This is a genomic window from Pseudomonas sp. NFX98 (genome assembly GCF_047784845.1).
Taxonomy (GTDB): Bacteria; Pseudomonadota; Gammaproteobacteria; order Pseudomonadales; family Pseudomonadaceae; genus Aquipseudomonas.
The window spans coordinates 1-115,343 of record NZ_JBLNNF010000021.1; the positions used below are offsets into that span (position 1 = coordinate 1).

At 59.7% G+C, this 115,343-nt stretch carries 96 protein-coding genes (1 of these 96 running past the window's edge); 63 read left to right on the forward strand and 33 right to left on the reverse strand.

The genetic code is table 11. The annotated features are described in order from the left end of the window. Nucleotides 1-347: 347 nt before the first annotated feature. Nucleotides 348-1,166 carry an inositol-phosphate phosphatase gene (gene suhB / locus ACM110_RS24645; protein WP_016984379.1) on the reverse strand — a complete coding sequence of 273 codons (819 nt, stop codon included), beginning with the start codon at nucleotides 1,164-1,166 and terminating at the stop codon, nucleotides 348-350. A 146-nt stretch (nucleotides 1,167-1,312) separates the two neighbouring features. Here suhB and trmJ point away from each other — a divergent pair, with 146 nt between their 5' ends. From trmJ to ACM110_RS24750, 21 genes are all read left to right on the forward strand, one after another. Next, a complete protein-coding gene (gene trmJ / locus ACM110_RS24650) occupies nucleotides 1,313-2,083 on the forward strand; it encodes a tRNA (cytosine(32)/uridine(32)-2'-O)-methyltransferase TrmJ (RefSeq protein WP_416129816.1) in 771 nt (256 codons plus the stop codon). A 2-nt stretch (nucleotides 2,084-2,085) separates the two neighbouring features. Beyond that, nucleotides 2,086-2,862, forward strand: coding sequence for a serine O-acetyltransferase (gene cysE, locus ACM110_RS24655; protein WP_416129817.1), 777 nt, complete (start codon nucleotides 2,086-2,088; stop codon nucleotides 2,860-2,862). A 269-nt stretch (nucleotides 2,863-3,131) separates the two neighbouring features. Further along, complete coding sequence (gene iscR / locus ACM110_RS24660; protein WP_007903581.1) at nucleotides 3,132-3,623, forward strand: Fe-S cluster assembly transcriptional regulator IscR; 492 nt, start codon at nucleotides 3,132-3,134, stop codon at nucleotides 3,621-3,623. Between the two features lie 50 nt (nucleotides 3,624-3,673). After that, nucleotides 3,674-4,888, forward strand: coding sequence for an IscS subfamily cysteine desulfurase (locus ACM110_RS24665; protein ID WP_034150842.1), 1,215 nt, complete (start codon nucleotides 3,674-3,676; stop codon nucleotides 4,886-4,888). A 101-nt stretch (nucleotides 4,889-4,989) separates the two neighbouring features. After that, entirely contained in the window at nucleotides 4,990-5,376 is a 387-nt protein-coding gene (gene iscU / locus ACM110_RS24670; protein WP_007974006.1) for a Fe-S cluster assembly scaffold IscU, read from the forward strand. Between the two features lie 27 nt (nucleotides 5,377-5,403). Further along, nucleotides 5,404-5,727, forward strand: coding sequence for an iron-sulfur cluster assembly protein IscA (gene iscA / locus ACM110_RS24675; RefSeq protein ID WP_003227904.1), 324 nt, complete (start codon nucleotides 5,404-5,406; stop codon nucleotides 5,725-5,727). A gap of 8 nt (nucleotides 5,728-5,735) precedes the next feature. Further along, nucleotides 5,736-6,257, forward strand: coding sequence for a co-chaperone HscB (gene hscB, locus ACM110_RS24680; RefSeq protein ID WP_416129818.1), 522 nt, complete (start codon nucleotides 5,736-5,738; stop codon nucleotides 6,255-6,257). Nucleotides 6,258-6,308: 51 nt separating this feature from the next. Continuing rightward, entirely contained in the window at nucleotides 6,309-8,171 is a 1,863-nt protein-coding gene (hscA, locus tag ACM110_RS24685) for a Fe-S protein assembly chaperone HscA (protein WP_416129819.1), read from the forward strand. A gap of 2 nt (nucleotides 8,172-8,173) precedes the next feature. After that, nucleotides 8,174-8,515, forward strand: a complete 342-nt coding sequence (gene fdx / locus ACM110_RS24690; protein WP_060543107.1) for an ISC system 2Fe-2S type ferredoxin — start codon at nucleotides 8,174-8,176, stop codon at nucleotides 8,513-8,515. A gap of 14 nt (nucleotides 8,516-8,529) precedes the next feature. Then, nucleotides 8,530-8,730, forward strand: coding sequence for a Fe-S cluster assembly protein IscX (gene iscX / locus ACM110_RS24695; RefSeq protein ID WP_008084655.1), 201 nt, complete (start codon nucleotides 8,530-8,532; stop codon nucleotides 8,728-8,730). An 88-nt stretch (nucleotides 8,731-8,818) separates the two neighbouring features. Continuing rightward, nucleotides 8,819-9,244, forward strand: coding sequence for a nucleoside-diphosphate kinase (ndk, locus tag ACM110_RS24700; protein ID WP_007916882.1), 426 nt, complete (start codon nucleotides 8,819-8,821; stop codon nucleotides 9,242-9,244). 28 nt (nucleotides 9,245-9,272) lie between these two features. Then, a complete protein-coding gene (gene rlmN, locus ACM110_RS24705; protein ID WP_150701938.1) occupies nucleotides 9,273-10,415 on the forward strand; it encodes a 23S rRNA (adenine(2503)-C(2))-methyltransferase RlmN in 1,143 nt (380 codons plus the stop codon). 16 nt (nucleotides 10,416-10,431) lie between these two features. Next, complete coding sequence (pilW, locus tag ACM110_RS24710) at nucleotides 10,432-11,190, forward strand: type IV pilus biogenesis/stability protein PilW (protein ID WP_416129820.1); 759 nt, start codon at nucleotides 10,432-10,434, stop codon at nucleotides 11,188-11,190. Beyond that, nucleotides 11,190-12,230 (forward strand): RodZ domain-containing protein, encoded by a 1,041-nt coding sequence (locus ACM110_RS24715; protein WP_416129821.1) that lies wholly within the window; start codon nucleotides 11,190-11,192, stop codon nucleotides 12,228-12,230. The genes pilW and ACM110_RS24715 overlap by 1 nt, the downstream gene beginning before the upstream one ends. Before the next feature lie 3 nt (nucleotides 12,231-12,233). Next, nucleotides 12,234-13,343: a flavodoxin-dependent (E)-4-hydroxy-3-methylbut-2-enyl-diphosphate synthase gene (gene ispG / locus ACM110_RS24720; protein ID WP_103394292.1), complete on the forward strand. Its 1,110-nt coding sequence runs from the start codon at nucleotides 12,234-12,236 to the stop codon at nucleotides 13,341-13,343. 37 nt (nucleotides 13,344-13,380) lie between these two features. Then, the gene (gene hisS / locus ACM110_RS24725) at nucleotides 13,381-14,670 is read left to right on the forward strand and encodes a histidine--tRNA ligase (protein ID WP_180205853.1); all 1,290 of its coding nucleotides are present in this window, start codon (nucleotides 13,381-13,383) and stop codon (nucleotides 14,668-14,670) included. A gap of 42 nt (nucleotides 14,671-14,712) precedes the next feature. Then, a complete protein-coding gene (locus ACM110_RS24730; RefSeq protein WP_338584898.1) occupies nucleotides 14,713-15,354 on the forward strand; it encodes a tetratricopeptide repeat protein in 642 nt (213 codons plus the stop codon). Continuing rightward, entirely contained in the window at nucleotides 15,347-16,498 is a 1,152-nt protein-coding gene (bamB, locus tag ACM110_RS24735) for an outer membrane protein assembly factor BamB (RefSeq protein ID WP_338584899.1), read from the forward strand. The genes ACM110_RS24730 and bamB overlap by 8 nt, the downstream gene beginning before the upstream one ends. A 235-nt stretch (nucleotides 16,499-16,733) precedes the next feature. Beyond that, nucleotides 16,734-18,203, forward strand: a complete 1,470-nt coding sequence (gene der, locus ACM110_RS24740) for a ribosome biogenesis GTPase Der (RefSeq protein WP_017340309.1) — start codon at nucleotides 16,734-16,736, stop codon at nucleotides 18,201-18,203. A gap of 223 nt (nucleotides 18,204-18,426) precedes the next feature. Then, nucleotides 18,427-19,575, forward strand: a complete 1,149-nt coding sequence (locus tag ACM110_RS24745) for a pyridoxal phosphate-dependent aminotransferase (RefSeq protein WP_416129822.1) — start codon at nucleotides 18,427-18,429, stop codon at nucleotides 19,573-19,575. Next, nucleotides 19,563-20,354 carry an amidohydrolase gene (locus ACM110_RS24750; RefSeq protein WP_416129823.1) on the forward strand — a complete coding sequence of 264 codons (792 nt, stop codon included), beginning with the start codon at nucleotides 19,563-19,565 and terminating at the stop codon, nucleotides 20,352-20,354. The genes ACM110_RS24745 and ACM110_RS24750 overlap by 13 nt, the downstream gene beginning before the upstream one ends. Before the next feature lie 164 nt (nucleotides 20,355-20,518). On the opposite strand, the gene leuA is transcribed toward ACM110_RS24750, so the two are convergent. Then, entirely contained in the window at nucleotides 20,519-22,198 is a 1,680-nt protein-coding gene (leuA, locus tag ACM110_RS24755) for a 2-isopropylmalate synthase (protein WP_416129824.1), read from the reverse strand. 387 nt (nucleotides 22,199-22,585) lie between these two features. Here leuA and ACM110_RS24760 point away from each other — a divergent pair, with 387 nt between their 5' ends. After that, nucleotides 22,586-22,942, forward strand: coding sequence for a hypothetical protein (locus ACM110_RS24760; protein ID WP_416129825.1), 357 nt, complete (start codon nucleotides 22,586-22,588; stop codon nucleotides 22,940-22,942). Between the two features lie 90 nt (nucleotides 22,943-23,032). Here the strand turns inward: ACM110_RS24760 and ACM110_RS24765 are convergent, their stop codons facing one another. Both ACM110_RS24765 and xseA read right to left on the reverse strand, forming a co-directional pair. Beyond that, nucleotides 23,033-23,854 carry a peptidoglycan DD-metalloendopeptidase family protein gene (locus tag ACM110_RS24765; RefSeq protein ID WP_416129826.1) on the reverse strand — a complete coding sequence of 274 codons (822 nt, stop codon included), beginning with the start codon at nucleotides 23,852-23,854 and terminating at the stop codon, nucleotides 23,033-23,035. Between the two features lie 3 nt (nucleotides 23,855-23,857). After that, the gene (gene xseA / locus ACM110_RS24770) at nucleotides 23,858-25,237 is read right to left on the reverse strand and encodes an exodeoxyribonuclease VII large subunit (protein ID WP_338584905.1); all 1,380 of its coding nucleotides are present in this window, start codon (nucleotides 25,235-25,237) and stop codon (nucleotides 23,858-23,860) included. Between the two features lie 237 nt (nucleotides 25,238-25,474). Here xseA and ACM110_RS24775 point away from each other — a divergent pair, with 237 nt between their 5' ends. Further along, a complete protein-coding gene (locus ACM110_RS24775; protein WP_416129827.1) occupies nucleotides 25,475-26,236 on the forward strand; it encodes a sulfite exporter TauE/SafE family protein in 762 nt (253 codons plus the stop codon). 115 nt (nucleotides 26,237-26,351) lie between these two features. Here ACM110_RS24775 and ACM110_RS24780 read toward each other — a convergent pair whose 3' ends face one another. Genes ACM110_RS24780 through ACM110_RS24790 form a run of 3 tightly spaced genes read right to left on the reverse strand, consistent with a single transcriptional unit; the run spans nucleotide 26,352 to nucleotide 28,731 of the window. After that, nucleotides 26,352-26,744 (reverse strand): DNA polymerase III subunit chi, encoded by a 393-nt coding sequence (locus ACM110_RS24780; RefSeq protein ID WP_416129828.1) that lies wholly within the window; start codon nucleotides 26,742-26,744, stop codon nucleotides 26,352-26,354. An 8-nt stretch (nucleotides 26,745-26,752) separates the two neighbouring features. Continuing rightward, nucleotides 26,753-27,181 (reverse strand): DNA polymerase III subunit chi, encoded by a 429-nt coding sequence (locus tag ACM110_RS24785; protein WP_338584908.1) that lies wholly within the window; start codon nucleotides 27,179-27,181, stop codon nucleotides 26,753-26,755. 59 nt (nucleotides 27,182-27,240) lie between these two features. Beyond that, the gene (locus tag ACM110_RS24790; protein ID WP_416129887.1) at nucleotides 27,241-28,731 is read right to left on the reverse strand and encodes a leucyl aminopeptidase; all 1,491 of its coding nucleotides are present in this window, start codon (nucleotides 28,729-28,731) and stop codon (nucleotides 27,241-27,243) included. 309 nt (nucleotides 28,732-29,040) lie between these two features. Between ACM110_RS24790 and lptF the strand changes: the two genes are divergently transcribed. From lptF to pdxJ, 8 genes are all read left to right on the forward strand, one after another. Next, the gene (lptF, locus tag ACM110_RS24795) at nucleotides 29,041-30,159 is read left to right on the forward strand and encodes an LPS export ABC transporter permease LptF (RefSeq protein WP_338584910.1); all 1,119 of its coding nucleotides are present in this window, start codon (nucleotides 29,041-29,043) and stop codon (nucleotides 30,157-30,159) included. Continuing rightward, nucleotides 30,152-31,213, forward strand: a complete 1,062-nt coding sequence (lptG, locus tag ACM110_RS24800) for an LPS export ABC transporter permease LptG (RefSeq protein ID WP_416129829.1) — start codon at nucleotides 30,152-30,154, stop codon at nucleotides 31,211-31,213. Before lptF ends, lptG begins: the two co-directional genes overlap by 8 nt. A 171-nt stretch (nucleotides 31,214-31,384) precedes the next feature. After that, complete coding sequence (gene lepA / locus ACM110_RS24805; RefSeq protein WP_150701956.1) at nucleotides 31,385-33,184, forward strand: translation elongation factor 4; 1,800 nt, start codon at nucleotides 31,385-31,387, stop codon at nucleotides 33,182-33,184. Nucleotides 33,185-33,189: 5 nt separating this feature from the next. Beyond that, complete coding sequence (gene lepB / locus ACM110_RS24810; protein WP_338584913.1) at nucleotides 33,190-34,044, forward strand: signal peptidase I; 855 nt, start codon at nucleotides 33,190-33,192, stop codon at nucleotides 34,042-34,044. Between the two features lie 184 nt (nucleotides 34,045-34,228). Beyond that, a complete protein-coding gene (rnc, locus tag ACM110_RS24815) occupies nucleotides 34,229-34,918 on the forward strand; it encodes a ribonuclease III (RefSeq protein WP_338584914.1) in 690 nt (229 codons plus the stop codon). Then, complete coding sequence (gene era / locus ACM110_RS24820) at nucleotides 34,911-35,813, forward strand: GTPase Era (RefSeq protein WP_008056597.1); 903 nt, start codon at nucleotides 34,911-34,913, stop codon at nucleotides 35,811-35,813. The genes rnc and era overlap by 8 nt, the downstream gene beginning before the upstream one ends. Nucleotides 35,814-35,934: 121 nt before the next feature. Continuing rightward, nucleotides 35,935-36,624, forward strand: a complete 690-nt coding sequence (recO, locus tag ACM110_RS24825) for a DNA repair protein RecO (protein WP_416129830.1) — start codon at nucleotides 35,935-35,937, stop codon at nucleotides 36,622-36,624. Between the two features lie 50 nt (nucleotides 36,625-36,674). Then, on the forward strand, nucleotides 36,675-37,421 hold the full coding sequence (gene pdxJ / locus ACM110_RS24830) for a pyridoxine 5'-phosphate synthase (protein WP_416129831.1): 747 nt from the start codon (nucleotides 36,675-36,677) through the stop codon (nucleotides 37,419-37,421). 83 nt (nucleotides 37,422-37,504) lie between these two features. Here pdxJ and mltF read toward each other — a convergent pair whose 3' ends face one another. Next, nucleotides 37,505-38,965, reverse strand: a complete 1,461-nt coding sequence (gene mltF / locus ACM110_RS24835) for a membrane-bound lytic murein transglycosylase MltF (protein ID WP_416129832.1) — start codon at nucleotides 38,963-38,965, stop codon at nucleotides 37,505-37,507. 285 nt (nucleotides 38,966-39,250) lie between these two features. Here mltF and purL point away from each other — a divergent pair, with 285 nt between their 5' ends. Beyond that, complete coding sequence (gene purL / locus ACM110_RS24840; RefSeq protein ID WP_416129833.1) at nucleotides 39,251-43,147, forward strand: phosphoribosylformylglycinamidine synthase; 3,897 nt, start codon at nucleotides 39,251-39,253, stop codon at nucleotides 43,145-43,147. 5 nt (nucleotides 43,148-43,152) lie between these two features. Next, a complete protein-coding gene (locus ACM110_RS24845; RefSeq protein WP_057716278.1) occupies nucleotides 43,153-43,464 on the forward strand; it encodes a YqfO family protein in 312 nt (103 codons plus the stop codon). A gap of 172 nt (nucleotides 43,465-43,636) precedes the next feature. Here the strand turns inward: ACM110_RS24845 and nagE are convergent, their stop codons facing one another. The 7 genes from nagE to ACM110_RS24880 all read right to left on the reverse strand — a co-directional run bounded on the left by nagE (nucleotide 43,637) and on the right by ACM110_RS24880 (nucleotide 52,316). Beyond that, entirely contained in the window at nucleotides 43,637-45,352 is a 1,716-nt protein-coding gene (gene nagE, locus ACM110_RS24850; protein WP_416129834.1) for an N-acetylglucosamine-specific PTS transporter subunit IIBC, read from the reverse strand. A gap of 29 nt (nucleotides 45,353-45,381) precedes the next feature. Then, nucleotides 45,382-47,898 carry a phosphoenolpyruvate--protein phosphotransferase gene (gene ptsP, locus ACM110_RS24855; RefSeq protein ID WP_416129835.1) on the reverse strand — a complete coding sequence of 839 codons (2,517 nt, stop codon included), beginning with the start codon at nucleotides 47,896-47,898 and terminating at the stop codon, nucleotides 45,382-45,384. Between the two features lie 153 nt (nucleotides 47,899-48,051). Further along, entirely contained in the window at nucleotides 48,052-49,074 is a 1,023-nt protein-coding gene (locus tag ACM110_RS24860) for an SIS domain-containing protein (protein WP_416129836.1), read from the reverse strand. Further along, nucleotides 49,055-50,161 (reverse strand): N-acetylglucosamine-6-phosphate deacetylase, encoded by a 1,107-nt coding sequence (gene nagA / locus ACM110_RS24865; protein ID WP_416129837.1) that lies wholly within the window; start codon nucleotides 50,159-50,161, stop codon nucleotides 49,055-49,057. The genes ACM110_RS24860 and nagA overlap by 20 nt, the downstream gene beginning before the upstream one ends. Nucleotides 50,162-50,182: 21 nt before the next feature. Then, complete coding sequence (locus tag ACM110_RS24870; protein WP_416129838.1) at nucleotides 50,183-50,914, reverse strand: GntR family transcriptional regulator; 732 nt, start codon at nucleotides 50,912-50,914, stop codon at nucleotides 50,183-50,185. Between the two features lie 297 nt (nucleotides 50,915-51,211). Next, nucleotides 51,212-51,715, reverse strand: a complete 504-nt coding sequence (locus ACM110_RS24875) for a L,D-transpeptidase family protein (RefSeq protein WP_338584924.1) — start codon at nucleotides 51,713-51,715, stop codon at nucleotides 51,212-51,214. 52 nt (nucleotides 51,716-51,767) lie between these two features. Next, on the reverse strand, nucleotides 51,768-52,316 hold the full coding sequence (locus ACM110_RS24880) for an NUDIX hydrolase (protein ID WP_416129839.1): 549 nt from the start codon (nucleotides 52,314-52,316) through the stop codon (nucleotides 51,768-51,770). Between the two features lie 147 nt (nucleotides 52,317-52,463). On the opposite strand from ACM110_RS24880, the gene ACM110_RS24885 reads away from it, so the two are divergent. From ACM110_RS24885 to guaA, 8 genes are all read left to right on the forward strand, one after another. Continuing rightward, a complete protein-coding gene (locus tag ACM110_RS24885; RefSeq protein WP_338584926.1) occupies nucleotides 52,464-53,063 on the forward strand; it encodes a CoA pyrophosphatase in 600 nt (199 codons plus the stop codon). Between the two features lie 55 nt (nucleotides 53,064-53,118). After that, the gene (locus tag ACM110_RS24890) at nucleotides 53,119-53,643 is read left to right on the forward strand and encodes a gamma carbonic anhydrase family protein (RefSeq protein ID WP_027924900.1); all 525 of its coding nucleotides are present in this window, start codon (nucleotides 53,119-53,121) and stop codon (nucleotides 53,641-53,643) included. Then, nucleotides 53,640-53,858, forward strand: coding sequence for a DUF1289 domain-containing protein (locus ACM110_RS24895; RefSeq protein WP_416129840.1), 219 nt, complete (start codon nucleotides 53,640-53,642; stop codon nucleotides 53,856-53,858). The genes ACM110_RS24890 and ACM110_RS24895 overlap by 4 nt, the downstream gene beginning before the upstream one ends. Nucleotides 53,859-53,995: 137 nt before the next feature. Next, nucleotides 53,996-54,463: a preQ0 transporter gene (locus ACM110_RS24900; protein ID WP_416129841.1), complete on the forward strand. Its 468-nt coding sequence runs from the start codon at nucleotides 53,996-53,998 to the stop codon at nucleotides 54,461-54,463. A gap of 77 nt (nucleotides 54,464-54,540) precedes the next feature. Further along, nucleotides 54,541-55,722 carry a formate-dependent phosphoribosylglycinamide formyltransferase gene (gene purT / locus ACM110_RS24905; RefSeq protein WP_338584929.1) on the forward strand — a complete coding sequence of 394 codons (1,182 nt, stop codon included), beginning with the start codon at nucleotides 54,541-54,543 and terminating at the stop codon, nucleotides 55,720-55,722. Between the two features lie 203 nt (nucleotides 55,723-55,925). Continuing rightward, the gene (locus ACM110_RS24910; protein ID WP_416129842.1) at nucleotides 55,926-56,474 is read left to right on the forward strand and encodes a sugar ABC transporter ATPase; all 549 of its coding nucleotides are present in this window, start codon (nucleotides 55,926-55,928) and stop codon (nucleotides 56,472-56,474) included. A gap of 218 nt (nucleotides 56,475-56,692) precedes the next feature. Next, nucleotides 56,693-58,162 (forward strand): IMP dehydrogenase, encoded by a 1,470-nt coding sequence (gene guaB, locus ACM110_RS24915; protein WP_056855201.1) that lies wholly within the window; start codon nucleotides 56,693-56,695, stop codon nucleotides 58,160-58,162. A 99-nt stretch (nucleotides 58,163-58,261) separates the two neighbouring features. Next, nucleotides 58,262-59,839 (forward strand): glutamine-hydrolyzing GMP synthase, encoded by a 1,578-nt coding sequence (guaA, locus tag ACM110_RS24920; protein WP_034150804.1) that lies wholly within the window; start codon nucleotides 58,262-58,264, stop codon nucleotides 59,837-59,839. An 84-nt stretch (nucleotides 59,840-59,923) separates the two neighbouring features. Here guaA and ACM110_RS24925 read toward each other — a convergent pair whose 3' ends face one another. Then, on the reverse strand, nucleotides 59,924-64,468 hold the full coding sequence (locus tag ACM110_RS24925) for a membrane-targeted effector domain-containing toxin (RefSeq protein WP_416129843.1): 4,545 nt from the start codon (nucleotides 64,466-64,468) through the stop codon (nucleotides 59,924-59,926). Nucleotides 64,469-64,681: 213 nt separating this feature from the next. Between ACM110_RS24925 and ACM110_RS24930 the strand changes: the two genes are divergently transcribed. Both ACM110_RS24930 and tadA read left to right on the forward strand, forming a co-directional pair. After that, the gene (locus ACM110_RS24930) at nucleotides 64,682-66,058 is read left to right on the forward strand and encodes a multicopper oxidase family protein (protein WP_416129844.1); all 1,377 of its coding nucleotides are present in this window, start codon (nucleotides 64,682-64,684) and stop codon (nucleotides 66,056-66,058) included. Beyond that, the gene (tadA, locus tag ACM110_RS24935) at nucleotides 66,058-66,552 is read left to right on the forward strand and encodes a tRNA adenosine(34) deaminase TadA (protein ID WP_416129845.1); all 495 of its coding nucleotides are present in this window, start codon (nucleotides 66,058-66,060) and stop codon (nucleotides 66,550-66,552) included. The genes ACM110_RS24930 and tadA overlap by 1 nt, the downstream gene beginning before the upstream one ends. A gap of 84 nt (nucleotides 66,553-66,636) precedes the next feature. Here tadA and cmoB read toward each other — a convergent pair whose 3' ends face one another. From cmoB to ACM110_RS24970, 7 genes are all read right to left on the reverse strand, one after another. Beyond that, complete coding sequence (gene cmoB / locus ACM110_RS24940) at nucleotides 66,637-67,593, reverse strand: tRNA 5-methoxyuridine(34)/uridine 5-oxyacetic acid(34) synthase CmoB (protein ID WP_416129846.1); 957 nt, start codon at nucleotides 67,591-67,593, stop codon at nucleotides 66,637-66,639. Next, nucleotides 67,590-68,369, reverse strand: coding sequence for a carboxy-S-adenosyl-L-methionine synthase CmoA (gene cmoA / locus ACM110_RS24945; RefSeq protein ID WP_338584936.1), 780 nt, complete (start codon nucleotides 68,367-68,369; stop codon nucleotides 67,590-67,592). Before cmoA ends, cmoB begins: the two co-directional genes overlap by 4 nt. 130 nt (nucleotides 68,370-68,499) lie before the next feature. Further along, nucleotides 68,500-69,141 carry a lysoplasmalogenase gene (locus tag ACM110_RS24950; RefSeq protein ID WP_416129847.1) on the reverse strand — a complete coding sequence of 214 codons (642 nt, stop codon included), beginning with the start codon at nucleotides 69,139-69,141 and terminating at the stop codon, nucleotides 68,500-68,502. Between the two features lie 2 nt (nucleotides 69,142-69,143). Next, nucleotides 69,144-69,536, reverse strand: coding sequence for a protease inhibitor I42 family protein (locus ACM110_RS24955; RefSeq protein ID WP_416129848.1), 393 nt, complete (start codon nucleotides 69,534-69,536; stop codon nucleotides 69,144-69,146). A gap of 219 nt (nucleotides 69,537-69,755) precedes the next feature. Further along, nucleotides 69,756-72,173 (reverse strand): endopeptidase La, encoded by a 2,418-nt coding sequence (gene lon, locus ACM110_RS24960; protein ID WP_416129849.1) that lies wholly within the window; start codon nucleotides 72,171-72,173, stop codon nucleotides 69,756-69,758. Between the two features lie 279 nt (nucleotides 72,174-72,452). After that, a complete protein-coding gene (locus ACM110_RS24965; protein ID WP_416129850.1) occupies nucleotides 72,453-74,861 on the reverse strand; it encodes a glucose/quinate/shikimate family membrane-bound PQQ-dependent dehydrogenase in 2,409 nt (802 codons plus the stop codon). Nucleotides 74,862-75,073: 212 nt separating this feature from the next. After that, nucleotides 75,074-76,456: a carbohydrate porin gene (locus ACM110_RS24970; protein WP_416129851.1), complete on the reverse strand. Its 1,383-nt coding sequence runs from the start codon at nucleotides 76,454-76,456 to the stop codon at nucleotides 75,074-75,076. A 254-nt stretch (nucleotides 76,457-76,710) separates the two neighbouring features. On the opposite strand from ACM110_RS24970, the gene ACM110_RS24975 reads away from it, so the two are divergent. Further along, complete coding sequence (locus tag ACM110_RS24975; RefSeq protein WP_008016727.1) at nucleotides 76,711-76,941, forward strand: VF530 family DNA-binding protein; 231 nt, start codon at nucleotides 76,711-76,713, stop codon at nucleotides 76,939-76,941. 2 nt (nucleotides 76,942-76,943) lie between these two features. Next, nucleotides 76,944-77,597, forward strand: a complete 654-nt coding sequence (locus tag ACM110_RS24980) for a Pr6Pr family membrane protein (protein WP_416129852.1) — start codon at nucleotides 76,944-76,946, stop codon at nucleotides 77,595-77,597. Here the strand turns inward: ACM110_RS24980 and ACM110_RS24985 are convergent. Next, nucleotides 77,594-78,379: a siderophore-interacting protein gene (locus tag ACM110_RS24985; protein WP_416129853.1), complete on the reverse strand. Its 786-nt coding sequence runs from the start codon at nucleotides 78,377-78,379 to the stop codon at nucleotides 77,594-77,596. The two genes, ACM110_RS24980 and ACM110_RS24985, sit on opposite strands and share 4 nt — an antisense overlap. Continuing rightward, entirely contained in the window at nucleotides 78,372-78,950 is a 579-nt protein-coding gene (locus tag ACM110_RS24990) for a PadR family transcriptional regulator (RefSeq protein ID WP_416129854.1), read from the reverse strand. Before ACM110_RS24990 ends, ACM110_RS24985 begins: the two co-directional genes overlap by 8 nt. Nucleotides 78,951-79,467: 517 nt before the next feature. On the opposite strand from ACM110_RS24990, the gene ACM110_RS24995 reads away from it, so the two are divergent. The 6 genes from ACM110_RS24995 (at nucleotide 79,468) to ACM110_RS25020 (ending at nucleotide 86,550) form a co-directional block, all read left to right on the forward strand. Next, a complete protein-coding gene (locus ACM110_RS24995; RefSeq protein ID WP_416129855.1) occupies nucleotides 79,468-79,956 on the forward strand; it encodes a CS1 type fimbrial major subunit in 489 nt (162 codons plus the stop codon). A 106-nt stretch (nucleotides 79,957-80,062) separates the two neighbouring features. Next, nucleotides 80,063-82,585, forward strand: coding sequence for a TcfC E-set like domain-containing protein (locus ACM110_RS25000; protein ID WP_416129856.1), 2,523 nt, complete (start codon nucleotides 80,063-80,065; stop codon nucleotides 82,583-82,585). After that, the gene (locus tag ACM110_RS25005) at nucleotides 82,586-83,836 is read left to right on the forward strand and encodes a hypothetical protein (protein ID WP_416129857.1); all 1,251 of its coding nucleotides are present in this window, start codon (nucleotides 82,586-82,588) and stop codon (nucleotides 83,834-83,836) included. Nucleotides 83,837-83,946: 110 nt separating this feature from the next. After that, entirely contained in the window at nucleotides 83,947-85,188 is a 1,242-nt protein-coding gene (locus tag ACM110_RS25010; protein ID WP_416129858.1) for a hypothetical protein, read from the forward strand. Nucleotides 85,189-85,247: 59 nt separating this feature from the next. Beyond that, nucleotides 85,248-85,991 (forward strand): molecular chaperone, encoded by a 744-nt coding sequence (locus ACM110_RS25015; protein ID WP_416129859.1) that lies wholly within the window; start codon nucleotides 85,248-85,250, stop codon nucleotides 85,989-85,991. Nucleotides 85,992-86,055: 64 nt separating this feature from the next. Further along, entirely contained in the window at nucleotides 86,056-86,550 is a 495-nt protein-coding gene (locus tag ACM110_RS25020) for a CS1 type fimbrial major subunit (protein WP_416129860.1), read from the forward strand. 63 nt (nucleotides 86,551-86,613) lie between these two features. On the opposite strand, the gene ACM110_RS25025 is transcribed toward ACM110_RS25020, so the two are convergent. Together ACM110_RS25025 and ACM110_RS25030 are read right to left on the reverse strand one after the other, a co-directional pair. After that, nucleotides 86,614-91,287: a dermonecrotic toxin domain-containing protein gene (locus ACM110_RS25025; RefSeq protein ID WP_416129861.1), complete on the reverse strand. Its 4,674-nt coding sequence runs from the start codon at nucleotides 91,285-91,287 to the stop codon at nucleotides 86,614-86,616. A 173-nt stretch (nucleotides 91,288-91,460) separates the two neighbouring features. After that, nucleotides 91,461-94,580, reverse strand: a complete 3,120-nt coding sequence (locus tag ACM110_RS25030; protein ID WP_416129862.1) for a transglycosylase domain-containing protein — start codon at nucleotides 94,578-94,580, stop codon at nucleotides 91,461-91,463. 599 nt (nucleotides 94,581-95,179) lie between these two features. Here ACM110_RS25030 and ACM110_RS25035 point away from each other — a divergent pair. Beyond that, nucleotides 95,180-96,601, forward strand: coding sequence for an amino acid permease (locus tag ACM110_RS25035; protein ID WP_416129863.1), 1,422 nt, complete (start codon nucleotides 95,180-95,182; stop codon nucleotides 96,599-96,601). An 88-nt stretch (nucleotides 96,602-96,689) separates the two neighbouring features. Here the strand turns inward: ACM110_RS25035 and ACM110_RS25040 are convergent, their stop codons facing one another. Then, entirely contained in the window at nucleotides 96,690-97,850 is a 1,161-nt protein-coding gene (locus ACM110_RS25040) for an OpgC family protein (protein WP_416129864.1), read from the reverse strand. A gap of 250 nt (nucleotides 97,851-98,100) precedes the next feature. On the opposite strand from ACM110_RS25040, the gene ACM110_RS25045 reads away from it, so the two are divergent. Genes ACM110_RS25045 through ACM110_RS25055 form a run of 3 tightly spaced genes read left to right on the forward strand, consistent with a single transcriptional unit; the run spans nucleotide 98,101 to nucleotide 100,920 of the window. Continuing rightward, a complete protein-coding gene (locus tag ACM110_RS25045) occupies nucleotides 98,101-98,475 on the forward strand; it encodes a GtrA family protein (RefSeq protein WP_416129865.1) in 375 nt (124 codons plus the stop codon). After that, nucleotides 98,472-99,410, forward strand: coding sequence for a glycosyltransferase family 2 protein (locus ACM110_RS25050; protein ID WP_416129866.1), 939 nt, complete (start codon nucleotides 98,472-98,474; stop codon nucleotides 99,408-99,410). Before ACM110_RS25045 ends, ACM110_RS25050 begins: the two co-directional genes overlap by 4 nt. Nucleotide 99,411: 1 nt before the next feature. Continuing rightward, nucleotides 99,412-100,920 (forward strand): glucosyltransferase domain-containing protein, encoded by a 1,509-nt coding sequence (locus ACM110_RS25055; RefSeq protein ID WP_416129867.1) that lies wholly within the window; start codon nucleotides 99,412-99,414, stop codon nucleotides 100,918-100,920. A gap of 24 nt (nucleotides 100,921-100,944) precedes the next feature. Here ACM110_RS25055 and ACM110_RS25060 read toward each other — a convergent pair whose 3' ends face one another. Both ACM110_RS25060 and ACM110_RS25065 read right to left on the reverse strand, forming a co-directional pair. Beyond that, nucleotides 100,945-102,564, reverse strand: coding sequence for an FMN-binding glutamate synthase family protein (locus ACM110_RS25060; protein WP_416129868.1), 1,620 nt, complete (start codon nucleotides 102,562-102,564; stop codon nucleotides 100,945-100,947). 103 nt (nucleotides 102,565-102,667) lie between these two features. Next, a complete protein-coding gene (locus tag ACM110_RS25065) occupies nucleotides 102,668-103,468 on the reverse strand; it encodes a response regulator transcription factor (RefSeq protein ID WP_416129869.1) in 801 nt (266 codons plus the stop codon). 126 nt (nucleotides 103,469-103,594) lie between these two features. Here ACM110_RS25065 and ACM110_RS25070 point away from each other — a divergent pair, with 126 nt between their 5' ends. The 5 genes from ACM110_RS25070 (at nucleotide 103,595) to ACM110_RS25090 (ending at nucleotide 107,632) form a co-directional block, all read left to right on the forward strand. Next, nucleotides 103,595-104,416, forward strand: coding sequence for a carbon-nitrogen hydrolase family protein (locus tag ACM110_RS25070; protein WP_416129870.1), 822 nt, complete (start codon nucleotides 103,595-103,597; stop codon nucleotides 104,414-104,416). Nucleotides 104,417-104,590: 174 nt separating this feature from the next. Beyond that, nucleotides 104,591-105,916 carry an APC family permease gene (locus ACM110_RS25075; protein WP_416129871.1) on the forward strand — a complete coding sequence of 442 codons (1,326 nt, stop codon included), beginning with the start codon at nucleotides 104,591-104,593 and terminating at the stop codon, nucleotides 105,914-105,916. Between the two features lie 141 nt (nucleotides 105,917-106,057). Then, the gene (locus ACM110_RS25080) at nucleotides 106,058-106,471 is read left to right on the forward strand and encodes an NUDIX hydrolase (RefSeq protein WP_416129872.1); all 414 of its coding nucleotides are present in this window, start codon (nucleotides 106,058-106,060) and stop codon (nucleotides 106,469-106,471) included. Between the two features lie 22 nt (nucleotides 106,472-106,493). Beyond that, nucleotides 106,494-107,132 carry a LysE family translocator gene (locus tag ACM110_RS25085; protein WP_338584962.1) on the forward strand — a complete coding sequence of 213 codons (639 nt, stop codon included), beginning with the start codon at nucleotides 106,494-106,496 and terminating at the stop codon, nucleotides 107,130-107,132. A 2-nt stretch (nucleotides 107,133-107,134) separates the two neighbouring features. Beyond that, the gene (locus ACM110_RS25090) at nucleotides 107,135-107,632 is read left to right on the forward strand and encodes a GNAT family N-acetyltransferase (protein ID WP_416129873.1); all 498 of its coding nucleotides are present in this window, start codon (nucleotides 107,135-107,137) and stop codon (nucleotides 107,630-107,632) included. Nucleotides 107,633-107,747: 115 nt separating this feature from the next. Here the strand turns inward: ACM110_RS25090 and metR are convergent, their stop codons facing one another. After that, entirely contained in the window at nucleotides 107,748-108,665 is a 918-nt protein-coding gene (gene metR, locus ACM110_RS25095; protein ID WP_150702006.1) for a transcriptional regulator MetR, read from the reverse strand. A 110-nt stretch (nucleotides 108,666-108,775) separates the two neighbouring features. Between metR and metE the strand changes: the two genes are divergently transcribed. From metE to ACM110_RS25110, 3 genes are all read left to right on the forward strand, one after another. Continuing rightward, complete coding sequence (gene metE, locus ACM110_RS25100) at nucleotides 108,776-111,100, forward strand: 5-methyltetrahydropteroyltriglutamate--homocysteine S-methyltransferase (protein WP_416129874.1); 2,325 nt, start codon at nucleotides 108,776-108,778, stop codon at nucleotides 111,098-111,100. Between the two features lie 251 nt (nucleotides 111,101-111,351). Further along, on the forward strand, nucleotides 111,352-112,383 hold the full coding sequence (locus ACM110_RS25105; RefSeq protein WP_416129875.1) for an alpha/beta fold hydrolase: 1,032 nt from the start codon (nucleotides 111,352-111,354) through the stop codon (nucleotides 112,381-112,383). Nucleotides 112,384-112,547: 164 nt separating this feature from the next. Continuing rightward, nucleotides 112,548-113,213 carry a DsbA family oxidoreductase gene (locus tag ACM110_RS25110; RefSeq protein WP_416129876.1) on the forward strand — a complete coding sequence of 222 codons (666 nt, stop codon included), beginning with the start codon at nucleotides 112,548-112,550 and terminating at the stop codon, nucleotides 113,211-113,213. A gap of 57 nt (nucleotides 113,214-113,270) precedes the next feature. On the opposite strand, the gene ACM110_RS25115 is transcribed toward ACM110_RS25110, so the two are convergent. Then, nucleotides 113,271-114,599 carry a sigma-54-dependent transcriptional regulator gene (locus tag ACM110_RS25115; protein WP_416129877.1) on the reverse strand — a complete coding sequence of 443 codons (1,329 nt, stop codon included), beginning with the start codon at nucleotides 114,597-114,599 and terminating at the stop codon, nucleotides 113,271-113,273. Continuing rightward, nucleotides 114,596-115,343, reverse strand: the 3' portion of a protein-coding gene (locus ACM110_RS25120; protein WP_416129878.1) for a sensor histidine kinase. The gene runs 1,148 nt beyond the window's last position; 748 of the gene's 1,896 nt are visible here — the last part of the coding sequence; its start codon lies beyond the right edge, outside the window — the gene reads right to left on this strand; its stop codon occupies nucleotides 114,596-114,598. Before ACM110_RS25120 ends, ACM110_RS25115 begins: the two co-directional genes overlap by 4 nt.

The following is a 115,343-nucleotide window of genomic DNA, read 5'->3' on the forward strand; positions in this document are numbered from 1 at the left end:
TCGACCTGGTCGACGACCGACAATTTAAAAGCCAGCGTGTAATCACGCTGACTGCGCTTCGTGCCTGTATCCATTACACCTTCCTGAAAAGAAGTCAGAAGGTGTAAACCTTATTCAGGACGGGACACTCAGCTTAAAAGAAGCATCCTGCGGGGTGCTTTTTTTGTGCCCGCAACTTTATCAGCGATGACTGATTTCCCCGTAGGAGCTGCCGAAGGCTGCGATCTTTTGATCTTGATCTTTTTGAAAACAAAATCAAAAGATCGCAGCCTTCGGCAGCTCCTACAGGGGGGGATTTCGGGTATAAAAAAAGCACCCCGAAGGGTGCTTTCTCTGTCGCGGGAAGCTTAGCGCTTCAGCGAGGCCGGCAGGTGCGGCTGGATCGCCGTCAGTACTGCCTTGAAGCACTTGGTGTTACCGGCAACGATGTGGCCTTTCTCAAGGAAATCGTGACCGCCGGTGAAGTCGCTCACCAAGCCGCCAGCTTCCTGGATCAGCAGGGCGCCTGCAGCCATGTCCCACTCGGACAGGCCCGACTCCCAGAAGGCGTCGAAGCGGCCGGCAGCCACGTAGGCCAGGTCCAGGCTCGCCGAGCCAGCGCGGCGGATGCCGGCAGTCTGGCCAACCAGGGCGCGGAACATGCCCAGGTAGTTGTCGAGGTTGTCCATCTGGTCGTCACGGAACGGGAAGCCGGTACCCAGCAGGGCGCCGTCGAGGCTGGTGCGACCGCTGACGCGCAGGCGACGACCGTTCAGTTGAGCGCCGCGACCACGGCTGGCGGTGAATTCTTCCTGGCGAACCGGGTCCAGAACAACAGCGTGCTCAAGACGACCGCGGTATTTGCAGGCGATGCTGACAGCGAAGTGAGGAATGCCGCGCAGGAAGTTGGTGGTGCCGTCCAGCGGATCGATGATCCACAGGTACTCTTCGCCTTCGATGCCGGTGCCGGCGTGCAGGCCGGTTTCTTCACCGCGGATCGAGTGATTCGGGTAAGCCTTGCGCAGGGCGTCGATGATTTTCTGTTCAGCGGCGCGATCCACCTCGGATACATAATCCTTGGCGTCTTTTTCGTCGACCTTGATGGTATCCAGGCGCTCGATGGAGCGGAAGATCAATTCACTGGCGCTGCGGGCGGCGCGCAGCGCGATATTCAGCATGGGCTGCATGGATGTGTCACCTAAGGTTGTTAAAGAAAGCCGGGCATTCTATCAGAAAGTTTCTACAGGAGAAGGACGACGTTCGCTTTCATGGCTTAACGGTAGCTAGCGCTGTAAGATTCCGCTCCCGATTATCGTGTTCGAGAGCGCCTCCCTTGCTGCAAAACATTCGTGTCGTCCTGGTCAATACCAGCCATCCGGGCAATATCGGCGGGGCTGCGCGTGCCATGAAGAACATGGGCCTGTCGCGGCTGGTGCTGGTCGAGCCTCGTCTGTTCCCGCATCACGAAGCCGATGCTCGCGCTTCCGGTGCCGGTGACATCCTTGAAAACGCGCAAGTCGTCGCCACCTTGGAAGATGCCTTGGTCGGCTGCAACCTGGTGCTCGGCACCAGCGCTCGCGACCGCCGCATTCCCTGGCCATTGCTCGATCCCCGCGAATGCGGAACGAAGGTGGTCGAGGAAGCCGGGCAGGGCGCGGAAATCGCCCTGGTGTTCGGTCGTGAAGATTCCGGCCTGACCAACGAAGAGCTGCAGCGATGTCATTATCACGTGCACATCCCATCAGACCCTGAGTTCAGTTCGCTGAACCTTGGGGCAGCGGTGCAGGTGTTGAGTTATGAAGTGCGCATGTCCTGGCTCGCGGCCCAAGGCCAGCCGAGCAAGGTCGAGAAGGAAGAAGTGGCCTCGGTCAAAAGCGCTGAGCTGGCGACCATGGACGAGCTGGAACGATACTATGAGCACCTGGAGCAGACTCTGGTGGCCATCGAATTCCTCGATCCGGAAAAGCCACGGCACCTGATGGCGCGCCTGCGCCGGTTGTACGGACGCAGCTCGGTCAGCCGGGCGGAAATGAATATATTGCGTGGCATCCTCACGGAAACCCAAAAAGCGGCCCGTGGTGAGCTTCTTAAGCGGAAGGATTAATGATGTTTGAGCGTTTGCGTGAAGATATCCAAAGTGTTTTCCATCGTGACCCGGCGGCGCGTAACGCTTTTGAAGTCCTGACTTGCTATCCGGGCATGCACGCCATCTGGATTCACCGTTTATCCGGGGTGCTGTGGCGCGCGGACTTGAAATGGCTAGCGCGGCTGGTGTCGAATTTCGGCCGCTGGTTGACCGGGATCGAAATTCATCCGGGTGCCAAAGTCGGTCGGCGCTTCTTCATTGACCATGGCATGGGCATCGTCATCGGTGAGACCGCCGAAATCGGCGACGACGTGACCATCTATCAGGGCGTGACTCTGGGCGGCACCAGCTGGAACAAGGGCAAGCGTCACCCGACGCTGGGCGATGGTGTTGTGGTCGGTGCGGGCGCGAAGGTGCTCGGCCCGTTCACGGTCGGTGCCGGGGCCAAGGTCGGTTCCAATGCCGTTGTGACCAAAGAAGTGCCGCCGGGCGCCACTGTGGTGGGTATTCCTGGACGGATTATCGTCAAGCCTGATGTCGAGCTGGACGCTAAACGCAAGGCCATGGCCGAGAAGATCGGTTTTGATGCCTACGGCGTGACCGAAGACATGCCGGACCCGGTGGCTCGCGCCATTAACCAGTTGCTCGATCACTTGCAGGCGGTCGATGGGCGTTTGGAGGGGATGTGCGGGGCGTTGAAGGATCTGGGCAGTAATTACTGTGCGAAAGATTTGCCTGAACTGCGTGAAGAAGACTTCGCCTGCGTAAAAGACAAAGACGAAAGCAAGGCCGGTTGATGCCTCTGTAGGAGCTGCCGAAGGCTGCGATCTGTTGATTTTGTTCTTTTAAAGGCGAAGATCAAAAGATCGCAGCCTTCGGCAGCTCCTACAGGGGCCGCATTCAGGTAGGTGCGGTACGCCGACCGGTGTGCCATTACGCCGCAGATCCTGCTATGATGCGGCCGCTCTTTTGCGGGTAAACCTGACTAAAGTACTAGGTCTTATAGTTGACTTAAATACTCGGGAATTGCATACTCGCCCCATTCCGAACTCCGTGGTAATTGTCCATGCGACTGACTACAAAAGGCCGATACGCCGTGACCGCCATGCTCGATCTGGCGTTGCACGCGCAGCACGGGCCCGTGTCCCTGGCCGATATCTCCGAGCGCCAAGGCATCTCCCTGTCCTACCTCGAACAGCTTTTCGCCAAGCTGCGCCGCAGCAACCTGGTATCCAGCGTTCGCGGTCCAGGCGGCGGTTACCAGCTGTCTCGCGACATGCAGGGTATCCAGGTTGCCCAGGTGATCGATGCGGTGAACGAATCGGTCGATGCAACCAAATGCCAGGGCCAGGGTGATTGCCATCAAGGCGATACCTGTCTGACCCACCACTTGTGGTGCGATCTGAGCCTGCAGATTCACGAATTTCTGAGCGGTATCAGCTTGGCTGACCTTGTGACTCGCCGTGAGGTGCAAGAAGTAGCCCAGCGTCAGGATCAACGCCGTTGCAACAGCAAGGCGCCACGCCTGGACAAGATTGAAGCGTCCGCCGTCGAATGACAGCCACAGAGCTAACGGCACGCCAGCCAGCCTGATTTAGGAGATAGTCCATGAAATTGCCGATTTACCTTGATTACTCTGCGACTACCCCGGTTGATCCGCGTGTCGCGCAAAAGATGAGTGAATGCCTGCTGGTCGACGGAAACTTCGGTAACCCGGCGTCCCGTTCCCACGTGTTCGGCTGGAAAGCTGAAGAGTCCGTCGAAAACGCCCGTCGTCAGGTGGCCGATCTGGTCAACGCCGATCCGCGTGAAATCGTCTGGACCTCCGGCGCCACCGAGTCCGACAACTTGGCAATCAAGGGTGCGGCACATTTCTATGCCACCAAAGGCAAGCACCTGATCACCACCAAGATTGAGCACAAGGCTGTCCTCGACACCATGCGCCAACTGGAACGTGAAGGTTTTGAAGTGACCTACATCGAGCCTCGTACCGACGGCTTGGTAACTCCAGAGATGATCGAAGCCGAACTGCGCGACGACACCATCCTGGTTTCGGTCATGCACGTGAACAACGAAATCGGCACCGTCAACGACATCGCCGCGATCGGCGAGCTGCTGCGTTCCAAGGGCATCCTGTTCCACGTCGACGCCGCTCAGTCCACCGGCAAGGTCGAGATCGACCTGCAGAAGCTGAAAGTCGACATGATGTCTTTCTCTGCCCACAAGACCTACGGTCCTAAAGGTATTGGCGCCCTGTACGTAAGCCGCAAGCCGCGCGTACGTATCGAAGCGACCATGCACGGTGGCGGTCACGAGCGCGGCATGCGTTCCGGTACCCTGGCCACTCACCAGATCGTCGGCATGGGTGAAGCTTTCCGTGTAGCCAAGGAAGACATGGCTGCCGAGAACGTCCGTATCAAGGCTTTGAGCGACCGTTTCTACAAGCAGGTCGAGCATCTGGAAGAGCTGTACGTCAACGGCAGCCTGACCGCCCGCGTTCCGCACAACCTGAACCTGAGCTTCAACTACGTTGAAGGCGAGTCGCTGATCATGGCGCTCAAGGATCTGGCGGTTTCGTCCGGTTCGGCTTGCACCTCGGCATCCCTGGAGCCTTCGTACGTACTGCGCGCCCTGGGCCGCAACGACGAACTGGCGCACAGCTCGATCCGCTTCACCTTCGGCCGCTTCACCACCGAAGAAGAAATCGATTACGCCGCGCAGAAAGTTTGCGAGGCCGTTACCAAGCTGCGCGCTCTGTCGCCGCTGTGGGACATGTACAAAGACGGCGTCGATATCTCGAAAATCGAGTGGGCGGCACACTAACTATAGAAGCCGCCGGATACAGGTCCTGTAGCAGCGCGGCGGTAAACGCAGCGCAACTACAGGGTCTCAAGAGCGGCCCTGATGAGTGAGGATTGAGAATCATGGCTTACAGCGAAAAGGTCATCGACCACTACGAAAACCCGCGCAACGTCGGCAAGATGGACGCGGAAGATCCTGATGTCGGCACCGGCATGGTCGGCGCTCCGGCTTGCGGCGACGTTATGCGCCTGCAGATCAAGGTCAACGACGCCGGCATCATCGAAGATGCCAAGTTCAAGACCTACGGCTGCGGTTCGGCTATCGCTTCCAGCTCCCTCGCCACCGAGTGGATGAAGGGCAAGACCCTGGACGAAGCGGAAACCATCAAGAACACTCAGCTGGCTGAAGAACTGGCCCTGCCGCCAGTGAAAATTCACTGCTCGGTACTCGCTGAAGACGCTATCAAAGCGGCCGTTCGCGACTACAAGCAGAAGAAAGGCTTGATCTGATTTTTGGCGACGAGTAAGGAGTCACCGATGGCTATCAGCATGACAGAAGCGGCTGCTCGACACGTGCGGCGCTCCCTCGACGGGCGCGGCAAAGGTGAAGGGATTCGTCTGGGTGTTCGCACCACAGGCTGTTCCGGCCTTGCCTACGTGCTGGAGTTTGTCGACGAGGTGGTCGCAGAGGACCAGGTGTTCGAAAGTCACGGCGAAAAAGTGATTATCGACCCGAAAAGCCTGGCCTACCTGGACGGCACCGAGCTCGATTTCGTCAAGGAAGGGTTGAACGAAGGCTTCAAGTTCAACAACCCCAACGTACGCGGTGAATGTGGCTGCGGCGAAAGCTTCAACATCTGAGGCTTGTCGTGGGTACTCCTTGTCATTTCGCTTTATTTGAGCTGCAACCGAGTTTCGATCTGGACCTCGACCAGCTGGCTACGCGCTACCGTGAGTTGGCGCGCAGTGTTCATCCGGACCGCTTTGCCGACGCTTCCCAGAGTGAGCAGCGGCTGGCGCTAGAGCAATCCGCGAGCCTCAACGAGGCCTACCAGACGCTCAAGAACCCACCCAAGCGCGCGCGTTACCTGCTCGCCTTGAATGGTGGCGAGCTGCCGCTGGAGGTCACGGTGCATGATCCGGAGTTTCTTCTGCAACAGATGGAGTTGCGTGAAGAGCTCGAAGACCTGCAGGACAGCGCCGACCTCAAGGGCGTTGCCGTCTTCAAGCGTCGCCTGAAGGCTGCCCAGGATGAACTGAACCAAAGCTTCGCAGCTTGCTGGAACGATGCCGCGCAACGCGAAAAGGCCGAACGCCTGATGCGGCGCATGCAGTTCCTCGACAAGCTCACCTACGAAGTGCGCCAGTTAGAAGAGCGCCTCGACGATTAACCCAGTGCCGCTCCGGTCGCACGCCTGATATACAGATAAGTCCTGATAACGATGGCCCTACTGCAGATCGCCGAACCCGGCCAAAGTCCTCAACCGCACCAGCGTCGTCTGGCTGTGGGGATCGACTTGGGCACTACCAATTCGCTGGTCGCTGCATTGCGCAGTGGTCTTTCCGAGCCGCTTGCCGACGCAGAAGGGCGGGTCATCCTGCCGTCTGCCGTGCGCTATCACGCTGATCGCGTCGAGGTTGGCGAATCCGCCAAACTGGCTGCCGCTACCGATCCCTTGAACACCGTGCTGTCGGTCAAGCGATTGATGGGTCGTGGTCTGTCCGACGTCAAGCAATTGGGCGACCAACTGCCATACCGCTTCGTCGGTGGCGAGTCGCACATGCCGTTCATCGAGACGATCCAGGGCCCGAAAAGCCCGGTCGAAGTCTCCGCCGATATCCTTAAGGTCCTGCGCCAGCGCGCTGAAGCGACCTTGGGTGGCGAATTGGTCGGCGCGGTGATCACCGTTCCGGCCTATTTCGATGACGCTCAGCGTCAAGCCACCAAGGATGCGGCTAAACTGGCTGGTCTGAACGTGCTGCGCTTGCTCAATGAGCCGACCGCAGCCGCTGTGGCTTATGGTCTGGATCAACACGCCGAAGGCCTGGTCGCCATTTATGACCTGGGCGGCGGCACCTTCGATATTTCGATTCTGCGCCTGACCGGCGGTGTCTTCGAAGTTCTGGCTACCGGTGGCGATAGCGCCCTGGGCGGCGATGACTTCGACCATGCCATTGCTGGCTGGATCATTGAGAGCGCGGGCCTGTCCGCCGATCTCGATCCGGGCGCGCAGCGTCAACTGCTGCAAACCGCCTGTGCGGCCAAAGAAGCGCTGACCAATACCGCGTCGGTCGAAGTGGCCCACGGCAACTGGAAAGCCGAGCTGACCCGCGAAGCCTTCGATGCGCTGATCGAGCCGATGGTCGCGCGCAGCCTGAAAGCCTGCCGCCGCGCTGTTCGCGATTCCGGTGTCGAGCTGGAAGACGTGCACGCCGTGGTCATGGTCGGTGGTTCGACTCGCGTGCCTCGTGTTCGCGAAGCTGTCGCCGAAGCTTTCGGTCGCCAGCCGCTGACTGAAATCGACCCGGATCAAGTGGTAGCCATTGGTGCTGCGATCCAGGCTGATACCCTGGCGGGCAACAAGCGCGATGGCGATGAATTGCTGCTGCTGGACGTGATTCCGTTGTCCCTGGGGCTGGAAACCATGGGCGGCTTGATGGAGAAGGTGATTCCGCGCAACACCACCATCCCCGTCGCCCGCGCCCAGGACTTCACCACCTATAAAGACGGCCAGTCGGCCATGGCGATCCACGTGTTGCAGGGCGAGCGCGAGCTGATCAGCGACTGCCGCTCCCTGGCGCGCTTCGAATTGCGCGGCATTCCGGCGATGGTTGCCGGTGCGGCGAAGATTCGCGTGACCTTCCAGGTCGATGCCGACGGTCTGCTCAGTGTTTCCGCCCGCGAGCTGGGTTCGGGCGTCGAGGCCAGCATCCAGGTCAAGCCGTCCTACGGCCTGACCGACGGCGAAATCGCCAAGATGCTCAAGGACTCGTTCCAGCACGCCAACGACGACAAGGTTGCCCGCGTATTGCGCGAGCAGCAGGTCGATGCCCAGCGTCTGGTTGAGGCCGTGCAAGCGGCTCTTGAAGTCGATGGCGAGCGCTTGCTTGACGCAGAAGAGCGCATGGTCATCGACATGCAGGTGCAGGAATTGACCGAACTGATGAAAGGCACCGATGGTTTCGCCATCGAGCAGCAGACCAAGCGTCTGTCGCAAGTGACCGATGCTTTTGCCGCCCGTCGTATGGATTCGACCGTGAAAGCCGCTTTGGCGGGCCGCAACCTGAATGAGATTGAGGAATAACGATGCCGCAGGTCATTTTTCTGCCACACGAGAAGTTCTGCCCTGAAGGCATGGTTGTTGAGGCCGAAACCGGCACCTCAATCCTTGAGCTGGCCCACGAACACCACATCGAGATGGAAAGTGCGTGCGGCGGCGTCTGCGCCTGCACCACTTGCCACTGCATCATCCGCGAGGGTTTCGACTCGCTGGAAGAGGCCGACGAGCTGGAAGAAGACTACCTTGATAAGGCCTGGGGCCTTGAGCGTGAGTCGCGTCTGGGCTGCCAGGCCAAGGTCGGTACCGAAGACCTGACCGTCGAGATTCCGAAATATTCGCTTAACCATGCGGCCGAAGCGCCGCACTGACTGGTAAGACTGTCATGAGCTACGGTTGGAATGATGTTCAACGCATTGCAGAAGAATTGGCCGAGGCCAAGCCGGGCGTAGACCCGTTTTCTGTCAATTTCGTCGATCTGCAGCAATGGATCAAAGAGCTGCCGGATTTCGACAATACCTCTGGTCGTGTTGGCGAGAAGGTCTTGGAGGCGGTTCAGACGCTCTGGGCCGAAGAACTGGACTGATCGTCCTTGCAGGTTAGGCAATACCCAAGAACCCGCGTATAATTCGCGGGTTTAATTTTTCGCAAATTACCGTTTCTGGAGTTACACCATGGCTGTTCAACGTACTTTCTCCATCATCAAGCCTGACGCAGTTGCAAAAAACGTTATCGGCGAGATCACCACTCGTTTCGAAAAAGCTGGCCTGCGCGTTGTAGCTTCGAAACTGAAGCAACTGTCCAAAGCTGAAGCTGAAGGCTTCTACGCTGAGCACAGCGCTCGTGGTTTCTTCGGCGACCTGGTTGCTTTCATGATCTCCGGTCCGGTTGTCGTTCAGGTTCTGGAAGGCGAAAACGCTATCGCTCTGAACCGTGAGCTGATGGGCGCTACCAACCCTAAAGAAGCTGCTGCCGGCACCATCCGTGCTGACTTCGCTGATTCCATCGACGCCAACGCTGTACACGGTTCGGACTCCGAAGCCGCTGCTGCTCGCGAAATCTCGTACTTCTTCGCAGCTACTGAAGTAACCACTCGCTAAGCATTGGCTTAAGAGTGAAGGTGAATCCATGACTACATCGACTGTAAAAACTAACCTGCTGGGTCTGACTCAACAGGAAATGGAAAAATTCTTCGACTCAATCGGGGAGAAGCGTTTCCGTGCCGGTCAGGTAATGAAATGGATTCACCACTTTGGCGTCGATGATTTCGACGCCATGACGAACGTCAGCAAAGCCTTGCGCGAGAAGCTCAAGGCTGTTGCTGAGGTCCGTGGTCCGGAAGTGGTCAGCGAGGACATCTCCAGCGACGGCACCCGTAAGTGGGTGGTGCGCGTGGCGTCCGGCAGCTGCGTCGAGACCGTATACATTCCCCAGGGCAAACGCGGCACCTTGTGCGTTTCGTCCCAGGCAGGCTGTGCCCTGGATTGCAGTTTCTGCTCCACCGGCAAGCAAGGCTTCAATAGCAACCTTACCGCCGCCGAAGTCATCGGCCAGGTGTGGATTGCCAACAAATCCTTTGGCAGCGTCCCGGCAACCGTCGACCGTGCCATCACCAACGTGGTGATGATGGGCATGGGTGAGCCGCTGCTGAACTTCGACAACGTCATCGCGGCCATGCACCTGATGATGGACGACCTGGGCTACGGCATTTCCAAGCGCCGCGTGACCCTGTCGACCTCCGGCGTGGTGCCGATGATCGATGAGCTGTCCAAGCACATCGACGTCTCCCTGGCGTTGTCCCTGCACGCACCGAATGACGCATTGCGTAACCAATTGGTGCCGATCAACAAGAAATATCCGCTTAAGATGCTGCTCGAGTCGTGCCAGCGCTACATGTCGTCCCTGGGCGAAAAGCGCGTGCTGACCATCGAGTACACCTTGCTCAAAGACGTGAACGACAAGGTCGAGCACGCCGTGGAAATGATCGAGCTGCTCAAGAACATACCGTGCAAGATCAACCTGATTCCGTTCAACCCGTTCCCGCACTCCGGGTACGAGCGGCCTAGCAACAACGCCATTCGTCGGTTCCAGGATCAGCTTCATCACGCTGGCTTCAACGTCACTGTCCGCACCACCCGTGGTGAAGACATCGATGCAGCCTGTGGTCAACTGGTAGGGCAGGTGCTGGATCGCACCCGTCGCAGCGAACGTTATATCGCCGTGCGTGAACTGAACGCCGAAAACGATGTAGCGCAAAACGCCGCGAAATAACCAAGAGAGGATCTCTATGTCCCTGCGCTTTGCGCTGCTTTTGCTGTTGGCCAGCCTGTGTGCTGGCTGCGTGCTTTCGGGCGATTACAACCCGATGAAGACCAGCAAGGGCCGTGATGAAGCGCGGGTGGCCTATGTGCAGCTCGGTATCGGTTATCTGCAACAAGGCATGACCGAACGCGCCAAAGTCCCCTTGAAGAAAGCGCTGGAGCTCGACAGCTCCGACCCTGACGCCAACGCGGCGCTGGGGTTGGTGTTCCAGGCAGAGATGGAGCCGGAACTGGCTGACGAGCATTTTCGCAAGGCACTGTCTTCCCGTCCCGCCGACGCGCGTATCCTCAACAATTACGGCAGTTTTCTGTTCGAGCAAAAACGTTACAAGGAAGCCTACGAGCGCTTTGAGCAGGCCGCCGCCGATACGCTGTATCCTGAGCGTTCGCGAGTGTTCGAGAACCTTGGCATGACCGCTTCAATGCTTGGCCAGCGTGATCTGGCTCAGCAGCAACTGGAAAAAGCCCTGCGTTTGAACCGCCAACAACCACGCGCATTGCTGGAAATGGCTGAGTTGTCTTACGAAGACAGGCATTATGTGCCCGCGCGTGACTATTACGACCGTTTTAGCCTGCTCACCGAGCAAAATGCACGTAGTCTATTGCTCGGCGTTCGGCTGGCAAAAGTGTTTGAAGATCGCGACAAGGCAGCCAGTTTTGGCCTGCAATTAAAACGACTCTATCCCGGTACACCGGAATATCAGCAATACCTGTCGGAGCAATGATGAAAGCGGCGCATCCCGAAGTTGTAGCAGCGAATCGCGTTAACCCCGGTGAGACCTTGCGCCAGGCCCGCGAAAGCAATGGCTGGTCGCTGGCCGAAGTGGCCCTCAAGCTCAACCTCACCACCACTTCCCTGAGCAATCTGGAAGCCGGTGCGTTCGACAAGCTGCCTGGGCATACCTTTGCTCGCGGTTACATTCGCGCCTATGCCAAATTGCTCGGCATGGATCAGGCCGTTCTGGTTCAGCAATTCGATCAATCCACCGGCACCGACTCCCAGGGCAGCAGTGTGCATAGCCTGGGTCGCATCGAAGAGCCGGTACGGGTTTCCCACACTATTTTGCGTATCGTCAGCCTGTTGTTGCTGGTGGCAGTGATTGGCGGCGGTTTTGTCTGGTGGCAGGATCAAACCTCGCTGCGTACCAAAGACCTGATCGGTCTGACTCCGGAACACGTTGAAGTCGAAGGTGCCGACGGTACGACCCAGATTCATCCGCTGGACGAGCCGGAAGACCAGGCTGTCGCGGAAGGTCAGACCGAAGGCGCCACTGCGCTTGCATTGCCTCAGGCCGAGACTTCGGCTGAAGCATCGGCCGAAACACCAGCGACCGCGCCGACTGCCGCACCTGTCGCGCCAACCACCCCGGCACCTGCTGCGCCAGTTCACAGCACTGCCCCGGTTGTCGCGACTCCGGCGACTCCAGCTCCGGCAGTGCCTGCCGTCCCGGCTCCGGTTGTGACTGCTCCTGTTGCCCCGAGCGCAGCGGCTCCAGCCCCGGTGGCTGCCGCTCCGACTGCCGGTCAAGGCCAGGTTCAACTGCAATTCACCGCTGATTGCTGGACGCAAGTCACCGACGGCAGCGGCAAGGTGCTGTTCAGTGGTCTCAAGCGCAAGGGCGATAGCCTTTCCGTCAACGGCAAGCCACCGTTCGCCGTCCGCCTGGGCTTCGCCCGTGGCGCGCAGGTCAGCTACAACGGTCAGTCGGTTGATGTAGCTCCGTTCACCAGTGGCGAGACTGCTCGCCTGAAGTTGGGTCAATAAGTCATGCACGGCGAATCTCCAATCAAACGACGCGAATCGCGCAAGATCTGGGTCGGTAACGTGCCTGTTGGCGGCGATGCGCCTATCGCTGTGCAGAGCATGACCAACAGCGACACCAATGATGTCGCGGCCACCGTTGCGCAGATCAATCGTCTGGAAGCGGCCGGCGTCGATATCGTTCGGGTTTCCGTACCGGACATGGACGCTGCCGAAGCGTTCGGCAAGATCAAGCAACTGGTCAAAGTGCCGTTGGTTGCCGACATCCATTTCGATTACAAGATCGCCTTGCGCGTCGCCGAACTGGGTGTCGACTGCCTGCGGATCAACCCGGGCAACATCGGTCGTGAAGACCGCGTGCGCGCGGTGGTCGATGCCGCCCGTGATCGCGGGATTCCGATCCGTATCGGCGTGAACGCCGGCTCCCTGGAAAAAGACCTGCAAAAGAAATACGGCGAGCCGACACCGGCCGCGCTGGTCGAATCGGCCCTGCGCCACGTCGAGCACCTTGAGCGCCTGAACTTCCAGGACTTCAAGGTCAGCGTGAAAGCCTCCGACGTGTTCATGGCCGTCGAAGCCTACCGCCTGCTGGCGAAAGAAATCGTCCAGCCGCTGCACCTGGGTATCACCGAAGCCGGTGGTTTGCGTTCCGGCACAGTGAAATCTGCCGTGGGCCTCGGTATGCTGCTCGCCGAAGGGATTGGCGATACTATCCGCATCTCATTGGCGGCCGACCCGGTCGAGGAAGTGAAAGTCGGCTACGACATTCTCAAATCCCTGCACCTGCGTTCCCGTGGCATCAACTTCATCGCCTGCCCGAGCTGCTCGCGGCAGAACTTCGATGTGGTCAAGACCATGAACGAGCTGGAAGGGCGCCTCGAAGACCTGCTGGTTCCGCTGGATGTTGCGGTGATTGGCTGTGTGGTCAACGGCCCGGGTGAAGCCAAGGAAGCCCATATCGGCTTGACCGGCGGCACGCCCAACCTGATTTACATCGATGGCAAGCCGTCGCAGAAACTGACGAATGACAATCTGGTGGATGAGCTTGAACGCTTGATCCGCCAGAAAGCGGCCGAGAAGGTCGAAGCTGACGCTGCGGTTATTGCGCGCGGCTGATACTGACTGAAGCGCCGAACGAATTTAAGGATTTAAAGTGAGCAAGTCTCTGCAAGCCATTCGTGGCATGAACGACATCCTGCCCGAACAGACTCCCCTGTGGCGTCATTTCGAAGGCACCGTTTCGCGTCTGCTCGATAACTACGGTTACAAGCAGATCCGCATGCCGATCGTCGAGTTCACCGAGCTGTTCAAGCGCTCCATCGGTGAAGTGACCGACATCGTCGAAAAAGAGATGTACACCTTCGATGACCGCAACGGCGATTCCCTGACCCTGCGTCCTGAAGGCACGGCCGCCTGCGTGCGCGCAGTGCTCGAGCACGGCATCACCGGCGGTGGCCAGGTGCAGAAACTTTGGTACATCGGTCCGATGTTCCGCCACGAGCGTCCGCAGAAAGGCCGTTATCGCCAGTTCCACCAGATCGGTGTCGAAGTGTTCAACCTCGACGGTCCGGACATCGACGCCGAACTGATCGTGTTGACCTGGCGCCTGTGGGGCGAGCTGGGCATCCGTGATGCGGTCAAGCTCGAACTCAACAGCCTGGGCACCAGCGAATCCCGTGGTCGTTATCGCGAAGCACTGGTCGAGTTCCTGTCCGGTCACCTGGACAAGCTGGACGAAGACAGCCAGCGCCGCCTGAAGACCAACCCGTTGCGCGTCCTGGACACCAAGAACGCCGACACACAGGCGATTCTGGTCGATGCGCCGAAAATGGCCGACTACCTCGACGAAGAGTCCCGCGTGCACTTCGAGGGCCTCAAGGCTCGCCTGGACGCCGCCGGCATTCCTTACGTGATCAACCCGAAGCTGGTTCGCGGGCTGGATTACTACAGCAAGACCGTTTTCGAATGGGTCACCGACAAACTTGGCGCCCAGGGCACCGTGTGTGCCGGTGGTCGTTACGACGGCCTGGTCGAGCAGATGGGCGGCAAGCCTACGGCGGGCGTCGGTTTCGCCATGGGCATTGAGCGTCTGGTGTTGCTGCTGGAAACCCTGGAGCAGATCCCGGAAGAGATCTCCCGTCAGGTCGACGTGTACCTCTGCGCTTTCGGTGAAGCAGCCGAGTTGGCCGGTCTGGCCCTGGCCGAGCGTGTACGCGATCAATTACCCAACCTGCGTCTGCAAGTGAATGCCGGCGCCGGCAGCTTCAAAAGCCAGTTCAAGAAAGCCGACAAGAGCGGTGCGCTGTATGCACTGATCCTCGGTGACGACGAGATGGCCCAGCAAGTGGTAGGTTTCAAACCCCTGCGTGGCCAGGGCGAACAACAAAGCATTGCCTGGGATGCGCTTGCCGCTCACCTGGCCACCTGCGTCGTGCAGGGTTGAAGCTGTCTTAAACAGCCGAATTAGCGATTAAGGAGTATTGGGGTGTCGAGTACCGAAGACGAAAATTTGGCGGATTTGAAGGATTGGTGGTCACGCAACGGCAAGCCCCTGGTCACTGGTGGCCTGTTGGCGCTGGTCATCGTGTTCGGCTGGCAGGCGTTCCAGAAATATCAGAGCAACCAGTCGCAAGGCGCCTCGGTGCTCTATCAGCAATTGCTGGAAACCACGCTGACGCCTGACGGCAAGCCAGATGCGGCCCGTGTTTCGGACCTCGCCGGCAAGCTCAACAGCGAGTTCGGCGGTAGCGCCTACGCGCAGTACGGCAGCCTGTTCGTGGCGAAAGTCGCCGTCGATAGCGGCAAGCTCGATGACGCAGCCAGCGAATTGAAAGCCATCGTTGCCAAGCCAGCCAACCCTGCGCTGGGCGAAATCGCTCGTCAGCGTCTGGCGCAGGTACTGGCCGCGCAGAACAAGACCGATGAAGCCCTGAAACTGCTTGAAGGCGATGCCGACAAGGCATTCCTGGCGACTCGTGAAGAACTCAAGGGCGACCTGCTGGTGCAGCTGGGCCGTACCGATGAGGCACACGCGGCGTATCAAAAAGCCAAGGCGGCACTGTCGGATGAAGCGGCGGTCGGTGGCCTACAAATCAAGCTGGACGACCTGGCCAAAGGGGATGCGTGACGTGATCCGTTGGAAACATGCAGCATTGCTGGCTCTGGCCATTTTGGCCGCGGGTTGCAGCAGCAACAGCAAGAAAGAATTGCCACCGGCCGAGTTGACCGACTTTAAAGAAGAAGTGGTCCTGCAAAAGCAGTGGAGTCGTTCGATCGGTGACGGTCAGGGCGAAACCTACAACATGCTGGTTCCGGCGATCGATGGCGATACCATCTACGCCGCCGATGTGACCGGTGTGGTGATGGCGCTGGATCGCAGCAACGGCGACGTCAAGTGGAAGAAAGATCTCGAACTGCCTGTTTCCGGCGCCGTTGGCGTGGGTTACGGTCTGCTGACGATCGGTACGATCAAGGGTGAAATCGTTGCCTTGGACGCCATCAACGGCGAAGAGAAATGGCGCGCTCGCGTGTCCAGTGAAGTCCTCGCACCACCGGCCAACAACGGTGATGTGGTTGTGGTTCAGACCCAGGACGATCGTCTGATCGGTCTGGATGCCGCAACCGGCAACCAGCGCTGGTTGTATGACAGCACCCCTGCGGTGCTGACCCTGCGCGGCACCAGTGCGCCGATCGTCACCAACCGCCTCGCGGTGGCTGGCCTGTCGACCGGTAAAGTGGTCGCTCTCGATATTTCCAACGGCGTGCCGGTGTGGGAACAGCGTGTAGCGATCCCGCAAGGTCGTTCGGAGCTGGAGCGTGTGGTCGACATCGACGGCGGCCTGCTGCTGTCCGGCGAGACGATTTATGTCGCGAGCTATCAGGGTCGCGTTGCGGCGCTGGACCTGCAAAGCGGTCGCCAGTTGTGGCAGCGTGATGCTTCCAGCTACGCCGGTGTCGCCCAGGGTTTCGGCAGCGTCTACGTGAGCCTGTCTTCGGGCACCGTTGAAGGCGTCGACGAGCGTTCCACCACAGCTTTGTGGAGCAACGATTCGCTGGCCCGTCGTCAATTGTCGGCTCCGGAAGTGTTCTCCAGCTACGTTGCAGTCGGTGACCTGGAAGGTTACCTGCACCTGTTGAGTCAGGTGGACGGTCGATTCGTCGGCCGCGAGCGCATCGACAGCGACGGCCTGCGTGCCCGTCCGCTGGTGGTGGGTGACACGATTTATGTGTATGGCAACAGCGGCAAACTGGAAGCCCTGACCATCAAGTAACGACTATGCTTGGGTTTTAACCCCAAGCGGCTTCACCGTTTGTAGGACTGTAGGAGCGAGCTTGCTCGCGATGGACGGCAACGATTACGTTGGCGTTCTGGATAAACGCGGTGTCCTTGCGTTTTTCGCGAGCAAGCTCGCTCCTACAAAAAACACACACGGTGATTGTCCCCGAGCACCAGCCGCTGCCTGCAGCGGCTTTTGTATTTTCTGAAATAACGAAGTGGAGAGCCGCATGGTTCCCGTAATCGCCCTGGTGGGCCGACCGAACGTCGGCAAGTCCACCTTGTTCAACCGCCTGACCAGGACTCGCGACGCCATCGTCGGCGACTTGTCCGGTCTGACCCGTGATCGCCAATACGGTGAGGCCAAGTGGCAAGGGCGTTCCTACATTCTGGTCGACACCGGCGGTATCTCCGGTGACGAGCACGGTATGGACGAAAAAATGGCCGAGCAGTCGCTGCTGGCCATTGAAGAAGCGGATGTCGTTCTGTTCCTGGTAGATGCCAAGGCCGGTTTCACCGCCGCCGACCAGATGATCGCCGAGCATTTGCGCAAACGTAACAAGCGTTCCTACGTGGTTGCCAACAAGGTCGACAACATCGACCCTGAAATGGCCCGCGCCGAATTCGCTCCGTTGGGCATGGGCCACGCGATTCCTATCGCCGGTGCTCACGGCCGTGGCATCACCCAGATGCTGGAAATCGCCCTGAGCGACTTCCCGAAAGACGAAGAAGAGCCGGAAGACGGCGAGGAAGAGATCGTTGCCGAAGGCGAGGAAGCCAAGCGCATTCCTGGCCCAAGCGAAAAAGACGGGATCAAGATCGCCATCATCGGTCGTCCGAACGTTGGCAAGTCGACCCTGGTCAACCGCATGCTCGGTGAAGACCGGGTTATCGTTTACGACCAGCCCGGCACCACCCGCGACAGTATCTACATCCCGTTCGAGCGTAACGACGAGAAGTACACGCTGATCGACACCGCCGGTGTGCGCAAGCGCGGCAAAATCCACGAAGAAGTCGAAAAGTTCTCCGTGGTCAAAACCCTGCAGGCGATCAAAGACGCCAACGTGGTGATCTTCGTGATGGACGCCCGCGAAGGCGTGGTCGATCACGACCTCAACCTGCTGGGCTTCGCCATTGAGTCGGGCCGTGCGCTGGTCATCGCGATCAACAAGTGGGACGGCATGACCCCAAGCGAGCGCGACTTCGTGAAGGTCGAGCTGCAACGTCGCCTGTTCTTCGTTGACTACGCCGACATCCACTTCATCTCGGCGCTGCACGGCACTGGCGTGGGCAACCTCTACGCTTCCGTACAGAACTCGTTCAAGTCCGCGGTCACCCGCTGGCCGACCAACCGTCTGACCCAGATCCTGGAAGATGCGGTTGGCGAGCACGCGCCACCGATGGTTAACAATCGCCGTATCAAGCTGCGTTATGCCCACTTGGGTGGTGCTAACCCGCCGATCATCGTGATCCACGGTAACCAGATCGAGAAAGTGCCGAAGTCGTACGTGCGCTATCTGGAGAACACTTACCGCCGTGTGCTGAAGCTGGTCGGTACGCCGATCCGCATCGAGTTCAAGGGCGGCGAGAACCCGTACGAAGGCAACAAGAACTCGCTCACCGACCGTCAGGTCAACAAGAAGCGTCGTTTGATGTCGCACCACAAGAAGGCCGACAAGAAGCGCCGCGATAAGCGCTGATTCACGGTGTGATCTAGTTTCTGTAGGAGCATGGCTTGCCCGCGATGAACGATAACGCGGTGAATATGTAATACCGCGGTGCGATCATCGCGGGCAAGCCTTGCTCCTACAGGGCCAGGATCAGGAAGGGCGCCAATGGCGCCCTTTTTCATGCTTGCCGTTTGGGCTATCCTCGGACTCCCCGCGCCGCCGTTAGAGCCGGGTGTAGAGCAGGGAATCACCGATGATCACCAGTAAGCTGCCGAATGTCGGCATCACTATCTTCACTCAGATGTCTCAACTCGCGGCGCAAACCGGGGCGATCAACCTGTCCCAGGGTTTCCCCGATTTCGATGCCCCGCAGGCGCTGTGCGATGCGGTCGGGCGTCACGTTGCCAATGGCCACAACCAGTATTCACCGATGACCGGCTTGCCGGCGCTGCGTCAGCAAGTGGCGGCGAAGATTGCGCGCAGCTACGGCGTCACTGTCGATGCCGACAACGAAGTGACCATCACTCCCGGCGCCACCCAGGCGATCTTCTGCGCGATTCAGGCGGTTATCCACAGCGGCGACGAAGTCATCGTTTTTGATCCGTGCTACGACAGTTACGAGCCCTCGGTGGAACTGGCCGGTGGCCGTTGCGTGCATGTGCAGCTCGGGCTGAATGACTTCTCGATCGACTTCCAGAAGCTGGCTGATGCCATCACGCCGCGCACGCGGATGATTGTGTTGAACACACCGCACAATCCGAGTGGCGCACTGATCAGCCGTGCCGAGCTGGATCAGTTGGCGGATTTGATCCGTGATCGTGATATTTATCTGGTCAGCGACGAAGTCTACGAACACCTGGTGTTCGATGGCGTGCCTCACGTCAGCGTGCTGAACCATGAAGAGCTGTATCAGCGTGCCTTCGTGGTCAGCTCGTTCGGCAAGACCTATCACGTCACCGGTTGGAAAACTGGCTACGTGGTCGCGCCACCGGCCCTTACGGCGGAACTGCGTAAGGTTCACCAATACGTGAGTTTCTGCGGTGTGACACCGTTGCAATATGCATTGGCTGACTTCATGGCCGAGCATCCGGAACACGTGGAAGAGCTGCCGGGGTTCTACCAGGCCAAGCGCGATCTGTTCTGCGATCTGCTGGCGCCGTCGCGGTTCAGCTTTACACGGGTGACCGGTACGTATTTCCAGCTTGTCGATTACTCGCAGATTCGTCCGGACCTCAACGACGTCGAAATGTCGCTGTGGATGACTCGCGAGCATGGCGTGGCAAGTATCCCGATTTCCGTGTTCTACCAAACGCCGCCAGAAGGCCAGCGCCTGGTGCGACTGTGCTTTGCCAAACGCGAGGAGACGCTGCGTGAAGCCGCGGAAAAACTATGCGTGATCTGAGTGCATTGCCGAACCTGACCGTTGCGCTGATCCAGACTTCCCTGGCCTGGCACGACCGCCAGGCCAACCTTGAGCATTTCGAACCCTTGCTGGAGCAGGCTCGCGGCGCCGACCTGATCATCCTGCCGGAAATGTTCACCACCGGTTTCTCGATGGAGTCCGAGACACTCGCCGAGGCGGAAAACGGGCCGACCAGCAAATGGTTGCGCGTTCAGGCTGCGAAGCTGGATGCGGTGATCACGGGTAGCGTGATCGTTCAGGCCGCTGATGGCAGCCATCGCAATCGCCTGTTGTGGGCGCGTCCGGATGGCGAAGTCTTGCACTACGACAAACGTCACCTGTTCCGCATGGCCGGAGAGCACAACCACTACACACCTGGCGAACGTCAAGTGCAGTTCGAGCTCAAGGGCTGGCGCGTGCGGCCGCTGATTTGCTACGACTTGCGCTTCCCGGTGTGGAGCCGTGATGCTCAAGACACCGATCTGCTGCTGTATACCGCAAACTGGCCGGGTGCACGGCGTCAGCACTGGAACCGTTTGTTGCCGGCGCGGGCAATTGAAAACCTGTGTTATGTGGCGGCGGTGAATCGCATCGGCACCGATGGTAAAGGCTTTGCGTATACCGGTGACAGTCAGGTGCTGGATTTCCAGGGTGAGACGTTGCTCAGTGCGGGGGAGGCGGATGGGGTGTTCACGGTGACGCTGGATGCGGCGGAACTGGCGGCGTATCGCACGCGGTTTCCGGCGAATCTGGATGCCGATACCTTCGAGTTCACCTGATGTTCGGGTGAGTCCAAAAAGATCGCAGCCTTCGGCAGCTCCTACAGGGGATCGCATTCCAAATGTAGGAGCTGCCCAAGGCTGCGATCTTTTGATCTTAAAGCCGAACCAACAAAAAAGGCCCCGAGGTTCACACCCCGGGGCCTTTTGCTTTTCAGCGACGCTTAGGCAGCTTTCGCTTCCGGCTGGCTCAACGAGCGGTTCAGCGCGCTGAACAGTGCCTTGAAGCTGGCCGTGGTGATGTTTTCATCGATACCCACGCCGTGCACCGCACGTTCGCCGTTCACGCGCAGTTCAATGTAGGCCGCAGCCTTGGCGTTGGTGCCCGCGCCGATGGCGTGTTCGTTGTAGTCCATGATTTCAACAGGGATCGGCAGACCGGCCACCAATGCTTCCAGGGCACCGTTGCCCTTGCCGCGCCAGTGCAGGTTGGTTTCGCCCTGACCTTGGCTCGCCACTTCCACTTCGACGGCGCTGTTGCCGTTTTCTTCCTGCAGGCGATGGCTGACCAGCGCGTACGGGGTGTTGGCTTGCAGGTACTCGCTGATCAACAGCGAGTGAATCTGCTTGGCGGTCATTTCCAGGCCCAGGCGATCGGTTTCGCGCTGCACGACCTGGCTGAACTCGATCTGCATGCGCCGCGGCAGGCTGATGCCGTATTCCTGCTCCAGGAGGTAAGCGATACCGCCCTTGCCCGACTGGCTGTTGACGCGGATGACTGCCTCGTAGCTGCGGCCGATGTCGGCCGGGTCGATTGGCAGGTAAGGCACTTCCCACAATGCATCGGATTTCTGCTGGGTAAAGCCCTTGCGGATCGCATCCTGGTGCGAGCCGGAGAACGCGGTGTGCACCAGGTCGCCGACGTATGGGTGACGCGGGTGCACCTGGATCTGGTTGCACTCTTCGACGACTTTACGCACGCCGTCGATGTCGGAGAAGTCCAGCTGAGGATCGAGCCCTTGGGTGTACATGTTCAGGGCCACGGTCACGAGGTCGACGTTACCGGTACGCTCGCCGTTGCCGAACAGGCAGCCTTCGACACGGTCGGCGCCGGCCATCAGGCCCAGCTCGGTGGCGGCAACGCCCGTGCCACGGTCGTTGTGGGTGTGCAGGCTGATGATCACGCTGTCACGACGGTTGATGTGACGGCCGAACCATTCGATCTGGTCGGCATAGATGTTCGGGGTCGCGCATTCGACGGTGGCCGGCAAGTTGAGGATCATCTTGTGCTCGGGCGTCGGGTTCCAGACTTCGATCACCGCGTCGCAGACTTCCTTGGCGAACTCAAGCTCAGTGGCGCTGAACGTCTCTGGCGAGTATTCGAAGGTCCACTCGGTGTCCGGCTGCTGGGCGGCGAATTTGACGAACAACTTGGCCGCGCTCACCGCGATTTCCTTGATCCCGTCCTTGTCCTGGTTGAAGACAATGCGGCGGAAGGAAGGGGAGGTCGCGTTGTACAGGTGAACGATGGCTTTCTTCGCGCCGCGCAGGGACTCGAAGGTGCGCTCGATCAGGTCTTCACGGCCTTGGGTCAACACCTGGATGGTGGTGTCGTCCGGGATGTGGTTGCCTTCGATCAGGGTGCGGACGAAGTCGAAGTCGGTTTGCGACGCGGCCGGGAACGACGCTTCAATTTCTTTCACGCCGACCTGCACCAGGGTTTTCCAGAAGCGCAGTTTCTTGACCGCGTCCATCGGTTCGATCAGCGACTGGTTGCCATCACGCAGGTCGGAGCTGCACCAGATCGGCGCGGCAGTGATGGTTTTCGACGGCCAGGTACGGTCCGGGATGTCGATGGTCGGGAACGCGCGGTATTTCGAAGACGGGTCTTTGAGCATGCTCATCGGGAAATCCTTATTGTGTGGGCCGAAAAAAGGCGGCCTGCCGGTGGATCAAAAGTTCTTGGGTCACGCTTGGGACGAGGCGCCGCGATTCAGCCCGGCAGTCGTGCGCTGACAAGGCACAAGCTGCGGTGCTGGCGGAGCTGAATGAGGGTGTGTGAGGTTTTCATGCCTTCAACCCTAACCTCGGGGGTGAAGGATGGCAAGCAGTCGAAAAAAATTGAGAGGAATCCTCGTCAGGACATATTTTGCGAGATTTTATTGCTGTGAATCGTGATGATCTTCTGCTTGTTTGCGCTTGGTTTGCGCGATGCGCAATCGAAGGATTGAGCAGCGGCTTCGGCGACGAGGGCTATTCTTAGAGCCTCGGTTGGCAGGCAGGAGTCGGCAATGAGCGAGTCCGATTGGAAATGCTATTGCGTGTTGCGCCCGGTGGCCCATGAGCGGATGTGCACCCGCATCATGACCGACGTCGAAAAGATCGTGCTGGACAAGAGCATCGCGCCCTACGAGCGGATCGATGCCAGTGAAGAGCTGCTGAAGGCCGGGCAGAAAGAACTGTACTGGGCGTTTGGCGTCTTCAGGTTTTCACGGCATGAGGCGCGATCGCACTTGCTGGGGTTGTGTGCGCGGGAGTTGATTACGGCTGAAGAGTTGACCGGGTTCTCGCTGGAGACTCAGGAGTGGATCAAGCATTGTCTGGCGGATCGGGAGGTTCATGGGATTGAGGATCTGGAGGCTGAGTAGGGCCCTAAAAGATCGCAGCCTGAGACAGCTCTTACAGGGGAATGCGAACTCCTGTAGGAGCTGCCGCAGGCTGCGATCTTTTGATTTTGCTCAAGGCTGAAACGCCCCAATAAAAATCGCCGGATCCACCCGTGCATCATTCAGGCTGACATTCCAGTGCATGTGCGGTCCGGTCGCCCGGCCAGTCGCGCCGACCTTGCCTACCACGCCACCGCGCGCCAGTTGCTGCCCAATCTTCACATCGATTTTCGACATGTGACAAAACATGCTGATAAAGCCTTGGCCGTGATCGACAAACACCGTGTTGCCGTTGAAGAAATAGTTGCCGATCAGAATCACCTTGCCGGCGGCCGGGGTCTTGATCGGTGTGCCAGCGCCCACAGCGAAATCCAGGCCGGAGTGGGGATTGCGCTCTTCACCGTTGAAGAACCGGCGCACACCGAACTTGCTCGACAGTGGGCCGTTGACCGGTTTGTCCAGCAGCAGGTTGCTTGGGGTATTCGGGCTGAAGGTGCGGTAGGCGGAGATCTGTTCGGCCAGTTCACGCTCGATACGCTTGAGATTCTCCGGGTCCGGATTGACCTGCTGGGTGTTCTTCAGGGTGATGCGCTGTTCCGGGTACTTCTTGTTGCCGACGGTGAAACTCAGGTTGCGACCGCCGCTGCTGATGGACTGAGTGCCAGGTTTCACGGTCAACGGCACGCCGACAATGGCCAGCCAGTTGTTCTGCTCCTTGACCACCAATACCGGTTTGCCCTGATAACTGGCTTTCGGTGCCTGGGCGGAAGCGCCCAGATCCACGACGGCCACGCCACCCGGCACCGGTTTGTTCAGCAAACGGGTGATGTAACTGTCGGCGTGGGCGTTGACGGTCAGGCACAGCAGCAACAGCGAAGCAAAAAAGCGCGGCATGGATCAATCCAGTAAAGAAAGGGTGACGGGCGTCAGGTGATTGTCTTCAACCCGCACTTGCAGTTCGCCTTCACCCAGCTTGGCCTTCAGGCGCTGGCCGGTGTGAGTCTGGCTGGCATTGCGGATCGCGTTGCCGCGCTCGTCGAGCAAAATGCTGTAGCCACGGCCGAGCGTCGCCAACGGGCTGACCACATGCAGCGTCTGCATCTGGCTTTGCAGTTGCAGGCGACGGCTTTTCAAGCCCTCGCGGATGGCGCGGGGCAGGCGTTCGGCGAGGCTGTCGAGGCGTTGACGGAGCATCGCCAATTGTCGACCCGGATGTTGCCCGGCCAGACGTGTCTCCAGACGGATCAGCCGCTCGCGACGGGTATTGAGGCTACGTTCGAAGGCGCGGCGCATGCGCATGTCCAGATCGTCCAGACGCTGGGCTTGCTGGCGCAGACGTTCGCCGGGATGACGCAGGCGGCGCGAGATACCTTCCAGACGTAACCGGTCACGCATCAGGCGATCGCGCATGCGCATCACCAGTCGGCGGTGCAGGCTTTCGACCCGGCGCACCAGATCGCTGGAATCCGGTGCCAGCAGCTCGGCGGCGGCCGATGGTGTCGGCGCGCGCACGTCGGCGACGAAATCGCTGATCGAGACATCGGTTTCGTGGCCGACAGCGCTGACGATGGGGGTTACGCACGCGTCGACGGCGCGGGCCACGGCTTCTTCGTTGAAGCACCAGAGGTCTTCCAGCGAGCCGCCGCCACGGGCCAGGATCAACGCGTCGAAACCACGAGCGTCCGCCAACTTCAGTGCACGGACAATCTGCGCGGTGGCTTCGCGACCCTGTACGGCGGTGGGGATCAGTGTCAGTTGCACTTGCGGTGCGCGGCGGCGGAACACGCTGATGATGTCGCGTATCACCGCTCCGGTTGGCGAACTGATGATTCCGATGCGTTGCGGATGCGCCGGCAGCGGCACTTTGCGCTCGGCGCTGAACAGGCCTTCGGCGCTGAGTTTTTCTTTCAAGGCATCGAAAGCCAGACGCAACGCACCGTCACCGGCCGGCTCCACGGTGTCGAGGATCAGCTGATAATCACCGCGGCCCTCGAACAACGAGACCTTGCCACGCACCTTGACCGCCAAGCCGTCCTTCAACGCCTGACGCACTCGCGCGGCGTTCTGCCGGAACAGCGCGCAACGCACTTGGGCGCCGCTGTCCTTGAGGGTGAAATACACGTGGCCGGACGCCGGGCGCGCGAGGTTGGAGATTTCGCCTTCGACCCAGATGTTGCTGAACACGTCTTCGAGCAACACCCGCGCGCGGCCGTTGAGCTGGCTGACAGTCAGGACTTCGCGGTCCAGGCCGAGTCTTGCAAAGGGATCTTTAATCATGGGGCGCAGTTTAAAGGCATTCGCAAGGGAATCTCCACGTTTGCGAAAGTATGTAGCAGCTGGCGAAGCCTGCGTTCGGCTGCGTAGCAGTCGTAAACCCGGCTTGCAGGGTAATTCAGGCATACCGAGGCGGATGGAATTGCGACTGCTGCGCAGCCGAACGCAGGCTTCGCCAGCTGCTACGGTTCAATACCCTGTAAAGTCGGTAGCGCATTCAAGGAAGACGGGGAAGTAGGTGTGCTCGAACTGTTAAACCAATGGCCCTTCAGCGCCACGGACTGGCTGATCATCGGTGCAGGCATCGCCCTGGCCTACATCGTCTTCGGCATCGCCGGCTTCGGCACGGCATTGGTGGCCGGGCCGATTCTGATTCTGTTCATGCCGTTGTCGAAAATCGTCCCGCTGCTGGTGCTGCTGGATTTCGTCGCGGCATTTGGCAATTTGTTGCCCTCGCGGCGTGATGTGGCGAAACCGGAGTTACTGCGGTTGCTGCCGTGCATGGCGGTGGGCTGTACGTTGGGCGTGATTTTCCTGCTGAACCTGAAGTCCGATCTGTTGCTGCTGATGATGGGGGTGTTTATCAGCGCCTATGCGATCTACAGCCTGTGGATAAAAGTCCGTCCGGCGCAGTTGTCCGCCGCGTGGGCGGTGCCGATGGGCACGATAGGCGGGATGTTCGGCGCGTTGTTTGGCAGTGGCGGTTTTTTGTATGCGATCTACCTGAACAGCCGCTTGCCCAAGGACGAAGCGCGGGCGACACAAAGCGCGCTGATCAGTTGCAGCACGGTGGTGCGCTTGAGTCTGTTTGCTGTCGCGGGTGTGTATGCCGAACTGCCGTTGCTGGTGTTGGCGCTGTGCTTGCTGCCGGCCATGGCGCTGGGACTGTGGATAGGCCGACGACTGACCATGCGCTTGTCCCGCGAAGCGTTCGTGCGGTTGGTGACCTGGTTGGTGCTGGCCAGCGGGATCGCCTTGATCGGCCGCTACCTCAGCGCATGACCCCGTCCCGTTCTTCTGTAGGAGCAAGGCTTGCCCGCGATAGCGTCCTCAAGATCGCCATCGCGGGCAAGCCTTGCTCCTACAGAGGGCAGCGTGACGTTTGGCTGTTTCGGCGTCAGTCGTTGTACTGACTCAACAGCCGCTCAAGCCGTGCGCTCAGGCGTCGTTTGATTTCGGTTTCGATGTGCGGCGCGAAGTCGTCGATCACGTCTTGCATGATCAATTGCGCGGCGGCGCGCAGCTCGCTGTCGAGGTACAGCAGCGCGTCGGCGTTCTTGTCGGCGCTCGGTGCCGGTTCGGCGGCAGGCTTGGCCGCAGGTGTTGGTGCGACGGTCGGCGCGGGTTCGCTGACGGTGTCGAACAACATCGGAATCTGTTCCTGGTCTCCGTCTTCGACCGTGTCGGTCAGCAGCGGTGGTTGCAGGTTGTCATCGCCGAGCAATTGGCGGATCGACTCAAGGTCGTCCAGCAGGTGCGCGGACTTTTGCAGCGGTTTTGGAGTGTCCATCGGAATGCTCAGAGTCGCTGTAAACGGTGATCTTGCAGAGGATAGCCCTGTTCGCGGTAGAAACGGAAACTCTCCCGCGCGGCCGCTCGAATCGTCGGATCTTCGACCACCACTTCCGCCACGCGGGCGAAACGTTGGGCAAAGGCCGGTACTTTCAGGTCGAGGTTGACCAGCAAATCCTGATGCTGACCGCAGTCATCGCCAAAACCCAGCACGATCAGGCTGTCCGGTTCGCTTTCAGCAGGGCCGTGGGGCACGAAACTTTCGCCCTTGAACGCCCACAGGCGTGCATCGAGATCATCGCGCTGGGCGGCATCGCTGCAATGCAGGTAGATGCGGTGGCCCATGCGCCAGGCTTTTTCGGTGAGCTTGCAGGCGAAGTCCAGGCGTGCCGAAGGATCGGCGCTGGGCAGGATATAGAAGTCGACTTTGGTCATTGCGGTTCCTGAGCCGAAGCGGCGTCACCCGAAGGAAACGCCGCCCAGGTTCATTGGTTTCAGGCTTTGGCGCGGTCCAGCAGGTATTGGGTCAGCAGGGGAACCGGACGGCCAGTGGCGCCCTTGTCCTTGCCGCCGCTGGTCCAGGCCGTGCCGGCGATGTCCAGGTGCGCCCAGTTCAGGTTCTTGGTGAAGCGCGACAGGAAGCAGGCGGCGGTGATGGTGCCGGCTTTCGGGCCACCGATGTTGGCGATGTCGGCGAACGGGCTGTCCAGCTGCTCTTGGTACTCATCGAACAGCGGCAGTTGCCATGCGCGGTCGTCGGCAGCCTTGCCGGCGGTCAGCAGTTGACCGATCAGCTCGTCGTTGTTGCCCAGCAGGCCGGAAGTATGGGAACCCAAGGCAACCACGCAAGCACCGGTCAGGGTGGCGATGTCGATCACCGCTTGCGGCTTGAAACGCTCGGAGTAGGTCAGGGCGTCGCACAGCACCAGGCGGCCTTCGGCGTCGGTGTTGAGGATTTCCACGGTCTGGCCGCTCATGGTGGTGACGATGTCGCCCGGACGCGAAGCGTTGCCGCTCGGCATGTTCTCGGCGCAGGCCAGGATGCACACCAGGTTGATCGGCAACTTCAGTTCGAGCACGGCACGCAGGGTGCCGAACACGCTGGCGGCGCCACCCATGTCGTACTTCATTTCATCCATGCCGGCGCCCGGTTTCAGGCTGATGCCGCCGGTGTCGAAGGTGATGCCCTTGCCGACCAGCGCGTAAGGCTTCTCGGATTTCTTGCCGCCGTTGTATTGCATGACGATCAGGCGCGGCGGCTGGGCGCTGCCCTGGCCGACGGCGTAGAACGAACCCATGCCGAGTGCCTTGATCTTCTTCTCGTCGAGAACTTCGACTTTCAGATCCTTGAACTCTTTGCCGAGGTTCTTCGCTTGCTCACCGAGGAAAGTCGGGTGGCAGATGTTCGGTGGCAGGTTGCCCAGGTTGCGGGTGAACGCCATGCCGTTGGCGATCGCGGTGGCGTGGGTCACGGCGCGCTGCACTTCAGCCTGGGCGGCCTTGATGGTCAGCAGGGTGATTTTCTTCAGGGCGCGGGGTTCGGCTTTCTGGCTCTTGAACTGGTCGAACTGGTATTCGCCGTCAACCAGGGTTTCGGCCAGCAGACGGGTCTTGCCGTAGCTGTCGCGGCCTTTGACTACGATTTCGTCCAGGGCCAGTACAGCGTCGGTGCCGCCCAAGCCTTTCAAGGTGTTGAGTACGCCGGCGATGATTTTACGGAACGGGCGGTCGCCCAGTTCTTCATCCTTGCCCACGCCCACCAGTAGCACGCGGTCGGCTTTCAGGTTTGGCAGGCTGTGCAACAACAGGCTCTGGCCGACTTTGCCGGCCAGGTCGCCGCGTTTGAGAACGGCGCTGATTGCACCGCCGCTGAGTTCGTCGAGTTGTTTGGCGGCAGCGCCGAGCTTGCGGCCTTCACCGACGGCAACCACCAGCGTGGCGGTCTTCAACGTTTCCGGGTTAACGCTTTTTACAACCAGTTCCATGTCCGGGTCCCTGAATTTGATGGTCAACACGCAAGCGCTCGACGACGTGTGTGCGTCGCTCGCTTATAGATAGAGAGGCGCCGGTCACGACCGGCGACGAAGGCCGCAGTTTGAACCTCGCTACCGGCGCCTGACAACCCTCGGTTGTACGATCTTCAGCGCTTTGACAGCCTGCGTGAGCGTGCGCAGTGACAGGCGCACCCAATCACAGGATAATGCGCCATCTTTTTTCGGCGGCTCTGCCTTGCGGGCTGTCTGATATGTTTGCTTGTTTGGCCGCCTTAGCCTGACAACCCTGGAGTGTCTGGTTTGATCGTCTTCCGTTATCTATCCCGCGAAGTCCTGTTGACCCTGAGTGCCGTGAGCGCCGTGTTGCTGGTCATCATCATGAGCGGACGCTTCATCAAGTACCTCGCCCAAGCAGCTTCGGGCCAACTGGATCCGGGCTCGCTGTTCCTGATCATGGGCTTTCGCCTGCCGGGCTTCCTGCAACTGATCCTGCCGCTGGGCCTGTTTCTCGGGATCCTGCTGGCCTACGGTCGCCTGTACCTCGAAAGCGAAATGACCGTGCTCTCGGCCACCGGCATGAGCCAGCAACGCTTGTTCCGCATGACCTTGTTCCCGGCCACGCTGGTGGCGCTGGTGGTTGCATGGTTGAGCCTGAGCCTGGCGCCACAGGGTGCCAATCAGTTCCAGCTGCTGCTGAACAAGCAAGACGCCCTGACCGAGTTCGATACCCTGGAGCCCGGTCGTTTCCAGGCTCTGCGAGACGGTACGCGGGTGACGTACACCGAACAGTTGTCGGATGACCGCATCAATCTGGGCGGCGTGTTCATTTCGCAGAAGAACGTCAATTCCGACAAGAAGGATCGCGGGATCTCCGTGCTGGTGGCCGAGAAGGGCCGGCAGGAAATCCGCCCTGACGGCAACCGCTACCTGATCCTCGACAACGGCTACCGTTATGACGGTAATCCGGGGCAGGCCGACTATCGTGCGATCAAGTACGAAGAGTACGGCGTACTGCTGCCCAAGCCGGATGTCAGTGACGAAGTGACCGATCGCGATGCAATGACCACTGCGTCCTTGCTGGGTAGCGACGACATCCGTTCGCGCACCGAGCTGCAATGGCGCCTGTCCCTGCCATTGCTGGTGTTCATCGTGACCCTGATGGCGGTGCCGCTGTCGCGGGTCAACCCGCGTCAGGGCCGTTTCCTCAAGCTGCTGCCGGCGATTCTTCTTTATATGGCTTACCTGACCATCCTGATTGCCGCTCGCGGCGCCCTCGAAAAGGGCAAGATTCCGCCGGCGCTGGGCTTGTGGTGGGTGCACGCGATCTTCCTGGTCATTGGCCTGGGCCTGCTCTACTGGGAGCCTCTGCGCTTGAAGATGGCGAGTCGCCGCAGCGCGCTGGAGGTGGCCCGTGGTTAAGCTCGACCGCTACATCGGTAGCAGCGTGTTCATGGCGATCCTCGCGGTACTGGGGATCATTCTCGGGTTGGCGACGCTGTTCGCCTTCATCGATGAGATGAGTGACGCCAGCGATACCTACACGCTGGTTGATATTTTGAGTTACGTGTTGCTGACCGCGCCGCGTCGTCTGTACGACATGCTGCCGATGGCTGCATTGATCGGTTGCCTGATCGGCCTCGGCAGTCTGGCCAGCAACAGCGAACTGACCATCATGCGCGCCGCTGGCGTGTCGATCGGGCGGATTGTCTGGGCGGTCATGAAGCCAATGCTGATCCTGATGGTGGTGGGCGTGTTGATTGGCGAGTACGTCGCGCCGGCAACCGAAAGCACCGCCCAGGCCAACCGTTCGCTGGCCCAGGGCAGTGGCGACGCGCAAAGCGCCAAGCACGGACTGTGGCACCGCCAGGGTGACGAGTTCATCCACGTGAACTCCGTTCAACCCAATGGGATTTTGTATGGTGTGACCCGTTATCGCTTCGACGATCAGCGCCACATGCTGTCTTCGAGCTTCGCCAAGCGCGCGGAGTTCGACAAGGATCACTGGCAGTTGAGCGATGTGACCACCACGGTGTTTCATGAAAAGAGCACTGAAGTGGTCAGCACCCCGGTCGAGCGCTGGGAAGTGGCCTTGAGCCCGCAGTTGCTCAGCACCGTGGTCATGGCGCCTGAATCCCTGTCGATCACCGGCTTGTGGGGCTATATCCACTATCTGGCGGACCAGGGACTGAACAATGGCCGCTACTGGTTGGCGTTTTGGGTCAAGGTATTGCAGCCGCTCGTCACCGCTGCGCTGGTGCTGATGGCGATTTCCTTCATTTTCGGCCCGTTGCGCTCCGTGACCCTTGGTCAGCGGGTATTTACCGGGGTTCTGGTAGGTTTCACCTTCCGCATTGCCCAGGATTTGCTGGGGCCTTCCAGCCTGGTGTTCGGTTTCTCGCCGCTGTTTGCGGTGCTGGTGCCAGCCAGTGTCTGTGCTTTGGCCGGGGTCTGGTTGTTGCGTCGCGCCGGTTGATGGCGGCTGCTTTCTGACCTTGCTGCTGATAAAAAACGCCCCAGTCGCAAGACCGGGGCGTTTTTGTATGCGCCGTCTGACCTGCGAACGTGACGCTTGCGCCGTGGATCAGGTACAATTCCCGGCTATTTTTCGGCGGGCTATGCCTGCAGCCTTTTTGAGTGTTGATCCGTGAGTGATTTGAGTCATATCCGCAATTTCTCCATCATCGCCCACATTGACCATGGCAAGTCGACGCTGGCCGATCGCTTCATCCAGATGTGCGGCGGCCTGGCCGAGCGTGAAATGGAAGCCCAGGTACTGGATTCCATGGACCTTGAGCGTGAGCGCGGGATCACCATCAAGGCTCACAGCGTTACTCTGTATTACAAAGCCAAAGATGGTATCAACTACCAGCTGAACTTCATTGACACCCCCGGCCACGTTGACTTCACCTACGAAGTCAGCCGCTCGCTGGCGGCCTGTGAAGGCGCGCTGCTGGTGGTCGACGCCGGTCAGGGCGTGGAAGCCCAGTCCGTTGCCAACTGCTACACCGCGATCGAGCAGGGCCTGGAAGTGATGCCGGTGCTGAACAAGATCGACCTGCCACAGGCCGATCCGGACCGCGTTAAAGAAGAAATCGAAAAAATCATCGGCATCGATGCCACCGACGCGGTCACTTGCTCTGCCAAGACCGGTCTGGGCGTCGATGAAGTGCTTGAGCGCCTGGTCGCCACCATTCCCGCGCCGACCGGCAATATCGAAGATCCGCTGCAAGCGTTGATCATCGACTCCTGGTTCGACAACTATCTGGGCGTTGTGTCCCTGGTGCGCGTGCGTCACGGCCGCGTGAAGAAGGGCGACAAGATTCTGGTCAAGTCCACCGGCAAGATCCACCTCGTGGACAGCGTCGGTGTGTTCAACCCGAAACACACCGCTACCGTTGACCTGAAGGCCGGTGAAGTAGGCTTCATCATTGCCGGCATCAAGGACATTCACGGTGCGCCGGTGGGTGACACCCTGACCTTGAGTTCAACGCCCGACGTCGACGTGCTGCCAGGTTTCAAACGCATTCAGCCGCAGGTATACGCCGGTCTGTTCCCGGTCAGCTCCGACGACTTCGAAGATTTCCGTGAAGCGCTGCAAAAGCTCACCCTGAACGACTCGTCGCTGCAGTACACCCCGGAAAGCTCCGACGCGCTGGGCTTCGGCTTCCGTTGCGGCTTCCTCGGCATGCTGCACATGGAAATCATCCAGGAGCGCCTGGAGCGCGAGTACGACCTGGACCTGATCACCACCGCGCCGACCGTAATCTTCGAGCTGCTGCTCAAGACCGGCGAGACGATCTACGTCGATAACCCGTCGAAACTGCCGGACCTGTCTTCCATCGAAGACATGCGCGAGCCGATCGTGCGGGCCAACATTCTTGTGCCGCAAGAGCACCTGGGCAACGTCATTACGCTGTGCATCGAAAAACGTGGTGTGCAGGTCGACATGCTGTTCCTCGGCACTCAGGTCCAGGTGACCTACGACCTGCCGATGAACGAAGTGGTGCTGGACTTCTTCGATCGCCTGAAATCCACCAGTCGCGGCTATGCTTCGCTGGACTACCATTTCGATCGTTACCAATCGGCTAGTCTGGTGAAACTGGACGTGCTGATCAACGGCGACAAGGTCGACGCCCTGGCGTTGATCGTGCACCGTGACAACGCGCACTACAAAGGTCGCCAGTTGACCGAGAAGATGAAAGAACTGATTCCGCGGCAGATGTTCGACGTGGCAATCCAGGCCGCCATTGGCGGTCAGATTGTGGCGCGTACAACCGTCAAGGCGCTCAGAAAGAACGTATTGGCCAAATGCTACGGTGGTGACGTCAGCCGTAAGAAGAAGCTGCTGGAAAAGCAAAAGGCCGGTAAAAAACGCATGAAGCAGGTCGGTAACGTGGAAATTCCACAAGAAGCCTTCCTTGCCGTGCTCAGGTTGGATAGTTAGGTCCTATGTCACTAAATTTCCCGCTGTTGCTGGTCATCGCCGTGTTCGTCTGCGGCCTGTTGGCGTTGCTCGATCTGTTGATCCTGGCACCGCGTCGGCGTGCCGCCATCACCTCCTATCAGGGCAGCGTCAGCCAGCCTGACATGGTGGTGGTCGAGAAGCTGAACAAAGAACCGCTGCTGGTTGAATACGGCAAGTCGTTCTTCCCGGTGCTGTTCATCGTGCTGGTGCTGCGTTCGTTCCTGGTGGAGCCGTTCCAGATTCCATCCGGCTCGATGAAACCGACCCTGGATGTCGGCGACTTCATTCTGGTGAGCAAGTTTTCTTACGGGATCCGCCTGCCGGTGATCGACAAGAAAATCATCGAAGTCGGTGAGCCACAACGCGGTGATGTGATGGTGTTCCGTTACCCGAGCGACCCGAATGTCAACTACATTAAACGTGTAGTGGGCCTGCCGGGCGACACGGTACGGTACACCGCCGACAAGCGTCTGTTCGTCAACGGTGAGTCGATTGCCGAGCAACTGGTCGGCTCCGAGCCGGGCACGCTGGGCAGCGCTGAGCTCTACAAGGAAAAACTCGGCATCGCCGAGCACCTGATCCGCAAGGAAATGAGCCGCTACCGCGCAACGCCGGACCGTTCGTGGACCGTGCCGGCCGGGCACTACTTCATGATGGGCGACAACCGCGACAACTCGAACGACAGTCGCTACTGGGATGATCCGAGCATTCCCAAGGACCTGCTGGGCATGGTTCCCGACAAGAATATCGTCGGCAAGGCCTTTGCAGTCTGGATGAGCTGGCCGGAACCCAAACTCAGTCACCTGCCGAATTTCTCGCGGGTTGGCCTGATCAAGTAATCAAACACGGCGCTGTTGAACACAGCGCCGAATGCATTTCTGGAACCGGCACAATCGGCGCCAGACGCATGAAAACAATGATATTCAGGACGTTATTTTTGAACACAGCGTTAATTGTCCCAAGCCTGCGCCGACTCCTGGCGATGGCGGTGGAATCCAACCACGAACTCAGCGTGGGTAAACCGTGAGCGTCTCCCTAAGCCGTCTCGAGCGTCAGCTCGGCTACACCTTCAAGGATCAGGAACTGATGGTCCTGGCCCTGACTCACCGCAGTTTTGCCGGGCGCAACAACGAACGCCTGGAATTCCTCGGTGACGCCATCCTCAACTTCGTTGCCGGCGAGGCGCTGTTCGATCGCTTCCCGCTGGCCCGCGAAGGCCAGTTGTCGCGTTTGCGCGCACGCTTGGTGAAAGGTGAGACCCTGGCCGTACTGGCCCGTGGTTTCGATCTGGGCGATTACCTGCGCCTGGGTTCCGGCGAGTTGAAAAGCGGCGGTTTTCGTCGCGAGTCGATTCTGGCCGATGCTCTTGAAGCGCTGATTGGTGCGATCTATCTCGATGCTGGCATGGAAGTGGCGCGCGAGCGTGTGCTGGCCTGGCTGGCCGGAGAGTTCGAAGGCCTGACGCTGGTCGACACCAACAAAGATCCGAAAACCCGCCTGCAGGAATTCCTGCAGTCCCGTGGTTGCGAACTGCCGCGTTACGAAGTGGTGGATATCCAGGGTGAACCGCATTGCCGGACGTTCTTCGTCGAATGCGAAATCATCTTACTGAATGAAAAAAGCCGAGGTCAGGGTGTGAGTCGTCGTATTGCCGAACAGGTAGCGGCCGCCGCAGCACTGATTGCCCTGGGTGTGGAGAATGGCAATGACTGATACAAACGCAACTCGCTGTGGCTATGTTGCCATCGTCGGCCGTCCCAACGTGGGCAAGTCCACGCTGCTGAACCACATCCTCGGTCAGAAACTGGCAATCACTTCGCGCAAACCGCAAACCACCCGCCACAACATGCTCGGCATCAAGACCGAAGGTGATGTGCAGGCGATCTACGTCGACACCCCCGGCATGCACAAGGGTGGCGAAAAGGCGCTGAATCGCTACATGAACAAGACCGCTTCGGCTGCGTTGAAAGACGTCGACGTGGTGATCTTCGTGGTTGACCGCACCAAGTGGACCGACGAAGACCAGATGGTTCTCGAACGCGTGCAGTACGTGACGGGTCCGCTGATCGTCGCTCTGAACAAGACCGACCGCATCGAAGACAAGGCCGAGCTGATGCCGCACTTGTCGTGGTTGCAGGAACAGCTGCCGAACGCGCAGATCATTCCGATTTCCGCGCAGCACGGGCATAACCTCGATGCTCTGGAACGCGTGATCGCCGATCACCTGCCGGAAAACGATCACTTCTTCCCGGAAGACCAGATCACCGACCGCAGCAGCCGTTTCCTCGCCGCTGAACTGGTGCGTGAAAAAATCATGCGTCAGATGGGCGCCGAGCTGCCGTACCAGATCACCGTCGAAATCGAAGAGTTCAAGCAGCAGGGCAAGACCCTGCACATCCATGCCTTGATCCTCGTCGAGCGTGATGGCCAGAAGAAAATCATCATTGGTGACAAGGGCGAGCGCATCAAGCGCATCGGCACCGAGGCGCGCAAGGACATGGAACTGCTGTTCGACTCCAAGATCATGCTCAACCTGTGGGTCAAGGTTAAGGGTGGCTGGTCCGATGACGAGCGTGCGTTGCGTTCGTTGGGTTATGGCGACTTGTAACAAGGATTTAAAGATCAAAAGATCGCAGCCTTCGGCAGCTCCTACATGAGATTGTGCATACCTGTAGGAGCTGCCGAAGGCTGCGATCTTTTTGTAATCCCTGACAGGTAAATCCGTCTCCATGTCGACCACTGCGCCAATCCCCCAACCCGCTTACGTCCTCCACTCCCGCGCCTACCGCGAAAGCAGCGCGTTGGTGGACTTCCTCACGCCGCAAGGTCGGCTGCGGGCGGTGTTGCGCAGTGCGCGGGGCAAGGCCGGGACGCTGGCGCGGCCGTTCGTGCCGCTGGAAGTGGAGTTTCGTGGGCGTGGCGAGCTGAAAAATGTCGGGCGCATGGAAGCTGCGGGTGTTTCTACCTGGCTCAACGGGGAAGCACTGTTCAGCGGCCTCTATCTCAATGAACTGCTGATTCGCCTGTTGCCCGCCGAAGACCCGCTTCCCGGTGTATTCGATCACTACGCTGCCACATTGCTCGCCCTGGCCGAAGGCCGTCCGCTGGAGCCGTTGCTGCGTTCGTTCGAATGGCGCTTGCTCGATGATCTTGGTTACGGCTTTTCCTTGAATACCGATATCCACGATGCGCCCATCGCGCCGGACGGCCTCTACCGCCTGCAAGTGGATGCAGGGCTGGAGCGGGTCTACCTGCTGCAACCGGGACTGTTCAACGGCACCGAGCTGCTGGCCATGGCCGAAGCGGACTGGAGCGCGCCGGGCGCGTTGTCTGCTGCCAAGCGCCTGATGCGTCAGGCGCTGGCAGTTCACTTGGGCGGTCGCCCTCTGGCCAGTCGCGAGTTGTTTCGCAAGCCGTAGTCTCCCCGTATGCTGTGCACCGAACTTTCTCTTCTTCTGGAGCGCTTTCCGTGACCACCAGCACCCGCATTCTTCTTGGCGTGAACATCGACCACGTTGCCACCCTGCGTCAGGCCCGGGGCACTCGCTACCCGGACCCGGTCAAGGCTGCACTGGATGCGGAAGAGGCGGGCGCCGACGGCATCACCGTGCACCTGCGTGAAGACCGCCGGCACATTCAGGAACGTGATGTTCTGGTGCTCAAGGATGTGCTGCAAACCCGCATGAACTTCGAAATGGGCGTCACCGAAGAGATGATGCAGTTCGCCGAGCGCATCCGCCCGGCACACATTTGCCTGGTGCCGGAAACCCGTCAGGAGCTGACCACCGAAGGCGGTCTGGACGTGGCGGGGCAGGAAGCGCGGATCAAGGCCGCGGTGGAACGCCTGTCGAAGCTCGGCTCTGAAGTGTCGCTGTTCATCGATGCCGACGAGCGGCAGATTGAGGCCTCACGCCGAGTTGGCGCGCCGGCGATTGAACTGCACACCGGTCGTTACGCCGATGCAGAGACGCCGACCGAAGTGGCTGAAGAGCTCAAGCGAGTGGCGGATGGCGTGGCGTTTGGCCTGGCCCAGGGGCTGATCGTCAATGCCGGTCATGGCCTGCACTACCACAACGTTGAGGCCGTGGCGGCGATCAAGGGCATCAATGAGTTGAATATCGGCCATGCGCTGGTGGCCCATGCGCTGTTCGTTGGCTTCAAGTCGGCGGTGTCGGAGATGAAGGCGCTGATTCTGGCGGCTGCACTGAAGGGCTAAGATCAAAAGATCGCAGCCTGCGGCAGCTCCTACAGGTGTACACATGCCCCTGTAGGAGCTGCCGCAGGCTGCGATCTTTTGCTTTAAAGCGGGGCAGGCTCCTGCGCCGGCTTGGTCTTGTCGATCCCCGGAACCAGCAGTTTGCCCTCGGCCACTTGATCGCCTTCAAGCTGCGGCTGCGTGACCCAGGTCAGGATGTCGTAGTAGCGACGGATGTTCGCCACGAAATGCACCGGCTCGCCGCCACGGGCGTAGCCGTAACGGGTCTTGCTGTACCACTTCTTCTCGGACAGGCGCGGCAGGATTTTCTTCACGTCCAGCCATTTGTCCGGGTTCAACCCTTCCTTGGCCGCCAGCTTGCGCGCGTCATCCAGGTGGCCACTGCCGACGTTGTAGGCGGCGAGTGCAAACCAGGTGCGATCCGGTTCCTGGATCGAATCGTCCAGTTGTTCCTTCATGTACGCCAGGTACTTCGCTCCGCCCATGATGCTCTGCTTGGGGTCGAGGCGGTTGGACACGCCCATCGCCTGCGCGGTGTTCTGGGTCAGCATCATCAGGCCGCGCACACCGGTCTTGGACGTGACGGCCGGTTGCCACAGGGATTCCTGATAACCGACCGCGGCCAGCAGGCGCCAGTCGACTTTCTCTATCTTGGCGTAGGCCTTGAAGTGCTTCTCGTATTTGGGCAGGCGTTGCTGCAAGTGCTGGGCGAAAGTGGTGGCGCCCATGTAGCCGAGGACGTCGACGTGCCCGTAGTAACGGTCCTTGAGGCGTTGCAGAGTGCCGTTTTTCTTGACCTTGTCGAGGTAGTCGTTGATCTCGTTGAGCAGGCTGTTGTCATCGCCTGCCGCCACCGCCCAGCTCTGGTTGTTGGCGTCGCCGAGGTCGAAGGCGACCCGGATGTTGGTGAAGTACACCTGGTTCATCGCGACTTCATTGGAGTCGACCAGGGTCAGGTCGATCTGGCCTTCGTCGACCATGCGCAACAGGTCGACCACTTCAACCTGGTCGGATTCTTCGTAGTCGATGCCGGGGAATTTCTTTTTCAGCTCCGCCAGTTGCTCGGCGTGGGTGCTGCCCTTGAGCACCATGATCTTCTTGCCGACCAGGTCTTTCGCGTCGGTGGGGCGCGACTGGCCGTTGCGGTAGATGATCTGCGGGGTAACTTCCAGATAGGAGTGGGAGAAACGCACCTGTTTCTTGCGGTCGTCACTGCTGACCAGGCCGGCAGCCGCCAGCACCGGGCCGTTCGGTTTACCAATCTGATTGAACAGGTCGTCGAGGTTATCGGCGGTCTCGATCTTCAGTTCGACCCCCAGATCGTCGGCGAAACGCTTCACCAGCTCGTATTCGAAGCCGGTTTCACCGTTGCGATCCTGAAAGTAGGTGGCGGGGCTGTTTCGGGTGACCACCCGCAGCACACCATCCTCCTTTACGCGCTCCAGCGTGTTGGGTTTATCAACACAGCCGCTGAGCACCAGGAAGAGTCCGGTTGCGATCAGCCATTTGGCGTACCGCGGACGCAAAGCCGTTGGGAAAAACATGTGCGCAGTATACGCAAAGGACCACGGGCGCCATATCTCGACAGCGAAGGGGTTGTCTGCTAGAGATCACAAAACCGAGCAAAACCCCGCAGGAATGGGCCTTGCCCGCATTTTGTTACAGTAAAAATAAGCCAGGGTCACACACCCAATTAACCTGACTTTCGAGGCAGAAACACAGAATGGCACCCGAGTGCAACCGTGCGTAGCGTTTCGGGTGATGTCGCGGGCTGTTTAGGCTAGAATGCACGGCCTCAAAGCACACCCCTTCCCGAGGCTGTCCCGAAGATGTTGATCCTGCGCGGCGCTCCTGCCCTTTCTGCCTTTCGCCACAGCAAGCTCCTTGAGCAACTGAGCCAGAAGGTCCCGGCTGTCAGTGGCCTGTATGCTGAATTCGCTCACTTCGCCGAAGTTACCGGCGTCCTGACCGGCGACGAACAGCAGGTGCTTGCGCGCCTTCTGAAGTACGGTCCAAGCGTTCCGGTCCAGGAGCCGACCGGTCGTCTGTTCCTGGTGTTGCCGCGTTTCGGCACCATCTCGCCATGGTCGAGCAAGGCCAGCGACATCGCTCGCAACTGCGGCCTGAGCAAGATCCAGCGCCTGGAGCGCGGTATTGCGTTCTACGTGGCCGGCCAGTTCAGCGACGCTGAAGCGCAACTGATCTCCGATGCGTTGTACGACCGCATGACCCAGATCGTCCTGGGCAACCTCGAACAGGCCGCCGGCCTGTTCAGCCACGCCGAGCCAAAACCGTTGACCGCGATCGACGTGTTGGGTGGCGGCCGCGCCGCGCTGGAAAAAGCCAACACCGAGCTGGGCCTGGCCCTGGCCGAAGACGAGATCGATTACCTGGTCAACGCCTTCGTCGGCCTGAAGCGCAACCCGCACGACATCGAACTGATGATGTTCGCCCAGGCGAACTCCGAGCACTGCCGTCACAAGATCTTCAACGCCAGTTGGGACATCGACGGCGAGAGCCAGGAAAAAAGCCTGTTCGGCATGATCAAGAACACCTACGTGATGCACAGCGAAGGCGTTCTGTCGGCTTATAAGGACAACGCTTCGGTGATCGTCGGCTCCGTGGCCGGGCGTTTCTTCCCGGACCCTGAGACCCGCCAGTACGGCGCGGTGCAGGAGCCGGTGCACATCCTGATGAAAGTCGAAACTCACAACCACCCGACCGCGATTGCCCCGTTCCCGGGCGCATCCACCGGTTCCGGTGGCGAGATCCGCGACGAAGGCGCGACCGGTCGCGGTGCCAAGCCAAAGGCTGGCCTGACCGGTTTCACCGTATCCAACCTGCAGATCCCGGGTTTCGAACAACCGTGGGAAGTGCCGTACGGCAAGCCTGAGCGCATCGTTACCGCGCTGGACATCATGATCGAAGGCCCGCTCGGCGGCGCTGCGTTCAACAACGAATTCGGTCGTCCGGCGCTGACTGGTTACTTCCGTACCTTCGAACAATCGATCACCACGCCGCACGGTGACGAAGTTCGCGGTTACCACAAGCCGATTATGTTGGCCGGTGGCATGGGCAACATCCGTGAAGAACACGTCAAGAAAGGCGAGATTCTGGTCGGCTCCAAGCTGATCGTACTCGGCGGCCCTGCGATGCTGATCGGCCTGGGCGGCGGCGCGGCTTCCTCCATGGCCACCGGCACCAGCTCGGCAGACCTGGACTTCGCTTCGGTACAGCGCGAAAACCCTGAGATGGAGCGTCGCTGCCAGGAAGTGATCGACCGTTGCTGGCAACTGGGCGACAAGAACCCGATCAGCTTCATCCACGACGTGGGTGCGGGCGGTCTGTCCAACGCCTTCCCGGAACTGGTCAACGACGGCGACCGCGGTGGCCGTTTCGAACTGCGCAACATTCCAAATGACGAGCCGGGCATGGCCCCGCACGAAATCTGGTCCAACGAATCCCAGGAACGTTACGTTCTGGCCGTCGGCCCGGCTGACTTCGAGCGCTTCAAGGCGATCTGCGAACGCGAGCGTTGCCCGTTTGCCGTCGTCGGCGAAGCCACTGCCGAACCGCAACTGACCGTGACCGACAGCCACTTTGGCAACAGCCCGGTGGACATGCCACTGGAAGTGTTGCTGGGCAAGGCGCCACGCATGCACCGTTCGGTGGTTCGTGAAAGCGAACTGGGCGATGACTTCGATCCGTCGACGCTTGACATCGGCAACTGCGTCGAGCGCGTTCTGCATCACCCGGCCGTGGCCAGCAAGAGCTTCCTGATCACCATCGGCGACCGCACCATCACCGGCCTCGTGGCCCGTGACCAAATGGTCGGCCCGTGGCAGGTTCCGGTGGCCGACGTTGCCGTCACCGCCACCAGCTTCGACGTCTACACCGGTGAAGCCATGGCGATGGGCGAGCGTACTCCGCTGGCTCTGCTGGACGCTCCGGCGTCGGGCCGCATGGCCATCGGCGAAACCCTGACCAACATCGCCGCTTCGCGCATCGGCAAGATCTCCGACATCAAACTGTCGGCGAACTGGATGTCGGCGGCCGGTCACCCGGGTGAAGACGCACGTCTGTACGACACCGTGAAAGCGGTCGGCATGGAACTGTGCCCTGAGCTGGGCATCACCATTCCGGTGGGCAAGGACTCGATGTCCATGGCCACCCGCTGGAACGATGAAGGCGTGGACAAGTCCGTGACTTCGCCGATGTCCCTGATCGTGACCGGTTTCGCGCCAGTGACTGACATCCGTCAGACCCTGACCCCGCAACTGCGCATGGACAAGGGCACCACCGACCTGATCCTGATCGACCTCGGCCGTGGCCAGAACCGCATGGGCGCCTCGATCCTCGCGCAGGTTCACGGCAAACTCGGCATGCACGCTCCGGACGTCGATGACGCTGAAGACCTGAAAGCCTTCTTCGCAGTGATCCAGGGCCTCAACGCCGACGGTCACCTGCTGGCTTACCACGACCGTTCCGACGGTGGTCTGCTGACCAGCGTTGTCGAGATGGCCTTCGCCGGTCACTGCGGCCTGAGCCTCAACCTCGACGGTCTGGCGGAAACTTCCGCCGACATCGCCGCCATCCTGTTCAACGAAGAACTGGGTGCCGTGATCCAGGTTCGCCAGGACGCCACGCCGGACATCCTCGCGCAGTTCAGCGCTGCCGGCCTGGGCGACTGCGTGTCGGTCATCGGTCAGCCGATCAACAATGGCGAGATCAACATCACCTTCAACGGTGACACCGTGTTCGAAGGCCAGCGTCGTCTGCTGCAACGCCAGTGGGCCGAGACCAGCTACCAAATCCAGCGTCTGCGTGACAACGCCGACTGCGCCGATCAGGAATTCGACGTACTGCTGGAAGAAGACAACCCGGGCCTGAGCGTCAAGCTCAGCTACGACGTCAACCAGGACGTCGCCGCGCCTTACATCAAGAAAGGCATTCGCCCACAGGTTGCCGTACTGCGTGAGCAGGGCGTCAACGGTCAGGTGGAAATGGCAGCGGCATTCGACCGCGCCGGTTTCAACGCGATCGACGTGCACATGAGCGACATTCTGGCCGGCCGTGTCGACCTGAACGAGTTCAAGGGCATGGTCGCTTGCGGTGGTTTCTCCTATGGCGACGTATTGGGTGCCGGTGAAGGCTGGGCAAAATCGGCGCTGTTCAACAGCCGTGCCCGCGATGCGTTCCAGGGTTTCTTCGAGCGTAACGACAGCTTCACCCTCGGCGTGTGCAACGGTTGCCAGATGATGTCCAACCTGCACGAGCTGATCCCGGGCAGCGAGTTCTGGCCGCACTTCGTGCGTAACCGTTCCGAGCAGTTCGAAGCCCGCGTTGCGATGGTGCAGATTCAGGAATCGAACTCAATCTTCCTGCAAGGCATGGCCGGTTCGCGTATGCCGATCGCCATCGCCCACGGTGAAGGTCATGCCGAGTTCTCCAGCGAAGAAGCACTGCTGGAAGCCGACCTGTCCGGTTGCGTGGCGATGCGTTTCGTCGACAACCACGGCAAGGTCACCGAAAACTACCCGGCCAACCCGAACGGCTCGCCGCGCGGGATCACTGGTTTGACCAGCCGCGACGGTCGCGTAACGATCATGATGCCGCACCCGGAGCGTGTGTTCCGCGCTGTGCAGAACTCGTGGCGTTCGGACGAGTGGAACGAAGATGCACCGCTGATGCGCATGTTCCGTAACGCTCGCGTGTGGGTGAACTAAGCGCCGTGTACAAGCTGAGTTTTTTTGTTCCCGACAGTCATGTCGAAGTGGTCAAAAGCGCCGTATTCGCCGCCGGTGGCGGTCGGATCGGTGCCTATGACCACTGTGCGTGGCAGGTGCTTGGCACTGGCCAGTTTCGTCCGCTGGACGGCAGTCAGCCGTTCATTGGCGAAGCGGGGCAGGTCGAGCAGGTCGAGGAATGGAAGGTTGAGCTTGTGGTGGCCGATGAGTTGATTCGCTCGGTGGTGGCGGCTTTGAAGCAGAGCCATCCCTACGAGACACCGGCCTATGAAGTGTGGCGGTTGGAGGATTTCTGATTCCCTGGCTGCTGAAATAAGAAACCCGCTGAGAGTGATTTCAGCGGGTTTTTTGTTGCTTTGAATTCCTCTGTAGGAGCTGCCGAAGGCTGCGATCTTTTGATTTTGTTTTTTAAGATCAAGGTCAAAAGATCGCAGCCTGCGGCAGCTCCTACACCATGTTCGTTGTGGATTAGACCTTCGCACTCACCTCACTGCGATTGACCAACGCTTCCAGCGCATCACTCAAGCTCGGCGCCTTGTCGCCAACCAGCAGATGCCAGATGCCACCCTCCAACTGACTCACTCCCTGACACCCCAACGCCTTCAGTTCGCACTCCGACAACACCTTGCCATCCGCCAGTTGCAGGCGAATGCGGGTCATGGCCACGCAGTCCAGTTGCAGCACATTGTCGCCACCGCCGAGCGCGTTCAGCCATTGCTGGGCCTCAGGTGTCGCCACGGCGGCAGGGGGCGGTGCGTCGACAGCGACCGCCGGGGTGGAGATCAGCGCGCGACCCAGCGCCGGCATCGCGAGGCGAATCTCGTCGGCAATGCTGTCGGCCATCGGCCCGACCACCACCTGCAAACTTCCGCCCTTGCCCGGGCGTACCACGGCCATGGCGCCCAGCGCTTTCAAATCCGCGTCCGAGGCCTTGTTGCGGTCCACCATGTCCAGGCGCAAGCGTGTGGTGCAGGCGCCGACGGTGATCAGGTTTTCCGCGCCGCCCAAGGCCTTGATGTACGCCCCGGCCCGTTCGTTGTCGGCCACAACGACTTGCTCGGCGGCGGCGACGCCTTCACGGCCCGGGGTTTTCAGGTCGAAGCGGCGGATACAGAAATCAAACACGACGTAGTAGATGACGGCGTACGCCAGGCCAACCGGGAACACCAGCCAGCCGTTGGTGGATTTGCCCCAGCCAAGAACCATGTCGATGAAGCCGCCGGAAAAGGTGAAGCCCAAATGGATGTTCAGCGCGTTGGTGACGGCCATCGCCAGACCGGTCAGCAAGGCGTGCAGCAAAAACAGCAGCGGCGCGAGGAACATGAAGGCGAATTCGATCGGCTCGGTCACGCCGGTCAAAAATGCAGTCAGCGCCATCGACAGAAAAATCCCACCCATGATTTTGCGGCGTTCCGGCAACGCATTGCGGTACATCGCCAGGCACGCGGCGGGCAGGCCGAAGATCATCATCGGGAACATGCCGGTCATGAACTGGCCGCCTTTAGGGTCGCCGGCAAAGTAGCGCGACAGATCACCGGTCACCAACGCGCCGGTGGTTGGGTCGGTGAAGTTGCCGAACACGAACCACGCCATGTTGTTGAGGATGTGGTGCAGGCCGGTGACGATCAGCAGGCGGTTGAACACGCCGAAGACGAATGCACCGAAGCTGCCGCTTTCCATCATCAACGTGCCGAAGCTGTTGATGCCTTGCTGGATTGGCGGCCAGATGTAGCCGAAAACCACGCCCAGGCCGACCGCGGCGAACCCGGTGACAATCGGCACGAAGCGCCGGCCACCGAAAAATGCCAGGTACTCCGGCAACTTGATGTCCTTGAAACGGTTGTACAGCGCGCCGGCCATCAAGCCGCTGACGATCCCGGCGAGCATGCCCATGTTGATGCTCGCATCCAGCACCTTGAGCGTGGAGATCATCACCAGATAGCCAATGACACCGGCAAGGCCTGCGGTGCCGTTATTGTCCTTGGCGAACCCGACCGCGATGCCGATGGCAAAGATCATTGCCAGGTTGGCGAAGATCACCTGACCAGCGTCGTGAATGATTGCGATGTTCAGCAAGTCGGTGTCGCCCAGGCGCAGCAACAGGCCGGCAATCGGCAGGATCGCGATCGGCAGCATCAGCGCGCGGCCGAGGCGCTGCAGGCCTTCAATGAAAAGTTGGTACATGGCGGTTCTCCCTGGTTTCTTTTTGTTCTTTAGCTCAGAGGCCAATGCTGATGACAGGCGTGACGCACCGCGCTGGCGCTGCTCAGTTTGAGCAGGTCGTGGCTGATGCGCCGGCATTCGCTGGCGTCGAGGTGGCGCACGCGGTCCTTGATTTCGCCGATCTGCACCGGGCTCACCGACAGTTCACTCACGCCCAGCCCGATCAATACCGGCGTCGCCAGTGGATCAGACGCCAGCGCCCCGCAGACTCCGACCCAACGCTGATGCTGCGCAGCACCGGCGCAGGTTTGCGCGATCAGTCGCAGCAAGGCCGGGTGCATGGCATCGACTCGCGAAGCAAGACCGGCGTGGTCACGGTCCATGGCCAGGGTGTATTGCGACAGGTCGTTGGTGCCGATGGACAGGAAGTCCGCGTGTTCGGCCAGTTGCTCGGCCAGCAGCGCGGCGGCCGGGACTTCGATCATGACGCCCAGCTCCGGGCGTTGCGTCAGGCCGAGTTCGGTACACAAGGCATCGAGACGCTGGCGGATGTGCAGCAGTTCATCGACTTCGGTCACCATCGGCAACAGGATCCGGCAACGCGATAAAGGCGTGACATGTAGCAAGGCTCGCAGTTGCTGGTCGAGGATTTCCGGGCGCGCCTGAGCCAGGCGAATGCCGCGCAGGCCCAACACGGGGTTGGCTTCAGCGGGCAATGGCAGATAGTCGAGTTGCTTGTCGCCGCCGACGTCGATGGTGCGGATGATCACCGACTTGTCGCCCATGTCATCGAGCACTGCTTGATAGGCGTGACGCTGTTCCTGTTCGTCCGGCGCGGTGTGGCGGTCGACGAACAGAAACTCGGTACGCAGCAGGCCGACGCCATCCGCGCCGTTGGCCAAGGCGTCGGCCGCTTCAGTGCTGGATGCCACGTTGGCCGCGACTTCAATTTGCACGCCATCAAGGGTTTGCGCCGGGGTGTGCGCCTGCGCCTGTTGCTCGGTGCGGCGCAGTTGTTGAGCACGTTGCGCGTCCCGCACTTCGGCCAGACGTTCTGCGGTTGGAATCAATTCGAGACGACCGCCGTCGGCATCCAGCACCACCGCTTGGCCCTGCTCCTGATCCAGCAGCGACGAACCCAGGGCGACCATGCACGGCAAGCCTTTGCCCCGCGCAAGAATCGCCACGTGAGACGTCGCTCCGCCTTCGGCCATGCACAGCCCCGCCACACCTTGCTGACTCAGTTGCAGCAGGTCGGATGGGGTCAACTCATGGGCGGCGATGATCGCGCCGGGCGGAATGTCGTAATGCCAGGCTTCGCCGAGCAGGGCGCGCAGCACCCGTTGCTTGAGGTCGCGCAGGTCGTTGGCGCGTTCGGCTAGCAGTGAACTGCCGAGTTGCTGGAGCACGTCGCACTGTGCGTCGATCGACTGACTCCAGGCGTGAGTCGCGGCTGTACCGAGTTGTATGGAGTGATCGGCGGCGTCGAGCAATGCCGGGTCTTCCAGTAGCGCGAGGTGCGCGGCGAAGATGGCCTCTTCGTCAGTGCTTTTGTGTTTTCTGGCCTGGGCCAGGGTGCCGGCGATTTCACTGCGCACCTGGGTTAGCGCAGTGTCGAGGGCTTGTCGTTGTTGCGTCGGATCATTGTGCCCGGCATCCACCGGCAGGCTGATCGCGTTCAAACGAAACAGCGGTCCGCCGACCAACCCCGGTGCCGCACAGACACCGTGCAACACACCCGCTTCAGCCGCACGATTGCGCTGGGCCATCGGTGCTGGCGCGGCGGCGTGATGTTCTTCGGCCAACGCTGTGGACAAGGCGATCAACAAGGCTTGCAACGCGGCTTCGGCGTCCGGGCCCTGGCAGCTGACCTGAACGTCGTCCTGCTCGCCGATCGCCAAACCCATGAGACCGATCAGGCTGTCGCAGGTCGCCGATTTGCCGGCGAAATGCAGCTGCGACTTGCTCTTGAAGCCTTGGGCGGTCTGACGAATCAGCGCTGCGGGCCGCGCGTGCAAACCGCCGCGATGGGCGATGCGGATGTGGCCGATCTGCTCTTCGCCGACAAGCTCCAGTTCAGAATGAGCGCCAACGCCGTTGCGACGAATGATGTGCAACAACGGCTCGCCGACCTTCACCGATTTGAGCGTGATGGGCCGAGCCTGAAAATCCTGACTGTTGGTGAGGATCAGCAGACTGACCAGGCTTTTGCACTGTTGCGCGACCTTGTCCTGGTCGTAGCGCAGCAGCGGCTGGCCGTTGGCGACTCGCGCGCCTTCCTGCACCAGCATGGTAAAGCCCTGGCCTTGCAGCTCGACCGTGTCGAGTCCCAGGTGCAACAGCAATTCGGCGCCGTTGTCGGCACGCAGGGTCACGGCGTGGCCGGTGCGCGCGACGTGCACCACGACACCGGCGCAAGGCGCGTGCAGGGTGTCGTTCAAGGGATCGATGGCGATCCCGTCACCCATGGCGCCGCTGGCGAACACCGCATCCGGGACTTTCGCGAGCGTGAGCACCGGGCCGCTGAGCGGGGCGCTGAGGGTCAGCTCTTTATTGTTTTTGTGCATGGCTCGGTCTCATCAGGAAAACTACGATTCGGAAATCTGGCCCGGTCTCTCTTGTAGGAGCTGTCGAGTGAAACGAGGCTGCGATCTTTTTAAATGCAAGATCAAAAGATCGCAGCCTCGTTTCACTCGACAGCTCCTACAGGGGGATTTTTTTCAGTGCGTGCGCGTGACTTTGCTCAGGTGCCGTGGCTGGTCCGGGTCCATGCCGCGAGCGACGGCCAGGCCGGCAGCCATCACGTAGAAGCTCTGGATCGCCAGGATCGGATCGAGGGCCGGGTGTTCGGCGCAGGTTAATGTCAGGTCGCGTTCGAGCACATCATCAGGCGCTGCCAGCAAGACGCGGGCACCGCGCTGGCGCATGTCGGCGGCCAGGCTCAGCAAACCGGCCTGCTCGGCACCCCGTGGGGCGAAAACCAGTAGCGGATAGTTGTCGCCGATCAACGCCATTGGCCCGTGACGCACCTCCGCGCTGCTAAAGGCTTCGGCCTGGATCGCCGAGGTTTCCTTGAACTTGAGCGCCGCTTCCTGAGCGATGGCGAAACCAGCGCCACGGCCAATCACCATCAAGCGCTGGCAATCGCGCAAAGCCTCGATGGCCGGGCTCCAATCCTGTCGCGCAGCGTCACGCAGGCCTTCGGGCAAGGCGAGGCCGGCTTCGAGCAATTCGGCATCGTCTTTCCAGTGGCCGATCAACCGGGCGCTGGCGCTGAGGGTGGCGATAAAGCTCTTGGTCGCGGCGACGCTGCTTTCGGTGCCGGCCAACAGCGGCAGGCTGAATTCGCAGGCGGCTTCCAGCGGCGAATCTGCGGCGTTGACCAGCGAAACGCTCAAGGCACCGCGTTTGCGCAACAGGCGCAGGCTGTTGACCAGATCAGGACTTTGCCCCGATTGCGAGAAGGCGAACGTCACCTGACCGCTGACCTTCAACGGCGCCTGCTGCATGGTCACCACCGACATCGGCAACGAGGCCACCGGATAGCCCAGCAGTTGCATGGTCAGGTAGGCGAAGTAACTGGCCGCGTGGTCGGAACTGCCGCGCGCCACGGTCATCACCACTTGCGGCGGTTGACGGCGCAGGCGTCCGGCAATCTCGATCATTTGTGGATCGAGTTGCTGCAATTGGGCTTGCACGGCCTCGAACGAGGACAGCGCCTCTTCAAGCATTTTTGAAGTCAATGTCTTCTCCTTCGACCATGACGGCGGTCAGTTTCAGTGAGCGATCCAGCCGCACGCAGTCGGCCCAGGCACCCGGTTGCAGGCGCCCGCGTTCGGTGATGCCGAGGTAATCGGCGGGGAATTGCGACAGACGCTGCGAAGCCTCGGCGATCGGCAAACCGATCTTCACCAGGTTGCGCAGGGCCTGATCCATGGTCAGCGTGCTGCCGGCCAGCGTGCCGTCGGGCAGGCGTACGCCGCCCAGGCATTTGGTCACGGTGTGGCTGCCGAGCTTGTATTCACCGTCGGGCATGCCCGCGGCGGCGGTCGAGTCGGTGACGCAATACAGGCACGGGATCGAACGCAGGGCCACGCGGATCGCGCCGGGGTGCACGTGCAGCAAGTCGGGAATCAGCTCGGCGAATTTGGCGTGGGCCAGCGCCGCGCCGACGATGCCCGGCTCGCGGTGATGCAACGGGCTCATGGCGTTATAGAGGTGGGTGAAACTGGTCGCGCCAGCTTCAAGCGCGGCGACGCCTTCCTCATAACTGCCAAGCGTGTGGCCGATCTGCATACGCACGCCTCGGCTGCTGAGGGCGCGGATCAGGGCATCGTGACCGGCGATTTCCGGGGCGATGGTGATGACGCGAATCGGCGCCAGCGCCAGGTACTCTTCGACTTCGGCCATCAGCGCGGTGTGGGCGAAATTCGGTTGAGCGCCGAGTTTTCCGGGATTGATGTACGGGCCTTCGAGGTGCACGCCGAGGACGCGGGCGCTGCCTTTTGGGCGCTGCTCACAGAACTCGCCGACGGCTTTAAGCACGCGCGAGATTTCCTCGCTCGGCGCGGTCATGGTGGTGGCCAGCAGCGATGTGGTGCCGAAGCGCACGTGGGTTTTGGTGATGGTTTCGAAGGCGGGTGCACCTTCCATGATGTCTTTGCCGCCGCCGCCGTGAACGTGCAGGTCAATGAAACCTGGCAGCAGATATGGCAAGTCATTGTCTGCCGGATCGCAGGGCAGGCCTTCGATCGACACGACTTTGCCGTGTTCGTGAACCAGTCGGCCGCGAATCCAGCCGTCGGGGGTGAGGATGTTGTCTTCGGACATGATCTGTTCTCGATGTTCGGCTTAGCGACGCAGCTCAGCCACAAAGTCGTAGTAGTCGTTGCGGCAATAAGTGTCGGTGACTTCGATCGGCGTGTTGTCTTCGAGGTAGCCGACCCGGGTCATCAGCAACATGGCGGTGCCAGGGGCGATGCCCACCAGTGCGGCGAACTCGTCTGAGGCGTTGATTGCCTGAATGTGCTGCAACGCGCGGACGATCGGTTTGCCGATGCCGTCGAGGTATTCGTAAAGGGAGTCGCCGACTGCTTGCGGCTTGGGAATGATCGAGGCGGGCAGGGTGCTCATCTCGATGGCCATCACCGTGTCGTCGGCCTTGCGCAGGCGTTTGAGGCGCGCAACTTTGTCGTTGGGCGACAGACCGAGGCGGATCAGTTCTTCGTGGGTCGGCAGGGTGATTTCTCGTTCCAGCCATTGGGAGCCAGGCACGAAGCCTTTGAGGCGGAGCATTTCGCTGAAACCGGAAAGGCGCGACAGCGGTTGTTCCAGGCGCGGAGTGATGAACGTGCCGGAGCCTTGGTTGCGGCGGATCAGGCCTTGTTCGAACAGCACTTCCAACGCCTTGCGTGCGGTGACACGGGAGATACCCAACATTTCGCTGAGGTTGCGCTCCGACGGCATCGCCTGCTCGGCTTTCCACTGGCCGGCATGGATCGCCGCTTCCAGATTGCGCGCCAGTTGCAGGTACAGCGGCGTGGGTTGGGTGTCGTCGGGGCGTAGGGCCTGGAGGTCGTTCATGTAGGTTCTGTCCGATGCGGATGTAGGATTGTTGTCGATCGGTTGTGGGTCGAAAACTAATACCACTTGAATACCATGTCAACGGCAGTGCTTTACCGCAGATGAGCGAAAACAGCCAAATGCGGCGCGGCTGTAGGTGGGTTGGTCTGAAGTGGTATTAGCGGTGGGGTTTAGAACGACAAAGATCGCAGCCTGCGGCAGCTCCTACAGAGCGAAATGGTATTCATCCTCTAGGAGCTGCCGCAGACTGCGATCTTTTGAATTTATTTTTCGAGGGCGACCAATGGTCGTGGGGAATTACGGGCGGATTTCGATCATCGTGCCGTCCGGCACCAGGTTCCAGACTTCGCGCATGTCCATGTTGCGCATGGCGATGCAGCCGTCGGTCCAGTCCAGGGTGTGGAACAGTTGCTCGGGATTGTCTTCGGTGTCCGGCGTGCCATGGATCATGATCATGCCGCCGGGATCGACGCCTTCACGCCGTGAACGGGCGGAATCGCTGATGTTCGGGTAGGAAATGTGCATCGCCAGGTTGAATTTTTCACTGGTCTTGCGCCAGTCGAGCCAGTAGAAGCCTTCCGGCGTGCGTTTATCGCCTTCCATAAGCTTCTGTCCCTTGGGGCGTTTGCCCAGGGAAATGCGATAGGTCTTGATCGGCTTGCCGTCATTGATCAATTGCAGTTGATGGGAAGACTTGAGAACCAGGACTTTCTCGATGACCTTGCCGTCAAGCGATCCCACGGCCGAAGCCTGGGACACCGCTACGAACGACAAACAGAACAGGGCAAGCAACCAGCGCATTGAAACGATTCCCCAGGAGGTGTCGCGACTATATATATTTATAGGTGTTTTTTTAGTTGGCAGGCTGAGCAAGCGGCGGGATCGATTCGGACCGCACGGGGTAGACCTCGGTCCGCCGGTCAGCGAAGAAGCATTCTAAGGTACGGCCCACCGTGCGGAAAGCCAGCTCGTCCCACGGAATGTCCGCTTCGTCGAATAGTTGCACTTCCAGGCTCTCGGGACCGGCAGCAAAGTCCAGGTCCGCCAGTTCGGCGCGGAAGAACACATGCACCTGGCTGATGTGCGGCACATCGATCAGCGTGTAGATGCTCAGGTTGCGCACCCGGGCGCAGGCTTCCTCGGCGGTTTCGCGAACGGCCGCCTGCTCGATGGTCTCACCGTTCTCCATGAAACCGGCGGGCAGGGTCCAGTAACCCAGGCGCGGCTCTATCGCGCGGCGGCAGAGCAAGACCTTGGTGCCCCAGGTCGCGACGCAGCCAGCGACGATATTGGGGTTCTGGTAATGAATGGTGTGACAGCTGTCGCAGACAAAACGCAGGCGTGAATCGCCTTCGGGAATGCGCTGGGTCACCGGGTTGCCGCACTGACTGCAAAATTTCATGCTTGGGTTCCTGAATGCTGCGCCTATCTTGGCGTGCGGCGGTGTCTGTCGGCAAGTTGTCGTTTCGCGACATGGGGCTGTTGCGGGGGTTGGGCGGCCGCAGCGATTGGTGCATGATGCCGGGTAAGGCACAGATCGAGAACACTCATGCTGGACGAGCTACTGCATCGGGTAAGCAACCACACACCGCGCACGCTGGAGACCGACCGCCGTTTCCCCGAGGCCGCCGTACTGGTGCCCATCACCCGCAGTGACGAACCGGAACTGGTGTTGACCCTGCGTGCAAGCGGGCTCTCGACCCATGGCGGCGAAGTCGCTTTCCCCGGCGGACGCCGTGACCCCGAAGACCCGGACCTGATTTTCACCGCCCTGCGCGAAGCCGAAGAAGAGATCGGCCTGCCGCCGGGTCTGGTCGAAGTGATCGGCCCGCTCAGCCCGCTGATCTCCCTGCATGGCATCAAGGTCACGCCTTATGTCGGCGTGATTCCGGATTTCGTCGAGTACCGGGCCAACGATGCCGAGATCGCTGCAGTGTTCAGCGTGCCGCTGGAATTCTTCCGCAAAGACCCGCGTGAGCACACCCACCGCATCGATTATCAGGGCCGTAGCTGGTACGTGCCGAGCTACCGCTATGGCGAGTACAAGATCTGGGGGCTGACGGCGATCATGGTCGTCGAGTTGATCAATCTGCTCTATGACGCGAAAATCAGCCTGCACCAGCCACCCAAAAGCTTTATCAATACCTGAGCCATCGTTCGAATGGCCTGAAAACGCGGCTGCCTGAGCCCTGAGGAAAATCACGATGAAATACCGTCTGGGCGACGCCCGCGTCGAAACCCACCCACAGAGCTGGGTCGCACCCAATGCCGTGCTGGTGGGCAAGGTCAAGCTGGAAGAGGGCGCCAACGTCTGGTTCAACGCCGTGCTGCGCGGCGACAATGAGCTGATCCTGATCGGCAAGAACAGCAACGTCCAGGACGGCACCGTGATGCACACCGACATGGGCTATCCGCTGACCATCGGCACCGGCGTGACCATCGGCCACAACGCGATGCTCCATGGCTGCACCGTGGGCGACTACAGCCTGATCGGGATCAACGCGGTGATCCTCAACGGCGCGAAGATCGGCAAGAATTGCATCATCGGCGCCAATTCGCTGATCGGCGAAGGCAAAGAGATTCCGGACGGTTCGCTGGTCATGGGCTCGCCAGGCAAGGTTGTGCGCGAGCTGACCGAGCCGCAGAAGAAGATGCTGGAAGCCAGTGCCGCTCACTATGTGCATAACTCGCAGCGCTACGCCCGCGATCTGGCCGAGCAGGAAGAATGAGCACACCCGAACGCCCGGTGGCATCGCCCTGCGTGAGCATTTGTGCGCTGGATGACGATGACATCTGCACCGGTTGCCAACGCACGGTGGAAGAAATCACCCGCTGGAGCCGCATGGACAATGCCGAGCGCCGTAAGGTGCTGGGGTTGTGTCATGAGCGGGCGAAGGCCAGTGGGTTGGTGTGGATGATCGGTAAAACACCAGGGCAGCAATAGAAGATCAAGATCAAAAGATCGCAGCCTTCGGCAGCTCCTACAGGGATTGTGTAGGAGCTGCCGAAGGCTGCGATCTTTTGACTTTGTGGTCAGCTGAAGTACCCTGTGCACAAAATTGACAGGTACTTGTACACGCCATGCTCTTCCTGATCGCCTACATCAGCAGCGTCGTGCTGATCAACTTCGCCTTTTCCACCGCGCCGCACCTGGACATCATCTGGTCAGCCTGGGGCGGGTTGGTGTTCATCCTGCGCGACATGGTGCAAACGCGCTTCGGCCACGGTGCGATTGCGGCGATGCTGGCGGCGCTGGTGTTGTCTTATATAACGTCCGATCCGTCCATCGCCCTGGCCAGCGCCACGGCGTTCGCCGTATCCGAGTGCATCGACTGGCTGGTGTTCAGCATCACCAAGCGTCCGCTGCACGACCGCCTGTGGATAAGTTCGGCGCTGAGCATTCCCCTCGATACTGTTATCTTTTTCGGCATGATCGACGCGCTGACGCCGGGCGTGATCCTCACCGCGCTTGGCTCGAAGTTCGCCGGTGTGACCGCCGTATGGCTGATCATGGCCTGGCGCCTGCGCAAACAGGCTGTCGTCGGCTGAAGTTCATGTAAAATGCCGCGCTTTCTCCCCATGGGAAGCGTGCTTCCCTCGATGATCCGCTCCTTGAGGACCTTCAGATGACCCGTATCGGAACCCCATTGTCGCCGACCGCGACCCGCGTATTGATGTGTGGCTGTGGCGAGTTGGGCAAGGAAGTGGTGATCGAGCTGCAACGCCTGGGCGTTGAAGTGATTGCCGTGGACCGCTACGCCAACGCGCCCGCCATGCAGGTGGCGCACCGCAGCCACGTGATCAATATGCTCGACGGTGCTGCCCTGCGTGCCGTGATCGAGGCCGAGAAGCCACACTTCATCGTGCCGGAAATCGAAGCCATCGCCACCGCGACCCTGGTGGAACTGGAAGCCGAAGGCTTCACCGTGATCCCGACCGCCCGCGCTACGCAACTGACCATGAACCGTGAAGGCATCCGTCGCCTGGCCGCCGAAGAGCTGGACCTGCCGACCTCGCCGTATCACTTTGCCGACACTTTCGAGGACTACAGCAAGGCCGTCGAAGACCTCGGTTTCCCATGTGTCGTCAAGCCGGTCATGAGTTCCTCGGGCAAAGGCCAGAGCCTGTTGCGCAGCTTTGAAGACGTGAAGACAGCCTGGGATTACGCTCAAGAAGGTGGCCGCGCCGGTAAAGGCCGCGTGATCATCGAAGGCTTCATCGATTTCGACTACGAAATCACCCTGCTGACCGTGCGTCACATCGGCGGCACTACGTTCTGTGCGCCGGTCGGTCACCGTCAGGAGAAGGGCGACTACCAGGAATCCTGGCAGCCGCAAGCCATGAGCCCGGTTGCCCTGGCCGAGTCCGAGCGTGTCGCCAAAGCCGTGACCGAGGCCTTGGGTGGCCGTGGTCTGTTTGGCGTCGAGTTGTTCATCAAGGGTGATCAGGTGTGGTTCAGCGAAGTCTCGCCGCGCCCGCATGATACCGGTCTGGTGACGTTGATTTCCCAGGACCTGTCGCAGTTCGCACTGCACGCCCGCGCGATTCTGGGTCTGCCGATTCCATTGATCCGTCAGTTCGGGCCTTCGGCTTCGGCGGTGATTCTGGTGGAAGGGCAGTCGACCCAGACTGCTTTCGCCAATCTGGGCGCCGCGTTGAGCGAGCCGGATACCGCGCTGCGTCTGTTCGGCAAGCCTGAAGTCAACGGTCAGCGCCGCATGGGCGTGGCCCTGGCGCGCGACGAATCGATCGAAGCCGCCCGCGCCAAGGCGACCCGTGCTTCGCAGGCGGTTGTCGTCGAGCTGTAAAAACCGCTTGGACCGCACCACAAAACCTGTGGGAGCGGGCTTGCCCGCGATGGCGTCAGAACATCAAACATTGATGTTGACTGAACCATCGCTATCGCGGGCAAGCCCGCTCCCACAGGGTCGGTGCCAGGCACTAGGTCGGAGTCGACCTATAATTTGTGCATGCGCAAGACCCTTTCATCAAAGCTTCAGGCCTGTACCCCATGAATTCGCAAAGCATCATCGTCCCGAAAATCTCCACGCTGCCGGTGCATGAGCCCCGGGCCCGGGCGATCGTGCGTTGGCTGGTGCGCAAGAACATCATCCAGGAAGAACTGACCACCTGCGGTCGCACCGGCAATCGCATGGCCCACGCCATTGGCGACGGTGCCCGCGCGGTGGTCCTGCATCCGGAGGCCCTGCCGTTCGGCGAGCCGGTCAACGGCCTGGAGATCGTCACCAAGCGCTGCATCTATACGCCGGCCAAGGGCTTCCTTGAGGAAGCGGGCTGCGCCGAGTGCCGCAAGGAAATTGGCGAAGCCCTGTTCGAAAGCCTGGAAGACTGGATGCCGGGGCGCACCGATAACTTCACTTGCCCGGAATGCGGGCATGAAGACGACATCAACGGCTTTCTGTTTTTGCAGGAGTGCGGTTTCTCCAACCTCGGTTTCATCTTCAACAACTGGGCCGAAGCCGGGTTCAAACAGAGCTTTCTCGACGAATTTGCCGATTGGCTGGATCAGCCGGTCAGTTGGGTGAAGGTCGAACTCTAAGCGCGGTATTCCCCTGTAGGAGCTGCCGCAGGCTGCGATCTTTTGATCTTGTTTTCCGAAGATCAAAGTCAAAAGATCGCAGCCTTCGGCAGCTCCTACGAAAAGCCTGAATTTCCGTATATCTGTAACATCGATAATAGACAGAGTTTTACATTGAACCCGAGGGGGTGTCTGACTATAATGGCGCGCTTCCATTTTCCCGCTCGGGAGCCCCCGCGATGCTGCGTATCAGCCAAGAAGCTCTGACATTCGACGACATTCTCCTAGTGCCCGGTTATTCCGAGGTGCTTCCTAACGAAGTCAGTCTCAAGACCCGCCTTACCCGTGGCATCGAACTGAATATTCCATTGGTTTCCGCCGCCATGGACACCGTCACTGAAGCCCGTCTGGCAATCGCCATGGCTCAGGAAGGTGGTATCGGCATTATCCACAAGAACATGACCATCGAGCAGCAAGCTGCCGAAGTGCGCAAGGTCAAGCGTTACGAAGCCGGTGTGGTCAAGGATCCGATCACCATCGACGCCGACGCTACCGTGCGCGAACTGTTCGAACTCACCCGCATGCACAACATCTCCGGCGTTCCGGTGCTGCACAATGGCGACCTGGTCGGCATTGTCACCTCCCGTGACGTGCGTTTCGAGAACCGTCTGGAAGCCACTGTCCGTGAAGTGATGACGCCTAAAGAGCGTCTGGTCACGGTCAAGGAAGGCGCCGACAAGAACGATGTGCGTGAATTGCTGCACAAGCACCGCATCGAGCGCGTGCTGATCGTCGACGACAAATTCACCCTTAAGGGCATGATGACCGTCAACGACATCGAAAAAGCCAAGGCTTACCCGCTGGCCAGCAAGGACGATCAAGGTCGTCTGCGCGTGGGCGCTGCCGTCGGTACCGGTAAAGACACCGGCGACCGCGTTGCAGCCCTGGTCAACGCCGGCGTTGACGTGGTGGTGGTCGACACCGCTCACGGTCACTCCAAAGGCGTGATCGACCGCGTTCGCTGGGTCAAACAGAATTTCCCTGAAGTGCAGGTGATCGGCGGCAACATCGCCACCGGCGCTGCCGCCAAGGCCTTGGCCGAAGCCGGCGCTGACGCCGTCAAGGTCGGTATCGGCCCAGGCTCGATCTGTACCACCCGTATCGTCGCCGGTGTCGGCGTCCCGCAAATCAGTGCCATCGCCAACGTTGCCGCTGCCCTTGAAGGCACTGGCGTACCGTTGATCGCCGACGGCGGCATCCGTTTCTCCGGTGACCTGTCCAAGGCCATCGTAGCCGGTGCTTCCTGCGTGATGATGGGCTCGATGTTCGCCGGTACTGAAGAAGCGCCGGGCGAGATCGAACTGTTCCAGGGTCGTTCGTACAAGGCTTATCGCGGCATGGGTTCGCTGGGCGCCATGTCCCAGGCACAAGGTTCCTCCGACCGTTACTTCCAGGACTCCTCGGCAGGCGCCGAGAAACTGGTTCCGGAAGGCATCGAAGGGCGTGTTCCTTATAAGGGCACCCTGAGCGCGATCATCCATCAACTGATGGGCGGCTTGCGTTCCTCGATGGGCTACACCGGCAGCGCCGACATCGAAGAAATGCGCACCAAGCCCGAGTTCGTGCGGATCACCGGCGCTGGCATGGCCGAGTCCCACGTTCACGACGTGCAGATCACCAAAGAAGCGCCAAACTACCGCGTAGGTTGAGCCTTCAAGCAACAAGCTAAGCAACCGGGGCTGTTTTATTCAGCCCCGAGTTGTTTCTGAATCACGACTGTTTCCGAATTTTTTAGACGAGACTGAATCATGGCCCTCGACATTCACGCCCACCGCATCCTGATCCTCGACTTCGGTTCCCAGTACACCCAGCTGATCGCCCGCCGCGTGCGTGAAATCGGTGTGTACTGCGAACTGCACCCGTTCGACATGGACGAAGATGCGATCCGCGAATTCGCTCCTAAAGGCGTCATCCTCGCCGGCGGCCCGGAATCTGTTCACGAAGCCAACAGCCCTCGCTGCCCGCAAGCCGTTTTCGACCTGGGCGTACCGGTCTTCGGTATCTGCTACGGCATGCAGACCATGGCCGAGCAGTTGGGCGGCAAGGTTGAAGGTTCCGAGCTGCGTGAGTTCGGTTACGCCCGCGTAGACGTGGTCGGCAAGAGCCGCCTGCTCGACGGCATCGAAGACCACATCGACGCCGACGGCCTGTTCGGCCTCGACGTGTGGATGAGCCACGGTGACAAGGTCACCAAGATGCCGGAAGACTTCCACATCCTGGCCAGCACCCCGAGCTGCCCGATCGCCGGCATGTTCAGCGATGAGCGTCGCTACTACGGCGTGCAGTTCCACCCGGAAGTGACCCACACCAAGCAGGGCGGTCGCATCCTGTCGCGCTTCATCCTCGACATCTGCGAGTGTGAAGCCCTGTGGACTCCATCGAAAATCGCTGAAGACGCCATCGCCCAGGTTCGCGCCCAGGTCGGCACCGACAACGTTCTGCTCGGCCTGTCCGGCGGTGTCGACTCCTCGGTAGTTGCCGCGCTGCTGCACAAAGCCATCGGCGACCAGCTGACCTGCGTATTCGTCGACAACGGCCTGCTGCGCCTGCACGAAGGCGAGCAAGTGATGGCCATGTTCGCCGAGAACATGGGCGTCAAGGTGATTCGCGCCAACGCCGAAGACCAGTTCCTGAACAACCTGGCCGGCGAAGCCGACCCGGAGAAGAAGCGCAAGATCATCGGCCGCACCTTCATCGACGTGTTCGATGCCCAGTCCAACAAACTGGACAACATCAAGTATCTCGCCCAGGGCACCATCTACCCGGACGTGATCGAGTCGGCTGGCGCAAAAAGCGGCAAGGCCCACGTGATCAAGTCGCACCACAACGTGGGCGGCCTGCCGGAAGAAATGAACCTGAAACTGGTCGAGCCACTGCGCGAACTGTTCAAGGACGAAGTCCGTCGTCTGGGCCTGGAACTGGGCCTGCCGTACGACATGGTCTACCGTCACCCGTTCCCGGGCCCGGGCCTGGGCGTGCGGATCCTCGGTGAAGTGAAGAAGGAATACGCTGACCTGCTGCGTCGCGCCGACCACATCTTCATCGAAGAACTGCGCAAAGCCGACTGGTACCACAAAGTCAGCCAGGCATTCGTGGTGTTCCAGCCGGTGAAATCGGTTGGCGTGGTCGGTGATGGCCGTCGTTACGCCTGGGTCGTGGCCCTGCGTGCCGTAGAAACCATCGACTTCATGACCGCGCGTTGGGCACACCTGCCTTACGAACTGCTGGAAACGGTTTCCGGCCGCATCATCAATGAAATCGAAGGCATCTCCCGCGTCACTTACGACGTGTCGAGCAAGCCGCCAGCGACCATTGAGTGGGAATGATCCCGCACCCGTCTTGAGCGTTTGAAGGCTGGAACGACAAAAGCCGTGTGAAATCCGATTTCACACGGCTTTTTTGTGGGTGGGTTACAACGGTTTCGACCAGCCAGCCAATGTCAGGCCCATTTCGTCCAGAGCCTGTAACAACGCTTTCACGCTGCCATAGTGCTTGCCACTCACCGAAGGCCAGTTCGAGCGCTCGATGTAGTAGCGGCCGTTCTCACTTTCGATCAGCGTGCGCACGAGCGCATTGCTGCGGCTGCGATGAACCAGAAAGGTCATGCCGGGTTGCAGTTTCAAGGTGTACATCCCTTGCCGAGACAGGAGTGTTTCTATTTCCGGCATGGTCTGTGCCGTCCATGGTGTTTCGATTCGCAGGCGCAAATCACCTCTGGCCAGCGCGCTGCGGTCAAATGCGCTGCCGCCCAGAGGCAGGATTTTGCCGGGATCAGGTTCGATGCCTGAAGAAATCCCTTCGGCAACGTCTTCAACGCGAATGCCGATGGCTTCCTCCAGTTCACTGACTCCCGCCACCCCCTCGAAGGTGTTGGAGTGGGAATTGCCCATCAGTGCCACCCATTTATGCGCGCCCCGCATCGCCTGATCGCTGCGAATGATCGAGCGGGCGAAGTAGTTCATCATTTTCTGCCGTGCTGTTTCCTCAATGGCTGGTTCCAGCGAGCCGATTTGCTCCATTCCGTTGAGTCGGTAGCTGGCCATGCAATCAATCGCCTGCACGCGGATCTTGAAATTGCGGGCTTGCTTGACCAGTTGCAGAAATGTATCGCGACCCAGCGGGTCGGTCATGTTGCCGGCATCGAGTGCATCGAGATAATTCTCCAGGTCTTTGTCCATCGCGCCAGTTTCGAAAAACGCGTCCAGGGCCGTCTGATGGAAGTCAGTCAGCAGATGTTCCATGTACAACGTCTTCACATTTTTGCTGGCCAACAGTTCCATGTTTTCGATCAGCCACTGTTTGCTGGCGATTGAGCCATGGCTTTCACCGATGATCAGGCCTCGGGCATGCTCGAGAATTTTCTCGATGATCTCTTCGGCACTGGCGTCAGGATTGAAGGTCGGAATCGGCGGGCGTCCGGGCAATTGCAGTTCGGCATAAAAACGTAAAGCGTCGCGATACAGGCGTTTCCTGATCTTCTTGAAATCCCGATAAGCGTCGTGCTCGTTGAGGCTGTCGTAGAAGTCTCGTAACGAATCGTCGTCCAGGCCGATCGCGCCTTCCTTTAACTCGGCCTTCAAGTTCTCGGGTATGTCGTACTCCGAGGCGGGCAAGCGCAACGGAGGCGTCTTGCCACCGCCAGCGAGCCCACCGCGCGGCAGCGTTTCCCATTCACCGTCAGCGTTGAGGCGCACTGGAATCGAGTCGGAGAAGCCGTGAGGATTTTCCGGGTCGATGATCGCCCAATGCCCGCCGCCGTTGATGTCGGCCTCCCAGCGAACGTAGTACGCAGAGTGGTCCAGCAGGATGGCGGTGGAAGGGTTCGAATTGAGTCGATAGATGCCCTGGAATTTTCCGGGCTCATCGCCAAGCGTTTCACCTTCAAGCAACTCATTGGCTTGCCAGTTGGCCGGGATGGTCGGTCGCTGGCTTGCCTGCGCCAGGTCTGGAAGTGCCGGCCAGCCCATCGGCCGCATGCCTTTGGCGATCAGGGCCTGTTTCAGTTCTTCGAAGTTATCTACCGTCATGGAATCGTAGGCGGGCCCGAGCGGGGTATCCAGATTGAACCTTCCACCGGGCGTCGAGCGGATGACGCTGTCGGCCATTTGATGATCGGCGTTGCGATACACCACCAACACGCTGCTTCGGTAACGCTGAAAGGTGAACATGCCCGGCTCAGGCAGTAGCGCTCGCAGGTCTTGTGGCGTTCTGTAGGCCCACGGGGTTTGCATTTGCACACGCCAATCGCCTCTGATCAATGCCTGGACGCTGTCAGGGTCGGCAAGACCTTCGAGCTCATAGGCAGTGGAGTACGGATAATCGGCGTACTCCATGGCCAGTCCGGGATCGACGGCGATGGATTGTGCCGCGCCGGGTTTTACATCATCGATACGGATGCTCAGGGCATCGGTTTGTTCGCCGATGCCGCGATAGCCTCTGAAGGTCGACATGTTTTCCCGATCCACCAGCGCAACCCACTTGGCAGGTCCCTTGATCGCTTCGTTGAAGCGGATGACCTGACTGGCGAAAAAATTTCTGACCATTTGTTGGTCGGGTTCCGGTTCGAAGGGGGAGCGATTGATGTTGTAGGTCGTCGACATGTCGATGGCCTGTACACGGATTCGCTGGGCATTGGCCGCTTTCACCAGTTGCGTGAGATTGAATCGGCCGTCGGGGTCGTTGCCGGCCTTGATGTCGAGTTTCTTCAAGTAGCTTTGGAGTTCTTCGGGCATTTCGCCGGTGCGGGCAAAAGTGTCCAGGTCGAGCTGATTGACGTTCGCCAGCAGTTCCTGCACGTATAACGTCTTCACCCCGCGTCGCGTAAGTTCGGGCATGTTTTCGATCAGCAACTGTTTACTGCCAATACTGCCGCGGCTTTCACCAACGATCAGTCCCGATTTTTCCGCAAATGCCGTTTCGAACAGCTCGGCGGGGCTCTCGAACTGTACCGCTGAAGACGCTGGCAGGCGCGGTAACGGTGGATTGAATTCATACCAGGTGCGCGCATCGCGAATCAGGTTATTGCGCGCGGGTTCCTGGCTCAGATTGAAGCGGCTCATGCTGGTTGTTCTGCCATCGACACCGGTCACCGGTCTGCTGTCGTCTGGACCACCAAGGGCCCAGGCCCTCATCTCGGTGTCTTCGATTTCAGGGACCTGTGTGCCCGGTAACCGCGCCCATGGCTCAATGGTGGGGCCGGCAGCAGACGGCACATCCATGCCGCCCTGCAATCCCAGACGAGGAATGACTTCCCACTTGCCTTCGGCACTCAATCGCACGGGAATCGAACCCTTGAAGGCGTTGGGGTTGGCCGGGTCGATGATTGCCCAGTGTCCACGGCCGTTGAGGTCGCTTTCGTAACGCACGTAATACGCGCTGTCGTTGAGCGTGATCGCCGTCGAAGGGTTTGAAGCGAGTTGATGAATGCCCTGGAATTTTCCCGGTTCACGGACCAGCGAGTCGTCCCCCAGCGATTGATCGACTTTGAAGTTGTCCGGCACGGATGACGTGCTGTCTTTGGGTAGGCCGGATGCGATCTGTGTTTCCTCAACAGTTTCGTGGGGCGTCGCTCCGGTTCCTTCGCCCGATTGCGTCGACTCAATCAGATCGGCCATCTCCTTGGCCTCAGCCGCTTCAATCTGCGGGCCAATTTCTTCCAGCGAACCCGGGCCTTTGAGTACGAGTAGATTGAACAGCAAATCGATGCCGCTAAGAACGGCACCCAGAATTCCGGCTTTGCGCTCTGCGGCGGTTTTGGCGTTCACCGCCTGATCAATGTTCAAACCGATACTGGCGATACTGGCGCCGATCACGGGTAGTGCGACCGGCCAGCCGACAACCGCCATCGGGCCGAAGACTTTTACGCCGGCGCTGAGGTAACCGAGCCAGAGTTTTTTGCGAATATCGCCATTGGACGTCAGCGAGAGCTCGGCCTCGGCGAACATCGCATCCTTGGTTGAGTCGCGCAGCCAGCTGAAGGCGTCACCGGTGATGATCTGGTTTTTCTGGTTGATCAGGTGATGGTCATACTTGCTCCAGGTGCTGACCAGGCGATTCAGGAGGTCGGCGAAGTTCTCGTCGATTTCCTGCCGGTCGGCCTGGGAGAAATGCGTCATGAACGGTCGACGCTGTTCTTTCTTGTTCATCTGCAACAACATCCAGAAGTGCATGTCCGTCGCGGTTTCCAGCACTTTGAAGGCTTCGGTTTCGCCGGGCAGGTAGACAATTTGCCGGCCTTTGGGGGCGACAAAGCGAAGCGCGCTGATGGCGACGTAACCTGCGACATCGAGGGTGCGAACACTGCCGGTGCAAGGATGTTGCGCTTGCAGCATTTGCAGGCTGACAGGCCAGGTGAGCGAGCCGATCGCGGCTTGAGTGAGGAACTGGAAATCCTCGTCACTCAACAGCCGCTTGTCCCGCGCCTGCACGGCCTTGATGAGGAAGTTGCACTTGGCCAATGTGCGGAAGTCGCCGCCGGATTTGTCCCAGAAGTGCGTCAGCCGCTCGTTGTATAGCGAACTGAAATTGATACTCCAGAAGTACTTCAGCACCTCGTTGCCATGCAGGCGTACTTCGTTGGTTTCATTGTAAGTATCGGCATGGGGGCCAACGGTATAGAAGCCGCCATACACGTCGAGCAAGTCTGCGTTGTCCTGGTCGGCGACACGAAAGCGGTGGATCACCAATTGCGTCAGGGTCATGGTGGAGGTTGGCGTGGCGTGGACATGTTCCCAGCCGGTGAAGGCTTTCGAGCTGCTTTGCGCGGCGTCGAAGCGGTGGAAGTAAACCTTGTCAGGATCGAGCCCGGTGATGGCGTACTTCTTGAGCAAATCTGCGGCCACCTCATGAGCAGTGTCTTGCAGGCTGGGGCAGGTCTGGATGATGGTGGTGGCGATGGCCTTGAGTGCGGCCTTGTCGGCTGCGTTAGGTAGCGGGCGGGTTTCTGTCGAGCTCATTGCACTCTCTTTCCTTGAGAATTCGAATGTCGAGCATGCTTCGCTCGTTAAATCGAAGTGCACTACATAGTTATGCTTTTTCTCGGTCGAAATCGTGTAGGGCCCAAGGCCAACTGCGTCCATCCGCCGCGCTGCCCTTACTGTTTCGCAGTTGCAGGTGTATCGTATTCGCCTTTTTCAGGCCTGTCGCTGATTCGTGAGGTAGTTGAGTTCATGTCCTTTACCCGTCGCCAAATTCTCGGTGGCCTGGCCGGTCTTGTTGTCGTGGGTGTCGGCGCGGGTGGCGCGTCGCGATACTGGCTGGGCAAGCGGGCTGATGCCGAAGCGGGCCACGACTATGAGCTGATCGCGGCACCGCTGGATGTCGAGCTGGTGGCGGGGCACAAGACCCCGGCCTGGGCGTTCGGCCCGTCGGCGCCGGGCACCGAGTTGCGGGTACGCCAGGGTGAATGGCTGCGGGTGCGCTTCATCAACCACTTGCCGGTCGCCACCACCATTCACTGGCACGGCATTCGCCTGCCGCTGGAAATGGACGGCGTGCCTTACGTGTCGCAGCTTCCGGTGTTGCCGGGGGAATACTTCGACTACAAATTCCGCGTGCCGGACGCCGGCAGCTACTGGTATCACCCGCATGTGAACAGCAGCGAGGAACTGGGTCGTGGGCTCGTCGGACCGTTGATCATCGAAGAGCGCGAGCCGACCGGTTTCAAGTACGAAAAGACCCTGAGCCTGAAAAACTGGCACATCGATGAACAGGGCAACTTCGTCGAATTCAGCATTCCCCGTGAAGCGGCCCGTGGTGGCACGGCGGGGCGCCTGTCGACCATCAACGGGGTGCCGCTGCCAGTCATTGACCTGCCTGCCGGGCAAATCACTCGGGTACGGCTGCTGAACCTCGACAACACCCTGACCTATCGTCTGAACATTCCCGGTGTCGAGGCGCAGATCTATGCGCTGGACGGCAACCCGGTCGAACCGCGCCCGTTGGGCAAGGAATACTGGCTCGGCCCCGGCATGCGTATTTGCCTGGCGATCAAGGCCCCGGCGGCCGGTGAAGAGTTGTCCTTGCGCAACGGTCCGGTGCGCCTTGGGACGTTCCGTTCGGTGGCCAATACCGATGCGCCAACCGAATGGCCACCCGCGCTGCCCGCCAACCCGGTGGCCGAACCGGACCTGGCCAATGCCGAGAAACTCAACTTCAATTTCGAATGGGTGGGTTCGGTGTCGGTCAATGTCGAAAACGGCAAGCCACCCAGCCTGTGGCAGATCAACGGCAAGGCTTGGGACATCACCGACAAGACCTGCGCCGACCGCCCGATTGCCAAGCTCGAAAGGGGCAAGAGCTACATTTTCGAATTGAAGAACATGACTCAGTATCAACACCCGATTCACCTGCACGGCATGAGTTTCAAGGTCATCGCCTCGAATCGGCACAAAGTCATTCCGTATTTCACCGACACCTATCTGCTGGGCAAGAACGAGCGCGCGCAAGTGGCGCTGGTGGCGGATAACCCCGGCGTGTGGATGTTCCACTGCCACGTGATCGATCACATGGAAACCGGCCTGATGGCCGCTATCGAGGTGGCGTGATGCGTCAGATTCGTCCCGCCGCGATCATCGACCGCAGCCGTGACCAAGACTTCATGCGTGAAGCGCTGGCACTGGCGGCCCAAGGCGCGGCCCTCGGCGAAGTGCCGGTGGGCGCGGTGTTGGTGCAGGGCGGTGAAATCATCGGTCGAGGCTTCAATTGCCCGATCAGCGGCAACGACCCGAGCGCCCATGCCGAGATGGTCGCGATCCGCGCCGCCGCCCAGGCCGTCAGCAACTACCGTCTGACGGGCAGTACGCTTTACGTGACGCTTGAGCCGTGCAGCATGTGCGCCGGGCTGATCGTGCATTCGCGGATCGCGCGTGTGGTGTATGGCGCGCTGGAGCCGAAAGCGGGGATTGTGCAAAGTCAGGGACAGTTTTTTACCCAGGGCTTCTTGAATCACCGGGTGCTGCATGAAGGCGGGGTGCTGGCGGAGGAATGCGGGGCGGTGCTCAGCGAGTTCTTCAAGGCCCGGCGGGCTAGTCGGGACTAAGTTCAAAAGATCGCAGCCTTCGGCAGCTCCTACAGGGATCAATGTAGGAGCTGCCGAAGGCTGCGATCTTTTGATTTTGATTTTTTACTTGCGAGCGACAATCACCGCCCGCATCGGCGCCGGCAGGCCTTCAACGGTCTTGCTGTGGTCTTCGGGATCAAGAAAGTCACTGAGCGACTGATACTTCATCCACTCCGTCCCGCGCTGTTCCTCGACGGTGGTGGTGCTCACGTCCACACACTTCACATCGGTGAAACCGGCACGGCGCAGCCACAATTCCAGTGCCGGCACCGACGGCAGGAACCACACGTTACGCATCTGCGCATAACGGTCTTCCGGCACCAGCACCTGATGCTTGTCGCCTTCGACCACCAGGGTTTCCAGCACCAGTTCGCCGCCCTTGACCAGGCAATCTTTCAGCGCCAGCAAATGCTCGATCGGCGAGCGGCGGTGGTAGAACACGCCCATGGAGAACACCGTGTCGAAACCTTCGAGTTCCGGCGGCAGGTCTTCGAACGGGAACGGCAGGTGCCAGGCATTCGGCTCGGACAGGTAACGCTGCACCGCCTGGAACTGGCAGAAGAACAGCCAGTTCGGGTCGACCCCGATCACGCTGTCGGCACCGGCGCCGAGCATGCGCCACATGTAATAACCGTTGCCGCAGCCGACATCGAGGATGCGCTTGCCCTTCAGATCCAAATGCGGAGCGACTCGCGACCATTTCCAGTCAGAGCGCCATTCGGTGTCGACGTGCACACCAAACAGATTGAACGGTCCTTTGCGCCATGGCGACAGGCCCATCAGCGCGGTGCGCATTTGCGCGCGGGTTGCGTCGTCGCAATCGGTGTCGAGCTTCAAGCCGTTGAGCAAATCGACTTCACTCGGCTGGATCTTCGGCAGGGCGTCCAGCGCACTCTGCCAGCGCTCAAGGTCGCCGTGGCCCTTTTCCATTTTCTTGTCGAGTTGACGCTGCAGGGTGTTGGCCCAATCGGCCAGCGGCGTGCCGGCCAGACGGCGAGCGAGGGGAGACAGATCAATCATGGCAAGGCAATCAACGAGGCAAAGTTAAGACACTGGAACCACGGCACGACTTTCGAGAACCCGGCCGCCAACAGGCGCTCGCGGTGTTCTTCGAGGCTGTCGGGCTTCATGACGTTTTCGATGGCGCTGCGCTTTTGGGCAATTTCCAGTTCGCTGTAGCCGTTGGCGCGTTTGAAGGCGATGTGCAGGTCGGTGAGCAACGCGTGCTCCTGCTCGTCTTCAAAGCGCAGTTTTTCCGAGAGGATCAGCGCACCACCGGGCAACAGCGACTGACGGATGCGCGACAGCAACGCGGTACGCTGGTCCGGGGCGATGAATTGCAGGGTGAAGTTCAGCGCGACCACCGAGGCAGGTTTGAATTCGAGGGCGAGGATGTCGCCTTCGATCACTTCCACCGGCAGCAACTCCTGGAACATCGAATCCTGACCGTTGAGGTACTCGCGGCAGCGTTCGACCATGGCGGCCGAGTTATCCACAGCGATAACGCGGCAACCGTCGGTGCGCACGTGGCGACGCAGGGCCTGGGTCACGGCGCCCAGCGACGAGCCCAGATCGTAGAGAACGCTGTTGGGCTGGGCGAACTGCGCGGCGAGCACGCCGAGGTTTTCCACGATGGTCGGATAACCCGGCACCGAGCGCTTGATCATGTCCGGGAACACCCGCACCACGTCCTCATTGAAGGCGAAGTCAGGCACCTGGGCCAAAGGCTGGGCGAAAAGGCGATCGGATTCTTTGCTCACGGCGGTTCCAGCGGTGTAGGTGGAAAAGGCCGGCATTTTAGCCAAGTTGGCGCGGGGATGCGCGGGTTGTCTGATAAAGCGCCAAATCAAAAGATCGCAGCCTTCGGCAGCTCCTACATTGGAATACGATCCCCTGTAGGAGCTGCCGAAGGCTGCGATCTTTTTCTCATGCCGAATGCTGCTTTTGGGTGAACGCCGAGGCTGTGATACCCCACTGCCCCAACCAATAACTGAGGATGATCACATAAGGCGCCGCATCAAACGGCACCACAAACCGACTGATGCCAATCACGCTGTCGGAGAACACAAACGCCACCGCACCACCCGCCGCCAACAGCGCCGAACGCTTGGGCACATCGGTGCCGAGTCGGGCCAGTGCGCGCCAGAGCATGGCGCTGATGGCCAGGCCGTAGACGATCACCGGAATCAGCAATGGCCCCAGACCATGGGAAATCAGAATTCCCAACAGCACTGCACTGACACCGAGGGCAATAATCAGCGGCAGCAGCGCCAGACGCCGACAGTCACTTAAATAGGCTTTCAGATAAGCAAGATGAGCGACCAGAAACGCGCCTAGCCCAAATACAAACAAATCCCCCGGCCACGCCAGCAACACATCGCCGAGCAGGGAGAAAATCAGGCCGAGACTGATCCAGCGTCGATATTCGCTGGGTGGTGCGTCGTGCAGCCAGCCGAGCAGGGCCAGTACGGGCAGCGGCTTGACCAGCAGGCAGAGCAGCGCAGCATGCACGCTCAGGCCATAGAGAAACGTCACCGCGCCCATCAGCGCCAGAATCAGCCAGCCCACGGTCAGTTGACCGAGATCGCGCAGTCGAACGAATCAACCGGCAGCACTTCCGGCGCCCAAGGTTGTTGCGAAGTAAGGCGCAAACGCCCGGTGCCGGGGGCGAAGGCCTGGAAGCGCCAGGTCGACACGCCGGCGGCGCCTACGATACCGGCATCTTCCGGGTTGCGATAAACCTCTGGACCCAATGCGTGCAACACGCCTCCGGCCGAATCCTGGATTGACCAGCGATAACCTGTAGTCGGGTTGCTCGGCAGGGTCAGGATCAGGGTTTGTCCGCTGGTGAGTTTCACCGGGCATTCGCTTTGTTTTTCCACGGTCACGTTGTGTTTCGGTTGCGTGGCGCATCCGGCCAGCAAGGCGAGGGCGAGGGGGACAAACAGGCGAGTGGGGGACATAGGGTCAGCGGCTCCGGCGTTCACGACGAACGGCGAGCATAACCGAGATGAGACAAATTGTGACAGCCACCGAGGGAGGCGGTGTCAGGGCTGACGCCATCGCTGGCAAGCCTTGCTCCTACACAGGGTTTTGCTGTGAACACAGATTTGTGAACACCGCCAACCCCTGTAGGAGCAAGGCTTGCCCGCGATAACAATCGTGCAGGCGCTACAGAACTGTCAGAACAAAATCTTCGCCACATCCGCAAACCGCTTGGCAAAGTGCGCGGTAATCCCTTCCTTCAGATACTCCGGCAGTTCCTCGAAATTCCCCCGGTTGGCTTCCGGCAAGATCAGCTCGAAAATCTTCTGCCGCCGCGCCGCAATCACCTTTTCGCGCACCCCGCCAATCGGCAGCACATGCCCGGTCAACGTCAGTTCGCCGGTCATGGCCACGCCTTTTTTCGGCGCCTGATTGCGCGCTAGCGAAAGCAGGGCACTGGCCATGGTCACGCCAGCGCTTGGGCCGTCTTTCGGGGTCGCGCCTTCCGGAACGTGCAGGTGCACGAACGCTTCGTCGAAGAACTTCGGATCGCCGCCGAACGACTTCAGGTTGGAACTGACGTAGCTGTAGGCGATTTCCGCGGACTCTTTCATTACGTCACCCAGTTGCCCGGTGAGCTTGAACCCACGGTTCAGGGTATGGATGCGCGTCGCTTCAATCGGCAATGTCGCGCCGCCCATGCTGGTCCACGCCAGGCCGGTGATCACGCCGGTTCCCGACAGCACTTGCTCGTTGCGGAACACCGGTTTACCCAGCGAAGTTTCCAGGTCTTTCGGGCCGAGCTTGATCACCGCTTTCGGTTCGTCGAGCAGTTTCATCACCGCTTTGCGCACCAGTTTGCCAAGGTTTTTCTCCAGCTGACGCACGCCGGCTTCACGGGCGTAGCCGTCAATCAGCGCCTTGAGCGCGTTGTCGCTGATGCTCAGGCTGCCTTTGGATACGCCTGCTTTTTCAAGTTGCTTGGGCCACAGGTGACGCTTGGCGATGGCGACTTTTTCTTCGGTGATGTAGCCCGACAGGCGAATCACTTCCATCCGGTCCAGCAGCGGGCCGGGAATCGAATCCAGGGTGTTGGCGGTGCAGATGAACAGCACTTTCGACAGGTCCATGCGCAAGTCGAGATAGTGGTCGAGGAATTCGACGTTCTGCTCTGGATCGAGGGTTTCCAGCAGCGCCGAGGCCGGGTCGCCCTGGTAGCTTTGGCCCATCTTGTCGATCTCGTCGAGCATGATCACCGGGTTCATCACTTCGACGTCTTTCAACGCCTGCACCAGTTTGCCCGGCTGCGCGCCGATGTAGGTGCGGCGATGGCCCTTGATCTCGGCTTCGTCGCGCATGCCACCGAGGCTGAAGCGGTAGAACGGCCGGCCAAGGGATTCGGCGATGGATTTGCCGACGCTGGTCTTGCCCACACCCGGCGGGCCGACCAGCAGCACGATAGAGCCGCTGATCTCGCCTTTATAGGCGCCGACGGCGAGGAATTCGAGGATGCGGTCCTTGATGTCGTCGAGGCCGGCGTGGTGTTTGTCCAGCACCTTGCGCGCGTGCTTGAGGTCGAGTTTGTCGTCGCCGTACACGCCCCACGGCACCGAGGTCGCCCAGTCGATGTAATTGCGGGTGACCGCATACTCCGGCGAACCGGTTTCGAGGATCGACAGCTTGTTCATTTCCTCTTCGAGGCGTTTTTGCACCTGCGCCGGCAGGACTTTGCCCACTAGCCGCTGTTCGAACTGTTCGAGGTCGGCGCTGCGGTCGTCCTTGGTCAGCCCCAGTTCTTGCTGGATGACCTTGAGCTGTTCCTTGAGGAAGAACTCGCGCTGGTGCTCACCGATCTTGCGGTTCACTTCCGCGGAAATCTCTTTTTGCAGGCGCGCGACTTCGACTTCCTTGCGCAGCATCGGCAGGACTTTTTCCATGCGCTTGAGCATTGGCACGCAGTCGAGCACTTCCTGCAACTCATTACCGGTGGCCGAGGTGAGGGCTGCGGCGAAGTCGGTCAGCGGCGACGGATCGTTAGGGCTGAAGCGGTTGAGGTAATTCTTCAGCTCTTCGCTGTACAGCGGGTTGAGCGGCAGCAGTTCCTTGATCGCGTTGATCAGCGCCATGCCGTAGGCCTTGACCTCGTCGGTCGGCTCGGTGGGCTGGTGCGGGTATTCGACTTCCACCAGATACGGCGGGCGATGGTGCTTGAGCCAGGTGCGGATGCGAACGCGGGTCAGGCCCTGGGCGACGAATTGCAGTTTGCCGTTTTCGCGGCTGGCGTGATGCACCTTGACCAGCGTGCCGTACAGCGGCAGGGCGGAGGTGTCGAAGTGGCGCGGATCTTCCTGGGGCGTGTCCATGTAGAACAGGGCGAGGGAGTGGTGATCGGACTTGGCGACCAGGTCGAGGGTCTCGGCCCACGGCTCTTCATTGACGATGACCGGCAGCACCTGGGCGGGGAAGAACGGTCGGTTGTGGATCGGGATGATGTAGACCTTGTCCGGCAGGTTCTGGCCAGGAAGGGCCAGGCCTTTGCCGGGTTTGTGGTGCGGGGCATTTTCCGGATCGGCGTATTCGCTCGGGTCTTCAGGGAATTCTTGCTGGTCGCTCATGGGGGCACCTGCGCAATGGGTATGGGTCTTAGATGGGGCAGGTTGGTGGTGGTTTCAATGATGCTTTGGGGTTAATGGGGAATTCGAAGGTGTGTTCAGCAGGGATTCAGGTTAGCTGGATTGTGGCGATGCATTCGTAGGAGCTGCCGAAGGCTGCGATCTTTTGATTCTGGAACATCAAAAGATCGCGGCCTTCGGCAGCTCCTACAGGGACGGTGGTGACAATAAGAAAGGCGACTCCTGTGAGGGAGTCGCCTTCGCTTTAACCGCCGCTAATACTTACTCGGACAGTTTGTACGCAATCACATAGTCACCCTGCTTGGTGCCCAGCGAGCCGTGGCCGCCGGCCACAACCAGCACGTATTGCTTGCCGTCCTTGCCGGTGTAGGTCATCGGCGTGGTTTGCGCGCCGGCCGGCAGGCGGCCTTCCCACAGTTGCTTGCCGTTTTTCATGTCGTAGGCGCGCAGGTACTGGTCGAGGGTGCCGCTGAGGAAACCGACGCCACCAGCGGTGGTGAAGGTGCCGCCCAGGCTTGGCACGCCCATGCTCAACGGGATCGGAACCGGCGAGCTGTCACGCACAGTGCCGTTCTTGTGCATCCAGATTTTCTGATGGGTCGTCAGGTCGATGGCAGCGACATAACCCCACGCTGGCGCCTGGCACGGCAGGCCCATCGGCGACAGCAGCGCTTCGAGGACCACGCCGTACGGCGCGCCTTTGTTCGGCTGCACGCCTTCGGTTTCGCTTTTGCGCGGGCCTTGGGCAGCGATTTCGGCGGCCGGGATCATTTTCGATTTGAACGCCATGTAGCTTGGGTTCACGAAAGCGATCTGGCGCACCGGGTCAACCGAGATACCGCCCCAGTCGAACACGCCGAAGTTGCCCGGATAAACGATCGAACCCTGCAGCGACGGCGGCGTGAACGGACCGTCGTAGCGCATGGATTTGAAGTCGATCCGGCAGATCAGCTGGTCGAACGGAGTAACGCCCCACATGTCGCGTTCTTGCAGCGGCGGCGGCATCAGGTTGAGGTCGGATTTTGGTTGGGTCGGCGAGGTGTGGTCGCCTTCTACCGCGCCTTGCGGCACCGGTACTTCATTGATTGGCACGATGGCCTGGCCGGTGCTGCGGTCCAGCACGTAGATGCTGCCTTGCTTGGTGGAGGCCAATACCGCTTGCTTCACGCCGTCAGCGGTTTTCAGGTCCATCAGGGTCGGCTGGCCACCGACGTCCATGTCCCACAGGTCATGGTGGGTGAACTGGAAGTGCCAGCGCACTTTGCCGGTGCCGATGTCCAGCGCGGTCAGGCCGGCGGCGTGCAGTTCCGATTCCGGCGTGCGTGCGCCACCGAACTGGTCCGGGGTCTGGTTGCCCATCGGCAGGTAGAGCATGCCGAGTTTTTCATCGACGGCGAACATGGACCACATGTTCGGCGAGTTGCGGGTGTAGACCTTGCCTTCGGCAATCGGCGTGGTGTCGTCCGGGTTGCCGCTGTCCCAGTTCCACACCAGTTTGCCGGTGTGCACGTCGAACGCGCGGATCACGCCGCTCGGCTCGTCGGTGGAAACGTTGTCGGTGACGTGACCGCCAATCACCACCAGGTCCTTGGTGACCGCAGGTGGCGAGGTGGAGTAGTAACCGCCGGCCGTGAAGCCACCGATGTTGGCGCGCAGGTCGACCTGACCTTTGTCGCCGAAGTCTTCGCACATCTTGCCGGTGTCGGCGTTCAGCGCGATCAGACGAGTGTCGGCGGTCGGCAGGAAAATCCGGCGAGGGCAGACGCTGGCCACGGGAGCGCTGGCGCTGCCGGTCGGGCTCTGCTCGGTCGCGTATACCGCGTCATCGTGATAAGTCACGCCACGGCAGGTCATGTGCGCCCAACCCTTGAAGTTCGCCGCGTTCTGCGTGGAGAGCTTCGGATCGAAACGCCAGATTTCCTTGCCGGTGTCCGGGTCCAGGGCAATCACCTGGCTGTGCGGCGTGCAGACGTAGAGCATGCCGTTGACTTTCAGCGGGGTGTTTTCGGCGGTGGTTTCGCCCGGATCGTTCGGCCCTGGCAGGTCGCCGGTGCGGTAGCTCCAGGCTTCAACCAGTTTGTGCGCGTTCTGCGGAGTGATCTGTGCCAGCGGCGAGTAACGGTCACCGTGAGCGCTGCGGCCGTAGGAATTCCAGTCGCCGTCCGGCATGGCCGGGGCGGTGTTGGTCATGCCATCGACACTGTCGCGGTCCAGCTGACCTTTGATTTCACCCGGGTTGGTGAATTGGCTGGCCAGTGCCGTAACGCCGGCGAGCACCACGGCCACGCCCAGCGCGCCAGTGCCCATCGGTGCGGCGCCCTCACGCAGCAGCGGACGACGGAACCACGGCAGCAGCATGACGATGCCCAGCGCAAACAGCATCGCCAGACGCGGCACCAGTTGCCACCAGTCGAGGCCGACTTCCCACAATGCCCACACGGTGCTGGCGAACAGCACCACTGCGTACAGGCCCAGCGCAGCGCGGCGGGCCATCAACAGCAGGATGCCGGTCAGCGCCAGGCCGATGCCGGCCAACAGGTAATACAGCGAGCCGCCGAGCATGCTCAGTTTGATCCCCCCGGCCAGCATGGCCAGGCCCATTAGCAGAAGCAGAATGCCGAGCAGGCTCGGCAGCAGACGGCTTCGACTCAAGGCACCATCAGTGCTCATAGTGTGATTCTCCGTGACATTTCAAGTAGTCCCTCGCACGTTCACTGTAGATGACGATCTTGCGGGGGCATGGTTCAGATGAAAGCTGTTGGGTGCCGCATTTTCTGTAGGAGCCGAGCTTGCTCGCGATAGCGGTGGGGCAGGCAACATTGATGTTGACTGTGACGGCCTTATCGCGAGCAAGCTCGGCTCCTACAGTTTTTTGGTGTTTTTTAGAACGAGGACTGGATCTTGATGCCCCCGATCAAGGCGTCATCGACCTCGTTCACGCCACCGGGGTGGCGGATGTATTGCAGGTTCGGGCGCACGGTCAGCCAGTGGGTGACGTGCACGCCGTAATAGAGTTCGGCGCTGTATTCGGTGTCTTGCGGCGGCAGGAACGATGGATCGTCGTAGGCGAAAACCGCGTGGGCCTGATTGGTCGCTTCGGCATTCTTGCGATACGCCGGGTTGACGTGCACACGGGCCATGGCGAAGCCGATGTCGTCCTTGGCGCGGGCGTCGAACAGGCCTTTGTAGACGACGCCGGCCTGGACATAGTTGTCGATGGCGTTGGTTTTCTTGTCGTGCATCGTGCCGTTGGCGAACACGCTGAGGCCGCGCGAATGGTCGCTGGCGATACTGGTGATTTGCTGCTGGATGCCGAGCCACACGCCGTGTTTGCTCGACGCGCTGCGGTAGGCCTCGCCACTCAGGGCGGCGGGCTGACCGTTGCTGTCTTTGTAGGCATCGGTGGCGTTGGCGTTGCTGTAGTAATAACCGGCGCGGAATTCGCCCGGCAGGCCGTTGAGCTTGGGTGTCCACACCAGTTCAACCGGCAGGATCGCGCCCTGGGTGCCACTGCCGCTGAGCTTGAAGCCGTTGTCGCGATCAAGGTTCGACGGGTTTTGCTCGTACACGCCGACCTGCGCGTACAGCTCAGGCGTCAGGTGATACTTGACCCGCATCGCCCATTGGCTGACAGGCCAGTTGTACCAGATGCCGCCGACCCAGTTACCGACCTGAGAGCCGCAGAACGCCAGGTTCTGGAAGTCGCAGGGGAAACTGTTGAAGTCTTCGCCTTCGCCGAAGCGGCCGACCTTGATGTCGAGCTTCTGGTCGAAGAATTTTTGCTGATACCACATCTGCGTCAAACGCCAGGTCTGGCCACGGCCCCAGACTTCCTGGGCCGAAGTGAAGCCACCGACCCGCGGATCATTGATGCGGTCGTTACTGATGTTGTTGCCGCTGCGTTCGGTGATGGTCAGCTGAAATTCGGCATCGCTCCAGCCGAGAATTTTCTGCAAATCCAAATGAGTGCCAAGGGCAAACTGATCGCTGTAGCGCGCGGTGCGGTCGTGGTCATAACCGCCGTGCAGATTGCTGCCCATTTCGCCGGTGTAATCGACTTTGAAGTCGTAGCCTTTTTCCGCAAGTTCTGTGCGAGTGCCGTTCCAGTCGCCGAGCATCCAGGGGGAATCGCTATCGAAGGCCGGGGCGGCTAGCGTGCAGTTGGCCAAGCCCAACACAGTGAAACCTCCGATGAAATTCAGTATTTTTCGGCAGGCAACAGGTATTGAGACAGCGCTGTCTTTGAAGATTGGAAAATCAGGCATAGAAAGGAAATCTTGATCTTTTTCTGGGGATGAACGGAAACAGCAGAAGTGATTCGCGTGTGGAGAAGCGTTTCAGCTAGAACGGGCGCAAGGATAATGTTCTGTTACAAATAGAGAAAGAGCTTTTACTGACATGCATCTTTTCAGATTTGGTAACAGTCCACGAAATGTCGCAGCCGGCGATCTTTTCCGTTTCACCTACATTTAACGTAAGGTGCGCGGCTTCCTCATTCCAACATCGCGAAAGGCCCGGCATGACCGAACAGAACCACGACCCGCTGCACGGCGTAACGCTGGAGCAAATCCTCAATGCCCTGGTTGAGCACTACGAATGGTCGGGGCTGGCCGAGCGCATTGATATTCGCTGCTTCAAGAGTGACCCGAGTATCAAGTCGAGCCTGACGTTTTTGCGTAAAACCCCTTGGGCGCGGGAGAAGGTCGAACGCTTGTACGTGAAGTTGATGCGCACCAAGCGACCGCTCTGAACATGCTCAACCCGCCTGCCGTGCGACGTCGTTTTGTGGCCGTGGCTGCCACCCTCGGGTGGGCCGGATTGAGCATTCAGATGTACCTGATCTTCCATTCACGCTGGACTCTTGGAGCCAGCCTGCTGGGCGGGCTGATGAGTTTCTTCAGCTACTTCACCGTGCTGAGCAATACGCTGGTGGCCACCGTTCTGACCTGTGAACTGACCTCGCGCGAATCCGCTGCGCGTCGCTGGTTCTTGCAGCCATGGGTCAGCAGTGGCATTGCCGTGAGCATCATTGTGGTTGGCTTGGCGTACAACTTGTTGCTGCGCCATCTATGGCATCCCGAAGGCTGGCAATGGTTGGCCGATGAGCTGATGCACGACGTGATGCCGGTGTTGTTTCTGGTCTACTGGTGTTGCTGCGTGCCCAAAGGCTTGTTGCGTTTGCACCATATCGCGCTGTGGGTGATTTATCCGCTGGTGTACTTCGGCTATGCGCTGTTGCGCGGGCACCTGCTGGCGGTTTATCCGTATCCCTTCATTGATGTCGAGAAACTGGGTTATCCCCAGGTATTTATCAATGCCGGGGGATTGTTGGCGGGGTTTGTGCTGCTTTCGGTTGTGCTGATCGGGTTGGATCGGTGGCTCGCGAAGAGGGCTGAGGATTGTTAATCCTCTTCGCCGTCCCCCAGCTTCCAATAACCAACGGCTTTGACGAACTGATCGTCCAGCCCATGCTCATCCAGCAACACCCGACGGATCTGCCGCGACACTTTGCTCTCGGTGGCGACCCACGCATACAGGCTGCCAGTGGGCACCTGGATCTGACGTACGGTACTGAGCAAATGATCCTTGCCACCTTCACGTAGCACCCAGATCACATTGACCTCGGCGGCGCTATCCAGCACTTGCTGTTCCTTTCCATTTTCCACTTCGACGATCACCAATGCACGGCGATTGGCCGCCAGGCCTTCCAGGCGTCGGGCAATAGCGGGCAGGGCGGTTTCGTCGCCGATCAGCAGATAGCTGTCGAACATGTCCGGCACGATCATCGAGCCCCGTGGCCCGCCGATATGCAGGAATTGCCCGGGTTTGGCCTGTTCGGCCCAGGTCGAGGCAGGGCCGTCGCCGTGCAGCACGAAGTCGATGTCCAGTTCCAGAGAATCGAGGTCATATCGGCGCGGGGTGTAGTCACGCATGGCCGGCATCGGCCCGTTGTCCTTGCCCGCGCCGAGCACGAGAGTTTCCAGCGCAGCCTGTTCTGCCGCGTTCTGCGGGAACAGCAACTTGACGTGATCATCCGTGCCGAGGCTGACAAAACCGGCCAACTCCGGGCCGCCCAAGGTAATGCGGCGCATGCGCGGGGTCAGGTCGACTACACGAAGCACTTCCAGACGACGGCGCTTTATCTCGTGCATGACACGGTGGATGGTTTGCGTGATCACTTCAGTCATGCGCTTTCTCCTGGACAGTTTGAACGGTCGGGCCGTCGACAATGGCTTTGGCGGTATTGTTGAGCAGGTCGCGCACCCGCAGGATTTCTTCCGGGCTCCAACGGCCATGGTGCAGTTGCAGGGCATGACGCAAGTTATGCACCGCTTCGTGAATTTCCGCCGGGCGATCATGGCCGCGTAGCGAACGTTTGCTGACATCGATGCGCACTCGCACGCCTTCAAGGGCGACCGCTTGCTCGGTCAGGGATTGGCGCCCGGCGTCGGTCACGCTGTAGCGTTTTTTGCCGCCTTCGGCATCGCCCAGGATCATTTCGCTCTCTTCCAGAAACGTCAGGGTCGGGTAGATCACGCCGGGGCTGGGGCTGTAGGCGCCGTCGAACATGCCTTCGATCTGGCGGATCAAATCGTATCCGTGGCAGGGCTGTTCGGCGATCAGCGCCAGCAGCAGTAATTTCAGATCCCCAGGGGCAAATACCCGTGGACCGCGGCCACCGCGTTCGCGGCCGGGGCGTTTTTCGAAGCCGTCGCGGCCATCGCCGTGTTCGCGGTGGGGGGAATGATGGTCTCTCATTTTTACGTTCTCTCGCCGTGTTTAGATACAACTTAAGATATATCTTAAGCCCTTCGCAAGGCCCCCCGACCAACGGCTGGTCGCCACGCCAGGCTAAACCGCCATTGAAAATGGCGCATTCGCGGCTCCGAAACCGGCCTTTAAAACGGGCGAACAAGTTGAAATTAGTGTTAACTCTCTAATTGTACGATTCACGCCTTAATTCATTGGTTTTGTAATATCCCTCCTACAGAAATCGCAGTGTCTTTGTCGGCATTTATTGTCAATATAATGGCTTGATGTAGTCTTGATCTGACAGTCGAACAGGGATTTTATCAATATTCCAGTATTTTTCTTTCTGCTGTCGTAGCACTTTGGCTACGCCATTAAAGGAACTTGCCTGCTTACTTTCCGGACTATTTGGTCGATCATCTTTCGGCGTTGAAATTTGCGCTGGAACATCACTGCTCGTGACTGTTTTGCTCCAGTGGAACTTTCAATACTTAGATCCTTTTATTTCAAAAACAGGTACTGAAAGATGTTCAAGAAAATCGCGTTCGCTGCTCCCTTGGCTGTTCTGGCTCTGAGTTCTTCGGCCGTATTTGCCGCGGGCGAGGCCCGTCACTCGATCAGCCTGATCGCTGAAGTGCCAACCAACGGTTTCTATGTAGTCCCGACCGATCCGGATCTGGTCAACAAGGACCAGGACATGAGCTATCAACCTACTACCGGCAAAATGGGAGAAGTCAATGGCTTCTTTGACATGATCAACAACAATGGGTCTGTACACGCCAGCCTGGATAACGTGCCGCAACTGTACTCCGGTTCCAACGCAATCAATCTGCAAGTGGCAATCAATGGTGTAGTCCTTTCCACAACTCCGCAAATGGTGGTCGGCGAAACCGAGTCGAACGTTAATTTCCGTGCACCACTGAATATCAAGGCCGTTAGTCCAAACATCGCACCTGGGTCATACACGGGTTCGGTAAATATGACGTTTGATGCTGTTCTTCCTGTCGCGATTTGAGCTTGAACGATAGTTATAAGCGCTTACTTGCTTAAGTAACGTGACCGGCCGGCAATGAAAAAATGTCGGCCGGGATTCAACTTTTTCGTAATTAGAGTACTCGTTCATGTTCCCGATGACGCCCATCGCGGCGGCGCTTGCGCTGCTGTTATGTAGCAGTGCATTTGCGGCGCCCACTTCCATTGATAACTCGCCGCGAAGTTTGCTGGCACAGGCCAAGGGCTTGCCGGCTGAATTCGAAGAGCATTTTTTCGATGTCCCGCTGGCGGTTCGGGTCGAACTCGATCAACAACCCCTCGGCGAAGCGATGATTGTGCTGTCGCGCGATGACCGTGTGACGTTGCTCGAATTCACCGACACCAGTGAAAGCCGCTTCGGCGCCAGTGAGCGCGAGACCTGGGCCGACATTCTTAAACCTGGTGTGATGCTGGGCAACTGCACCGGCCAATGCCCGGAGCAGATGCTGGCAGTGCATTACAACCTTGAAAATTCCTTGCTGTCGATCGTCACCGAAAATGCCGAGCGCGACAGCGAAGCCAAACGATACTTCGATCAGCCTGAAGGCGGCAGCAGCGGCCTGATGGTGCGCAATCAGCTCAATCTGAACGGTGGCCAGGATCAAGACCTGGGTGGGCGCTTTGGCCTGGAAGCCAGCGCCAGCCTGGGCAATTGGAGCCAGACTTTCAACATGCAACTGGCGCGTCTGGGTGGGCCGGATGACAAGACCTACCACGCGGTGCATGAGCTTTTTACCCAGCGTGAGCTGGAGGGCAGTTTCTTTCGTCTGGGTTATTTCACGCCCAACTCCGAAGGTCTGACGCGCCAGCCGCGTTCGTTCGGCACCAGTCCCGATACCACCGTGGGTGTGATGTACGGCAGCTCCGACAGCCTGGCGATCGACAGTCCGAAACCCAGTGTTTACCCGATTTACGTGACGGCCAATCGACAGGGGTCCGTTGAAATCTACCGTGACGGTCTGTTGATCAACACACAATCGGTGCCGGCGGGTTTGCAGACCCTCGACACACGCCCCTTGCCCGGCGGCATTTACGAAGTGGAAGTGCGCCTGATCGAAGACGGTCAGACCACCTCGACCACCCAGGAACTGATCTACAAGCCGAACAATTGGCGCAACCTTGATGAGCGCTGGCGTTACAACCTGTTCGCCGGACAGGAAAGCAAACTGTTCAGCAATTGGGACCAACAGGACAGCGGCGATGCCACGGCGGGCGCGGCGATCAACTATCTGCTGCACCCACGGGTGATTCTCGGGCTGTCCGCGCGGCAGGTTCGCAACACGTTGCAATACGGCAGTTCCATCGACTGGACCCTGGCCAGCAGCGTCAGCCTCTATGCCAACGTTTATCAAACCGAAGACCACGGCACCGGTGCCGATCTGCAAGCGCTGTACAACTATGGCTCCGGCAGTCTGGTGGTGAGCCACAACCGCAGCTGGCTCGACACCACCAACACCTATGACACGCTGCCCGACGGCACCCGCGTGCGCCAACGCAACGTGTTCACAGGTGAGACCAGCAATTCGTCGCTGTCGCTGAACCATCGGATCAGCCGCAAAAGTTCGCTCAACGCACGGGTCTCGCACAGCGAAGGCAACGTCGAGGGTGTCGGCGTGGATGTGGGCTGGACACAACGTACTGTGTTGTTTGGCAGTGATGCCAACTGGCGGTTGTCGCTGTTTGATCGTCCGGGCAGCTTCAGCAGCGGCGATGCGCGCAATCGTGGTGTCGACCTGAGTATCAACATGGCGTTGGGTCGTCCTGGCCAGCAGATTTCCGGCAGCATCGGCAGTCGCACCGCCTGTGACGGCAGTCGCGACAACAACGCCTCCGTCGGTTTCCGCCAGGACCTGCAGGACCACGTACTGCAAAGTGTCTCGGTGACTGCGCTTACCGATACCTACGGTGTCGGTCTGTCGAGCCTGGCGAACTTTCGCACCGACATGATCAACGGCGACGGCTTCATCCAAAGATCGTCGTTCAACGACAACTTTACCGGTGGCCTGAACCTCGACAGCACGCTGGTGGTCGGCGCCCGGCAACTGGCCTTGACCAGCCAGCATCAGGGACGCGGAGCGGGGATGATCGTCGACATCGAATCCGATATCGACGGCATTGCCTTGCGGGCCGACGACTTCAGCGGTGGCAGCTCGGCGTTGCGTCCGGGGCGCAATTTCATACCGCTCACAGCCTACAAGAACAGTTCGGTAAGTTTTGACTTCGATGGCAACGACGTTCCGGCGGCGAACATCGAACCGGCGCGTACGCGCTATCACCTGAACAAGGGCGGCGTCGAGTACCGCAAGGTGCGCGTGATGAAAACCCTGACCGTCCTGGGTCGTTTGCTTGATCCGCAAGGTCGCCCGCTCAAGGGCCACCACGTGATCAATCACGCCAGCCGTGGGGTCAGCGAAGTGGATGGCTTTTTCTCGATGGAAATGCATGCCGGCTCGCCAACCCTGGAAGTGCGTTTCGCCGACCAGTTGCTGTGCCAGTTCCGGCTCGATACCGACAAGCACCGCAGTGAAAACAATGTGTTGATGATCGGCGATCTGCGCTGCTCGCCGGACACTTTGGCGGATGCCTCGTTCGCTCGACAGGAGGCCAGTTGAATGGTGAATTTCAAGGCTTGTCTGCCGCAATGGCTGTGCCTGCTGGCGCTGTTTGTAGCGCCTTCGGCCGAAGCGGTGAATCAGGAAATCAGGGCATTGTTTCGCCCCGACTCGGCGAACCCGCAGCGCAATACGTTCATCAACAAGACCCCGGTCAGTGGCTACTGCGCGGACTATCCCGGCCAGTGCGAAGACAACCAAATGTTCAGCATCCGCCTGCCGATGCGCTTTGAGTCGGCCAGGGCCATGCGGCCCAATGATTCACCGCGCAACAGCTCGATGTTTACGGTCCCGGCGCAATGGCGTGTGTTGACGGTGAGAAATGCGCAGACCGGGGCAACGGAACAGGTGGAGGTGCGGATCGCCGGTTTTGGCTCCTGGTACACGCTCAGCGATACCGCCGCCAATCTCACCGGCGCAGTCAATGCATTGGAAGGGCATCGGGCATTGTGGGGCGGTGCAAGTTGGGTCAATGCGGCACCGCCCTGTCAGTACAGCGGTGTCGGGCTCTTCCACGACTATGGCTACGGTTTTTTCTGGAAAACCCCCGTACAGGGCACCTGCGTTAAAACCGCCAGTTTTCCGATTCCAGGCATGTCGTACGAGTACCTGGATTTCGCCTATGAACTGCGCACGCCCAATCCGCTTGGCATGTCGTCAGGTCTTTATACCGGTGATCTGAGCTATCGCATCGGTCCTGGCGGTGATTTCGACATGGGCGATGTGATGCTGCCCACTGACGGTGATCTGACCCTGAATTTCGTCCTGGACGTACAGCACACCCTGAAAGTCGAAATTCCTCCCGGCGGTGAAAAAATCCAGCTGGTACCGGCCGGTGGCTGGCAGAGCTGGCTGCAGGCAGGGCGGCGACCGGTCAGCCTGTTCCGCGACCAGACTTTCAATATCTCGGCCTCGTCGCGTTTCAAGATGCAAATGAGCTGCGGGCCAGGAACGAATGGCGAGTGCGCACTGGAGGATTCTGGGGTGAACCGACGAGTCGAGCTGTTCGTCAGTGTCAGTCTGCCCAATGGCCTGACCGATCTTTCTAGCCAACCAGTGAGGCGTCTGCGGCTGAGGCCAGGTGCGGAAAATGCGTTGAATTTCAAACCTGCGTTTTATGTGGATCGAGCACCGGGAACGCTGCATTTCGAAGTTCCGCCCCATTCGATGGCCAACATGCTGCGCCCCGGTGAAGGAATAGGCGGCAGGTATTCCGGCGTAGTCACAGTTATCTGGGATTCGGAAGTGTGATGGGCCGCGTAGTGAGCGGACACGCCGCAGTCCTTGGCCGTTGTTCGCCATTCGAGTCAATTTTTACAGGGAGTTTAGGTGTGAGGACTTGCAATGGGGTTCAGCGCTGGTTGTTCTGGTTTTTCGGGGCGCTTTTCAGTCTGCTGATTTCGGTGTCGGCACAGGCCGCCGCCATTGGTGTCACTGCTACGTTCAAGCCCGATCCGGGCAACCCGATGCGTAATGAATTTATCAATACGACGCCGTTCACCGGGCACTGCTCCATTTACCCGACTTTCTGTGAAGGGCTATCGATCTTCAGTATTTTGGTGCCGATCGAATTCAATTCCATCGGCCCGATCGAAGCTGGGCACACCGATACCCGAAAGGGTGCGATGTTCAAGCCCCCGACCGAGTGGACCTCACTGCAGGTTACTCATCAAGAGACCGGAGAGCAGTCGACATTGCAGGTGCGTATAGCATCGATTGGTGGCCGATACTACTTGCCGGACCGGGTTCAAAACATCATTGGCGAGGGCGCGCCCGACAGTAATCCGGACGCGCACGAGATGCTGTGGAGTGGGTACAACTGGACTTATCCTCCTGCACCCTGTGGCTACACCGGAGGCATGTTTGTCGAGCCGACGTGGCGGTCGTTCTTTTGGTTGACGCCACCCGGCAGTAGCTGTGTGCCAACGGCCGCTTATCGGATTGAAAGCCTGCGCTATGACATGTTTCAGATCGGCTATGAGCTTCGCACCCCGAATCCGCTGGAAATGACGCCGGGACAGTATATCGGCAGCCTTACATACGGGGTGGGTCCCGGGCGCGATTTCGACCTGGGCGACATCATGTTGCCTACCGATGACAGCCTGATGATCAATTTCAACCTCGATGTTCAGCACACCCTCCAGGTAGAGATTCCTCCCGGCGGCGACAAAGTCCAGTTGGTCCCGGCGGGTGGCTGGCAGAGCTGGTTGCAAGCGGGGCGCAAGCCGGTACGGCTGTTTCGCGACCAGACCTTCACTATTTCGGCGTCGTCGCGCTTCAAGATGCAATTGGAGTGCGGCAAGGCGCTGCTTTTCAATTGCCTGGTTGTTGACCCGGTTTCGGGGCGTGAAGCCGTGGTGCAAGTGAGTGTCAGCCTGCCCAACGGGTTGACCGACCTGGCCGGCCAGCCGGTCCATCGCCAACCCTTGCGCATAGGGTTGGGGCAGGAGCGGCAGGTGTTCCAGCCCGGGCATTTCGTTCATCGGGAGCCCGGCATCCTGCACTTTGAAATGTCGCCCTATTACGTGAATCAAATCGTGCAGCCCGGTGTGGCGGCTCGCTATGTCGGCAATATCGCAGTGATCTGGGACTCGGAAGTTTGATGGGCCGCGTAGCGATACGTAGAGCTTGCGTTGTGTTCAATGTGAAGAGGTTTATGGCTATGAAGCGTTTGTTGCTGTTGATGGGGTTGAGCAGTTTTTCCCTGGCCATTTCGGCCGGCCCGCAGATTAACGTCGGCACGGTGTATGACTACCTGGACAGCGAGAAGAGCACCTACCTGAAGCGCGTGTTCAACAGTGGCGACAGCACGGCGTTCGTCAAGGTCAACATCCTCGAAATCGTCTACGACGCCGACGGTGGGCATCAGGAAATTCCGGTCAAAACGCAAGTGGATGGCAGTAGCCGGGATGGTTTGATGGCCAGCCCCGCACGGCTGATCGTGCCGGCCAAAGGCATGCAGGGCACGCGTCTGTTGCACATGGGTGACCGCGACACCGAGCGATATTTTCGCGTGCGCTTCGTACCCGTGGTGCCGGAGAAAGAAGACGAGTTTGCCGTGTCGAGTGAAGAACGGGACGCCTACAAGGAGAACCTCTCGGCGGGCGTCAACGTCATGACCGGTTTCGGGACGGTGTTCTTCGTGCGCCCGAAAAACAGCCGCTTCGACAGTGTGATCGATGACAGCACCGGTGTTTACCGCTTGCGTAACAACGGCAACACCGTGGTGCTGATCGATGAGTTTCGCAACTGCTCGCTGAAGAACGAAACCGAGTGTGAGCCCGTCACCAAGCATCACGTTCTGGCGGGCAAAACCTTCGAATTCGAAAAGAAGCCCGGTCGGGAATACCGTTTCAATCTGGTCGAGGGCGCCTCGAAAAAAGCGCTGCGCATTGCCAGCCAGTGACACCGCAGGGGCGGGTGGCATTTGCTTGCTCGCGATTTTGTTTTTGACGTGACAGGTAGCAGACATGATCAAGCAATCAGCCATCGGCGTGTGCGCTGGCGTGATGGCGCTGGTGAGTACCCTGGCGTTCGCGGCTCGGGAAGAACACAGGTTCGAGGTCTCGGTGGACATACCGACGCTGGGGTTTTACGTGATTCCGGCGGAAGTGGACTGGATACATCGCGAACAGATATTGCCATGGAACATCCACACCAAATCTCTGGAGGGCCTGCGCAAGAATTTCGATGTCAGGCACGACACCAGTGCGATTGAGGCACGGCTGGAAACAGAGCCTTATCTGTCCAACGGACGCGATGACCAGAACATCTCTTTGCGCGTCAGTTTCAATGGCCAGGAGTTGAGCCATGACCCGCAACCTCGGGAAGTGGTGTCGGCAGATCAGGCCATGGCGGGTGGGCGCTTTGCGCTGGAGATCCAGCCGAAAGTGCCTGTCGGCGGATACAAACCGGGTGTTTACTACGGCAATGTGCAACTGATCTTCATTGCCGCAGCGCCTTGAAGTGAGGCAGCCTGACGTTTGGGCCAATCGTCAGGCTGCTGGCGGGTCATGTCGTGAAGGTTGTCATTGACCCGCTTTGCGCAGGGCTGCTCGGGTCAAGCGCCTGGCCAGTTCTTTTTCTTGGTCACCGAGGTCCACCAGCAGTCCGTCGTATCTGGCTTCACTGATGGGCTCATCGGCAAACACCACGGTGTCCAATGCGGGCAAATCATTCATGAGTGATTGGAGCTGTTCTCGCAGCTCGGCTTTACGAGCATCGGAAGTCGACTCCACCCATTCGCGTTGGGTGGTACGCAAGGTTTCCAGTTGATCCGAGAGGTTTTGATAGCGCCGTTTATTGCTTTCCATGCGGGTCGGGTATCGTTCGTGCAAATGGGTTTCCCAAAAATCCTGTTCAAGCATTCGGTTGACGAGCCCATCGCCTTCGCCCAAGGCCAATACCGTGTCATACGCCTGATCGACCATGGCGTCAGTCACACCGGACACGTGACGGAAAAGCATGCGCTCTGATTGCCAGGGCAAGCCGAGGCGTTGCGCCAATCCGGTTTGATAAGCCAGATAGACTTCGACTTCATCAGGGTTGCCGCCGCGACTAGCGACATCGGCCCGGGCAATGTCATTCACCTGCTCCAGCCGCGCCGCGCCTTTGGCCAGCGTCACCAGTTTTTGCTCCAGCTGCGCCGGATCGGTGGAATAAGCACTGGCCTCGTAGACGAGTACCTGGATGCCCATGTGATTGAACAGTTGCGAACCGGCGTCGGCGCAATCCACGGGCGCGACGGCCATGGTGAACAGTTTTTCTCGCAGGTCGCTGTCGACGTACACGGCATCGAGCATGCGCCAGACGCGCTGCAGCAATTGCTCCCGCGCCTGACCGCCGGCCCGGAAGTCGGCCGAATCCCGGGATTCCAGTAAGACTGTCATGAAGCGCACGGCCCGGGGTTCATCCCCCAGCTCCGACCAGATATTGGCACGGTCGATGCCCCAACCGGGCACATCGTTCCAGAGATCCGCGCTGTAGTTGGAGTTGACGACCCATTGACCCTGACTGTTGGAGGGCACGATGGGTTCCGGGGGCAATGCCATCGAGCGTCGGATTTCCTGGTAGCGCATCTGATCCGATTCCGACAGGTTGCCGACGTCCAGTCGGGTGCGTGCCACCACCCAGGCCTGTGGCGAACCGGGCACCACCTCGGGAATCAGGCTGATCGGATTGTCTCGAAGGTCCAGCAGAAATCCCCGTGGCCTGGTTTTACTCAACGTGCCTTTGGGCCAGGTTGTTATCACCGTGTCTCTCATTCCCACGACCTTCAGCCTTGGCATGCGGGAGATGTCCACCACCCTGCCCAGAGGGTTTTCATCCAGACGCAGGATTTCCAGGTAGGTCAGGTGCTTCAGTTGCTCAACGGCGGGGGCGTCCAGCACGATCTCGTTGTCACTCAATCGCAGGCGCTCCAACCGATGCATGGCGCCAATGTTTTCCGGCAGGCTTGTCAGCTCGCAACCTTTCGCGCTCAGTTCGCGAAGGTTGGGGAAGGCACTCAACAAACCGTTCGCCTTGCCGGAAAAACGCGTGTTGTCGAGTTTCAATACCGTGACTTTGTGTAAGAACTTGTTCAGATCGGGACGTTTTGACCACCAGGTTTCAAGGTCCAGTGGCAGCATCTCTCGGGATAGATCAAGGGAATAACTCATCGGATCGGTACGATTGCCGAGATCCGTATTGTTTCGTTCAAAACAATCGATCAGACGCTCACAGATATGCCGTCCGCCACCGTCTCGAAATCCGTCGCTTCGGTGTATCAGCTCATCCGGCTGCCGGTATTCCCAGGTATTGAGGATCTCCCGCAGTTCCTGAAGGTCCTGTGCTTGCTGCTCAATGACACTCAATGGCTGACCTTGTTCTATCAGGGCATTGGCGAACGTATCGACTTCACGCTCACTGAAATTCTGATGCAGATCCTGAATGCGTTCATGCAGCGTTCTTGCTTCTCTGCTTACGCCACCACCACGAACCAACAGCATCGTTTCATGCTCGGCGACCGGTCGTACGGGCGGCATGGCCAGTACCGTCCGGCGTTCGCTTGGCGGTGCGGTCTTGGCGATGATCCATTCCCTGAAAAAATTGCCATCACCCGGCCGGTAGCCCAAGGCACTTTGCCCTTCCTGGCCCATGGCATGGAGCAGGGCGGGCAGGAACCCGTCAGCATCGTGGATTGGTAGGCCTGCGGCATCGCGCACCTGATACTTCCCGGAAAGTTCGTGAATCATGACCCGCACCTGCCTGGCGTTCTCAGGCCCGGCGCTGCAACGCAGTTCGCCATCGAACGTGCCCTGGCGTATCTCGATGCGCAGGCTGGCGAAGGTGTCGGTATTGATGCGCAAGGTGCCCAGCACCAGACGCTCGGTGTCGATGTTGGCCAGTGCATCGTTGTACAAACCCTGGGCGGCGCGGACCGCTTGCGTCTCGAACAGCAGCTCGCGCGCCTGGATTTTCATGCGCAGCGGCAGGCGCTGGTTTTGTGCGATCTGCTGGCGCTCGGACGCTGTGGCGCCATGGTAGATTTTTTCCGCGACGGCTTCAGGCAACCCGGGAAATTCACTGAACAGCGAGGTGATATCGGCGGACAGAGCCATGGGAGCCACTGGTGCACCGAGGTTCTGCAAGGTGTCGACCAGCAACGGTGGTAGGGGCGTGTTCTCCATATGCATCCTGCGCAGCGCGGTTTCTTCAGTGCCGCTGATCACGCGAATCCGCTCCAGTTGCTCGTCACTGAACGCATCGGTGGTGTGACCGATTCGGCGCATCAGCGGCGTGCCTTCCCAGTTGCGCGGGTTCTCCGTCTCGCTGACCCAGGCACCCTGACTGTTGTGCCGCAGAGTCGGGGCGTAGGCATTGGGTCGCTGCGGATGTTTGATTCGGTATTGCTCGGTTGCCGGGTCTGCTTTCAATTCGAACAGCTGGCCGTCCAGCCGCAGAATCTGTTGGCCTTGATGCTGGTAAATACCCGCACCATCGGGCTGGAGTTGCGTTGGCAAGGCCGCGTCTGGTTGTTGATAGGGGGTGAGGTCGGGGTGCCACAACCGTGTCCGACCGTCGGGCGTTTGCACGGGTTTGAGCCCTTCGAAAAACGGCGAGAGTTTTGTCCGTACAACGTTGCCCAGTGTCGCCCCAGCGGCGAACGCCCCCAACTGCACAACACTCTCCAGCACACTGATGGCTTGTTCGCCAGCTTCGGCCAAGCGACCTTCGGCCAGGTCAACAATGCCCTCGACCACCTCGTCGGTCAGTTGATACGCGGTGTAGGCCAGCATCAATGTGCCCAGGCCTGGTACGAACGGTATTGCTACCAGCAGCGCCGCATTGAGCATGTCCGAAAACATTTTCTCCAGATTGTCCCACCAGGCCCAGCGGGCCATGCGGTCGGCGTACTCGGTGGAGATTGCGATTTCCTTGGCATCGTTGAGGATCTTGTTGAGTTTCTGCCGGTAGAAATAGACCCACAGATCCCCGTTGAAACGGGTCTGGCGATCGTCCTGGATTTTCATCAGGCCGAATTGCAGATTGGGATTGTCCACAGGCCATTCACGCCAGCTCGGCAGGTTGGTGCCGGGCGCGGCGGGGTGCCATTTGACTTTGCTCAGGCGCTCATTCAGTCCGGAAAAGAAATACCCGCGTTGCTGCTGGCCGACAAACTGGCTGAAGAACTGCTGGTAGTTTTCGGGCGACGAGCCATCGCGCAACTGCCGCGTCAGTTGCGCCATGAATTCGAGCGGCGACGCGTATTGTTTGAGCGGGTGCTGCGGGTCATGGGGGATGTACGCGATCACCGGGACAGGGGCATTGGCAGTGGAGACATCGGGTGCGATCAGGACAACGCCGGTCAGGGATGCATCCATCATGCACAGGTTGTAATAGCCAACGGGTTGCCCCTGCCATTGCAGGTTTCTGCGATCATCGAGCATGCCCTGCACGACCTCGTAGGCGTCCTGGTCAATGTCCTGTTTCATCAGCGCCATGCGTGCCGCTGCATTGAGCGTGCTCTTCTGGCTGAGGATGACTTTATGGCGCAACACGTTGTTGGCCACGCTGTTGCTGGAAAGCAGATACTCGTTCAGATGCTTTTCGTAGCGGGCGCCGAGGTCCAGTTCCCTGCACAGGGATTTGAACTGCTCGATGCTGATTTTGTGCTTGAGGCTTTTTACTGCGAAGTGTCCGGCGGCATTGGGACGGGTAATGAATTCGGAGTCGGTGCTGAAGGTCTCGCCGCTGGAAAAATTGTGCAGCGCCGCGTCAAGCAAGGAGAGGGTGCGGATGCGAGTGCCTGATCCGAAGTCATGCACCCACCACGGTGATTTCACCGGCGCATACAAGCGCAGCCAGGTTTGCTCAACGTCGTCTTCAACGAAATAGCGTTCTTTCAGCGCTTTCTGCAGCAAGGGCTTGGCGAACGCGTAGACGTCTTGCAGGCTGCTCAGCGCCCGATCCACATTGCACTGCGCCGTCCAGCTGAGCTTGTTCTCATTCTTCAAGCGCTGGTGGGCTGAATCCGAAGCGGCTTTATACCAATCGGGAATCCGTAACCCGACCGATTTCAACTCGCTGACTCTTTTCATCGAGGCGTTCGCCAGCCATGACGGGATCGCCTTTTTGATCAGTTCGTAGTGAACACTTTGAGAAGGAGAGATCGATAAATCCTGAACGGGTATTCTCGGATTTAAAGGAGAACTTGGCATTGTTTGATCGTCCGTTGATCAATAGTGGAATGCCTAGATTAGGTAAGTGAACCAACCAAAAAAAGCTCAAAAATCCGTTTGAAACGGTGACTGTTTCCGCTTCGAACCTCGCAAAATTAAAGAATGAAAAATACATAATTACCGCCAGGTCGGTTCGAATCCGTGATTCTGGCTTAGCGGCGTACCGTCACCTGGCCGGGCTCGCACATCGTGTGCGTACCCGGTTGCAGATACGGCGTCAGAATCGGCGCCATGCCCTTGAGCACCTGCACCGGCAACGCCGAGGTGAAGGTGAAGTTTTCCGCCGAGCGTCCCGGCACGAACGCAGTTAGCGTGCCGAAGTGGGTATCGCCGATGTAGAACACGAACGTGGCCGTGCGGTTGAGGGATTTCGAACTGAGAATTCGCCCGCCCGAGCCGATGGCTTCGATACGGTTGTCGCCGGTACCGGTCTTGCCACCCATGGCCAGCGGCGTGCCGTTGGGCAGTTTGAAACTGCCGGACACCCGTTTGGCTGTACCGGCGTCCACCACCTGAGACAAGGCTTCGCGCATGGCCGTGGCGACTTCCGACGGCATTACCCGTTTGCCGACGTCGGGGTCGTTGGTCAGGCTGGTTTCATACGGCGTATCTGCAGCGAAATGCAGGCTGTCGATACGCAGCGTCGGCATGCGTACGCCGTCATTGAGGATGGTGCCGATCAGCTCGGCCAGCGCCGCAGGCCGGTCACCGGAACTGCCGATGGCAGTGGCCAGCGATGGCACCAGATGGTCGAACGGATAGCCGACTTTCTGCCAGCGCTGGTGAATGTCGAGGAACGCCTCGATCTCCAGCATGGTGCGGATGCGGCTGTCGCGAGCCCCTTTGTGCCGGCTCTTGAACAGCCAGCTATAGACTTCCTGGCGTTCAAACTGGCTGGCTTTGACGATGTCCTTGAAGGTGGCGTCCGGGTGGTTGAGCAAGTAACCCATCATCCACAGGTCCAGCGGGTGCACTTTGGCGATGAAGCCCTGGTCCGGCAGGTCGTAGGTGCCGGGGCCATAGGCATCGTAGAGCCGCACAAGGCGGTCGTCGGTGAGCTTTTCCGTGAGCTTGGTGCCGGTGAGGTGCGAGCGTACGAAGGTGTTGAAGCTTTCCTGACTGGCATGCGGCAGCAGGTAACGGTGAACGGCAGCCATGCGGATCGGAGTCGGACGCATGCTGTCGAGGAACGTTTCGAGTCGCGCCTGAGTGTCCTTGTTGCGGTATTTTTTCCAGAACTTGAGCAGGAACGAAGTGCCCTCGCGGTCGGCGAACGAGGCCAGGTATTCCTGACGCCGAGGGTCGCGGTCGTCCAGCAGCAATTCGGCGCTGTTGTTGGGGCCGGAATAGGTGGTGTAGCGCACCAGGTCGCGCATAAGGCGGATAAAGGGCAGGTTGATCGACTCACGCAGGGCGTCGCGCAGGGTCGGCATGCGGCCGTTGTCTTCCTTGCGGAAGTTATGGAACACATGCAGACCGCCACCGGTAAAAAACGCCTCGCCGGGGCTGGCGGAGTATTTGCGGTCCAGCGCGGCACCGAGCAGGGGTTGCAGGCTACGGTCCTTGTTCTGGATCAGGTAATCGACGACCCAGCGACTGATGCGGTCCTGTTCTGGCACTTCGACTTTCTTCAGTTCCGGTACGGTCATGCCGGCATATTTATCGTGCAGCTCGGCGACGATTTGCAGGTAAGTCGTCATCACCCGCATTTTCGCGGTGGAGCCCAGTTCCAGTTTGCTGCCTTCGTTGATGTCGAACGGTTGGTCGGTGCTGTCGGTCTGCACCCGCACTCGCGAACCGTCGGGGGTCAGCTCGAACAAGGTAAAGCTGTAACGCACCTGGGTAGTGCTGGTGGGGGTCAGCAAGCGTTCGCCCATCAGGCCGATTTCTGCGGCATAGGCCGGGTCGGCGAGTTTTTTCAAGTACGCGGTCGCCTCGGTTTGCAGTTCACCTTGCAGGGTGCTGGTGGCCGAGAGGTCGAGGCGATCGAGGTCGTACAGCGGCCGATTGAGCAAGCCCGCCAAACGACTGCGCGCCACGCTGATGCCCTTGTTGGTTTCGATCGGCTGAATGGTCGGCTGGGTCGCCCAGTCGCGGTAGGTGACCTTGCTGGCCAGTGCCGCAGCGGCGAACGGCGCATCGATCACGTTGTTCTGCGCCAGCAGGCGAATATGGCTGTCGGTGAGCTCTGCCAGTTCATCACGGCCCTTGGTCAGGTAGTGAGAAGGGCGGCGCTGGGCGATCATCAACGAGAGCATTTCGCGCAGGGCCAGACCTTTCTCGGCCAGGCTTTTTTGATCCGTCGCGTCGCTGGCCAGGCGTTCGTTGGCCTGGTTGAAATCGGCGCCGTACCACACGCGCAACCCCTCGGCCATGCCGTGCACTTCACCGTGACCCGGCACCGCTGACAGCGGCACGCTGTTGAGGTAGTCGCGCACGACATTCTGCCGGGCCTTCAGGGTGTCCGGGCCGTCCTGATAGGCGCGCACGCTGGCGGAAATCATCTGCCGGATCTTCTCGCCGCCCGACACGGTCAAGCCATCGGGCGAATGCCGGTACTTCTCCAGTTGCGTTGCCAGTGTGCTGCCGCCCGCGGATTGACCGGGCAGATGCAGCATCTTGGCGATCTGGGTATACGCCGCCATGCCGAACCGCGGCCAGTCCACCGCCGGGTTGGCCAAGGGTTGGCGCGGGTCGAGCAGGAAGCGGTTTTCGATGAACAGCAGGCTGTTGACGACGACCGGCGGGATCGCGTCGAAGCTGGAATAAAGCTGTTGCGGATAATTGTATTGATACAGCGGTGCCGCCTTGCAATCGGTGATCGACAAACCGGCCTGGATCTTCTCCGAATAGGGCACGAAAAGGCCTTTGTCGGTGTAGTTCATCAATGCCGGGGAAAAGCGCGTCTGGGCGGTGATCACGTAATCGCGCTTGAGCAATCGCGGCAGGAATTCGCCCAGCGAGCTGTAGCCCAGGCGCAGATCGAACGGGCCGGCACCGGGGTAGTGAATTGAGTCGCTGGGGCCGGGTTTGAGCTCGTAACTCAGGGTTTTGGCAAACTTGCTGACTTCCCGAGATTGAAACCTCGACGTGCGCATTTCCTTGGCGGCGGCCAGGCCTACGACAATCGCAATAATCAGCAACAACAGCCAAAACGCCTTCCAGCCGTGCTTGACGCGGCTGCGAGGAGGTTTTTCAGGTAATGGCGCTTCATCCACACGTTCAGTCGGAACCACGGTTTTACTCGAATCGGTTTGCCATAAAGCGCCCATAGTCGACTGATCCATTCACGCAGATTGATCGGACTTGTCTGAAGCTTAGTCGGTGGTTGGCGTTGGTGAAAAAATTGTGTGGCGTTGGCGGCCTGACAGCCGCCCTGATTTCACGGCTGTATCAAGCCCAATGTAGGAGCTGCCGCAGGCTGCGATCTTTTGATTTTGATCTTGAAAGTCAAAGTCAAAAGATCGCAGCCTCGTTGCACTCGACAGCTCCTACAGTTATCGGGGGGGAGCCTGAGAGTGCTGATACAGAGCCGTCACAAGGCAAAATACAACCTACCTGCAGGCATGACGCTGCACCAATACCGTGCAATACTCGCCACCGCTTCCAATAGCGAAAAATCCTACAAAACCCAGACAATCCTTCTCCGTAAATCCCGATTTAATCGCGAGTTACACCTGATTTTTGTGGTTTATAGAGTGAAAACCGCTTGCGGCAGCTTTTTATACTGCACACCCGCTGATCTTGCAGGTTTCCATCCTGCGAGACGGTTCTGCCCACGAGGCAGGCCCGGTTACGGCAAGCCATGACTTATCGGTCAACGCTTCGCCACTCGGTGGTCATATCCAATAACAAGACGAGGTTGTACCCCATGTCCGTAGGCAATCCTCTGCCCCACGGCGACACCGCTCAGGGCGGTCCGCTCAAACGCGAACTCGGCGAACGGCATATTCGCCTGATGGCGCTCGGTGCCTGTATCGGTGTCGGTCTGTTTCTCGGTTCGGCCAAGGCCATTGAAATGGCCGGTCCGGCGATCATGCTGTCTTACATCATCGGTGGTCTGGCGATCCTGGTGATCATGCGCGCGCTCGGTGAGATGGCCGTGCACAACCCGGTCGCCGGTTCGTTCAGCCGTTACGCCCAAGACTACCTCGGCCCGCTGGCAGGCTTTCTCACGGGCTGGAATTACTGGTTCCTGTGGCTGGTGACGTGTGTCGCGGAGATCACCGCCGTGGCGGTGTACATGGGCGTCTGGTTCCCCGAGGTGCCGCGCTGGATCTGGGCGCTCGCTGCCTTGATCAGCATGGGTTCGATCAACCTGATCGCGGTCAAGGCCTTCGGTGAGTTCGAATTCTGGTTCGCCCTGATCAAGATCGTCACCATCATTGCGATGGTGTTCGGCGGTATCGGCGTCATCGCTTTCGGCTTCGGCAATGACGGCGTGGCGCTGGGGATTTCCAACCTGTGGGCCCACGGCGGCTTCATGCCTAACGGCGTGCAAGGCGTGTTGATGTCGCTGCAAATGGTCATGTTCGCCTATCTGGGTGTCGAGATGATTGGCCTGACTGCCGGTGAAGCGAAGAACCCGCAGAAGACCATTCCCGACGCAATCGGCTCTGTGTTCTGGCGGATCCTGCTGTTCTATGTGGGCGCGCTGTTCGTGATCCTGTCGATCTACCCGTGGAACGAAATCGGTACCCAGGGCAGTCCGTTCGTGATGACCTTTGAACGACTGGGCATCAAGACCGCTGCCGGCATCATCAACTTCGTGGTGATCACCGCAGCATTGTCGTCGTGCAACGGCGGCATCTTCAGCACCGGGCGCATGCTCTATAGCCTGGCGCAGAACGGTCAGGCTCCGGCCGGTTTCGCCAAGACGTCGAACAACGGCGTGCCGCGTCGCGCGTTGCTGCTGTCGATCGGTGCGTTGCTGCTGGGCGTGCTGCTCAACTACCTGGTGCCGGAGAAAGTCTTCGTCTGGGTGACGGCGATTGCCACCTTCGGCGCGATCTGGACCTGGGTAATGATCCTGCTGGCCCAGCTGAAATTCCGCAAAGGCCTGAGTGCCAGCGAATGTGCCGGCCTGAAATACCGCATGTGGCTGTACCCGGTCAGCTCGTATCTGGCGCTGGCGTTCCTGGTGCTGGTGGTTGGCTTGATGGCGTACTTCCCGGACACCCGCGTGGCACTGTATGTGGGCCCTGCGTTCCTGGTGTTGCTGACGGTGTTGTTCTACGTGTTCAAGCTGCAACCGACCAATGTGTCGCAAGGTGCGGCGCGTTCGGCTCAATAAGCCGTAACGCCTGAAACGAAAAAGCCCCGGTCGATTGGCCGGGGCTTTTGCGTTTTGAAGATCAAAAGATCGCAGCCTGCGGCAGCTCCTACAGGGGAATACGATCAGATTCTGTAGGAGCTGCCGAAGGCTGCGATCTTTTACTTGTCTGGTTCAAATGCTTGTTGAACTCCAGCCACGCTCCCAGCAATGCCATCAACCCGGCCCCGACCAATGCCGTGAAGATTTGCATGGCGAAGGCGTCTTCGGTCAGGGCGTTGACCATGTCCGCCAACGGTGCGAGCAACACGCCCAGGCAGAAAATCTCCAGCGAGAAACGCCCCATGCGACAGCTTTGCTGTGCCAGCCAGTTCTGCGTCCAACCGGTGTCGGGCAGCAGTTTCGCGGTGACATAAGCCAACGCCAGAAAGTGCAGCAGACGCTGGGGTGACAGGTTGGTCTTGCTGATCGGGTACAGCAGGTTGCTCAGGCCGGACGGCACCAGGGCGTCGTGAATCTGCGGCCAGCGCCACAACACAGTCAACACGCCGGCGCCCACAACGTACACCGCCGCCGTCATGAACAACGGCTGACGGATTAACGGTCGGCTCTCTGGCAGGCGAGGGCGCTGTGAGTGAATCGCGGCGGCGCCACCAAGGACAAACAGCAATTGCCAGGCAACCGGGTTGAAGTACCACACGCCGTCCTTGATCGCCGCCAGATTCCAGCCGGCCAACGGCACCATCAGGTACAACGCCACTGACATCGCCACCATCACCCAGGTCTTGCGCACCAATATCGGCAGCACCAGCGGCAACCCCGCCAGCAGCACGATGTACAGCGGCAACGGGTCCATCAGGTTGGGTTTGAAGCGCAGCAACAGTTCATCGATCAAGGCCTGCTGCGGGTCGCTGATGAAGTGATGCATGCCCATTTCTTCGACCAGATCGCGGGTCTCCACGTGGCTGTTGGCGAAAAACACAATGCCCATCAGCATCGCCAACAGGAAGATGTGCACCACATACAGCACCCAGGCGCGGCGCAGTATTTTCACGCAGGCGATCAGGAAACCTTCCCGCGCCAGGACTTTGCCGTAGGCCAGCACCGCCGCATAACCGGCCAGGAACACGAACACTTCGGCCGCATCGCTGAAGCCGAAGTTACGCAAGGTGATTTGACCCAGAGGGTTGTGGGGCACGTGATCCCAGAAAATGAAGATCAGTGCCAGACCACGAAAAAAGTCGATCCGGTGATCGCGCGCTAACGTCATGACGGCAGGCTCGTAAACGGTTTGAACAAAGGAATAGTCGATGGCGCCTATAGGTTACACGCCGCTCATCGGCGGCGCGCAGGGTGGACTGATTCGCCCGCAATTGCAAAGTCGGGGTATTTCGGAATGTCTCCTGACCGTGCCTGAAACCATTACCGCTGGTCTGAAAGGCGCGCGAACCTGCGATTTGTGACAGTAGACAAGCTCAAATACTTATGGATGCGCAACGTTCTACCAAAGGACCGTCAGCATGAGAAGTTTGTGGCGAGGGCTGTCCAGCTACACAGTGATCGGGGTCGCCAACACCCTCATTCACTGGCAGATCTTTTTCCTGCTCAGCGTCGCAGCGGGGTTGCGTCAGGCTGTGAGCAATCTGGCGGCGTTCTGCGTGGCAGCCTCGTTTTCCTTCTACATGAATGCGCTCTACACCTTTGACAGCAAAATGTCGGTCGGCGGTTATCTGCTGTTCATGGCGGCGATGGGGGCGTTGAGTTATGGCGTCGGCTATGCCGGTGACCTGTGGCGGTTACATGGTTTGCTCACCGTGGCGCTGTTTTCTGCGATGAGCCTGGTGTTCGGTTTTCTGTTTTCCAAGTACGTGGTGTTTCGCGAGCGTGACGCATGAAAATCTCGCTCATTGTTCCAGTGTTCAACGAAGAGCAGTCGATCGACATTTTCTACCAGGCGGTGCGGCGTGAGTTGAAGCTCGATGCCGAGGTGGAGATCGTGTTCATCAACGACGGCAGTTCCGACCGCACGGCCGAACAGGCCACCGCCCTGGCGCAAGCGGACGATCAGGTCATGCTGATCAATTTTTCCCGCAACTTCGGCAAGGAGCCAGCACTGTTCGCCGGTCTGGAACATGCCACCGGTGATGCGGTAATCCCGATGGACGTCGACCTGCAGGACCCGATCAGCGTCATCCCGTTGCTGATCGAGCAATGGCAAAAAGGCGCGGACGTGGTGCTGGCGAAACGTCGGGACCGTCATTCCGACAGTTATCTGAAACGCCACAGCGCATCGTTGTTCTATCACCTGTTGAATCGAATTTCGTACACACGTATCGAAGAAAACGTCGGGGATTTTCGTCTCATGGATCGCAAGGTGGTCGATGTGATTCGTGCACTGCCCGAGCATCAGCTGTTCATGAAAGGCGTACTGTCCTGGGCCGGCTTCAACACCGTCGTGGTCGAATACGAGCGCGCCCCGCGCGTGGCGGGTAATAGCAAATTCAACGTCTGGAAACTGTGGAACCTGGCGCTGGAAGGCGTGACCTCGTTCAGCACAGTGCCCTTGCGGCTATGGACTTACGTCGGTGGGGCTGTGTCGATCTTCGCCGTGCTGTACGCGGTGTACATGGTGCTGGACAAGATTCTCAACGGCAACAGCGTGCCCGGTTATCCGTCGCTGATGACGGCCATTCTGTTTCTCGGCGGCGTGCAATTGATCGGCATCGGCATTCTCGGGGAGTACATCGGCCGGATCTACATCGAGGCCAAGCACCGGCCGCGCTATGTGGTCAAAGACATCGTTGGCGGCAAAGACCGGCGCGAGCGCTGACATGGGGCGCTTCAGCGATTTTTTCATCAAGGAACTCGGGCGCCGGCAGGTCTGGCTGTTTTTTCTGTTGGCGACGCTGGTGTATGTGCTGCCGCTGATCCTCGCGGACTATCCCTACATCGATGACAACTGGCGCTCGCTCTCCGCCGGCATGGCGTGGGCGGAGCAGGGGAGATTGTTCACCGAACTGTTCTACAACGCGCTGACCTTCAGTAATGCCGCGCCGAACACCTTTCCCTTGCCGTTGCTGATCGCCACGCTGGCGATGGCGTCGGCGCTGACCAGCCTGACCTTTCACTATTTTCGACAGCCGACCATTACGTGCTGTCTGGTGCTGTTGCCACTCTGGTACAACCCGTTTTTCCTGCAAAACCTGTCCTATCAATATGACGGCGCGCCCATGGCGTTGAGCGTGGTCGCGGTGATTTATGCGATCACTTTTCGTCACTCCCGGCGCAGTGTGCAATGGCTGGTGCCTGCCTTCCTGATTGCTTTGGCACTGGGTCTTTATCAGATCAGCCTGAACGTATTTCTGGGGTTGTGTTGCCTGGAGTTGCTCAGGGCTGCCAACGACAGAATGCCTTGGCCGCAGTGGGGCGTATTGATTGGCTGGAAGCTCGCCCAAGTGGTGTTGGGCTGGTTGATTTACAGCGTCACTGCCTACCCGTTTCTGGGACAGAACCGCGCTCTGTTGTTGAACTGGTCGGCGCAGCCCGCGCTGCAATTGGACGTCAACATCCTCCGGGTGCTGGAAAAAGTCATGCTGCTGTTTCATGGCGGATTTGCCTGGGTGTTCGCCGGGCTGCTGCTGTGCGCAATGGCCGGTGCGGTCGGGCTGGGGATGAACATTGTTCAGCACAAGGAGAGCGCGGCGAAGCGGCTGTTGATTGGCCTGCTGTGCGTACTGACTGTACCGGCGTTGCTGTTGTTGGTATCAGGGGTGGCGCTGTTTTTTCGCGACTTCAACGAAGGCGCCAGAACGCTGATGGGGTTTGCGGTGTTGTTGGTGCTGCTGTTTTATCTAGGCCATCTGGCGCTGGCGTCTGTGCATGAGCGACTGCCGCTGCTGTTGCTGGTGCCGCTGCTGGCGATGCTGTCGCTGTCGTTCGCCTATGGCCGGGTGCTGCTGGTGCAGAAAACCTTCGCCACCAGTGCGCTGAATAGTCTTGAGCGCGACATCAGCAGCCATCGAGGCTTGCGTGAAGCCAAGCGCATCTACATGTCGATCACCTATTCCGATCACTGGTTGCGAGGCGCCGCAGGCTCGTTCAAGCAGATGCCGGTGTTGCACTATCTGCTCAACATCGACTTTTACATGCTGGCCGAAAACCTGCCCAAGGTGGGCATTACCAACGTGGTCGCGGAGAAGGAACGGCGCAATGCGACGCGGGTGGGATATCAGCATTTCCCGCCGCTGGTGGAGAGCCAGTACTACCGGATTTACCTGATTGGCGATTACGGTTTCATCGTGTTCAAAGAGCCGGCCCCGATCAAATCGCTTCGTTGGTGAGGCGACATGTCGGAGCCGTTAGGGTCACGCGGCGGCCACTTCGTTAGGTTCGAAGCTGTCCGCCCGCGCCATCTGCCACATCCGTGAGTAGAACTCGCCATTCACTTCACCGGTCAGCAGTTCGCCCGGTTTGAGGAACACATGCAGCTGGGAAAACAGCTTGATCTCGGTCGCCGACATGCGCCGCACCAGGTGCTTGGCCGACAGCTGCGACGGGTGTTCGAGGCCAGCGGCGGCAAGCATTTCGGCCAGGCCCTTGAGGGTGTTGCGGTGGAAGTTGTAGACGCGCTGGGCCTTGTCCGGCACCACCAGCGCGCGCTGGCGCAGGGTGTCCTGAGTGGCGACGCCGGTCGGGCATTTATTGGTGTGGCAGCTCTGCGACTGGATGCAACCGATGGCGAACATGAAGCCCCGCGCCGAGTTGGCCCAGTCGGCGCCGATGGCCAGCACGCTGGCAATATCGAAGGCGCTGACAATCTTGCCGCTGGCGCCGAGTTTGATCTTGTCCCGCAGGTTCAGGCCGACCAGTGTGTTGTGCACGAACAACAGACCTTCACGCATCGGTACGCCGATGTGATCGGTGAACTCCACCGGCGCGGCGCCGGTGCCGCCTTCCTTGCCGTCGACGACGATGAAGTCCGGGAGGATGCCGGTTTCCAGCATGGCTTTGGCAATGCCCATGAATTCCCAAGGGTGACCGAGGCAGAACTTGAAGCCCACCGGTTTGCCGCCGGAAAGCTCACGCAATTGCTGAATGAAATGCATCATCTCGATCGGCGTGGAAAACGCACTGTGGCGTGACGGCGAGACGCAGTCTTCGCCCATCATGATGCCGCGGGTTGCAGCGATTTCCTTGGTGACTTTGTGCTTGGGCAGGATGCCGCCGTGACCGGGTTTGGCGCCTTGGCTCATCTTGATTTCGATCATTCGCACTTGCGGCGTTTGTGCTTGCGCGGCGAAGCGTTCCGGGTCGAAGCGGCCATCGCTGGTGCGGCAGCCGAAGTAGCCGCTGCCCAGCTCCCAGGTCAGGTCGCCGCCGTGTTCGCGGTGATAGGGGCTGATGCTGCCTTCACCGGTGTCGTGGGCGAAGTTGCCGAGTTTGGCGCCCTGGTTCAGCGCGCGAATGGCGTTGGCGCTGAGCGAGCCGAAACTCATGGCCGAGATGTTGAACACCGACGCCGAGTACGGCTGAGTGCATTGCGGGCCGCCGACCGTCACGCGAAAACCGCTCGGGTCGCTCAACGGCGCCGGGCGCATGGAGTGGCCGATGAATTCGAAGCCCGATTGGTACACGTCGATCAGGGTGCCGAACGGTTTGTCGGCGCTTTCATTCTTGGCCCGGGAATAGACCAGCGAACGCTGGGACCGGGAAAAGGGCAGGGCGTCGCTGTCGGATTCGAGCAGGTACTGGCGGATTTCCGGGCGAATGCCTTCGACCAGATAGCGAATGTTGCCGAGGATCGGATAGTTGCGGCGCACCGCGTGAGGGCTTTGCATCAGATCGAACAGGCCGATCAGGCTGAGCACGCCGGTGATGGCGGTGATTGGCCAGAGCCAGTCGTGTTCGAGGAAAGGCAGGCTGGCGAGGGTGAAGATCACACAGGCGGCAAAGAAGGCGTAGCGGCTCAGGAGTGACAGGCTCATACGGTTTCCTTGGGTTCGGACTCAGGTTTTAAAGATCGCAGCCTTCGGCAGCTCCTACAGGGGAATGCGATCAATGTAGGAGCTGCCGAAGGCTGCGATCTTTTCAGGCATTTTGTGCCTGGAGAAAAATCGAAAACAGCTCGGACTGGGACTTGATCCCCAGCTTGCTGTACATGTGTTTCTTATGGACTTTCACGGTTTCGATGGAGATTTCCAGTTTGCGGGCGATTTCCTTGCTGGAGCAGCCGCTGAGCATCAAACGCCCAACATCCAGTTCCCGCGCGGTCAATTGCGCGCCTTTGAGTTGCTGCACCGACGCTTCCAGTTGCACCCGCCAGTCGCCTTGTACCGGCGCTGGGGCGAGGGCCACCACTTCGTTGATTTCATAGGGTAGACGCTGGCGTAACAATCCGAGCACCCACGGCTGGATCAACGACAGCAAGGCGATCTGCTCGGCACTGAAGCGTTGCTTGCTGCCCAGTGACAGGCACAACGTGCGGTCGCCTTCGAGCTGACAATTAAACTGTATTTCGTCGGCCACGACATTCACACGAAAGTATCGTTGATAGTACTCGGTGAGTTCGAAATGCTCCGGCGCCACTTCCGACAGGCGATACAAACCGGTGCGCGATTGTTCGCGGCAGGCGATGTAGAACGGATCGAGCAGGTACAGGCCGCGCAGGTAATCCTGGAACAACGGATCGGGGCCGCCGTCTTCGCCTGGGCATTCGGCGAACACTTGCGGGTGCTGGTCGGCGCTGAACAGCAGCGCCACCCAACTGTCGCAGGGCACGTACTGATCCAGCAAACGCACCAGTTGCGTCCAGAAATTGGGCTTGTCCAGGGCGTCGATCAATTGCCCCACCGAACGGTGCCAGGCGATGTCGTCCAACGAGAGTGTCATGCATCTACCCCTATCGTGTTACCCCAGCGGCGTGATTTCCCGGCCGCTTGCTTGCTGCGCATACTGGCGCACAGACAGCGACCGGGCAATCTTTCTCCCAGCCCGGCCTTAGAACAAGGAATACCCATGAAGGTCGAACTCGCCCAATTGGCGGGCCGTGACAACGACACGGCTTACAACCTCGAACGTGCGCTGGAGGCGATCAACGCCTGCGCCGCCGACACGCATCTGATCATGTTTCCGGAAAGCCACTTGATGGGCTTCCCGAGCGCCGAGTCCGTGGCCGATGTCGCCGAACCGCTGGACGGCCCGACCGTCAGCGCGATTGTCGCTGCGGCCCGTGAACGCAAGATCGCCGTGGTCGTCGGCACTGCCGAGAACGACAACGGTCGTTTCTACAACACCACGCTGTTGATCACCCCCGAAGGCGTCGCGCTGAAGTACCGCAAGACGCACCTGTGGGCGTCGGATCGGGGTGTGTTCGAGGCCGGCGACCGCTACGCCACGTGCCTGTGGAACGGTGTGCGCGTCGGCCTGCTGATCTGCTACGACATCGAATTCCCCGAAACCGCCCGTGCCCTGGCGCAACTCGGTGCCGAGTTGCTGCTGGTGACCAACGGCAACATGGACCCGTACGGCCCGACCCACCGCACCGCGATCATGGCCCGCGCCCAGGAAAACCAGGCGTTCGCGCTGATGGTCAACCGCGTGGAAGAGGGCGATGGCGGGTTGTTGTTCGCCGGTGGCAGTGCGCTGGTTGATCCGCTGGGCACGTTGCTGTTCGAGGCCGGACGCGAAGAGGGGCAGTTTGCGGTGGAACTGGACCTGAACCGGTTGACGGCGGCGCGTCAGGATTATCGCTATCTGGATGATCAGCGGCTGAAGTTGCCGGGGGAGATGGTTGAGCATGCTTCGGGCATGCGCGAGCTGATGATTCCCAAGGGCTGAAGATCAAAAGATCGCAGCCTTCGGCAGCTCCTACAGGGGACTGCGATCAATGTAGGAGCTGCCGAAGGCTGCGATCTTTTAACGATTCATCACCGAACAACAACAAACGCAACACCCGAAATTTGCGCCGAACTCGGCTCTGCCATAAATCTAATAATTCCGGAGTAGTCGCTCATGGCTCGTTTGCAACGCACCCTGTCACTGGGGTCGGTGGTGCTGTTTGGCATCGCCTACATGACGCCGATCATTGTGCTCGGCACGTTTGGCATCCTCGCTCAATCCACCGCCGGCATGGTGCCCGCCGCGTATCTGGCGGCGCTGGTGGCGATGTTCTTCACCGCCATGAGCTACGGGCGCATGGCCTCGGCGTTCCCGGTGGCCGGTTCCGCCTACAGCTATGTGCGCAAAGCCATTAGCCCGAAACTCGGGTTCATCGCCGGTTGGGCGGTATTGCTCGATTACCTGTTCCTGCCGATGGCGATCTGGTTGATCGGCGCGGCTTACCTCAACTCGGCGTTCCCGGCCGTGCCGCAGTGGATCTGGGTGCTGGCGTTCATCGGCATCACCAGCGCGATCAACATTGTCGGCCTGAAACTGGCCAACGGCATCAACGCCTTGCTGATGCTGGTGCAGTTCCTGGTGCTGATCGCCTTCGTCGCGCTGTGCGTGCACTACGTCGGCGGCGATGCGAGCACGCCGTTGTGGTCGATCAAACCGTTCTTCAACGGCGACATGCAGATGCCGTTGATCATGAGCGGTGCGGCCATCGCCTGTTATTCGTTCCTGGGCTTCGACGCGGTCAGCACCCTGACCGAAGAAACCCGCGACCCGCGCCGCACCATTCCACGGGCGATCATGCTGATCACCCTGATTGGCGGCCTGATTTTCGTCGGTGTGTCGTACTTCGTGCAGATCGCCCACCCGTCGTTCCAGTTCGACAGCGTCGACTCGGCGGCCTATGAAATTGCGCGCAACATCGGCGGCGACCTGTTCGTCTCGATCTTCCTGATCGGCCTGATCGTCGGCCAGTTCGCCTCGGGTCTGTCGGCCCAGGCCAGCGGTTCGCGCCTGCTCTACGCCATGGGCCGCGACGGCGTGCTGCCGAAATCGTTCTTCGGCACCTTGCATGAGCGTTTCGGCACACCGATCAACAGCATCCTGCTGTGTGCGGTGGTGGCATTGCTTGCGCTGAAACTCGACGTCACCACTTCAACCTCGTTCATCAACTTCGGCGCGTTCCTGGCGTTCAGCCTGGTGAACCTGTCGGTGATCTTCCATTACTGGATCGGCGGCGAGAAAAAAGGCCTGCGCGAATTCGTGCTGTTCCTGCTGTTCCCGTTCATCGGTCTGGCGGCGGATTTGTGGTTGATGGTCAGCCTCGATCACCTCGCTATCTATCTCGGCCTGAGCTGGTTGGCGATTGGCGTGGTTTACCTCGCGGTGTTGACCGGTGGTTTCCGTCGTCAGCCACCGGAGATGGATTTCCAAGAGGCTGTATGACGCCTTTGTAGGAGCTGCCGAAGGCTGCGATCTTTTGATCTTGAAAAAACAAAGTCAAAAGATCGCAGCCTGCGGCAGCTCCTACACAATCCGTGGAAGACATGTGATCCTTGCCGTTTTTGAGTCAAAGGTCTCTTTGTCATGTCGACAATTATCCACATCGCCGCTGCCCTGCTGATCGGTCCCGACGGCCGAACCCTGCTGGTGCGCAAGCGTGGCACCGAGGCGTTCATGCAGCCGGGCGGCAAGATCGAGCTTCATGAATTGCCTGTCCACGCTTTGGCTCGTGAGCTGGAAGAAGAGCTGGGTCTGGTCATCGATCCGGCGCACGCCACGTTCCTCGGGCAGTTCTCGGCACCGGCCGCCAATGAGCCGGGATGTGTCGTACAGGCGGAGATCTTCCTGCTGACGATCGATGCAGACGTCACCCCGGCGGCCGAGATCGAGGAAGTGCTCTGGATCGATCCGGACACCGATGGCGATGTCACTCTGGCGCCATTGACACGGGACCTGATCCTGCCGTTTTATCGAGCTTCGCTGACCGCCATCGCCTGATCATTCACGCAAAGGAACCGCCATGATCCCGCTCCAGGACCTGCTGATTTTCGCTGCTGCTGCATTGCTGATGGTACTGACGCCTGGGCCGAACATGATCTACCTGATCTCCCGTTCGATCTGCCAGGGGCGCAAGGCCGGGGTGACGTCGTTGCTCGGTGTGGTCGCGGGTTTCTTCGTGCATCTGTTCGCCGCTGCGGCCGGTTTGACCGCGGTGTTCCTCGCGGTGCCGATGGCTTATGAAGTGTTGAAGTGGGCGGGGGCGCTGTATCTGTTGTGGCTGGCCTGGCAGGCGGTCAAGCCCGGTGCGCGTTCGCCATTCGAAGCACAACAGCTGCCGCCGGATTCGTCACGAAAACTGATCACCATGGGCTTTCTGACCAGTGCCCTGAACCCGAAGATCGCGGTGTTCTACCTCTCTGTATTTCCGCAGTTCATCACGCCCGAACACGGTTCGGTGTTCACCCAAAGCATCGTGCTGGGCCTGACTCAGATCAGCGTCAGCTTCAGCGTCAACCTGATGATTGCGCTGTTTGCGGCGGGCATCGCTTCGTGGTTCGTCAACAACCCGACCTGGCTGGCGATGCAGCGTTATTTCATGGGGTTTGTGTTGTCGGCGCTGGCACTGCGGCTGATGCTTGAGCAAAAACGGATGGCCTGAACATGTGGATCGAGCGACTGGATGCCAGTCATGCGCTGGATTATCGGGCGATGATGCTCGAAGCCTATGACCTGCATCCGCAGGCCTTCACGTCGAGTGTGCGCGAGCGTGCGACGATGCCGCTGAGCTGGTGGGAAGCGCGCCTGACCGGCAAGCTCGACGTGGTGTTCGGCGCGTTCGAAGAGGGCAGGTTGGCCGGCATTGTCGGGCTGGCGTTCGAACCTCGGGAAAAGGCCCGGCACAAGGCGACGCTGTTTGGCATGTACGTATCCGCCAACGTGCGCCAGCGTGGGCTCGGTTTTCAGTTGGTGGAGGCGGTTCTGGCGGAGGCGCGGTCCCATCAGGGGCTGCGGCTGATCAAATTGACCGTCACCGCCGGCAATAACGCTGCGTTCAATTTGTACCAGCGCTGCGGCTTCGTTCAGTATGGCCTTGAGCCGATGGCGGTGCGGGTGGGTGAGGAGTACTTCGACAAGATCCATATGTGCCGTGAGATCTGAAGCACGATCAAAAGATCGCAGCCTTCGGCAGCTCCTACAGGAAAAATGCGTGCCCCTGTAGGAGCTGCCGAAGGCTGCGATCTTCTAAAGGTTGAGAACCAGTCCCCGCATGTTGCTATCGAACTGCGCTAACCCCATCCAACGTCGAAAACGACGTGTCCTTCGCCGTCAGCAGAAAATCACGCATGTACGGCGCATCCAGCATGTCAGCGCGAATCCCCGCGTACAGCGTCGCAAACAGACCTTTCTCACCCAAGCGCTTGGCCTTCACATAACCCCGTGAACTGTACTCATGCAACGCCCAATGCGGCATGCCGCACACGCCGCGTCCGCTGGCCACCAGTTGCATCATCATCACCGTCAGTTCCGAGGTGCGGACCTGGGCCGGCTCAACGTCGGCGGGTTCGAGGAAGCGCGTGAAGATGTCCAGTCGATCCCTTTCCACCGGATAGGTGATCAAGGTTTCCGTGAGCAAGTCTTCCGGGACGATGTAGGCCTTGCTCGCCAGTTTGTGCTGGTTGGCCACGGCGAGCATCGCTTCGTAGGTGAACAGCGGCACATAGGTAATGCCCACCAGGTCCACCGGATCGGAGGTTACGACCAGGTCCAGATCGCCACGGGCCAGGGCGGGAAGCGGGGCGAAGGAGAAGCCCGACGCCAGGTCCAGTTCGACTTCCGGCCAGGCATCGCGGAACTGGTCAATGGTCGGCATCAGCCACTGGAAACAACTGTGGCATTCGATGGCCATGTGCAAACGACCGGCAGTGCCGCCGGCCAGTCGACTGATGTCACGTTCGGCAGCGCGCAGCAACGGAAGGGTGGCATCAGCCAGTTGCAGCAGGCGCAAACCGGCGCTGGTGAAACGCACCGGTTTGGTCTTGCGCACGAACAGCGGCATGCCCATGCGTTCTTCCAGCTCCTTGAACTGGTGGGACAGCGCCGATTGGGTCAGGTGCAGGCGGTCGGCCGCGTCCACCAGGCTATCGGCTTCGCGCAAGGCGTGGAGGGTCTTGAGGTGACGGATTTCAAGCACCGGAGGGCTCCATGAGGAAAACTTGTGATCAACACGAAAAGGTTGAGTTTGTCTCATGTTGGCTTGGCTGTCGACAATAGCGCCATCTTTTATACAGGAGCACATTCGACATGGCCGTGGCCCACACCCTAGGTTTCCCGCGCATCGGCGCCGACCGCGAACTGAAAAAAGCCCTCGAAGCCTACTGGAAGGGCGATCTCGATCAGGACGCGCTGAAAAGCGTCGGCCGCCAACTGCGCGCCACCCACTGGCAATTGCAGAAAGACGCCGGCATTGACTTGTTGCCGGTCGGCGATTTCGCCTGGTACGACCAGGTGCTGACCCATTCCCTGGCCTTCGGTGTAGTCCCCGAACGTTTCGACAGCACCAAGGACGAGCGCGGCCTGCCGACCCTCGACACCCTGTTCGCCATGGCCCGTGGCGCCACTGCTACCTGCTGCGACGGCGGACGCGGCAAAGCGCAATACGCTCAAGAGCTGACCAAGTGGTTCGACACCAACTACCACTATCTGGTCCCGGAATTCACCGCTGACCAGCAATTCAAGTTGAGCTGGGAACAACTGTTCGACGAAGTCGAAGAAGCCAAGGCTTTGGGTCACACCATCAAACCGGTGATCATCGGTCCTTTAACTTACCTGTGGCTGGGCAAGGGCAAATCAAAGGGCAATGGCAACGACTTCGACAAGCTCGATCTGCTGGAACGCCTGCTGCCAATCTACGGCGAAATCCTCGGTCGCCTCGCTGCACAGGGCGTGGAGTGGGTGCAGATCGACGAACCGATCCTGACCCTCGACCTGCCGCAGGAATGGAAGAACGCCTTCGAACGCGCTTACCACATCCTTCAATATTCGCCGCTGAAAAAACTGCTGGCGACCTACTTCAGCGGCCTGCAAGACAACCTCGGCCTGGCCGTCGGTCTGCCGGTGCAAGGTCTGCACATCGACGCGGTGCGTGCGCCGGATCAATTGCTGCACGTGCTCGATCGCCTGCCGATCTACAAGATTCTCTCGGTCGGCCTGGTCAACGGTCGCAACGTCTGGCGCTGCGAACTGGAGCCGGTGCTGGCGCAACTGCAATTTGCTCAGGAACGCTTTGGCGACAACCTGTGGGTCAGCAGTTCCTGCTCGCTGCTGCACAGCCCGGTGGACCTGGAGCGCGAAGACAAACTCGACCCGGAACTGAAAAGCTGGCTGGCGTTTGCCGTGCAAAAGTGTGGCGAAATTGCTGTGCTGCGCGATGCCCTGAATGACCCGCAAGCGCCAAAAGTGCAAACAGCCTTGGTGCAAAGCCGCGCCATTGCCGCCAGCCGTGCCGAGTCGCCGCGCATTCACAAGGCTGAGGTTCAAGCCCGGATCAATGCCATCGGTGCGGCGGACAGCCAGCGTCAGTCACCGTTTGCCAAACGCATCGAGCAACAGCGCGCACGCCTCAAATTGCCGGCATTCCCGACTACCACTATCGGCTCGTTCCCGCAGACCGGTTCGATTCGTCTGGCGCGTCAGTCTTACAAGCAAGGCAAGCTGTCGGCCAACGATTACACCGACGCCATGCACCATGAAATTCGCCACGCCGTGCAGGTTCAAGAACGCCTGGGCCTCGACGTGCTGGTGCACGGTGAAGCCGAGCGCAACGACATGGTCGAGTACTTCGCCGAGCAACTGGACGGCTATCTGTTCACCCGTTTCGGCTGGGTGCAGAGCTACGGTTCCCGTTGCGTGAAACCGGCGGTTATTTACGGTGACCTGAGCCGTCCGAAAGCGATGACCGTCGACTGGATCACTTATGCCCAGAACCAGACCGACAAGGTCATGAAAGGCATGCTCACCGGTCCCGTGACCATGCTGATGTGGTCGTTCCCGCGCGAGGACGTGTCGCGCAAAGTCCAGGCGCAGCAACTGGCCCTGGCCCTGCGTGACGAAGTGGTGGACCTGGAAGCCGCCGACATCAAGATCGTGCAGATCGACGAAGCGGCGTTCCGCGAAGGTTTGCCGCTGCGCCGGGCGCAATGGCAGGAATATCTGGATTGGGCGGTGGAAGCGTTCCGCCTGAGCGCCAGCGGTGTGCGTGATGAAACCCAGATCCATACCCACATGTGCTACAGCGAATTCAACGACGTGATCGAAGCCATCGCGGCGATGGACGCCGACGTGATCACCATCGAAACCTCGCGTTCGGACATGGAATTGCTGGAGGCCTTCAAAGCGTTCGACTACCCGAACGACATCGGCCCGGGCGTCTACGACATCCACTCGCCACGGGTGCCGGACACGGCCGAGATGGTCAAGTTGATGGCTAAAGCTGTGCAGCGTATCCCGGCTGAGCGTTTGTGGGTTAACCCTGATTGCGGGTTGAAGACTCGGGCGTGGCCGGAGACCGAAGCGGCGCTGGTGAATATGGTGGCGGCGGCGAGGCAGTTGCGTAGTCAGTTGGCTTAAAGTCCTGCGACGCCTGTTCTGATGCCTTCGCGAGCAAGCCCGCACACATTTGATTGGATGTCGTACACAAAGGTTGTGTTCGCTGAAGATCAAGTGTGGGAGCGGGCTTGCTCGCGAAAAAACGATCACGCGGTTTTGAGAAAACGACCGCCCGGCACTCTTCATCAAACTGTCATGGAACTGTGGCAGCGCGCTTGAACAAACTTCATCAGACTCGCGCTCTACTGGGGTTCTGCGTTTTGGTGTTTTTCATGCGTGTTTTTTTATCAAGAATTGTATTTTTGGCCGCATTTTTGTTCGGCCTGCCGTCCCTGGCGGCGTCTCGTTGTGACGTCAATGTTCCGACCGAACGGGTAGATCTGGCCCAGGTAAGCCTGGCGTACCAGAGCATCGGCCGCGCCTCGGACCCGGCATTGCTGCTGGTGATGGGCTTGGGCGGGCAGTTGATTCACTGGCCTGATGAGGTGGTGGTCGCGCTGTGTCAGCAGGGTTTTCGGGTCATTCGTTATGACAACCGCGATGTCGGCCTGTCGACCTGGCTGCAAGCACCACTGGAAGCCAACCTGACGTTCGAAGTGCTGCGCTACAAGCTCGGCTTGCCAGTCTCGGCACCGTACTCATTGACCGACATGGCCGACGATGGCCTGGGCCTGATGGATGCCTTGCACATCGAGCAATTTCACGTGCTGGGCGCGAGCATGGGCGGCATGATTGCCCAGCACATGGCGGCCATGGCACCGCAACGGGTGGAAAGCCTGACCCTGATCATGACCACCTCCGGGGCCGAAGGTTTGCCTGCACCGAGTGCGGCACTGGTGCAATTACTGTCACGTCGCGGCGCACCGAATCGTGAAGTGGCCCTGGAGCAACAGGCCGATTTGCTGGCGGCGCTGGGCAGCCCGACGGTCGTTGATGATCGCCAGGCGTTGTTGCATCAGGCGGCGCTGTCGTATGACCGGGCGTTCAACCCCGAAGGTGTGAAACGGCAGATCATGGCAATCCTGGCCGAGCCAAGCCGGGTGGCGTTGCTCAATCAATTGCGCGTCCCGGCGCTGGTGGTGCATGGCACCGCTGACCCGTTGTTGCCAGTGATGCATGGCGTGCATCTGGCAGCGCATTTGCGCGGCAGCCAGTTGAAGTTGATTCCGGGGTTGGCCCATCGATTCCAGGAGACGTTCAAGGCACCGTTACTGGCGGCAGTGCTGCCGTATTTGCGCGAGCACCGCGAGGACACTTCGCACTGGGCGCAGATCGAGCCGGTGGCCGAACATAATCTCCTCTAACACCGCGATCCACTGTAGGAGCTGCCGAAGGCTGCGATCTTTTGATCTCGTTTTTTCGGAACAAAAATCAAAAAATCGCAGCCTTCGGCAGCTCCTGCACAAAACCATTCAATGCAGGTGTATCGTTCAAACTTTCCGGCGTGTTCCAGCCAGCGAGGTGAATGATGAGTGCCCCACTGAAAATCGATTTCGTCAGCGACGTGTCCTGCCCCTGGTGCGTCGTGGGTTTGTATGGTCTGACCAAAGCCCTGCACATCTTGCGTGACGAGGTGCGTGCCGAGATCCGTTTCCAGCCCTTCGAATTGAACCCGAAAATGGGACCTGAAGGGCAGAACATCACCGAGCACATCACCGAGAAGTACGGTTCGACACCGGAGCAGTCGCAAAAGAATCGCGAGATGATCCGCGCACGCGGCGCCGAGGTCGGGTTTGCGTTTCGCACCGACGGCAACAGCCGTATCTACAACACCTTCGATGCTCACCGCCTATTGCACTGGGCGGGGCTGGAAGGGCTGCAACAGCAGCTGAAAGAGGCGTTGTTCAAGGCGTATTTCACTGACGGCGGCAATCCTTCCGACCACGCTCAACTGACGACAATCGCTGAAAGCGTCGGACTGGACCGTCAGCGGGCCGAGGCGATTCTGGCGTCGGAAGAATTCGCCACAGAGATTCGCGAGGAAGAACAGTTGTGGCTGTCGCGCGGCGTGAGTTCGGTGCCGACGGTAGTTTTCAACGGCCAGTATGCTGTCACGGGTGGGCAACCGGTGGAGTCGTTCGTGGCGGCGATCCGGCAGATCATGAGTGAAGCCAAGGGCGGAACGGTCAACTGACCAACGATCAAAAACCTGCTCGCTCCCGCAGGCGGATTGGCGCTTCTCAGGTGTGAATCAGTGGCTCAGTCCGTACTTCTTCACTTTGTCGAACAAGGTGGTCTTGGCCATGCCCAGTTCCTGGCTGGCCTGGGTCAGGTTGCCGCCGCTGCGCTGCAAGGCATCGCTCAACAGGTTGCGTTCGAAGGCTTCCACCGCCTCGGCGAAGGCCAGGCCCGGAGTGCTGCCGCCCGCGCCAGGTTTCTTGAACGCCGGCAGGCCGAGGGCAAAACGCTCGGCGACGTTGCGCAGTTCGCGCACGTTGCCCGGCCAGTCGTGGCTCATCAGGTTCGAGACGGTCTGGTTATCCAGTTCCGGCGCGATGCGGTCGAAGCGTAGCGACGACTGCTGCAAGAAGTATTCGAACAGTTGCAGGATGTCTTCGCGGCGCTCGCGCAGCGGTGGCAATTCCAGGGTCACCACGTTGAGGCGGTAATACAGGTCGCTGCGGAATTCGCCGGCCTTGCTCGACTCGACCAGATCGGATTTGGTCGCGGCAATCACCCGGCAATCCACCGCCACGCTCTGGTTCGAACCGAGGCGCTCAAGGGTGCGTTCCTGCAATACCCGCAGCAGTTTGATCTGCAAGGGCAGGGGCATGCTTTCGACTTCGTCGAGGAACAGCGTGCCGCCGTCGGCGTGTTCGATCTTGCCGATCCGCCGTTTGCCGGCACCGGTGAAGGCGTTGGCTTCGTGGCCGAAAATTTCGCTCTCGAACAGGTTCTCTGGCAGGCCACCGCAGTTCAGTGCGACGAACTGTTTGGTGTGTCGCCGACTGAAATCATGCAGGCAGCGGGCGACCAGTTCCTTGCCGGTGCCGGTTTCACCCTCGATCAGCACGTTGGCCGAGGTATCGGCGACGTTGGCGATCAGTTCGCGCAGGTTCTGCATGGCCGGCGAGCGACCGATGATCCGGCCTTCGAGGGAATCACGCTCGGCCAATTGCCGACGCAACGACGACACTTCCCGCGCCAGGCTGCGCTGTTCCAGCGCGCGGCGGGCCACATCCACCAGCCGTTCCGGAGAAAACGGTTTCTCCATGAAGTCGTAGGCGCCTTTCTGCATGGCGCCGACGGCCATGGAAATATCGCCATGGCCGGTAATCAGCACGACGGGCAAGCTGCGATCACGTTCCTTGAGCCGACCAAGCAATTCAAGTCCATCAATGCCCGGCAGGCGAATGTCGCTGATGACGATGCCGGCAAAGTTGTCGCCGACCCGCTCCAGCGCTTCTTCGGCGCTGCCAACGCCAACGCAGGGAATGTCTTCCAGGGTCAGCGCCTGTTGGCAGCCGAGCAGCACATGGGGGTCGTCTTCGACGATCAATACACTAAGGTCGTTGTTCATATTGGCTCGGCGGGAGTGGGGCTTACCAACGGTAAACTGAGGACGAAAGCGGTGCCACCGCTGGTCGGGTGCTCGACACCCAGATGACCGCCGGTGGCGGCGGCGAGGCTGGCGGACAGCGTCAGTCCAAGGCCCAGGCCTTGTTCGCCGGGCTTGGTGGTGAAGAATGGTTCGAACAAATGCTTGCGCGCTTCGGCGTCGATACCGTGGCCGTTGTCCCGCACGCGCAAGCGGTATTTGCCATCGACCGCTTCGCCTTCGAGCCACAACTCGGGTTGTGGCTGCGCTTGCATGGCATCAAGGGCGTTGCCGATCAGGTTGACCAGAATCTGCTCCAGGCGGGTCTGGTCGATCTGTACCTGCACGGCTTCGAAATGGCGGTGCAACTGCGTATTTTTCATTCGTCCATCGAGCAACTGCAAGGCCGCGTCCACACCTTTGCCGAGGCACGCCTGACCCTTGTCGTCACCGCGCCGGGCGAAGGAGCGCAGGCTGGCGGTGATGCGGCCCATGCGGTCAATCAGTTCGTTAATGGTCTTGAGGTTGGTGCTGGCAATGTCCAGTTGACCGCGCTCGAGAAAACGCACGGTGTTGCCGGACAAGGTGCGCAGCGCCGCCAGCGGCTGGTTCAGTTCGTGGGCGATGCTGGTGGACATCTGGCCGATGGCTGCGAGTTTTCCGGCCTGCACCAGTTCATCCTGGGCGCGGCGCAAAGTCTCTTCGGCATGACGCCGTTCGCGGATT

Coding starts and splice junctions, on each gene's coding strand:
- ACM110_RS25020 (WP_416129860.1), top strand. CDS start 86,056: ATGATCAAGCAATCAGCCATCGGCGTGTGCGCTGGCGTGATGGCGCTG.
- ACM110_RS24665 (WP_034150842.1), top strand. CDS start 3,674: ATGAAATTGCCGATTTACCTTGATTACTCTGCGACTACCCCGGTTGAT.
- ACM110_RS25045 (WP_416129865.1), top strand. CDS start 98,101: ATGAGAAGTTTGTGGCGAGGGCTGTCCAGCTACACAGTGATCGGGGTC.
- ACM110_RS24765 (WP_416129826.1), bottom strand. CDS start 23,854: ATGCCGCGCTTTTTTGCTTCGCTGTTGCTGCTGTGCCTGACCGTCAAC.
- ACM110_RS24965 (WP_416129850.1), bottom strand. CDS start 74,861: ATGAGCACTGATGGTGCCTTGAGTCGAAGCCGTCTGCTGCCGAGCCTG.
- pilW (WP_416129820.1), top strand. CDS start 10,432: ATGTCCCTGCGCTTTGCGCTGCTTTTGCTGTTGGCCAGCCTGTGTGCT.
- ndk (WP_007916882.1), top strand. CDS start 8,819: ATGGCTGTTCAACGTACTTTCTCCATCATCAAGCCTGACGCAGTTGCA.
- ACM110_RS24995 (WP_416129855.1), top strand. CDS start 79,468: ATGTTCAAGAAAATCGCGTTCGCTGCTCCCTTGGCTGTTCTGGCTCTG.
- ACM110_RS24925 (WP_416129843.1), bottom strand. CDS start 64,468: ATGAGCTCGACAGAAACCCGCCCGCTACCTAACGCAGCCGACAAGGCC.
- rlmN (WP_150701938.1), top strand. CDS start 9,273: ATGACTACATCGACTGTAAAAACTAACCTGCTGGGTCTGACTCAACAG.
- cmoA (WP_338584936.1), bottom strand. CDS start 68,369: ATGCCGGCCTTTTCCACCTACACCGCTGGAACCGCCGTGAGCAAAGAA.
- ACM110_RS25035 (WP_416129863.1), top strand. CDS start 95,180: ATGTCCGTAGGCAATCCTCTGCCCCACGGCGACACCGCTCAGGGCGGT.
- ACM110_RS24760 (WP_416129825.1), top strand. CDS start 22,586: ATGAGCGAGTCCGATTGGAAATGCTATTGCGTGTTGCGCCCGGTGGCC.
- iscA (WP_003227904.1), top strand. CDS start 5,404: ATGGCTATCAGCATGACAGAAGCGGCTGCTCGACACGTGCGGCGCTCC.
- iscR (WP_007903581.1), top strand. CDS start 3,132: ATGCGACTGACTACAAAAGGCCGATACGCCGTGACCGCCATGCTCGAT.
- purL (WP_416129833.1), top strand. CDS start 39,251: ATGTTGATCCTGCGCGGCGCTCCTGCCCTTTCTGCCTTTCGCCACAGC.
- cysE (WP_416129817.1), top strand. CDS start 2,086: ATGTTTGAGCGTTTGCGTGAAGATATCCAAAGTGTTTTCCATCGTGAC.
- ACM110_RS25060 (WP_416129868.1), bottom strand. CDS start 102,564: ATGAGCCTGTCACTCCTGAGCCGCTACGCCTTCTTTGCCGCCTGTGTG.
- ACM110_RS24780 (WP_416129828.1), bottom strand. CDS start 26,744: ATGGACACTCCAAAACCGCTGCAAAAGTCCGCGCACCTGCTGGACGAC.
- bamB (WP_338584899.1), top strand. CDS start 15,347: ATGCGTGACGTGATCCGTTGGAAACATGCAGCATTGCTGGCTCTGGCC.
- iscX (WP_008084655.1), top strand. CDS start 8,530: ATGAGCTACGGTTGGAATGATGTTCAACGCATTGCAGAAGAATTGGCC.
- ACM110_RS24875 (WP_338584924.1), bottom strand. CDS start 51,715: ATGCGCTGGTTGCTTGCCCTGTTCTGTTTGTCGTTCGTAGCGGTGTCC.
- ACM110_RS24880 (WP_416129839.1), bottom strand. CDS start 52,316: ATGAAATTTTGCAGTCAGTGCGGCAACCCGGTGACCCAGCGCATTCCC.
- cmoB (WP_416129846.1), bottom strand. CDS start 67,593: ATGATTGATCTGTCTCCCCTCGCTCGCCGTCTGGCCGGCACGCCGCTG.
- ACM110_RS24990 (WP_416129854.1), bottom strand. CDS start 78,950: ATGAGAGACCATCATTCCCCCCACCGCGAACACGGCGATGGCCGCGAC.
- ACM110_RS25085 (WP_338584962.1), top strand. CDS start 106,494: ATGATCCCGCTCCAGGACCTGCTGATTTTCGCTGCTGCTGCATTGCTG.
- ACM110_RS24785 (WP_338584908.1), bottom strand. CDS start 27,181: ATGACCAAAGTCGACTTCTATATCCTGCCCAGCGCCGATCCTTCGGCA.
- ACM110_RS25015 (WP_416129859.1), top strand. CDS start 85,248: ATGAAGCGTTTGTTGCTGTTGATGGGGTTGAGCAGTTTTTCCCTGGCC.
- tadA (WP_416129845.1), top strand. CDS start 66,058: ATGCGTCAGATTCGTCCCGCCGCGATCATCGACCGCAGCCGTGACCAA.
- mltF (WP_416129832.1), bottom strand. CDS start 38,965: ATGTTTTTCCCAACGGCTTTGCGTCCGCGGTACGCCAAATGGCTGATC.
- metE (WP_416129874.1), top strand. CDS start 108,776: ATGGCCGTGGCCCACACCCTAGGTTTCCCGCGCATCGGCGCCGACCGC.
- ACM110_RS24895 (WP_416129840.1), top strand. CDS start 53,640: ATGAGCACACCCGAACGCCCGGTGGCATCGCCCTGCGTGAGCATTTGT.
- ACM110_RS25110 (WP_416129876.1), top strand. CDS start 112,548: ATGAGTGCCCCACTGAAAATCGATTTCGTCAGCGACGTGTCCTGCCCC.
- ACM110_RS24980 (WP_416129852.1), top strand. CDS start 76,944: ATGCTCAACCCGCCTGCCGTGCGACGTCGTTTTGTGGCCGTGGCTGCC.
- ACM110_RS24790 (WP_416129887.1), bottom strand. CDS start 28,731: ATGGAACTGGTTGTAAAAAGCGTTAACCCGGAAACGTTGAAGACCGCC.
- ACM110_RS25055 (WP_416129867.1), top strand. CDS start 99,412: ATGGGGCGCTTCAGCGATTTTTTCATCAAGGAACTCGGGCGCCGGCAG.
- ACM110_RS25080 (WP_416129872.1), top strand. CDS start 106,058: ATGTCGACAATTATCCACATCGCCGCTGCCCTGCTGATCGGTCCCGAC.
- ACM110_RS24890 (WP_027924900.1), top strand. CDS start 53,119: ATGAAATACCGTCTGGGCGACGCCCGCGTCGAAACCCACCCACAGAGC.
- ACM110_RS24910 (WP_416129842.1), top strand. CDS start 55,926: ATGAATTCGCAAAGCATCATCGTCCCGAAAATCTCCACGCTGCCGGTG.
- ACM110_RS25030 (WP_416129862.1), bottom strand. CDS start 94,580: ATGGGCGCTTTATGGCAAACCGATTCGAGTAAAACCGTGGTTCCGACT.
- ACM110_RS24715 (WP_416129821.1), top strand. CDS start 11,190: ATGAAAGCGGCGCATCCCGAAGTTGTAGCAGCGAATCGCGTTAACCCC.
- purT (WP_338584929.1), top strand. CDS start 54,541: ATGACCCGTATCGGAACCCCATTGTCGCCGACCGCGACCCGCGTATTG.
- ACM110_RS24955 (WP_416129848.1), bottom strand. CDS start 69,536: ATGTCCCCCACTCGCCTGTTTGTCCCCCTCGCCCTCGCCTTGCTGGCC.
- ACM110_RS25115 (WP_416129877.1), bottom strand. CDS start 114,599: ATGAACAACGACCTTAGTGTATTGATCGTCGAAGACGACCCCCATGTG.
- ispG (WP_103394292.1), top strand. CDS start 12,234: ATGCACGGCGAATCTCCAATCAAACGACGCGAATCGCGCAAGATCTGG.
- lepB (WP_338584913.1), top strand. CDS start 33,190: ATGTCACTAAATTTCCCGCTGTTGCTGGTCATCGCCGTGTTCGTCTGC.
- suhB (WP_016984379.1), bottom strand. CDS start 1,166: ATGCAGCCCATGCTGAATATCGCGCTGCGCGCCGCCCGCAGCGCCAGT.
- ACM110_RS24975 (WP_008016727.1), top strand. CDS start 76,711: ATGACCGAACAGAACCACGACCCGCTGCACGGCGTAACGCTGGAGCAA.
- guaA (WP_034150804.1), top strand. CDS start 58,262: ATGGCCCTCGACATTCACGCCCACCGCATCCTGATCCTCGACTTCGGT.
- nagE (WP_416129834.1), bottom strand. CDS start 45,352: ATGTACCAACTTTTCATTGAAGGCCTGCAGCGCCTCGGCCGCGCGCTG.
- era (WP_008056597.1), top strand. CDS start 34,911: ATGACTGATACAAACGCAACTCGCTGTGGCTATGTTGCCATCGTCGGC.
- ACM110_RS24885 (WP_338584926.1), top strand. CDS start 52,464: ATGCTGGACGAGCTACTGCATCGGGTAAGCAACCACACACCGCGCACG.
- ptsP (WP_416129835.1), bottom strand. CDS start 47,898: ATGCACAAAAACAATAAAGAGCTGACCCTCAGCGCCCCGCTCAGCGGC.
- guaB (WP_056855201.1), top strand. CDS start 56,693: ATGCTGCGTATCAGCCAAGAAGCTCTGACATTCGACGACATTCTCCTA.
- ACM110_RS25000 (WP_416129856.1), top strand. CDS start 80,063: ATGTTCCCGATGACGCCCATCGCGGCGGCGCTTGCGCTGCTGTTATGT.
- ACM110_RS25070 (WP_416129870.1), top strand. CDS start 103,595: ATGAAGGTCGAACTCGCCCAATTGGCGGGCCGTGACAACGACACGGCT.
- der (WP_017340309.1), top strand. CDS start 16,734: ATGGTTCCCGTAATCGCCCTGGTGGGCCGACCGAACGTCGGCAAGTCC.
- ACM110_RS24745 (WP_416129822.1), top strand. CDS start 18,427: ATGATCACCAGTAAGCTGCCGAATGTCGGCATCACTATCTTCACTCAG.
- ACM110_RS24870 (WP_416129838.1), bottom strand. CDS start 50,914: ATGAACGACCTCCAGGCCCTACGCCCCGACGACACCCAACCCACGCCG.
- ACM110_RS24970 (WP_416129851.1), bottom strand. CDS start 76,456: ATGCCTGATTTTCCAATCTTCAAAGACAGCGCTGTCTCAATACCTGTT.
- ACM110_RS25040 (WP_416129864.1), bottom strand. CDS start 97,850: ATGACGTTAGCGCGCGATCACCGGATCGACTTTTTTCGTGGTCTGGCA.
- ACM110_RS25005 (WP_416129857.1), top strand. CDS start 82,586: ATGGTGAATTTCAAGGCTTGTCTGCCGCAATGGCTGTGCCTGCTGGCG.
- recO (WP_416129830.1), top strand. CDS start 35,935: ATGTCGACCACTGCGCCAATCCCCCAACCCGCTTACGTCCTCCACTCC.
- ACM110_RS25065 (WP_416129869.1), bottom strand. CDS start 103,468: ATGACACTCTCGTTGGACGACATCGCCTGGCACCGTTCGGTGGGGCAA.
- xseA (WP_338584905.1), bottom strand. CDS start 25,237: ATGATTAAAGATCCCTTTGCAAGACTCGGCCTGGACCGCGAAGTCCTG.
- ACM110_RS25105 (WP_416129875.1), top strand. CDS start 111,352: ATGCGTGTTTTTTTATCAAGAATTGTATTTTTGGCCGCATTTTTGTTC.
- ACM110_RS24985 (WP_416129853.1), bottom strand. CDS start 78,379: ATGACTGAAGTGATCACGCAAACCATCCACCGTGTCATGCACGAGATA.
- nagA (WP_416129837.1), bottom strand. CDS start 50,161: ATGTCCGAAGACAACATCCTCACCCCCGACGGCTGGATTCGCGGCCGA.
- ACM110_RS25025 (WP_416129861.1), bottom strand. CDS start 91,287: ATGCCAAGTTCTCCTTTAAATCCGAGAATACCCGTTCAGGATTTATCG.
- fdx (WP_060543107.1), top strand. CDS start 8,174: ATGCCGCAGGTCATTTTTCTGCCACACGAGAAGTTCTGCCCTGAAGGC.
- hscA (WP_416129819.1), top strand. CDS start 6,309: ATGGCCCTACTGCAGATCGCCGAACCCGGCCAAAGTCCTCAACCGCAC.
- ACM110_RS25090 (WP_416129873.1), top strand. CDS start 107,135: ATGTGGATCGAGCGACTGGATGCCAGTCATGCGCTGGATTATCGGGCG.
- ACM110_RS24900 (WP_416129841.1), top strand. CDS start 53,996: ATGCTCTTCCTGATCGCCTACATCAGCAGCGTCGTGCTGATCAACTTC.
- leuA (WP_416129824.1), bottom strand. CDS start 22,198: ATGAGCATGCTCAAAGACCCGTCTTCGAAATACCGCGCGTTCCCGACC.
- ACM110_RS25050 (WP_416129866.1), top strand. CDS start 98,472: ATGAAAATCTCGCTCATTGTTCCAGTGTTCAACGAAGAGCAGTCGATC.
- ACM110_RS24750 (WP_416129823.1), top strand. CDS start 19,563: ATGCGTGATCTGAGTGCATTGCCGAACCTGACCGTTGCGCTGATCCAG.
- iscU (WP_007974006.1), top strand. CDS start 4,990: ATGGCTTACAGCGAAAAGGTCATCGACCACTACGAAAACCCGCGCAAC.
- lon (WP_416129849.1), bottom strand. CDS start 72,173: ATGAGCGACCAGCAAGAATTCCCTGAAGACCCGAGCGAATACGCCGAT.
- ACM110_RS25075 (WP_416129871.1), top strand. CDS start 104,591: ATGGCTCGTTTGCAACGCACCCTGTCACTGGGGTCGGTGGTGCTGTTT.
- ACM110_RS24930 (WP_416129844.1), top strand. CDS start 64,682: ATGTCCTTTACCCGTCGCCAAATTCTCGGTGGCCTGGCCGGTCTTGTT.